This is a genomic window from uncultured Microbulbifer sp., from assembly GCF_947489355.1.
In the GTDB taxonomy this organism is placed as follows: Bacteria; Pseudomonadota; Gammaproteobacteria; order Pseudomonadales; family Cellvibrionaceae; genus Microbulbifer.
Window position 1 is genome coordinate 1 of sequence record NZ_CANLDD010000002.1, and the last position, 113911, is coordinate 113911.

Genomic DNA, 113911 nt, shown 5'->3' on the forward strand with positions numbered 1-113911 from the left:
CGAAGCCGTGAAGTTTTATTGTGGGAAAAATCAATAGAATAGCTTCCGCTATTACTAGAATCAGGGCCATCAACTTCCGAAGTTGCGGTTTGGGAAATAACCAAAAATACAGCAAGAGAAAATATTCTGATCAACATCAATAAAGACACTCAGTGAGAGTAGAGCAATATGCCTGGGGATTTTTAGAATTAATAGATGCGCACAAAAAATAAACAGAAAATCACATTTTTCTAAGGAATTACTATTGAATTAATTTTTAATAGTATCACACAGGCACATATCGAATCAATTGCGCACCCTTGCAAAAATGAACAATTTTTAACCGAGCATTACTCACTCATCAACTTGCTCGGTTTTAACTTTGTCGCTGGTATTGTCAAGCCAACACCGTCGGTCCACTAAAAAACCGTCTCAGACCTATGCAAAGCTTTGGCAGCCACCGCATTGATTTTCTTCTGAATCACATCCAGTTTTAGCTGCTTTGCCTTGCGCGGAATATCCTCAGCCAAAATACGCTCGCGCCGCTTGCGTAATTCGCTCAGGTGTCGGCTAGCTTGGTTCAGTGAGCGACGCTGGGCCAGCTTGTCACTGTGCTCAGCAACGAACTCTGCTCTTTCCCGGCCTCGCAGTTCCTTCAGGCTGGCCGCCAGTTGATTCACTTCTTTCAAGCGTTCATAGAGATCGTTGGCATATTGGGTGCTGTAAGGTGGCTTAGCGCCGCGATAGAAGCTCTTCAAGACCGGAATGTCCGTGGCCAGGAACTCCCCCTGATTGGGCTTGCCCTGTGCCAGGGACACCAGCATATCAGAGACAGACAACGCATAGGCTCCCATGGTGCCCGTATAGCCCACCCAGAAGTGCTCCATCTGCTTTGGAGACCAGCCTACCACCTGGGCCAGGGACACCATGGTATCGCTGGTAAAGCTGTTGTAGCGGTCTTTGGGGAGCTTGCGCTGATCTCCCAGGGATTCGATAGGCTTGTCGAAGTGGAACGAGCGGTTAGCGTACAGCTCCACCGCGGGCAATAGTATCTGCGGAGTGATATTGAAGCCCAGGGTTTCCAGCAGCCCATGCTTCATACTCCACAGCAGTTTCTTGTCTGGCTGATTGTCCAGTATCCAGGTGTGCATCATGCGCTCAGGGATGGTGCCGGCAAGAATGCCGATTTCAAAGGGTTTCGGCACACGGAGATGGTGAGATCCGATAAAGATATGCCAGTAGGCATCTTTCTCCCAGTCCGGCAACGACTGGTAGCGCTCATCGTCATCATTCCACAGCGCCAGGGCGGACGATACCAAGGCGATCTTGGCCACTGCCATGCCCACCAGCGGGTCCATACGCCAGGTCCAGGGTTTGTGCAGCTCCCCTTTGAGTTCGCCAGCACGTATCAGTTTTGACAGGCCCTGCAGGCGGGCATTGAGGAAAGGTACCACATCGGTCAAAAGATTCATTGCCAGCCAATTGCCACGCAGCGAGTAGTCCATTAGATCCTTGGCCTCGAAGGCAGCCTGCGCCTTGGACTTGCCCGACTTCAACGCAGCCTTGTAAGTGGCCAGACGGTTGGTATTCTCAAGCTTATCTCCCTTTTCCCGATACCATTGCCACGCCTGCTGTACCTTGGACCAACCCGCTTCTCCCACATCAATCACGCTATCCATGTGATTGTCGATCTCAGTGCGGGAGAGCCCCTTTTTCTTCAGGGCACGGCGGATCATCTGCGCCCCTTCCTCCGGATCACCACCGTGTACATAACCGCCCTGGAAGGAGGCGTTGGTGGCTGACATCGCCCAAAACTCTTCATCTTCCTTAACAGCAGCCGTAATACCGGCCACTGTGTCTTTGCCGAATACAAACCCATCCTTGTTGATGGCCCAGGCATGGGCGGCATCGCGCACCAGGTTCCGCAGCATAAAATCCGGGCTGGCAGTCACACCGGTGGTCAATAGACGCTTGAACCAGCGGGCGGCACGAATCGGCATCCAGTTGATCCCGTTATCGGAGAGATGCACCAAACCCCGCAACAGTGCTGGATCATTAACCCGGTAATAGGTGTTTCTGCCATTGCTTTGCACCCGAATCACCTCCGGGTCTGTGGGTGCGGTAATGGCCCATAGTTTCTCGAAGCCACTGCTGTCCAGTTGGTTCAGTTCATGCAGCACTTCCAGTTCACCGGCCTCCGGCAGTCCCAGTTGGTCCGCCATCATTTCCAGATAGGCGCGATCGGCCTTGATACGTTTTACCACTTCGGACCTGGGCACAATCGCGGCGGTGTATTTCAAACTTTCGTCGCTGAGGTAATCGGTGTCCTTGAGGTTATCCACCGTTTTTAACAGCGCCTGATTTTTCATGGCGGCATCGGCCAGCTTCATCCAGTTGGTGAGGATGTTCTGCAGCAGGTTGTTGGTGGAGGTTTCACCGCCTTTCAGTGCTTTGATGCCGGCGCTCTGGTGACTGAGCCCACGCTTGGTACGCGGTGCCAGCAAACCATTACCGTCCAGTTCCTGGCGGTAGAAAGGGATATACCATTCGGAAGCCCACTTTCTGCGGGACTTGGGATCAATCAGCCCCGCCTCCTGGGCCAGGTCCAGCATGGCCCGGTTCAAAGCACTGTAAGCCCGTTTTGCCTCCAAAAACCTGGCTTCCCGTCCCCGGTTCAATACCAGCAGCTCGGCAATATCGCGCTTGGACAGGTTCTTCTCGCGGCCCTGCAGCATCAATTCCCTGGCGCGGTTGCCACCCATCCAGCCCAGCCAATCGTTCAGGTCCGGACCCAGCGCCTTGAAAATATCCAGCAGGCCCTGTGTGCCCTGCCGGTACTGCGTGACGCCCTCTTTCCATTCCAGGCCGCCCTTGTGCAGGATATGGAACATCGCATCAGCGATACCGGAAGCCAGGCGGGCACCCACATAACCGGAACCGGCAAAATCCCCGGCGGCTGTGCCCTTGCCCGCCGCCTCCTCTGCACGCTGAATACCCACCAGACCATCGAAAGTGCCCTCGTAGGTACGCGCCTTTGCATTGCTCCATGTCTGGCGGAAATTGGCGGTTTGAAAACGGTTGATCAGGTGGCGGATACCGCGGGCTTCGGATTTGCCCAGACCCAGGCGGGCCAGGGCTTCGTCGGTGGCAGGATCGGAAAGGGAGTATTGGAGTTCTACCAGTGGCCTTGGTAACTTTCCGCCAAGCTGAGCCAGAGCCAGTCCCCACGTCTCTTTATTTTGTTCTGCCATAAAGGCAGATGTGAGCACCGCCCTTTTAAGCGACGTGCTTCCAAATATTTGCCGACCCAGATTCTCGGGTTCCCGCCTCCTGAGTGAAGAAGGCGCCATAACCCTTCGTCGGTACCGTCCGACAGACTCCTCAGCCAGGTCGTTAAAGAAATCTCTAGGAACGGTGTCCCCTGCCCTTCCTCGGTACTCTGTTTTTCCAACTTTGCCAATAAAGCTTCGAGCGAACGTGAATTCACCTTTCTTAAAATCGAAGCGGACATGCTTAATCTCCGGCAGCAGGCTGGAAACATTATGATAGGACGCTTCCAGAAGTCGGCGCAAATTCTCCGTATCGGAATCTCCAAAGCGCAGCGGCTGCACCCATTCCATCCCGTCGTCAGGATGTTCCTGCCTTGGATGCGGGTGAACGTGCTTGGTGGAACCGAATTTCAAGGCGCTGGACAGCATATGCTCGGTACGCCGCAGCATGGCTGCATCACTCAGGCCCTCGGGATCGCCGATAAACACCTTGCCATTGTTATGGGCGTAGTTGGCTACAACAGCATAAATTCTCCAGCCACCGCTCAGGCCCGCATCGAGACGAGAGACATTGATCCACACTTCCCCGTCGCCGTTCTCCAATACCTCCACCGGCTTGTACAGGGTCTTTCCGTCCTTACCTTGCTTTTGCTGGGGCACCTTCAACAACCAGTGCCGCGTTACATCCTTGCCCCGTGCATTGTCATCTTCATGGACCTGATCCAACTGAATACCGGTATCCGTTTCACGCAGTATGTCAGCAAGGTCTTTGGCATCCGAAGGCGGTACCCGGAACAGGTCATCGTGGCCGGCCAGTAATTTCCATAGCGCTACCACATAGTCGTTGGCGCGGCGCTTTGTGGCATAACGAACGCCATGCTCCTTTCCTTTACCATCGGCACCGCGGCGCAAAGCCCGCTTGCTTCTGGCCAGGAGTTCCACAATATCCGCTTCGGTCCACCTGGAGTTAAAACCCATCTGGCGCAACCAGCGGCGCACTATGGCAATGATGTTCTTGAGCAAGGTGTTGTGCGGATCGTTCTCTGCCAGGTGCGCCACATATTCATCCGCCACCCTGCGCCTGGCCTCGGGGCCGCTCAGCCCCTTGAGTTGGCTGTGGTATTTGCTTTCCAACGTATCGCGCACTTCCACCGGCATGTCCCGATAGATTTCCGTCAACACCGGATCCAGACGCTTCTTCAGGGTCGCACGAATGCCCTTGTGCCCTACCACCTCATGCAAGTAAACACGGGCGGCATCGGCGGGATGGTTAAGATTCCCGGCCACGATATAGGCGCTGCCACTCTCCGCATGGTAGAGGCCGCGTACCTGCCCGCTCACGCCATCCGCCTCAATCTGCTGGCGCAGTGCCGCAGGCAGCCCGGATTCATCCGCCACCACTTTTGCATCAACGCCTACCGATTGCTTGATCCGGCTGAGTGCGGCCTTGGCCAGTTCCGGTTTAATGCCCTTGCCGGTACCCAGAGAATTAAGAACTGCCTTTTTCCCTGTGTTCTGAATTTTAACGGCCATAGGTGCTTTTGCTGTGGTGAGTGCTTTAGGAGCTGCCTCATCAAATGGCTTGGTGGTGTTTCCCTCTTTTAACCAAGTCTTGAACGTCGCCAGGTCCATGGCCGTCACCGGCCCCACTTTCCACCCCTTGTCATAGGCCCCCTTGTAGCCGGCAATGGCCTTGGCTTTATCGCTGAACCCCAGCAGCACTTTGTGCTCGTCAAAGCTGCCGTCCTTGTTCACCTGATCCACCACAAACACCCGCTGTGAATCCACATCCGGCCCCACGAAAACATCCACATGGTCGCCATCGGCACCCTCGGTTTTGCGGATATAGCCGTAATGATGGGGCAGCGTGTTTTCCCAGCGCTTGCCATCCGAGCTGGTACCAGAGCGCACGGAACCGCGGGGGTTTTCAATAGAAAGGTCCAGACCGTGTAGCTTAACCTTGCCCACCTTGTAGTTGCCCGCTGCTTTCTGGGCATCTGTTGGTTCCGGCAAATTGTTATGCGGGCTGGTAGCGGCTTCCCTGGCAGCGGTATCAATCTGCGCCTTTAAGTCTTGATTGGTCTGAGGTTTATCTGCATCTATTGGTGCAGACTCAGGGAGGACCATCTCTTCCAACTGGAAATTTGGTACTTCAACCTTTGCTGGGCTCTCTTCAACGGAAGGCTCTTTTGGGATTTCTTTTGAGGGGTTGCTCTGAATACGCTCCTGCAAAGCCTGGGACTTTTCATTGATCAGCGATGGTGACTCGTAAGGGATACCTTCGCTTTGCTGCTCTTTGGGTACCAACTCAAGGTCCGACTTATCTATCGTTTCTGGTGGTACAAAATCAATGCCCTGTTCTGCCGGTTTTTCTCGCGAGACTTCCAGCGACTGCAGTTCCTGCGCATAGGGTGTGTAATCAACCGTGCCCTCCGGTGGAGCACCCGCCTCTGGCATGCTGGTACTATCAAGGGGCAGTGCCACATCAAAATTGGGATTGATCCGTTGTCGCGCAGCTTCCAGGCTTTGCTCATACGACGCTTCCTGGTTCATCTTGAGGATTTCCGCTTCAATCTCGGATTTCAGATCTTCCGTATTCTGTGCCTTGCGGTGCTTTCTGGCTTTTACCTCCTCCTCGATTTTCTCTGGTGTGCGAGGCAATAAGCCCGTCGCCATGGCTGTCTGAGCGCCAACATTCACTACCGCACCAGTACCTCCACCTGCTACAGCGCCAGCCAGGCCACGATCAACACTCTCGACAGCCGACCAATCTTTATCAGTACCCAGCGTTTCACCAGCGTAATCGGATTGCTCCTGCACAAATTCAGTGCCGGCTTCTCTTTTTGCAGCCCCGACTACACGCTTGGCAGACTCTTTCAAACTACCAGCCCCACCGACATTAACAGCACCTTTGGCACCGATCCGCTCCAGAACTGCAGAGGCGACCGCAGGGACCAGAGCTTTCCCTAACTCCGTACCATCAACCTGGTTCTTGTCCCTGGTATTTTCTACGCGGGTTTCAGCGATCTCCTCTGTTCGCGATGCAACATAGGCAGGCAGCGTCGTGAGGGCCGCAGCCATGTCGGCAATGGAACTACCGGACTGCTCGACGATATAGCCCGCCAGGTTTTCAGCACTGACATCGCCTTTCAGCCTTTCCCATGTAAAAGTGGGTCGATAGTCCAGATCTATGTTATTGAGTAATTGGCCACCCTTGTTCAGCACAGAGTTAAGGTCTTTCTCGTAGGGCTTTTTGCCCCGCCACAGTTGCACTCCTTCATCACCCCAGGAGACACCAGCATTCGGGAGATTCAGATCCTCAGTAAGATATTTCTCACCGATAACGGCTACATTACCAATAAACTGCAACAGATTGCCGCTAACCTCTCCGGCCCGTTCACCGAAATTGCGCGATGCATTGTTTAACCAGCCGCGATCCACTTTCGGGCCTGTCACAGCCGCCCCAGGCTGGACCCGCCCCGGAGCAACACCTGAAGGATCTCGAATTGCAATAGAATTGTCCTGCTGTTGATCAAACTGGTCAAAGAAATTACCTTCGGTGGACTGCTGTTGCGAAGGTTGATCGGCAGGTGCAGGATCGAACTGGTCGAAGAAATTGGCCATTGCATTACATTCCAGTAGGCATACGAAAGACGCCCCCTGTCTTGGGACAGAGGCGATTACATTAAGCAGAAGGGATGGCGGTGTTTAGCCGCCGGAACGGGGAACTTCGGGGAGACTGGCAGTTTGGTTTATGTATTGCTCGTAGCCCTCTGGCACAAAGCCGTATTTTTTGTAAAACTGGGCCGCCAGATTTGGATTAGCTGACAAAGCTTCCAAAGCTGCCGATGGAACTTTACCCCTGGCCCCACCGGCATTCGAGCTTGTGCCGCCCTGATCCGCTACTTGCTTTACAACATCCCCCTCCGGCGAAGTAAAATTATTCAGATACTCCTGAACAAAATATTGCCGCGCACGCTCCCTGCTTCCGCCCCACGGCTTGAAGTCAGAGGTATCACTGGAGAACCACCCTGCAACATCATCGACCAGTTTGTCGGCATAGGCTTCGGCCTTGGACATCAATTCCGCTCTGCTGGGCGGCGCTTGAAGGGGAATCAATTGATTGTTTTTAGGGTCAACACGCACCAGCGTTTCGCTAGACCCGTCCTCACCCTTCACGGTCTTGATAATCGGCTTTTCAGGTCCGCTCGGCTTTCTGGGATCTTCCAGGTATTTAATGCGCGCAGAGAGTGATTGATATTCGTCGCTATCCGGCTTGACCCTTGCACGTGCTACCAGCAGCCTCTCCAGCTCGGTAGTGTTTTTAGTTGGTTTCGGGTCTTTTAGTTTTCCGCGGGAGTATAGCCAGGCGTCCACTGCTTTCGGATCTTTGAAATACTCACCGATCTTTGCGTAGGCCATGTTCCTCTGTAGAAAGCCATCCACCGGAAATTGGCGAATGGGATCATCCTCTGCAGTGGAACGGCTCTCCGTTACCGGACGCAATGTGCCATCCTTGTGACCCACCGCTGCTAACAGTGTCCCAGGCTTCTTGCCACGGGTAAGTCGGACCTCGCCGGTAAGTTCGCCGGCTATCTGGCTCTGTTCGGTAAGTTCAGGCACAATTTCAGCAGCTTGCTTTCCCACCTCTGACGATTCCAGTGGTATTTGACCACCCATCAGCCCTTCCAAAATAGGGCCAGCTTTGGTGAAAACAGTAAAGCGCGGATCGTTTTGCCAGTCGTAATTCGGATTTTTCTTCAGAGTCAACGCCAACTCGTCCGCCCTTTGATTAAAACGCTCCTCCAGCTTGGCTCGGTATTCGCTCTGCTGCTGCTTCCACTGCGTATCTCTCCTGACATCCGCCAGACCGCGCTGACTTCTGGTATAGGCAAGTTCTTCTTCTGCCACTGCATCGGCTTTCGCCTGACGCTCCCGCTGTATCCGGCGATCTTTCACGCCTTCCATAAAACTAAAGCCCTGCATAAAACCATTGGCCGCGTTGGCCGTACTTAATCCTGCCATAGTGATTTCCTCTTTAAAAAAGCTCACTTGCAGCTAGACCAGCCAGGGCACCAATCACCGCACCCCAAGGCCCGCCGACCGCAGTGCCCTTGGCTGCCATCATCCCGATACTTGCCCCAGCTCCCACGTTCGTACTCTTCTGCTGTTTCTCCGCCTGCTTCAACTGATCGTTGCGCAGTTCTCGCTCTTGCTCCTGTTGCGCCACTTTTTCCATGCCCTGCATGGCGTCCCGCTTGACACCACGGCCAACGCTGATTAATCCGTAGCTTCCACTCATCATTAACGCCCCTCGCTAATCGCTTCTCTCAGTCCGACGGCACCGGCTCCAGACATCACCTGTTGCTGGCGATCCTGTACATGCAGTCGGGTATTATTTCTTGCAGCCAGCTTCGCGGCGGTTCCACTGGCGGCATTGGAACGGCTTTCACTGGCCTGCTCGCGCGGACTCATCGACAACCCATAGCGGCTGCGATCCCGCTGCAAACTGTCCTTTGAAGTGGCGAAGCTCTGGTCCATCGCCGCACCTGCCCGGTCCACGGCCTCAGTGACTGCCTCGGGATTGGTGGCAAAGTCGATGGCCTTGTCCTCGTAAGGGGCAAAGCGGTTCAAATAGTCCTGCCACTCGGCGCGGTAAATTCTCGCCAGGGTGTTCTCGGCGCTACCGTCGAAATACACCCCGCCGCGACCATAGTTGGCACCTTGCCGCTGACCACGGGCCCCATTGATTGCACTGTCTAATGCACCCATGCTGAATTACCCCACTGCCTGGTCGTAATTAAGACCGATACTCGCGGTCTGGTTTTCTGGAAGCTCTGTGGTCAATCCATAGCCTGCGGGCTTTTTCTGGGCGTTATCAAGTCCGTAGCTGGTGGCTACACCGGCAACATTGCCCACCATTTGTTGTGTCATGGCAGACTCGTTAAATGCCTCAGCAGCGTCACTGCCCGCTTTATCTGCTGCAGCATCTGCCAAACCGCCAAGGCCCGCTGTCGCCGCGGCAGATTTTCCCTGCCCCATATTGACAATATTCTGCACCCCGGTGACATATTCATCTTTTTGGCTGTTGCCAGCCCTGGTCACCGTCTCCCCGGTGGATTGCCCTTCGGCAACCGCCATAGAGTTCGTGGCAGCTTTGAATTTCCCGCTATTGGGGTTGATGCCTGCAGAAGCCAGATTGCCCTGAAGATCCTCTTTCGCTTCACTGAATTTGGCCCTGCTGTGCTGGTTCGCCGAGCCCTCGGCAAAATCCATGGCGGCTTCACTGTCCTGTGCATCCACCCGGTCCATATAACCCTGCTCAAGACCAGAGTATTTCTGCTGATAGTGATTCCACTTCTGCGCCACCACATCGGCAAAGGCTTTTTCATCGGCAGTTTCCTTTACCTTGCCATCCCCCCCTTTGTGAAATACCCGGCGGAATCGGAAAGGCTGGAAAGTTTCAAACTCGCCGGTACCGGGCAATGCCGGTATCAGCGCGCTATCGCTAATATCAATCACAGTGGAATCCTCCAAATAGTAAAAGCACGTTCAGTTCGATGACGCTCAAAACCCAGACGCCGGGCAAACTGGTTGAGGACCGGCAGTACCGTCCAGAACTGGATACAAGATGCACCAATCTCCCGCGCCATTTGCTTCGCCTGTGGCAAATGAGTACGGATTGCACTGCCGTGCTGACTGTAGGCTACCCAGGCTTCCACAATGCGCTCATCGTTTTCGACTTTCGGACGCAGCACACAGAAGCTGTCGCCATCGGCAAACAGGAAGGCCCTCTCATTCGCGAGCGCGAGCGCAATTTGTGAAAACAACTGCGGCACACCACAGCGCTCGCCAATGGCCTCAATGGGTTTTTTAAAATGGATTAAGCGCCGGAAAGGTTGCAGGTGCAACATGGGTTTTATTATGTTGGCTTCGAGGAAATTAAGAAGTCCATTCCCTGATCATAAAACGGCCGCAATAGCCTACCACAAACAATATGCCTTTCAGCCTGCGTCTTTTTATCGACAATATCTGTCAGCACTCTGTCCCGATTGTTTTCACTTATAAAGCGGCGTGATCTTTTACTGCAACCGCTAGGGCATCTTTCAATTTGGCAAAATGCGCACCCAGCTGGGCTGGATCTGTCCGATTAAGGGCAATCATTTCCCGGCGCTGTTCGCCAGCCCGAATAACTGTGAAGGCATCATCCTTCATTCCGGTTATAATAGCCTCAGCGACCGTATCGGTTTTCTCCAAGGTAAACCCAAGGGCAGGACCCGCGTTGCTGGTCTTCATCAGGGGGGTATCCGTACCCCCTGGGTAAACCGTCATCACATGGACCCCTTCCCCTTTGAGTTCACGACGCAAACATTCTCCAAATTGAGCCAAACCTGCCTTCGCTGCAGCATAGACTGTGTAGAAAGGTATGCCCACTAAAGCTAGTGCAGAAGATATATTGACAACCATCGAGTCACCACCTGCTCTCAATGCGGGCAGAGCGACTTTTGTCAACAAAATGGGAGCCAATAAATTAACATCCAGCATCTTGATTATTTCAGATTCCTCTAAATCCTGAATTGACCCTGCCCGAATGCCACCTGCGTTGTTCACAAGCACATCCAGACCACCAAGAATCGAGATAGTTTGTTTAAGCGTCTCAGCCCTTCCTTCACTCGTAGCGATATCGGCACAAACGCCCGCCACTTCACCGAACTCGCTCAGCCCCGTAACTGCTTCATTCAGTACTCCTTGACGACGGCCACTAATGACCAATCGTGCCTGTCTTTCTAGCAGCCTTCGCCCAGTCGCGAAGCCAATACCGCTTGAACCTCCGGTGACTAAAATGCGCTTATCTTTAAATTTCATTCAATACCCTATTGAATCTATTGTGCAGGGAGTAGCCTGTACCGTCTCATTTTACCCATCATACTCATCAGTAAGTCCTTACGAACCAGAACCCAAGCATGCACGGCTTCGAAAACAACACTGACCAAATTGTGTCGATACGCAATATTTGAGCTCATGTACAAAGCAACACCGTTATACACGCCAAAACACAAGAGTTCCGATGGATGTGATTTCCAACTGTTTATGCCTGCATAAGTATAGATGCCGATAACAAGTTGTCTTAGCAATTGAAGCTGTACACCGAAAGTACATAAACCAGCCAGACATTGGTGCGAAAGTAAGATCGATGAAGTTTATCCCAAACAAGAGCCCTGCTTTTTATCTCGAAATACCAGGGAAGCACTTTTGCATCTTATCTATCAAACTACAGTCAAGAAAAAGGTTAAAGCGACGCATACGAAAGTGGCAAATTGGCTAAGCTGTCGCAATGTGACACCATCATGCTTGAACTGCTGCACGGTATCGTGGAGTACCGCACTGCGTCGGGCTTTTTCCGTCATAGCATTTTCGTAAAGTTTGCCCAGGTCGTCCTTCGTGAGCCATACCTGATGATTGTCGGCCGTCATCCAGGCAACATTCGCCGCACCAATCTGCTCCCAGTTATGTATGCGCAACTGTAAGCGGTGCAAACTGTCCTGATCCACATCCAACTGAAAGCCACCAACCAATAGAGGTGCCTCCTCTTGTGTGCGACGCCATGTATTGATCTGCTCCCGCGAGGCCGGCACATCCAGCGGGTCGTATTCAGGTAATCTCGGCATGAACCCACTCCGGTTGATAGGGAAATAGTTCAATGTAAATTCTGTAGAAGCCCGGCTCGGCAACCCGCCAAACTATGAATCCGTCGTTGACTACCCCCTGCCAGTTGCGCACCGTTACCATGGCACCAACCGGGATCTTTTCCACAACAATATCCCTGGCTACAGCATCGTAGCGCCAGGTAACCTCCATCAACGGTCGTTTGACGATGCTTCCGTCCTTTACATAGTCAGCATTGACATCCACATACACATCATCGGGGATAATCATCCAGTCCAGATACTCCGGAACCGACATCTCCAGTTCTTCCCGGGTTGTACCTGTCACGGTCCAGTGAATCTGCCCATTGGCTGGATCGAAGATAACCGCATAAAGCGTCATTTTTTGGCTCCCATAATCAATAAATTGCCATTGCGCATATACCCCCCTTTATGTTTCAGGTGCTTGGCGGTCACCCTTACCGTCACAATCGACGCACTGCTGCCGCCATAACTCATGGACACCGGCACCGACCAGTTCATATCCGAGCTCCCCCCCACATCCTGCCAGATCACATTGCTCTGCCGGTGCACACCATTGATAAACAGCTCCACTTCCACCGCCCCATCATCCCACTGGTAAAACTCTCCGGTGACAATGACATGGTAACCGCCGCCTTCGGGGTTGAAGCTGGCGCTTGCCAATACAGCCCTTGCGCCTGGATAGATTAGAGTTTGATTCGGTATCTTGACTGATTCCGCTATCGTGACCGCATTATTTTTTATATGCAGTGTGTCGATAATATTGACGGCATTGGCCTTTAACCGGTCCGCCTCAATATTTCCCCGGGCATAGATATTGTTAAAAATAGCTGATCCGTTTTTATGAATACGCCAGCCCTGTGTACCGCCGGAATTATCAAAACTGTCCGACTGGATCACGTCGCCAATATAGGCATTGGTGATACTACCGGTACCGATTCTTGCCAGCAGAAAGGCGGCGTTGATACCGGTGATCTTATCCACCGCAACATTGCCGATCTGCGCATCAGTAATGGTGGCGTTTTTAATCAAGGCCCCATCCATCACCACCTGGTTGTCATCGATGATAAAGGCCAGCTCGGTCGCCCCCGGGGCGCCGACGGAAAAACGGTCTACAGAGAAAATCATTTCACTGTGCTGGCTACCGTCGTATTCGTTTGGTGTCACCGACAGGCCATAACCAGCCACATAGCCGTTGCTGTCGATCTTGACCGTGTACTGTCCCTCAATACCATCCACGCTCTGCTGCAACACCTGCACCGCAGTGGCGTTATCACCGGATTCGGTTTGCACCTGGGTCAGTGCCGTGGCCTGGCTCTGCAGTTCACCATCGATAAAGCGCACGTCGATCTGCAACTGATCAATAGCTGCCGCACTGGCTGCCACGCCGTCATTGGGGTTTTCCACCGTGGCCTGCAAGGCGGCGATATCCTGACCCTGGGCCGCAATATCCTCGCCAATGCGGGTAATATCCAGTGCCTGGCTTGCCAGTGCGGAGGCATTGGCACCCACCCCGGTATTGGCATCGAATACGGTCAGTTCCAAACTGTCGAGACGCCCGGCCTGGGCCACCAGCCCCTCTTCATTGCTGGTGATACGCAGGTTATGGGCACTCACCGCATCGGCATTGGCCGCCACGCCATGGATAGGATCATTGACCGTCAGCTCCAGGGCATCGAGCCGCACCAGCTGCGCGTTGTCCGCACCGATCCGAGCCAACTGCTCGGCGGTTAAATTGGCCTCCACGTTCAGTACCAGTTGATCGCGGGCATCGTGCCAAAGGCCGTCGTCCTCCGTAAACACATAGGGGTGATTGTTGTCGTCGGTGTCGAACCAGCGGGAGCCCTCCACCAGTACCCCGCCGCTGGCATCTTCATGGGTGGGTTCGATCGGCTGATAAAAAATCTCCACATCGGTGGCCACCACCAGCCCGTCGATCTGCTGCTGCAGACTGTTCACCGCCTGCTGGCGGCGGCTGATTTCATTGCCGAGACTGTCCACCAGCCCGGTGGCGGGATTGTCGATTAAATCAATGCGATCCTGCAGCACTTGGTACAGCTGCGTCTCCCGGATCTGCCCCGACAGGCTCTCCAACACCAGCGCCGGGTCCGGTGCCGTGCGCCCGGCGGTACCCGCAGCGCCATTGTGTGGTCCCTCACTATGGGTGACAGAGGTATAGGCAATCCAGTAGTAATAGGTGACCTCGCGCTGTACACCCACATCCGCATAGAGAAAACTGGTGGACTGGCCGATGGCCACCGCGTTGGCGAGATTATCTTCCGTCGCCCGGTAAATGGTGGTGTAGGCATGGCCCTGATACTGACTGTTGGGATTGTCCCACTGCAAAAACACATGACTGAAGCCATTATCCATCGTAAAGCCGGTGGGCTTTGGTGGCACAATCGGATTGGGCGCCGGGTTGGTGGCAACCAGGTCTCTGCCCGGTACCGGAAAACGCGTGTTGTTGATCAGCTTCGCCAGCCCGGTATCAACCAGGCTGCGTATTGTTAGATAAGCGTCGAGCGGATCGCCCCGCACCCCCTCCCCTACCTCAATCACCTCAACCATTTTTTCCAGAAGCGGGCGGAGGGCACGGTCTACCTTGGGAGAAACATTCGGTAACCCGGAAGTGCGCCTGGCCATCAGCGGATCTCGCTCATGCTGCTGGCCAACTGGATATTCGATACCGGCGCATTGCTGCGCAGCTCGAACTGTACATGGCGGTAACGACGCGCACAGGGCAGTCTAAAAGCGCGGCCGTCCGCCACCGAGCAACTGTGCAGTAGCTGACCGTCGGCGTAAAAGTCGAATGTCAGGGGATAACTGTCCGCATCAATTTTGGCCGCGGTGAAGATAACCCCAAGGGGGCTCGGCCAGACCTTGCTGCGCCAGGTATAGGAGGACTCGGCCCCGGCACCCCAGCGGCTCACCACACCCGCCCGGCACAAATACAACTCGCCACTCACCTCATCCAAATAGGCCGCATCGGCGTACACCTCATAAAAGCGAAAACCCTCCTCTACAGAAAAGCTGAAGCTGCCCCGCTCGCTGCCGTTGTTGTAAAACGCCAGGTAGCGGTCCTCAAAGCGGTAGGCGTGAATACTGGCGGGATCGAATCGCGCTCTGAACTGCGCCGGCAATATCAGGGGTTCAGTGACCAGGCGCGCATCGGTGCCGCCAACGGCAACCAGCCCGTCCGGCGACGCATAGAGCACATACTCCCCCATATCCACCATGGAGCGTTTACTGGCGCAGGCGTGTATCTCGTCCAGGGGCACCAGGCTCATGGCTGCCGGCTCCGAGCCCGCCACCAGATAGGGTTTGCCCGTGGTACCGATCACCGCACCGGCAGAAGTCACTGCGGCTGCAACGAAGTCGTAGGCCATGGCCAGTTGGTAGCGGATCGGCCAGGCGTGGGGCTGGTAGGGTTCGCAAAACGCCAGGGTATTGCCGAAGGCCCCCAGCATAACTCCGTTGGGCAGCGCCGTAAGTCCGCGCATCGTCGGGTCCGGTGCAATCCAATCCCCACTGGGGCAGGTTTCCCCCCAGTTGTTCCGATTCCACACTGTCACTGAAATCGGTCTGGCCTGCGGGAATCTCGGCCACAAACTGGTAGCCCCCGGTCGATTGAGCACGGTAAATACGCTTGCTGTGCACGATAAAATTGCCGCTGGCGACCGGGATTGCCGTGACTTCCACCGCAGCGCCATCCCAGCGTTGCACAATGCGCGAGGGCGCAGTGGGCGGTCCTTCCTCACCGCGACTGGACACAAAGGTGACAATATAGGCGGTGTCGATCACTTGCCCGCCCTCCGGCGGTTCGCCATCGGGGCCACTGACATCGGGAGGGCCGGAGGGTGCCGGCAGGCCCAGGTCGTGGGCTGCAGACGGATAAGGGCCATCGCCACCGGTCGCCAGGGTGGCATCGGTAATTTTTGGCACCCCATCGCCGGTGTAATAGGTGCGCAGCGAAGTATCCCCGGCAATCTGCCCGCGCACCACATCCATATCGCCGACAAATTCCAACCAGAATCCCTGGCCCTCGTTGCCCTCGCGATTGAACAGGGACAGGGTCTGCGTGGCCGCACCCAGAGTCTGCCCCGTTTCCGCCGGTGCAGTGGCTGGCGCTATCTGCCCCCGACGCAGCTCCACATTCAATGCGCGGGTAGCAAAGCGATCCCCCAACAACTTGGGATCAATCCGGGGCATCTCCCCAGCAAAGTTATAACTGCTGATCTTGGCCATTATTTCCCTGCCCTTTTCAATCGAAGCCCCATAACGCTTCCTGCTCGCGTAAAGCCTGCTGCAATCCCTCGCCCAGCTCTTCCGGGGTCATAGCACTGGCAGTATTGTCAGCCAGCATCCACTGTATCGACTGAGTGCTGCGAGTCTGCTGGAATGTCCCCAGCAGGCCATTAACCAGTTGCGGCACGGTCAGGTCTGCATTGCCCTGCTGCGCTTCCAGGTAGTCGACCAGGCCATTCATCAACTGCTGCTGAGCCACGGCCACCACCCGCGCCATGCGGGTCTGGGAAGTCTCATCACCATCCAGCCGTTTGCCGTTGACCTCCGCCTGCACAGTGCGGAGTTTCTGCGCCCGTTCGGCTTTGAAAATCCGGCGATGAAAATTCGCAATCACCTGCTCCGCCTGTGTTTGACGCACTGCTGGATCATCTTCCGGCAACGCCACAACCTCACCGCGGTAAAATGCCAGCCAAGGGTGCTCCGCCTCCAAAACCGTTTTATCCGCCGCCTGTGCCCACTGATGCACAATGTCCATATGGGGCGGATACTGCACATAGTTGGCAATCACCTCCTGCACCAATGGACTGTGCTCATCCAGTGCTCTACTCCGCGCCACGTCGAGCACGCGGTTCAAATCGCGCAGATCAGAAACAACAACGGCCTGCACTTGCAGGCCGTTCTGGGCATCGTAACGGTATAAAAAAGCATCGCGCATCTACGTCACCGGCTCCAGCTTCTGCAATACATCCGCCGCCTGTGTCGCCAGGTTCTGATTGGCCTGGATCATACCCGCATACATTTTCACCGGGTCGGGATTAAACCCGGAACCCGTCTGCACAATGGCTCCCAGCAGCTGGCGCAGCTGCTGCAGCTGCTCACCGGTAATCACATAGCCAGCAGAGGGATCGGCTTGCGATAACGGTTGCGATGATGGTTGAGGACTTTCCACTACCTGTGACTGCTCCACTTTGGTCACGGATTGATGGGCGGATCTTTTGTTTTTTGCCATAATGCAAACTCCAAGGGGTTGAAAAAACGATATTAAAAAAGGGGGTTATCGAGACTCGATTGCAGAAATACCTTGGCCCCAGCACTAAATTTCTTCGCCTGCTTCCACCAGCAGGGTATACACCGCACTGTCCAATATCGCTCCACCGCCGTAGGGGCGTAACTCGGCTCGAACAGTGGCCCTGCGGTAGCCCAATCCAACCGACAGGGTGATAGATCGGCTCTGGCTCAGGCGCAACCAGGTGTTTGTGCCACTGCCGGAAACCCCGCTGCCGGTCAAAAGGGTAAAACGGATCTGGTAGTTGTTGCCCACGCTGCTTGATGACGGTATTACCCAAGCGCCAATATCCGTATATTTGGGGATCACATGTGCCCCGTATCTGGCAATACGACCATTTTGGTAGAAGTAGACACCCGCCGTGGCCCCTTTCCGGTGTGTAGCATCAGTGGCAAAACTATCCGTCAGGCCGTAAAGAATATTGGACTTGCCGATAAAATCGCTGCCTTTGAGTGGCAGTGAACTGGGTAAGCCGTTTTTCCCCAGAAAATCCGAACCCTTGGCCCCGGCCTTGGGGATGTTATATTCGGCACAGACTTCACTGCCGGTCGGTGTAGTGGAAATTGCCATCAGGTGGTCTCCAGTTTTTGTTGCAGTTCGGCAACCGCGCGCTCCAGCTGCTGTATACGCGCCACATCATTTAGGCGCGCACTCAGCTGATACATTTGCAGGGCGCGGTAGCGCAGGCTGTACAGGCCGTCGTGCTTGCTGGCGATACTGCGCAGGCCTGCACGCCTGGCTGACTGTGCCCCCACGCCCAGTTGGTTGCGTTGTTGAATATCGGTGCGGTCGTAGAAGTGTGCAGCGCCCAGTTTTTGCAGCGCCCTGGCAGCGTCTTTTGGCTTCAATTTCCGCCAGTTGATTTTCACGGTTTCGTCGGAGGTAATTTCCCAGTCCGTGGTAAATTTGTGGGTGCCATTGGTTTTGGCACCATAACTCTGGGTAGTCAGCTTTTCACTGCCGCCATAAAAGAGGCGCACATAGTGAGCGGAGCCGGTACCATCTACATAGATACACGCCTCGTTATTGCCGCTGCTATCCTCAGCCTGAAAATAAATACGGCCACCGTGCTTCAGGTTTCTAACATACAGATCGCCGGTATAGTTATTAAAGTGGGTATTGGAGCCACTGTGATACAAGCGTGCATCACTCTGGCTGCCCAGATTAAGTGATTTATTATCTGGCAACAGGGCATAAGAACCGGTGACCTGCATGGCCATTGTATTGTTCGCCCACAGCTCGACTATTCCACTGCCGTTTTGGCGAATGCCGGTGTCGTTATCCCCAAGCGCAATGCCCTTGCCATTGGCCAGGTTGCCCCCCGGAGCGACACCAATGCCCAGTGAACCTGCAACAGAGGCGTTTTGACTGCCGGAGTGCAGCACTTTTCTCCACGGTGACCAGTTGCCACTGTAATAACCCCGAAAATAGAAGTCCGGCGCACCGGAGTTCAAAAAATTGTAGGTGTAATACTGCTGGGTGACACCGGCAGAAGCCTGAACCACCAGGGAACCTGCTCGCGCGGCTGGGTAGTTGGTACCGTTGGTCGCATCAGCATTGGCTGCCTGAAAATAGAAGCCGGGCGTCTGGTAACTGTTCAGGTCCACCACGCCCAGCTCTGGCGCGGAGGCCGGGGTAACACCCGATGTATTGCCATCATGCCAAACCTGATGACCGCCCTGCGTCAAGGGGCCACCGCTATTCAATGCTGGCACATCGACTTTGGCGGTGCCGGACCCCGAGTTGCGCCTGAATCTTAGCGAACCGTCTGTGGCGGGGCTGAGGCTCCAGTTCTGACTGCCTCGCACTATCCTGATATGCCGGTCGTAAGTATCGGAATTAAAAGTGGTCAGTCCTCCAATCGACTGACCGCCACCGCTGTGTAGAAGATCGTGGTAGGCGCCACCATACTTGGCTCTCAGGTTCGTAAGGTTTGCTCCATTGTAACCAGTGAAGTAGATGCTGCCTTCTGACTGCAAATACATATCGCCACCGGAAACAACCAATCTGTGATTGTTACCGGGATCGGTTTGATCTGTTTCGACCAGCTCCAGGGCAGGTGATACACCGGAAGCAGTAAGATTCCCGGCTTCCAGGCTACCGTTAATCTTCTGCCCACCCTTGCTGGTAATAATCTGATGCCAGTTGCCCCAGGTGCCGCTCTGGACACCGCGCAGATACCAAGTCGGTTCCCGGCTGTTGTTGGACACCAGGGTCCAGCCGTAGTGGTTGCTATTTTCATGGCTGGCGTGAATGCCCCAGTACCAGCCGGTAGCATTGCCACCGGGGTCATTGGGCTGTGCATCGCCGTTATAGAAACCACTTTTTATCACATCGTTCCAGCCGTTTTCACCGAGTTCGGCAACCCCCAAAGTGCCCTGACCATTCTTGCCGTACAGATAGTGCGACGCAGGACGATGATTCAATTTGGCAGCATTCGCCGCGGTAGCAGAGATACCCAGATACTTATCTGACAGTACGGTATTACCCTCACTGATCGTACTGGCACTCAGGCCGCGATTAAATTGAGAGACACCATGACGGCTGAGCTGGACAACCGTTTCGTCATAGTCGTCCAGGCGGATACCGGACGGATTATCATTGCCACTGCCGCGAAAGCGCAGATAGTCATCCTTGAAACCGACACTGAATGACCCACTGACAGGGTGGTGGAATTCGATATGCTCAACGTTGGTACGCGGAAAACTGATTTTATCCAAGGTGGTTGTGCCGGAGACTGCCTGCCCACCACCGGTATGCAGAATTTCATTGGTGCCCAGAAAACCCCTGCGATCAGGAAGAACCCGAAACAGGTTTGACCAACCACCACTGCCGGAATTGTGCTGGCGTACCTGAAAGCCATTCATGGCCTGATCCACATCGACATAAATTGTCGCGGCCAGTTTGCCGGAACCGTCATCCTGCACACGGAAATCAGCGGTGTGGTAACCGCTACCCTGACCGCCAATACCGACACTGCCATGGTGGGAAGAAAATCCAAGGTGGCTGGCCACTTCCTGCCCGCCGCCGGTCGTCAGCAAAGCGCGGGTTTCACTACCGTTGTACCATTGCGGTACGCTGTTCCCAAAAAGGCGGACGGGAAACGCACTTTCTCCAACTTGGACATACCCCTCCGATCGTGCGCGAATCAGATAGCGATGACTGCCGCCGGCATCTTTCCCTAGGATTCCCAAACCATTATCCAGGGCAATACTTTGTGCCCCGGCAAAATCGCCATAATCCAACACCACCGCACCGATATGGCCGTTGACGCTGGCCACATTGCCCGAGCCCGGCGTGACAAACCACTGCGCATCCGGTACCGAGTAGGTGATAAAGTCGTTGACGTAGACGTTTTTGCCGTCCACAACGCCGTCACTGACAATCACATAGCGCGCGGAGTTGGCCGGCGTCGGTGGTGTACCCTTGGCAGCGGCATCCCAGGAGCCCAGGAACTCCACCTGCCCCGAAGCCGTGGCAGCGGACTCGGCGGCCTTGGCTGCCCAGTGGGCGCTGGAGTATTGGGTTTCTCCGGGCAGCAACTGGTCTTCAGGATGGTTGGCCCACTGAAACGCTTTTTGCTGCGCCGCAGTCGCACCCGCCTTTGCTGTCTGTGCGGTTGTTGCACTGCTGGCCGCAGCGGTAGCACTATCGGCGGCATTGCCCTGGGCTGTCTCGGCACCGGTGCGCGCGTTTATGGCCGCATCCCGCGCTATTGCCGCATCGGTTTTTGCACTGGTGGCCAAACCGGCTTGGGTCGTGGCAGTCTCGGCACTGTTACCGGCATTGGCAGCACTGCTTGCCGCCTGACTAGCACTAATGTCGGCGTTATTTTCACTATCTACAGCTGCTGTTGAAGAGTTACCCGCCAGCGTGGCGCTATCTTCAGCATTCAGCGCCTGCTCCGCCGCCATATCAGCGGAAATCTGTGCAGAGCCGGCCCAACTTTGCGCGGACGCGGCACTATCGGCAGCGGCCTGTTTGCTGGACTCGGCAAAGCTCGCGCTATCGCCGGCACTCACCGCACTGCTTTCGGCGGCGATACGGTGGTCATTGGCCTGTACCGCACTCCTGGTCGCACCGGTAGCGCTGGAGGCCGCGTTCTCCTCGCTAACGCCGGCATATTCTTCACTGTTGGCTGCACCGGCTTCACTCAGTGCCGCCGCCAAAGCACTGGCAGAGGCGCTGCGCTCCGCTTCCACCACCTGCGCCGCCAGTCTCGCCACCACACCCACATCGCCGGTGACTTCAACCGTGATCGGCTGCCCTATAGCATCGAGCGTCACCTCCAGGGCCTGGCTCGCCACCTGTTGAGCTTCGACAGTTTCAGTAACCGACTGCACCTGAACCGACTCGGACGCGAGCACGGAAATGGTGTTGGTGGCACTCTCTTCAATAAAGGTAATGGTATTGGCCATGGTTCAGCGGCTTCGGGTAATCTGCTGCAGGAAACGGATGCGGCCGTACACGATGGTCCGCACTTCCGGCTCATCGCCGAGAATCGGTGTGGCCATCTGCACGTCGTAGTTGTAACTGGTGGCCTTGAGGTTTTCCGTCTGCGCCGCAGACAAACCAACGGCCACTTCCCCGTTTTGGCTGTTGGCATCGGCGGGCGCTGTCAAAATGACTTGGGCATCTGCCCGGTCATCCGGTACCTGCGGATTCAATTTGACAGTGAACCAGAAGGTGCGACCGGAAATATCAATACGGCTGCCATTCTCATCCTTAAACACCAGCGGCAGGCTCAGGCTGTCCCCGATCATTGCATCGGTGAGGTTCTTTTTACTGGCCATAGGCGCCTCAGAAAAATCAGAAGAAATTGCGGGGCTTGGGCTGGTAACGTCTTGGGGTGGTAGAAAATCCACGCCCGGCCTTGCGGGCCGCCTGATCCCGATCCTGCCTGTAGAGCCCCTGGGCCATGGGTACCGCGTGTGGCGCGGACCAGGGTTTGTTGGGCATGGCGTAGAGTTTGGCCAACGTGCCCTGCTCAATGGCTTCGCGGTAATCTGATAACAGCGTGCGGGAAACCTGTGTAGCATTGGCTCCCGGCTTGACTGCGGCCGTCACCTGCAAAAACTGTTCGCCAACCTCCGCGTATACCTCAAGCACACCCGGCTGGGATTGCCACCACCACTGTTCACCGGAGCGTGGCGCAGAGCGTAAAGTCAGCGGTGACCCTTGCGCATCCTTTACCGTCAGCACTTTGACAATATTGGTATCACCGGGGCCTTCGAGGGAATAACTGCTGATCCCGTCAATGGTAAATACATCGGCCAGCCGCTCGCGCCAATAGCAGGAATGCTCGCAAAAATCCTGCAGGGTCAGCAGCAACTGGTGTTGTATCAACGGCTCCGGTGCGTCCGGTACATTGATCACGATACCCGGCAGGAAGGTATCGATACTGACCAGCTCGTGTTCCAGCATCAGCTTTTATGCTCCGGTTGCCGGGGCGAAACCCGCGCCTCGTTCTGCACTTTTACCCCGAGGAAATTAAAGAAGTTGGCGTAATGCTTGCGGCTGCGGGACTCGTTCACGCTGCCCTCGGTGTCCTCACTGAACAACCGGTACAGCGCGTACTCAGTCAATGCCGGACAGTATTCATCGCCGACCGTCAGGCTGGCATCGGCCAGGTCGTCGTAGGCAAGGGGGCGCTTTGCCAAAGTCGCCACCACCGTGCCGGCGATAACCGGCGGGGATAACTCAAAAACCCTGGGGTTGCGCTCGTCATAGGTGTACTGGCGGGCCTCCGCCACCGTATCGGCACTGCGCCAATCCGGCGTCATCAGGTCCAGATGCTCCCGCGCCACCAGGCGGATACTGCGCCCCGGTATCGTCATGGAACCGTTGTGCTTAATATCCAGTACCCGCAAATAGTCCAGCGGAATTTCCTGGCGGGCACCGTCCACCGTGGGTACTTCCACATCCTGCGCGGTGGCCTCCGGCTTGTAGGCGACAATTCCCAGCTCCGCATCATAGAGCGCATGACCAATGGTGGCATCGCTGTACGCGATGGCGCCGGCATCGCGGAGCATACCGCGCACCTTGCCAATCAGATCGCTAACGCTCGCCATCGATCTGTTTCCACGCTTCCGCCACATCCTTAGCCGTAATGGACATATCGCCAGACAATTCCCGCACCTTGGCAACCAATGGCTTATTCGTGTGCTGGGAGAAATGCACCTCGTCCTTCGGCATGGTGCGAATCACGGCAACCAGATCCACTGCCCCGTTGGGTGCAGCAGCCTTTACTGGCTCGGGACCATTATCGTCTTGGTCACCACTCTCCGTCTTAACTGGTACACTCGTCAGGGTTGGCTGCCCCACTTCACGGCGCTCATGGGGCGGGGGATCACTCTCTTCATCATGTACAGAGGCTTCGGCCTGCAGCGGCGGCTTTGCGGCTGAGGCAATACCGGTTGCCGGGCCATAACCACAGGCAGCCGCTTCTTGTTCACCAGCGATACGCCATACCTGTTTATGCCGCAGCAACAACACAGCCTTGTTGCGCGGGAAAGGTTGCACATCGCCATTACCGGTCCAAAGTGTTCCGGTACAGCAAACGGTATCTTTTTTTACCGGCTTGTTGCCGATGTACTGGATCAACACAGTGGGTTCAGTCATTAAAAATCTCCTAAATAGAAAAAGCCCGCATTAAGCGGGCTTATGGTCTTACTCTGAAAAAACTATCGGTTGACTACTGCCAACCAGCTCAGTACAGGAAGGAAAAAGGGTTAATCAGGTAACGAAAGTTAGTAAGAATCCGATAGGCTACTTTTATTGAATCTTTGCACTTTATTCAATTTTAACCAAAGGTATAATTCAGCTATTAACAAGTTTGGAACCCAACACAACCAAGCCAATATAGGGTAAGCATCAATAAACTTAATGCCTAAAACTACGCTAAGGCCAAGATAAATTCTTAGGGTAACGCCTGCCAATGTTACTGCATAACTCCGCACCATCCAGCGCTCATGAGACTTAACATCCCGCTGAAGAATAACGCGATATGCATTTAGTGTTGTTCCCAACCAAAATATTGCCATTAGCGCAAATCCAGTCTGTACCCAAGCCCCCCCTACAGAATTCACAGCTAAAATAAACCCAGAAAGACCGCCAAAAGCAACAGAGATAACATAAATACGGCCAAGTATACGATGCAAATATAGATATTTTCTCCTTATTGAGGAGCTTAGCTGAAAAGCACCTATTAATATAGCAATAGCACCACCCAAAAAATGAATCTTAGTAAAATTTGGAAAGTGTAAAAATAGGTTCTGGACAAATAGCGGCCTAATATTCGGCTCAATCAAAAGGGCCAATGCATAAATCGCAACTCCTATTGCTGATAAAGTCATTATGCTCCATGAGGCTTTATTAATCATATGCATTCCTTATTGACCTGACGTCGCACTCCGCAAAAAAAACTGGAGCGTAGCGGAAAACTTGTCTCTGCGACTAGGTTTGTTATGCCCTGACTACTGTGCAATTGAAGCAGCCGGGCCTGGCATTATGGATCTGTATATACTCAACACACTGATCCATCAGAAGTTTATTGATTACTACGTCTAAATCTCTGCCTTCTGTGACAATTGCATTTACCATATTCCCTTCACTATTGTATGCGCGTAAAGAGAGTAACCGATGACGAAGCATTTTGGGAATTTCGTTTTTTGATAGACATGCTGTTACCGCATTTTCTCTGATAAATATCGGGCCGGATGCTTTATAAGCTGTATCTACTGAGTGATGACAATAATTAATAGCAAGCACTCTTTCTCCAATTTCTGCATCCTCTAGAGATACTCTGCATGGATATCCCGGCTTTGAGTCAACATTAATCCACTGAGCGTTAAATTCGCTGAGTGCAGCATCATCGAGTGAAGAAAATAAGCTGCTCTCCAGCGGTACGACTAAGAAGTCGTTTTCCATTTCGTTGGCCTCTATCAGGGGGAAGTACGAATTTACTTAGCAATTATTCAAACTCACAACTGAAAATGAACAAGTAATTCGCGCATAACAGTTTATTAAAGAACCAGTGGCTCATTATTCATTTGGTTACTATTTCTGGAGTCGACCGCTCAAACTCCATAATAAAGCCATTATTTACAGCAACATATAGATTTTCGATCAAATAGCAACTGAAGATAGTGAACCACTGGCTCAAGTCGCCTTATTCAACACATAACCGTCAATGCGCCACTTTAGGCATGAGTGGTTGTATAAAATGTAACCAGCACTCAGGCCCCAACGTACACATACTCGACAATGCACTCCACTTCCCCGGTAGCACTACCACCAGCCAGGGTTAATTGCAGTTCAGTAGGCTCGGGAAGCAACAGTGATTTGCCGGTATACAAAGCGTTGCCTGCAGAATCGGTCGCAGTTGCAGCCAGAATTGGGGTGGAACCGGTATCACCAACCGCATTGACGGTAACCGTGGTGGATGCACCAAGGGCATCATTGACCATGCGGAAGCCGGTGATTCTGGTCATCGCCGGTAACTTCAGCACAGCACCCGCTGTACCTCCGCCATCGCCTTCAAAAATGGCCTTGCCGGTGGCAATGCACAGATTGCCGTATTCACCATTCTGCTGAATGGTGTTCAGGTTTGGGGTTTTCATATTGGAGTGCTCCAGTAATTAAAAAAGAGGGTGAACACGCGAGGGCCGAAGCCCCCGCCAATCAGCTACCACTCACCGCCGTGTCATGTACCATCACACCGTGGTCGTTAATACGACCGTTGGTGCCCTTAAAGCGGATTTTGGCTTTGCCGTTCATCCAGGAAATCGAGTGCTCCACCACGTTTTCATGGTCGGTCTTCTCTTCGTGCATGGAAAAGTGCATACCGCCCTTGGCCTTTTTGCCGCTGCGACCATAGGCATTGGCCAGGGCCTGGCCACCCAGGAGGATTGCGCGATCGATAGTGGTATCCGCAGTCTGAATAGTGGTCGTCGCGGCAGCGCTGTTGGTGCATACACGCACATTGGTGCCGGCAATAAAACGCACCGGGCGCTTCATCTTGCGAATAAGAATCCCATTCCACATGGCGCACTCGCCTAAGAAAACGGGATGTTTGTAACCCGCCGCACGGTTGTGGGCATTGGCCAGCAGTGCGCGCCAGTCGTTGCCGCTGGTGGAAGTCCAGAAGTCATGCCACTGCCGCGGTGAAACAAACAGTACATGGAATGGTGCATCTTCTGCCTGAGGATCGTCTTCATACTTCACCGGCTGCAACGGGAACGGCATCTCATCCAGGATCAGCCGCATATTGTCCACGCTCGCCAGGGTGAAGGTATCGGCGCTGTCTATTTCCTCCAGCGCCGTTGCATCACCGCCATAGGTGTGGCGATCATAAGTGGGCGGCGTCAGGGAATTGACACAAATCTCGGCAAACTCCTCATCATCCTCCAGCGGTACAATCCAGTCGGAGTCGTTATGCACACCGCGAGCACCGGCCAAGTGAATTAAAACAAGCTGATCCTCCATGGTGTTGTAGTAAGGCCCCAGCAGGGTTTTCGCCAGCTGTTTGAGGTCATGGGCAGTGCGCTGCTGGCTCATCTTGCCGCCGGAGTCCACCATGGTGCGACCCTGGTCAATCAGCAGCTTGAACTGGCTGGAGGTCAGGCTTGCACCTTTACCGGCCAGCTTCTTATCGCCCATCACGGGCTTTTGACGCAGCTGGTGAAACAGATCCACGGTGACTTCATCACCAGCCTCCTTGGACAAATCCGTAATACGCACAATGGGCGCACCGGGATTGGTTTGCTTCTTACCGTCGATCTTTTTCTTGTCGGCTTTTTTCGGCGCTGGGCCGGTCAGCACATTGGTGAAGGAATTGCGGCGTGTGGCCTCCATAAAGAGTGCCGCGTTAAAAATGCGGTTGCGCGCTGCGCTGCCCGCAGAAATGGAAGTAGACATGGTGATTTACCTGATTACCTGTTATTCCCCGAGTTCGGCCATCAGATCCTCGATCTGGTCCTGCGTCATATCCGCCATGGCCGATTCCAGTTGGGCTTCGGACATTTCGGCAAACGTATCGGCGCGGGACTTTTGAGCGGTGGGAGCCTGGCCTAAATCGGAGAGCGATGGAGGGTGTTGTTGTTTGGCGGCCTTCTCGACAGTCTCCTTGGCCTTTTCCGCAAGCACTTTCGTGTCCTGGGGCGTGTCGGTCGGAGGTTTGTCAGGAATGCCAAAGGCGGCCTGGGTGCGCTTCACTACTTCTTGGAAGCGATCCTCAAAGGACGCATTTTTAAAAACGGGGTCTTGTCTGAGCTGGTTATCGACGATGGTGGCCATATCCCACTTGTCGGGATCATTCTCCCTCCAATTGGACAGGCTCGGGTTGCTGGCAATGGCGGTTTCCACTTGCTTTTGAACGGCACTGGGATCGTCATCCTGTGCCGGTGGATCCACCTTATCCTGACCACTGCTCATGGCCTCCTGCAACTGCTTATTCTGCATTGCCAATGCGCGCACCACTTCGCCGATACTGCCGTACTCGCTCAGTGTTTCGAGCATCGTATCGTCAATATCGGCTTTTTTGAGCACATCGGCCGGGGTGAGGTTATTATCCTGCAGTTGCTGTTTCAGCTGATCATTCAATCCTTTCAGCTGGTCCAGCTCCGCCCTGGTCCCGGTTAAATCCTGTTCCAGTTCCGTAGCGCGGTTGTGCAGTGAATTGGCCTGATCCCGTGCATTCTGCAGTACCGCATAGGGGATCTTGTGGTTACCGTCACGGCTCTCTACATACCGCTCACCATCACCACCCGAATCGTCTGGCTTGACCTCTTGCTGGCCGGCATCGGGCGGGGTGCCGTCGGTATCGCCCTGTGTTCCAGCTTTGTCCTCGCCAGACGCGGTATCGTCTTTGCCTTTTTCAGCCTCGCTGGTTTCCTTACCATCGCTGGCTTCCGGGGCCTTGCGTGCTTCCTCGCTGGGTTCGTCATCAAAACCAAGCAGCTTCCCAATGGCTTCTTCATCACCACTTTCCAGAAGCTCGTTGATCTCCTCTTCCGACTTGCCCAGATCATCGAGATCCACATCGTCCATCTCAAACTTACTCATCGTGTTTCCACCTTTTACCAGTTGTCGCATGGTTGCGAAGGGTTACATCCATACCATTTATCGCATGGTTGCGAAGTTGCCCTCTGTCGCTTAGGCGTGCGAAGTTCCGGGCATAAAAAAACCCACACAAGGTGGGTTCTTCACATCCGGGGTTGGCCGTTGCCAGCCAATGCTTTATCCAGTCTTTTGGGTGTCCCCAAGTTGCTGGAATTTGAATTGCGAGCGCTTCAGAGCGACATCGGCGATAACACTCTTCATCTCAGCAATCAGTTTTTCGGTGCTGGCATCCAGCTGTCGAAGCTCCGCCGGTCCCAATTTCAGCTTGCCTTCTTCGGCACTGGCCTGTGCGTGTAACTTGCGTGCTTCACCGGCCAGTTTGTTTACTTTCTGTTTAGCCTCTTCCATACCCAGATCTTGTTGAAGCTGTTGAAGCTGCTGCTGTGCTTCTAAAGCCTCGCGCTGCTCCGGCGTCATTTCCTCAGGGTCCAGGCCGCGACCGGTTACCTCGCGGATACGTTTAACGATCTCATCACGCTTGGGCAGATCCGTGCTCTCCACAATCAAATCGAGCATTACCATCTGCATATCCGGCGGCAGGCTGCTGGCCAGCTCCATCATGCGCTGGGAAACCTGGGCGCGGTAACTGGGTGTGCTGGTAATATCCCCCAACACCACCTGCAGCTTGGCTTTGGTGACCAAGTTGGTTCTGGGCTGGCCTGTGCCTTCGCTGCCGTTCAGCACAATAATTTTGGTCTTGTCCGGTGTGCCCACATTGCGCGCCACCGGATAATCCTGGCGCTGGCTGAGGTCATGAATCACATGGGCCATCAGCATCTCGCCCACCTGCTGACGGGCGAAGCGGTAGTTATCGGTGAGTTCCGCAAGCGTAGTGCTGCCTTGCTCTACCAATGAGTCAATCGCCACACCGGACTTGGCACCACTCTCCTGGCCGAGGAATGCGGAATACACCCCAGCCGTCTCCTGAATAATCTGCTGCGCTTCCTGCATAATGGAGAACTGCTGTGCCGCCACATGGGTTTCCTGCTCGATGCGAAAGGCGTTTTTGTCGTTATTACTGCGATTTGGATTCAGGTTCACCACACCATCAGCGCGGTAGAATTCATCCAGCATCTCTTCATCGGATAAATTCCCCGCCAGTGCATCCTCGTCCTTGATCACCATCACCTTGTTCAGCAGGAAGGTGAGCTTTTGCCGGCGCACATTCACCTCATCCTGCGCCGGCATCATGCGCCGCCCCAAGCCATAGGGAACACTGGTGCTGTCCTCGCGAAAGCCCCAGAAGGGCACATAGGGAAAGTTGCTGTGTGGGTGCGGGCTGGGCACATCCACCAAGCGGTGCGGCCCGATAAAATACGCCAGGCGCATCTTGGGAAACGCCATATTGCGCACCTGCACCTTGCCGCTGGCGAGTATGGCTTGGTGCATCCTATTCTGCGGATCCACTTCCAGCACATGGCCATCGCCGGAGAACATCACCGGGCGCTGTACATAGTGGCGGTAATACACCTCATAGATCAGGGCACGCTCCCGGTCACTGTCCCACCAATCCTGCAGGAACATATCGGTGGCGGTGTAATCTGAATAAGCGCCCAGCAAATCTTCCCGCTGCATCAGTTGGTATTCGGTGTCGAACCCGTCCCAACCCTGGCAGGCGAACCTGATCAAATCCTTGTGGCCGGGGAATGCCAGTTCTGCCTGGTCCCGATCCACCCAGCGCCGCCGTACCAACCAACGTGCGTTGGAAAGGTCCGACTCCGCATGCCAATCCCAAAAAATCTCATTGCGGTGCACACGCTTACAGCGGTAGGGATAAGCGAAAGGGTCACTGCTGCGGGAAACCTCCACCCAATCGAGCCCGCACTTGACCTGGCCGGCAAAGGCATCGGCACAGGCTTTATCAGACCGCGTCATACGCGCCGCTTCATTGAGCTTTTCGTTAATGCCCTCCGCCACTTCCACACTGTCGTCATCGTCCGGGCGCACCACCCAATCTGCCCGGGTGCGCGCCTCCAGGCCCAATACGCCGTCGATCGCTGGCGCCATCAGGTTGTGAATCAGGATCGGTTGGCCACGGGATTCCAGTACCCGGCGCATCTCGGGGGTAATCTGGTTGCTATCGTAATAGGCACAGGCCCGGTCCGCCTCACTGCGCCACTCCGGCTGCACACGGATATCGTCGAGAAAGCGCTCCAGCTGTTTAAGTGCCAGGCCATCGTGTTTCTCTGCGTAATCAATGCCGAAGGACATTACATTGCTCTCCAGTCCCGCGGTGGCCGGCGCTGTCCATGGCGTCCTTTGCGCTTTTCAGGCGCTACCACGGGAATTGCCAAGGTCAGCGCCAGCGCCTCAGCTTCGTCAGGAGAGCGAATTTCACGTTTTTTCATCTGCTCTTTGGTTTCCAGAACCAACTGTTGTTTCACGTTATAGGTGTACTGTGGTGCGATCAGGTCCGCATGCAGGCTGTTTACATCAGGAATGGATACAGACCCTTCGAGCCAATTAGCCATGTTGTTCCACATCTCCGCGCGCAGATTGAAATACTTTTCGGGTTCACTGGCCGCAGAACCCGCGTTGACACCAATCACCGGATAACCCATATCTTCCAGCGCATCGACAGTCCCCGCACCCAGGCCTACTTCGTCGACGAAGATGGCATCGACCGGATTACCTTCTTCTGCATAGGCATCGCACTCTTTGGCAACCTTGGCCGCAAGCTGGGTGGTACTGGTTTTAAGCAGGCTCTTCAAGCCCCAGGCCTTGTTACCCTTGCGATGTATCCAACTGGCCCTATCACCGCCATAACGCGCTGGATCTACTCCAACGATATGCGCTCCGTAATGACTGACAGCGTCTTCGCCTCTCTTTCGAGCTGCAGCGACATACGCTGTATTGCATAAGGTGTCCTGTCCCGATTGCTGGAAGGCGTCAGCGGCACAGAATGGATACTCCTGCAGGAAGAGCCAGCCCCATTCGCCGACATCACCGCGGAGCTGAATGTTTTTCTGGTGCGCCCAGTACAGTTGGTCCCTATCCAGGTTGTAGGTCTTGGCAGTATCCAGTTCCGTATCACTGGGCTTCCAATCACTTGGCGCTTTTTTGCGATACTCCGGCTGCCAGTACCAGGGCAGAAAAATTGCGATAAACTCCGACTCACCAGCTTCGGCTTTCTGCCAGAGGTCATGGAAGTAACCACCGATGCCATTGGCAGTGCTCTCGAAGATAATCTCGCTGTTCTCACCTTCCGGCACTGCCTGCAACACACCAGCTGCATGGGTTTCCGCATGAGGCCAGAAGGCCACTTCAGAACCGTGGAAGTAATGAATCGTACTGGAGCGGCCAGCGCCTTTGCTGCCTGCTGTCGCCACTTTGTAGCCGCTATCGTTCTGCGCAAAGTGCAGCTCTTTGGAGCTGGCATTGGCCGTTGCCGGTTTCAGCAATGGATGCAAATTGTTGTGGTAACGAAACACCATATCGAACAGGTTGTCAGTGGCCTGCTGTAGGTGCGTGAGAATGAAAGCCTTCACTGCTTTACGGAATCGTGTCTTCCAGTAGTAGCGGCCTTCAACATAAGTGCTGATACCCTGCTGACGCCCTTTCAGAATCAGGGCCCGCACCATACCCAGTTCAAACAGTTGGTCTTCCAGACGCTCATGTACATAGCGTTGCGCCTGATTGATCTTGAATGGCTTCAGAGCACCGCGCTTTGTAGCGATCTTCAATTGCTTCAGGGCAAAAAAAGGGAAATCGTGAACACAGCGCTTGATCAGATCCCGAACCGACTCCACTTCATCCGGGGAAATCTCCGCTTCTAAAGCCATTACGCGTTTCTCTCGTCAATCAATACTTATTCAACCGCTTTCTATAACACGGGGCCACCAGAAACGAAAAAGCCCGCACTGGGCGGGCTTTCGGTGACCTGAATCTTAAAGCTAAGCGCTCTGATCTGTCAGTAAATTATCAGTCTATTGATCTACTCGGTTGGCATAGAACTTTGAACAGCTTCAGCGTACTCCCACCCAGAATGGGACAACTCAAACAACTCTCCTTTAATACCACGCTCCTTCACATAACCGCATTCTACTAAGTCATCCAAAGCCTTTTCATACTTCGCAAATTCTCTCGGAGAATTCCTCCCGAAAGATATATTATTTGTTGCAATTGAGTGATTCCCAATTGATCTACTTTTTACAATGATGCCACGCTCTTCAGATGCAGCTCCAAGTAATAACTCTTCGCTAGCTGCAGACAATTTTGGGCTAGGCGCCTCTAATTTATTTGATAAATTATCTCGTTTATCCCTGAGATTATCAATTTCTTCTTTTACATTTTGCTTAGCTTCTTCATCTTTGACCTTCTCAAGTTTTTCATCCCGTAATGCTCTATCTATTAGCTCAGATTCTTTAACAGCAAGTAGTTTATTCCTGGATTTTTCTAGCTCCTCCTGTCTAATATTCTTCAGATGCTCAGCATCAAGGAGTAAAAAATCTATCTTCTGCAGAGGCATACGCTCTACTAACCCAAAGCAATATCGTACCCATGGTGATGCTATGGCTAATATCAAGGAGGAAATTAATGGATACCAAAGCATTGTCCAGATATTTGTTTGATTATCAAATGTTTCCAATCTAACCAACCCAGTTCCACCTGTCACGAGCAACAGAAATATTGCTCTCCAATTAAATACAAAAAAGGACAAAATAAAGTATCCGTAAAAAGGCGATTTTATCCTTGAATTGACAGCAGCTATGAATTCTTTCATTAAGACCCCAGGGCTTTAACATTTATATATTGGTAACCGCGAGCACCATTATGCATGATTTACATGTCTTTAGTAAATGTAGCTCTAGTGGCCACCCATCACCCAATCAGCTCATCAATCAACGACTGTAGAGTAACCTTGACTTCTTTCTGCTCACGGAATGCCTGAACATTCACATGCTTGCCCAGCAGTTCCAGGTTCTTAACCTTGTCCGGCCACTTGATTTTCTTCAGCACACCGACAATCTGGCGCTCATCACCACTACCTTCCCACAGCTCTGACAGGTCCATACCGGAAAGAAATTGGCGCCAAATCTTTGGCCATTCCCGAATGGGCTTGAGCGAACCGTCATCCTTGAGAATATCCAGCACATCCATCTGGTCGATCTCAAACAGGCGCTTCAATACATAGTCGGCGTCTATCTGAGTGCGTTCTGAGCGGGCTTTCTGGGCTTTTTGGATGTATTCAGCCACCTTAATATTTCTTAATAATTCTGAACCCCTAGCTTCACAGGACTGCTGCGAAGCCTTTGGGTATGCAGCCTTGTAAGCCCTCGTCGCATTCAGCTCAGGATCAGCCAGATAGGTGTCTGCAAAGACCTGCCACTTATCAGTCAGGCCGTTATGGTTGCGCCTGGCCATTACTCTCTCCGCTCTTGCTGTGCTTTCGCCATCTTGTGGCGTTGGTGGCTGTAGTACCAGTTCACCACAAAGGAGGCGATGGCCACCAAGGCACAGATAAAGCCAATGGGGTTTTGGATAAACAGGCTGTAAACACTGCCGATAGCACCTACCGTTACCGTAGTGGCATGGCCAACCTTTTCTGCTAACTCTCGTACAAGGTCGTGTGTGTTCATGGCTTCATTGCCTGTGTCTTTTCCTTACTCCCCTGGCTGGAGCCGTACCAGAATTGCAGGATCATTGGTATTGCGCCGGTGATCACACCGAGCATCAGGGTTCCGGTCTGTTCAAATGCCGGGGTTACCTCTACGCTGCCGGAGAACAGCAGGTAGGTCAGGAAGAAATAGCCGCTGATGAACACAAACGACAGCACCGCCTGAACCCACAGGCCCCCTTTGATGCCTAGTTCCCGTGCACTCTTGCGGTCCTCCACTTCGAGCCGATATACATCAATGTTCAACTCATGCATCTTGAGCTTGAACTGGTTGTCTAGGCTGCGCAGTTCCAGAAGCTGTTCGGGGCTCGCATTCAGTACCAGATCGGCAATATCCTGTTCAGTAGCCTTTTCATCACCCAGTAGGGCACCAACCAGGAACTTGACTGCCGTTCCCGCGACAGGGCCACCAAGAGCAGCGCCCAGGGTCGGGGCAACGCTTTTAACTATCGCTTTCCAGTCCATTAGTAGCTCCAGATTGTAAAACCTAGGGAAATCACTTTCTCCAGGCGTAAAAAAACCGGCTCTGTGGCCGGTTTAAGTGGTTGGGTACCTGGCACAAGGATTTACACCTCGCTTGTTAAGCGCTATGCCTGGCACACACGCTTTTGTAAAAGGCGTGCTTTAGCGCGGCCTTTTGGCAAAATTGTTAAGTCAATGATGTGCTAATTCTTTTAATCTAAAATCAATTTCAATGAGATATGGTGCCACATACCCTTTATATGTTGACTTAAAACTTTCAGGGAGATCTTTCCAGCCCGTAATTCTGCCTCGACAATTTCCCGCTCCACAGCAGCATTTGTATGGAAAGTGGTCAATGATGTAATTTCTCATAGCATAATCAAATGTTATTTCATCACCAATCTCGATGGTGTGCATTGCAATAAAATCATGTGCTTCTACCTCATTTAGATTTATCCCACAGTTGGGATTGCAGGAGTGGTTAACCTTAGCAATCTCTCCACCATGTAATGCATAGCGAAACTCGCCCATCTGGGAGGCATGAGAGTGGTTTTCATCAATATTGTCTTCTTCGATGACACCCACCATCACTATATCGCCAGAATGAAATCGCTTAGTAGCGAAAATACCTTGACCTTTATCCTTATCTTTACAATCTAATAATTCGTATCCGTTGTTCACTTTGTGCACCGTGACTGAAGAACATACGCTCGGGGGTAACCACGGTAACACATATATAAATTAAACATCCCATGCTTCTTCCAAAGCAGTCGGGTTAACGGCATTCACACGAATCCCTCTTGGCATTTCATAAGCAACGCATTTCACAAAAGTATCGATGGGGCCTTCATAACTGTAACCTCTATGCTCTGGATAAGATTCAAATAGGTGATAGTGATTACTACCTCGGAAGCAATTCTGTGTCAATTATCCAAAATTTCCTTTAAAATTAGATAATTACAAAAAATTCGATACAATCGCATAAAATAGAGAAAGGGTCATCACGACCACTATCCCAGAATATACCATTGTTCGTAATTCTCTGTACTGGCTCGCTTTTTCGACACACTCCCCTCAGTAGCTCCACACAGTAGGCCGGGTACGCTCACCCGGTATAGGCTCAAGATCATCCAGATGCAGGAATCTGCCCTTGTGGGCGCCCTTCTGCTTTACGCCAATGCCGGTAAAGCCTTCCTCTATCGCGATCCCCAGAAGCTCATAGGCACGCCCACCAGAAACTGATACATCCACAGCCTGCCCGGTAGTGTGTGTCATGGTGGAGCCGATACGGGCGCAGTGGGCCGGGCAGCGATAACCGGAGGTGATCACCATCGGCTTGTTGAAGCGCTTCCTCACTCGAATTAACCGGTGCAGCGTGTCATCCGAGAAGTGGTTCTTACCACAGCAACGGCAGGACAACTCCTCTTCCGTGAAGTAGTCGTTATCGAACATTGGATTACCAGAAACGAAGAAGCCCGCATTGGGCGGGCTTAGAATATTGACTGTGGTGGCTATTGGCGTTAAATCACTCTCGGCCCAGCGGCTTAACTGGAATCCCTAACCAGTCTTGAGGGAATCCCATGAGCTCAAAATCATTAGGGTGTACAACTACGTGCTTCAACTGGAAATCGTTATAGAGAATCCACCTGTTCCAACGCTTGGCTATTGCAAAGCATCTGAGGATTTCTTCCATAGGGGGTAGTGACTTCGGAGCAGACAGACGAATTACGAACACAAAAAAACCCGCCAGTAGCGGGTTCTTAGTCTGCAATGCGCAAAAAAGGCATGCTAGAAAAAAGGTATCATCCTGGCACAAACCTGTCAACCATCTGGACACAACCTTTTTTTGTAATCTTCCACCACCTCAGAAATTGGTCCCAAAGCCCTCATGGGAAGTGGGTCCAGACGCCTCTGTAACCTTTGCCATAATCTTTTCCAATGCTTATCCCAGATGATTTTGTCACACCTCAAAAGTGTACGAGCCTGCTTTAGATCTATATGCCTGCCATTCACATCGCGCAATGCGCATGCTGTGATACAGAACAATGCCAACTTACTAACGCCGGTTCTGTCGTGCGACTCATCCCATTGGTCAAACTCACTCATCAAGTAGTGGAGCAGTGCGGCACGTTCTCTAAAACGAGATGCCGGTGGTGCATAAGCGGCCATTCCCCAGCAATAGGCCAGAGGGTCAGCTCGACGCACTTGGGCAATCACGCTCTGAACCATGCCCTTTTCACAGGCGTCCATTATTCGTCCAGCACTACCTTTGCCTACCAGTGTCTCTGATGCTTCTGTTCTGGGGACTGGCAATCGACAAATTACCTTTCCCTCATCGTCCCGAAGAACAGGTTTAAGCCTTCGCTTGGAGCGGGCCATTACTGTACTTTTCCCGGCGATGGCCTCATAGTCGAATGCCGTGGTTGGGCTATCAAAGGCATCGTGCCAAGCCTGCCTTGCACTTTTGAATCTCAAGTTCCACCTCCTATCCAGTGTTATACTGGATTGATCAAAAGTATCCAACGAAGACCAAACGCCCACTATTGCCGTCAGCGCGTTGTGCCTGCATGTCCCTATATTGCTCGCGGTAATGCCTAGATATTTCGCTCTTATGCTTCTGCTTGACATCCCGCCTTGCAAATCGAGCATTATCCATGTGGCCTTTCTTCTCCAATAGGATGTCGTAAGCACCATCCCCGAGCTGTATTCTCACCCATCTGGTAAACTCGTGCGGGTTGCCCTCCAAGAAGTAGTGGCAGCTTGTGCAGTGTGCAAAGGCGTTGTCCGGGTCAAATCTCACAGCGTAGTTACCACGCCCATGAAAATGAGAACATTGCAGCCCGGCACTATTTTCCGGGTATTGGGTTTCACAGTGCTCGCACTGCCATCCGGCCCTCTCCCGAATACACTTGGAGAACCACTTATCCGCGCTTGTTATCTTTACGGCCACGGCTCAACTCTCCCCAAATTGCCTTGTATTGCCCCACATAGGGATCTACTACAGTGATGCCCCAGAAGTCGAAGGCAAAGCGACGTACGTTCTCTAAATACTCCGAGAACTTCTTTTTCGTCAGCTTGGCCGTGGAGCCATACAGAATGATGCTCTTGCCCTTTGCCTCAATGCTGCCGATGGCAAGGAACTTCTGTTTAAAAACTTCGTGTAACACATCCTTGGTATATGGGTGTTCAGTGCCATCGTCACACGGAATGACAATGCCAGCCTCATCCAACTGACGGGAGATTTCTGAATAAACCCAACCCCATAAAAAGCGATTCTGTAAGGTACTGCGTGTTGCCTTAAATGGACCTACCTTCACCGCCATCGGCTTGTCAGCGCTTGGTTTCAGACGGTTTAGGCTGTCGAGAACGCAGGCTTTCTGTGTTGGAGTTCGCACCACCCAGAATTCACCCTCCATCACTCACACACCTCCCGCTTGCTCGTCGGTAAACTCATACGGCCTGGAATACACACCAACCAAGTTGGAACCCTGTGCAAGCAGCCAAAGCACAATTGCAATCCAAAGCCAAACAATTAGCGCAAACCAAAGCAAGGGATTCATGCTTTCGCCCTCTCTTTTTCGACACGCGATTTGTTACACTCCGGGCAGGGTCTGCCCCGCTTATTCTCGGTAACGGATTTATCGCTCCTGAGCCACCCGGTCTCGTAGCCACATTTGCGGCATTTGAATTCAATGGCCCGTCGGCCAGCACCATCATGACCAGCATCCGATATGTGCATCATCACCCGTGGTGGCCGTTTGGGCTTGGTACCCGCAGCTGAGAACATGTCCAGGGTTGGCATATTTCACTCTCTCCAAATGGCTTTGATTTACTCTGCCGTCTCCGTAAACAGAGATTTCAGGCTATCCAGAGTTTGGCGCCCGACGACCTTCGAGCGTTCCTGGGCGACCTTGTTGGACAGTTTCGGGGGCTCAAACTTTCGATACATTTGTGATCCAGTAATCGGCTGACACATGCCAACAAACTCCGCGTAGTTGGGTGGCCAGCTATCAATCTCACCCTGTCGCGCTGCCTCCTGATTTCTTTGCTCGACGTACTTCATCCCTCGATACCATGCGATTTCACTCAGCCCCTGTGTCTTCTTCGCCCACAGCATGAAATCCTCGCTGTAGCGACCGGCAGTCTTATCCGCCTCAAAGTCATACAGGGCATGTTGGGACGACCACTTGTGGCCGTACAGTTGGGTCATGCGTTTCCACAGAGCCAGCAGCAGCTTCTCGTGCCGAGGCTCTAGCGAACGCGGCGTTGATTTGTGCGTGCTCCTGCTGGAGGCGGTTGCCAGGGCCTGAGTTATGGTTTTCATTTGCACTTCCCTTGCTTTGACTCGACTTGATTTGTAACCGGTCAAACTGCTTACGCAACTTGGCTGGGCTGAGGATATTGGATTGCCAAAAATCATCGTTGTTGGCCCAAGTGAACACGCGGGCTATCTCTCGCAGTGAACGGTTATCCAGTTCACGCAGTTTTCGGCAGTCGTCAGCCCACCTGTCCAGGTTGGGAGGTTTAAATTTGGGCTGGAGCCTGCGGACACCTTTGAGAATAAAATTTGCCAAAGCGTAATCTTCATCGGTAGCGTTCACCCGATTTTCTTTGGCAGCGTTTGGCAAGGAGGTATTAGGTTCATTGACTGGTTCAGAAGAATGACTGGTTCTGGGTGCAGGAGATTCACCACCCCCCGGTGCAGGAGATTCACCCCCCGGTGCAGGAGATTCACCCCCCGGTGCAGGAGATTCACCCCCCCCTGGTGCAGGGGATTCACTACCCTTTTCCAGGGTCAGCACATATAAATTACTAGCATTTGGCTTGATGGAATTCGTTGATTTACGATTAATTTTTGATAAAAATCCACTACTCTCCAAAGCCTTGATGTGGGCAATAACTGAGCGCCGACTGATTTCACACTGGTTGGCAATATGCTGATAGCTTGGCCAGCATTCGCCTTGGTCACTAGCGTTGTCAGCCAATTTAAGGAGCACCAGCTTGCGTAGCGGGTTCCCCACTTTGACCTTCATTGCCTTGACCATTAGCTCCATGCTCACAATGCACCTCCGTCCGCTCCTGCGGCTCTTAAATACTTTTGGTACTGTTGCTTGGAAAGGTGCCGGACAGCCCCGGCTGCCTCTGCGGGTGTTGTTTTTGACTTATGTGCTTTCTTGGACATAAGTGGACAAAAAACCAGATCGACACAGTAGAGAGGGGGCTGGATAATGGCCCTACCTGTGGGGGATGGCTTGGGTTAAGCCCAATACCCTGAAACCACGGGAGGGGTGCACACCAAGTTTGCAGCCGCCATTTTGGTGGCTACGTTGGCAGCGATAAAGCCGCAGGCTAGTGTGGCTCAACACTCCGGGAGTCCATTGTGAGCTTGGGCTCTCGCTACTGGACTGTCCTAGGCGGGCCAGTAGCAACCGCCAGGCATGGCGGGATATAAATGAGCCAAATTCACGGCTCAACCGGTTGAGCTAGCTTGATTGGAAACAAACCATGAAAGGCAAACTCACCATCAGTATGTCCATCAACGTGCATGAAGTGCTGTATGCAATTGCAGCTCTGCTGTTTACAGCGCATGAGCTTGGACTCATTTAGAGGTAAAAGCCCCAGAGCCGGTGGCAGCCGGCCCTGGGCACTACCCAGCCCCCCTCTCTACTATGCCGATCTGTTAAAAAACTCTGGCAGCGCTTGGGCTGTCAGGGAAAATCTATATTCAGCCACCTTTCAGGGACTATTCAGGGCCTCCTGAACGCCCGAATATTACCTTTCGGAATTCCGGGCTTATTTCGTTTCTTTAACTCTCGCACCACAATTTCGGCGAAGAATTCTTCCGTAGTTTTGCCATGTTTTTTGGCCAGTTGATCTAACTTTTCGGCCTGCCCATGCGTGAACGGTGTGAACATTTCCTTCATAGGCCCTCTCCGGGGCCTTCAGGCCGCTTGACCTTCGTTGCTATCCTCATCAGAGAACAGCGCTAGCTGTGCTTCAACAAACTCACGCACCAAGACTGCTTTTTGCGTTCTGTTGAACTTTGCTAGCGCCTCAATAAGTTCATAGGTCGCGTCATCGACGCGTAGCTTGATCTCACGATCCTTAATGTGCTTGGGGTCTGCATACATACTTGATGCCCTTATCCTTATGTTGATTAATTTCTGTACTGTGCCTTTAACCCACATGTGTCGCCTTGCTCAACAAATCTATGTGATGGCCTTGTGTGTCGCTCTATCCAGCTATGCTGATTGTTGTCAGGCGCTGGCTTGCGTTGCCGTAAAGCTGATCGCGGGAGTTTTGGCTACATCAGGGGTAAGTTTTCCACCAGAGAGCCGCTCTATTTCGTATTGCCTTCTGATTGGTACACTCCCCGTGTATTCCCATTGGCGCACTGCTTCATAAGTGATGCCCAAGGCACGAGCGACTGCTCCACGAGATCCGAAATAGTCAAAAACTTGATCAACAGTCATTGAGAAGTCCTCCAATTGAACAATATAAAAGCACGCTTGCATTTAAAGTGCAAGCCCATTTGTCAAGAAAACTTGTATGTTGAGCAAATGAATGTGATAGACAGAATGAAAAAAGTTTTGGTGGATGAGGGCATCCCGACGCGCCGGATTAGGCGGCAGTTGGCGGAAGACTGTGGCGTAAGCTATGAGGCTGTGCGCCAATGGGATACGCGCGATACTCAGAAAATAGAGATGGATAGAATCATTCGCTTTGCCGACAAATGGGGGGTTGACATTCGGTGGTTAACAACTGGAAAAGGGAAAAGGGAACAATTTTCTAATATTCGCGATGAAATAGGCGTTAATTCTGATAATCTCAGCATTGGGCCAGACATCTATGGCGCGGTACCACTCATTTCTTCCGTGCAAGCTGGCCACTGGGAGGAAGCTATAGATAACTATCAGCCAGGGGACGGTGAAACCACAGTTCTGTGTACTGTCCCACACTCAAAGTACACATTTGCTGTTCGGGTAGAGGGTTCTAGCATGGAGCCCAAGTTTACCCATGGAGAGATAATAATTGTTGACCCAGAGGAAGATCCAAAGAATGGCGATTACATTATTGCTAGAAGGCTAGACAACCAAAAAGTAACCTTTAAACAGTTTATTTCGGATAGTGGCGAGTTTTTCTTGAAAGCTCTGAACCCACAGTGGCCTGAACCTATCATTCCTATTGATGCGAAGTGGGAGGTCTGCGGAGTAGTAATCAGTCGTCTCGAGAACTTCCGGTAAGCCCTCAATACAAACATATCTGGCTGAACACCAATTATCCCCATCAGGATTACCCCCCCTTCTCGCTGCTTCACAATAAAGCCCTATCAGGGCTGCTTTATTGATCACCTGCTTATGTGACCAACTCAAGCGATCTGGTCGCAAATAAAATACAAGTCTGCTTGCATAAACAGAAAAGAAATGTTTTATTTGTGGATGCAAGTTCACTTGTATTTTTATATAAGGAGACGTCATGAAGCTGGATACACAAGCATTCACCACCAACTCACCCAGACCAGCAGAGGACTCTCTGAGAGAATTTGAGCGCCATCAGCAACCTCAGCCCAGCAATACACAGAAACGGCTGACTCTGGTAAGGCGCTATCAAGTCCTGGCCGATGTACCTGCCCAGTACATTCATACAGAGGTGCATTCTGAAATTGAGTCTGAGCCGACTGAGTTCTGGGGGCGCCGGGAATTTAGCAATACCGTCGTAGACTACCTCGATAGCTTTTTGGTGTATCCGCCTGCCTTTCTGCACTCCCCTGAATACAGCGAAGTAGAAGCCATTGAGCTGGCCAACCGTCAGCGCAAAAGCATGAATATGCGCTTCACCTTCGAGTGTCCCTGTGATGACAGCGATGCGGCTGGTGACTGGCTAGAGGAAAAGTTGGAAAGTGGGCTTTACCCGGACTGGCACATCGACGAAATCATCCCGCTGAATTAATGGGGGTATTTCCAAAATGAAAACCAGCATAAACAAAGCCACGGTCCGGGCAACTCGCATCGCCAGTTATCTATTTCCGACCCTGAAAATAACCATAGTTCGTGACCGCGAAAAAGACTGGTGGAACGAGGTATGTATAGCTGTTCGGGAGCGCTGCCGCAATGCCTACGAGCGCCGGGGATGCCTGGAAAATCCCTACCCAGCAGGCGATTTACGGCGCTGGGAGTGGATACAGGAATCCCACGCAATCATTCATGAGCGTTTGCAGTCAACCCTGAACGACGTTGGTTGGGCAGAAGAGATCATCTACGAATTAGGTGCAGCAAAACGCGGTGAAATTATCCCTTTCCCGCAGCCGGACAAGGAGCCACAGAAGGAAGCGGCGAAACAAAAAGTGAACTGGGAGTGTGAGGATATTTATGTCTAGGGAAATTACAAAAGCCGGTGGCTTCGCATTGCAGCCTCAAAACATGAGCGAAGCCATGGAAATAGCCAACATGCTGGCCACCAGCCAAATGGTGCCAAAGCAATACCAGAACAAGCCCCAGGACGCACTGGTGGCCATGATGATGGGTGGCGAGCTTGGCCTTAACCCAATTCAGTCCCTGCAGAACATTGCAACCATCAATGGAAAGCCGTCCATATACGGCGATGCGCTCCTGGCCTTGGTACAAAACCATCCCTGCTTCGGTGGCCATGAAGAAAGCTTTGACGAGCAGACCATGACCGCAACCTGCACAGTCTGGCGCCGTGGAGAAGATAAGGTTCACACACAGACGTTTAGCCAGGCTGACGCCCAAAAAGCAGGTCTTTGGGGCAAGTCTGGTCCCTGGACTCAATACCCCAAGCGCATGTTGATGTGGCGGGCGCGAGGTTATGCCCTGCGCGATAAGTTTTCTGACGCCCTCGGTGGATTAATCACAGTGGAAGAGGCCCAGGACATCCCCGGAGAGCGTGACATTACTCCACGCAGAGAGCCTGCTAAGCAATGCCTGCCCGAACAGTATCCAGACGAGAAATTCAACACGAATTTTGAAACCTGGAAGGGCTTGATTGTGACAGGCAAGAAATCTTCCGAACAAATCCTGGCCACACTTGAGAGCCGTGCAGTCCTCAGCGAAGTACAGCGCCAGAAAATTCTAGCTATCGGCAATGAGGAAGCAGCAGCATGAGAATTCTAAACCTTACCCAAGGCACTCCTGAATGGCGCGCCGCCCGCGCTAAATACTTCACTGCTAGTGAGGCACCCATAATGATGGGGGACTCCAAGAGAATTAAGCGCACCGAGCTTTTGCACATGAAAGCTACCGGTACTGAAAAGGAGTATAGCGACTGGGTCCAGAAAAACCTTTTCGATAAAGGCCACGCGTTAGAGGCAAGTGCTCGCCCAATTGCTGAGTCAATCATTGGAGAAGAGCTGTACCCGGCAACCGCTGTTTGTGATGAAGACTATCTGCTGGCCAGTTTCGACGGTATCACCATGGATGATCGCATTATCTGGGAGCACAAACAGTGGAATGAGGAAAAGGCTTCCACTGTCCAGTCTGGACAGTGCCCTGTAGAAGATGCTTTCCAGGTCCAGCAACAGCTGTTAGTAAGCGGTGCTGAAAAGTGTCTATACATGATGTCTGACGGCACCGAAAACCGGTGCGTCCATCTCTGGTTACTACCAAATGAAAAGGATCAACAGTTTATCCTGGCAGGCTGGCAACAATTCGAGGAAGACCTAAATAACTACGAGCCAGCGCCAAAGGTAGTGGAAGTGGTAGGAAGATCCCCAGGCGCCTTGCCAGCACTACACATTGAAGTTACCGGCAAGGTCACTGCCAGCAACCTGCAGCAATTCTGCGACCACTCTCTGAACGTATTCAAGGGCATCAGTACAGAGCTGGATACCGACCAAGATTTCGCTGATGCAGAAAAAACTGTGAAGTGGTGCAAAGAGGTTGAAAAGCGCCTTAGCGCTGCCAAGGACCACGCCCTCAGCCAAACCCAGTCCATTGATGAACTCTTTAAAGCCATTGATGACATCAGCGGAGAAGCGCGCACCAAGCGCCTGCAACTGGAAAAACTGGTAAAGGCACGCAAGAGCGAGATAAGAGAAGAAATCGCCATGTCCGCCGCTAAGGGCATGACAGATCATATTGAGCAGATTAATCAGACATTCGACGGCAGGGTCCGCATGCCAGCAATCCCTGCCAATTTTTCCGGAGTGATGAAAGGCAAAAGAACCTTTGCCAGTCTACGCGATGCTGTCAGCACTGAGTTGGCCCGCGCCAAAATAGAAGCCAATCAGATTGCCGACAAGATCCGTATCAATCTGGAAACGCTTCGCACAGCTACTGCTGGCTATGAAACGCTATTTTCCGATATCCATGCTCTGGTACTGAAAGATGGTGATGACCTTCGAGCAGCTATCACTGCACGCATCGCCGAACACAGAGAAGCTGAAGAAAAGCGCAAACAAGAAGAGGAACAGCTTCAAGAGGAAGCCCAGCGCTTTGGTGAGCAAGTAGATCGGGACCGTGAACGCGCTCAAAAGTCTCACATTCAGCCAGCAAACCCGTCCATCAGTCAAGTCTCCTCTCCCTCCACCCGAAGGAGGCGCCCCTGCGATGCAGTAATCATTGGCACCATCGCCACTCAATTTCGGGTGAACGAATCCACGGTTATGGAATGGCTTATGGACATGGATCTTCAGAGCGCAAGCAAAGCTCTGGCGAGTAATTTTTAACCCGCGCCTCTGGCGCATTCAATCAGCTGTACCCCCAAGCTTAGGGCCTTTGGTACTGGGCCCATTTTTTAAAAGGATCTAATTATGGATGTCAAAATCGAAAGCGCCCAGCCCTACGAAACTGTCGAGGCACCAAAGGTTGAAACCTCTGAATGGATAAATTTCTCGGGAAATGAGACTGCTGATCTTCCAGCAGGAATTGAGCCAGATGCCCCAATCGCCATCCGTCTGCGTCAGGGCACAGAGATGGTTGTATTTGCCGGTGACTCGTTTGATCTGCCCCTTGGGGATTGGGATCACGACGACCACGAAAAAGATATTGTGGCCTACCGGCTACTGTCTGCCGAAGAGGCACGAGAGTTTATCAGAGCCCAAGCTGTTATCGAATATTTCTCTGGGCATTTGGAGGAGGAGATTGATCGCTGGCACGTTCTTGTTGAAGACCTAAAGGTAAAATTCAGCAATCCCCTATTTAAATGCTTGATGCCAAAGCTAGTTGTCGCCCTCCACTGTCCAGCGGATTGTGAGCATAAAGCAGTCACTGCTAACGCTTCCAAATCCCAAGCCTGGGTTTTACAGCAAGTCATGCCGGCGTTTAGCGAACCATCCAAGTAAGGAAGGAGTGCGGCGTGAAACTCTGGCAATCCCTCACCGGCATCGCCGCACTCATTTTCTGATGGATTAAATAGGCATGAACATGCAAAAGGCGCCAATACGGAAGAACACACTTCCCCTGTTGACAAAAATCGGGGAACAGTGCCATGCTTATCCCGCTCTCGCAAAATCGAGAGCCGGGATTAGCACCCCGTTTACCAAAGGCGCCAGGAAGACGCCTCTAGTTGTATGCGTCTTTTTTTGTGGCTGCAGTAAGCCCCTGGCAGTTATGGCGGGCTGTACGGGCCTCCTTCGGGAGGGCCGTTTCCTTTGGGCGGTAGTGCTAACCCGTTCAGTCCGCCACCCTTCCGAGATTAGCACCTTCTGCGTGGCGGCTAACCCGCAACCAAAGGAAGCTGCCATGCCTACCCCCACCATCATTCCGTTTGAATTTCATTCCCATACTGTGCGCGTCATAGACGTTGATGGCGAAGTCCAGTTCATCCTATCGGATGTCACTAATGCTCTTGGATTTACCCGCAGCCGGGATGCTGCTCGCGTTCTCGATGCAGATGAAAAGGGGGCGCATACTGTGCGCACCCCGGGCGGAAATCAAAAAGTAATCACCGTTAATGAGTCTGGCCTTTATCATTTAATCCTCAAAAGTCGAAAGTTTGCCGCCAAAGAGTTTCGTCGTTGGGTTACTTCGGAAGTTCTACCCTCCATCCGCAAAACCGGCGGCTACCACACCACCCAAACCACAGACGCCGACAAATACGCCCTGCTAAACGCAATGGTGGCTCAGATGCGCCTGCCAGGTAACCCAGTCGTAGTGCCTTATCTGGACCTGATCCGCCTTGCCACCCGCTGCGACGCAATGATCAAGTTAAGCCATAAAACCGCGGGTTTGGCAGAGTGCCTGACACAAGACCTGCAACAGCTAAAGGCCGCAACTGGGAGAGGGCTTCTACTGGAGGACAGCGCATGAACTATTCACCGAATACAAACAGAACCTCTCAAGGAACGGCAAGGGGAGAAGAAATGAATATCAGATAATCCTACCTCCTTACTAACAGCCGGTGTTGTTTTTTTATGCTCCGCCCTGGAAAAAAGCTAATTAATTTAATCGACAAATCTAATGCTTTCCGCAGTGATAACAAAATGAAATTGAGTAAAGACGAAAGGAAAAGCAGATCTGATGAAGGTGGCGCGGCTTTGGCCGCGTCGCAATTTACAGAATAAGGAAATGAAGCACTGTGACTCAAAAGGTAAGAATATGAAAACACCTCGCCGCATTTTGCGATTACCTGAAGTTGAGCGACTCACCGGCTATAAACGTAGCAGTATTTACCGGATGGCCAAGGAAGGACAGTTTCCTCAGCAAAAGCGGATAGGGCCAGGCGCCGTTGGCTGGGACAGTCGAGAGGTGGAGACTTGGGTAGAGAAAAAACTTGATGGTGTCGCATAAAAACATTCACCTGATTTGGCGATGCTTTACGACGAGCCTACTAGATGTTTTTCCAAAATGGCCTGGAAGCACACCCCAGATCCACATAGTTTAAATGCCTATAGGCTTGTTGGGATGCTTGAAGAGTAGCGCAGTATTAAGTGGGGGGCTAAGTGGGGGATTGTAGAGCTAAGAAATAAAAAATCCCTGAAAAATCAGGGACTTATTTTCAAAAATGGCGGTGAGGGAGGGATTCGAACCCTCGATGCCTTTCGACATACACACTTTCCAGGCGTGCTCCTTCGGCCACTCGGACACCTCACCAAATTGTTACCCCCTGAGGACAACTCGCCTTTAGAAGGGGTGTTCTCGATTTCTAAATATCCAATGAAATCAATAAGATATCTACCATCCTGGTCGAGAGACCGCGCACTTTACCCAAATGCCTCTCCATATGCAAGCACTAATGTGTATTCCAATATGAAAAAAACGCATCCACCTGTAGATCAGGTGCCTGGCGAGGAGCACTTTCGGGGGTCCCGCAATAGATAAAGCCGTCTATTCGGTCGTTCTCAGCCAGCCCAAGCTCCTTGGCCACCAGCGGATTGCCTGCCAATGGGCCGGTACGCCAATAAGCACCCACACCCTCAGCGTAGGCGGCAGTGAGCATGGCCTGTACTGCTGCGGCCGTGGACATATGCTGTTCGAGATAGGGCACCTTTGGGTGCTCCTGCAGGCGGGTAATGGCAATGATGATTAAAGGCGCACGCAAGGGCATGCCCAGGGTCCGCTGGCGCTGTGCCTCCGTCAGGGCCACCCCCTCTGCCTGCTCGCTCGCATGCAGGAAAATCCGCCCCAGGCGCTTACGCGCCTCTCCTTCCACCAGCAGGAATCTCCAGGGGCGCAAACAGGCATGGTCCGCCGCACGTAAGGCAGCACGAAAGAGGTTTTGTCGCTGCTGTTCGGTTGGCGCGGGGCCTATAAGCTTGCCTGTTGAAACTCTATTATGCAGGGCTATCAAGGCATCCATGGTGCTCTCCAGTTACATTCTGAGTCCGAAGTCTACCGCAATGAACCTTAGCAATGCCTGCACTGGCCCAAAGTGCGCAAAAGGCCCGGCAACGGATTTTTTCGCAATCTGGGTTTTGGAAGAGTACACTTCACCTAATAAAACGCTGCGCAGCCATTGCCCGACACAGGGGATACTGGAGCCCATCTTCCACCTGCTCGCAACATGTTCAATTTCTGCTCCAATGGAAAAAGATAACCACAAATGCAGAACCAGCACGAAGGAGACACAGGGCGGAGCATCAACCCCCATTACACCACCTATTTTCGCATCCTGGTCTGTTTCGCGGCAGCAGGCACCCTGGCCAATGTCAGTGCAGACGGCTGGTCCCCCCCCTGGCAGTTAGACAAGCTGCTCAGTATCAGTATGGCGGTGTTACTAGTAACTTACTGCGCCGTCGCCCAGTATATTCTTTGCCGGGTCCAGGCTATAAAAGCGCAAAAGACCCGCCGCCTCCTGACCTTCATCGATACAGTATTGATTGGCATTACCATCGCGCTGGCCAACTTTAGCATGCTCCCATCCCTGCTATTTGTTACTGTTGTACAGCTGAATGCCCTCACCTCAGGCGGCGGACGCAACTGGTTTGAGCATAATGCCGGCCTACTGGTGGGCGTTGCCGCTGGTTACCTAATGCACAGGCCAACACTGTTAATCAGTGCCGACCTCACCATCAGTACCGTGAGCCTCATTGGGATTTTGGCTTATCTGTGCGCCTACGCTTTTTTCACCCAGCGACAGATCAGGCTGCTTGAAAGCGCTAACTGCGCTCTGATAACCGAGCAGCGGGTAAGCAAAGTGCGCTCCTACAAATTGTCCAAATACCTGCCCAAACGACTGTGGCGTTCTGTAACCACCGGTGACGAGCAAGCCCTGACCACCCAGAGGAAGCTGCTGAGTGTTTTCTTCTCTGATATCAAGGATTTCAGCCAGCTTACTGAGGAACTGGAAGCGGAAACCTTCACGCTTCTGCTCAACAACTATCTCTCCGAGATGGCCCGCATCGCCGGGCAGTACGGCGGTACCATCGATAAATTTATTGGCGATGCGGTGATGGTGGTATTTGGAGACGACGAAAGTAATGGGCCAAAATCCGATGCCCTGCGCTGCGTGGCCATGGCCCTGGCAATGCGCAAGCGCGTGCGAGAAATGAAACAGGAATGGTACAGTAAAGGGATCTCACGCCCCTTGCAGGTGAGAATGGGCATCAATACTGGCTACTGCACCGTGGGCATTTTTGGTACGGCCAACTACCAGTCCTACACAGTGATGGGCACTCATGTAAACCTGGCTTCGCGCCTTGAAGGTGCAGCCCAGCCCGGGGAAATCCTGATCAGCCACGAGACCTGGGCCATGATTAAGCACACGGTCATGTGCCGCGACAAAGGGCATATCAGCGTAAAAGGGATCAGCACCCCGGTAAAGGTCTACCAGGTAACCGATCTGCGCAAAAACCTTGGTGGCCAGCAGAGCTATCTGGAAGAACACGCACCCGGCTTTTCCATGCACCTGGACCTGGACAAAATTCGCAATTATGACAAAGAAAAAGTGTTGCAGTCCTTACAAAAAGCAACTTCCAGCCTGAAGACCAAGGTGATTATTTGAGTCTTGTGATTATTAGTCTGCAGAGCCATCACAATTTGGTTTGTTAAAGGGCTGTGTGCATACGCACAGCCAGGTTACCCATAATCCACACGGTACCCAGAACGATAATCAACAGAATCAGGGTTGAGAACAGTACCAGTGCCAGATTTTCACGCTGCTCTTTTTGCGTAGTCGCATTTAGGAAGTACTTGAGCTGCACAACCAGCTGGGCCACTCCCAGCAGTCCTACCAGCAACAGAACACGCTTATTATCCGGACCTGCAGAGAGCACCGCTGCGAAGGCGGCGAGCGTCAACACTACAGACAGTACATAGCCGGTGAGATAAGCACGCAAATGGGTTGTAAATCCGGATTTGTCAGCCATATATCCACCCGCCAAAGTAGACTACCGAAAAGATCCCGATCCAGATCAAGTCCAGAAAGTGCCAAAACAGAGCCAGGCGCAAAAAACGCAGCTTTATGATATCCACCATCCCCACGCACCATATCTGTGCAATCAGCACCAGCATCCACAGACAACCAAATGTGACATGTAGCCCGTGCAGGGGCACAAGGCCAAAAAAGGCGGACAAATAACCACTACGCTGTGGTACCCCCCCTTTTGCGGCCATTGCTGAGAAATCGTAAAGCTCCAAAACCAGAAAGCCGAGCCCCAGAACCAGGGTCAGCACCACCCAGAATAAAAAACTGGCTTGGCTACGCTGGTGTTTCATGGTAACCGTGGCAATACCCACGGTGAGGCTACTGGTAAGCAGCAACATAGTCTGAGCAAACAGGCTGCCAAAATCGAACAACTCCCTCGGACCGGGCCCCCCGGCCGTGGCGCCGATCATAGTGATATAAATGGCGAAGACGACCCCAAAGAAAATCAGATCGCTCATCATAAAAACCCAAAACCCGAAGATGGCCACATCCGGGTCTTTGTGCAAGGCCCCTGGAGTATCTCCTGGGTTCGTGCTCGGATTATTGATTGCAGTGTTTCCTTCCATCTGTTGGTCTAATGCTCCAATTTGGCATAGCCTGTGTTTTGCGGGGTATTTTCAAAGTCCCTGTCCACCGCTTGACTCTTTTTCACCAATCCCAACCATCGCTCCGTATCCGACTGGACCTCACTTGCCGAAATAACCTGCTCGGATTCCCAGCGAAAAGAGGAAGCTATCACTGCGCCGAGTATCAGCAGCGCAGAGGCCAGGGCCAGCCACCACATATACCAGACCAGAGCAAACATCAGGACTCCACTGGTCACACACAGAATAAAGCCCAGGGAGTTGTTTTTCGGAAGCTCAATATCCCGGTATACCTTTGGCGGCTGATAGGCGTACCCCTGTTCCTTGGCCTCGGTAAATGCATCCCGTTCCGTTACCCGGGGCAATTGGGCAAAATTATAGGATGGCACCGGTGCCGGTATCGACCACTCCAGAGAGCGGCCATCCCAGGGGTCACCCACGGGCACCCGGTTTTGATTTCTGTTGCGCACGCTCACGATCAATTGCACCACAATGGTAATCAGCGCGGCGAGTATCACCATCGCACCAATAAAAGCCACCACCATAAAAGGCTTGAAGGTCAGATCCATATAACTGAAGGAGCGCCGTGGCATACCGAGCAGCCCCGCTCCATACAGAGGGAGAAATGTCATCATAAAACCGGCAATCCACAGAAACGCTGACAGCCGGCCCAACTTGTCATTAAGACGGAAACCGAACGCTTTCGGAAACCAGTAATTGTATCCAGCGAGAAGACCAAACAGCACACCGGGAATCAGTACATTATGGAAATGCGCTACCAGAAACAAGGTATTATGCACCTGGAAATCCACGGTCGGATTGGCCAGGATCACGCCGGTCAAACCGCCGACCACAAACAAAATCAGAAACCCAATGGCGTAAATCATCGGTGCGGTAAAGCGAATCCGTCCCCGGTACATGGTCGCCATCCAGTCATAGACTTTAACACCGGTGGGTACCGCAATCAGCATGGTCGCAATACCGAAAACGATATTGATCGTGGGGCTTTGCCCCATGGTAAAAAAGTGGTGCAACCACACGGTAAAACTCAATACCGCAATACTTGCAGTAGCAAAAACCAGAGATTTATACCCGTAGAGTCTCTTTGCGGAAAAAGTGGAAAAAACTTCGGAAAAAACACCGTAAGCGGGTAAGACCAGCAGGTAAACCTCTGGATGTCCGAATAGCCAAAACAGGTTGGCATAATTCATCATGTTCCCACCGAGATCATTGGTGAAAAAATGAAAATCCAAGTACCGATCCAAGCCCAACATCAGCGCTGCTACACTGAGCGGTGGCAGGGCAAAAATCATCAAAATAGAAGAGCACAGCGCCGTCCAGCAGAACATCGGCATACGAAAGGGCCGCATCCCGGGGCAACGACATTTCAAGATGGTCACGGTGAAATTAATCCCCGTAAGGGTGGTGCCCACGCCGGAAAATACGATGGCCCAGATCCAATAGTCAGGGCCGACACCGGGGCTGAAATCCGCCCCCGTGTAGGGTGGATAAGCGGACCAGCCACCGGTGGAAAACTCACCCACCACCAGGGATATCATCATTAACAGGCCGGATGACACTGTGACCGCCAGGCTGATCTGGTTTAATACCGGAAAAGCCACATCGCGGGCACCAATCTGAAGTGGCATCACGTAGTTGATAATACCCACCAGGAATGGAACGGCCACGAAAAACACCATAATAGTGCCGTGGGTACTAAACAACTGGGCAAAGTGGTCTGCATAGAGAAATCCCTCTGGTGCGGCGGCCTGTTGCGCCCGCATCACCATCCCTTCCAGCAGACCGCGAGTCAGCATCACCAATGCAAACACAATATACATGATGCCGATTTTTTTATGATCCGTACTGGTCAACCACTCGGACCAGAGCATGCCCCAGACCCGATACCAGGTCATCAATCCGAGTGTGGCAAGTGTGGCAAAAATGACAATGCTACCGGCGGCACTGGCAACAGCCTCACTCACCGAGGGATTATGCAGGAAGCTGCTGAAAACGATTGAATCCCAGTTCAATTTTCCCAGCCAGAAGTGATCGGCACTACTCATGGTTGCGCATCCTTCACAGCATCCCTACTCCGGCCAAATTTTTCCGTACCGGGTTGCTCCTCAATACTGAGCGGTTTGCCGGAGTGATAGCGCATCACAATGTCCCGGAAAAGCTGTAAATTGGGCAGCGTGAAATAAATGGCTTTGGCAGGCATTTGCGCCGTGGCCAATTCACTATGCGCCTTGCGCCGAGTTGAACGCTCAGCCAAACGATGATAGGTGGCCGTATCCAGTTCAATTCCCACAGCACGCACCTGTTCCGACCAGGTATGAAATTCCTCTTCGCTCCTCACCGATACTGTAAATTTTTGATCGGCAAATCCCCTTCCCGTGAACTGAGTGTTTTCCCCCTCGGTTTCCCCAGTTTTCGAAGCAATAAAATTAAGCTTGGTGGTCATACCCGGCATCACGTAGATTTGCCCAGCGAGAGCGGAGATCAGGAATGATTGCATTACCGTATCGCTGGTCAAAGTCATGGATACTGGTGTGTGTACAGGAATCACCAGTTCTCCAACCGTGGCGATACCCAGGTCGGGGTAAATGAAAAGCCATTTCCAGTCCAGTCCCACCACCTGCATCTGTATAGGCGGTAGAACCCCTTCAACCGCCTGGTAGGGGTCCAACCGGCTGGTGGCACGCCAGAGCATGGAAGACAGGACCAGTATCACCATAAAAGGGACACCCCACATCATCAGCTCCAGCGGACCGTAAGATTCCCACTTGGGTGCATAAATACCGTGTCCTTTCTTGCGGCGGTACTTGATCAGTATCACCGGCACCAGGATAAACACCGGAAAGATCGCCACCATGGTCAGGGCTATCACCCACAGGAAATGCGTTTTCTGCTCCTGGGCGATGGGCCCCAGAGGCACCAGGAAAGACTCGGCAGCAGAGACTTGGCCGGGACTCAATAAGAAAGGTAGAAAAAACAAGAATACAAGCGTGAGCCTGGGCAAATGGAAAAATCTCCACTCCAGCGCCGGGTGGCTCAGTTGCAGAAACCCCACAGGCGATCCAACTTTCCAGTCCATGGTAAAGTCCGCCGAAGATATTATTTCCCCGTCAATCAGGCAGATTGCCAGGTCCGTATGGCATAAAAAAAGTCACCACCGCTCTGTGTGCCCCTTGAATGCAAGCAACTCTGCGCGGTTGTACCGCTACTTCAAGGGCGATTGTTCGGCAAACCGTCTCACCAGACCAGAATAGCTGATCGGGGCACGCTTGTCCGCCAGCCGAACGCCAGCTCGGGGGGCAATGGATGTTGCTTTGCGTGTTTACAATTGGAAAACCCATTCCCCACCAGAGTGCTTCCGGGCCAATCCTGAAAAAACCGGAAGACTACTGGCGGGGAAAGCGCGGTGGCAAATGTTTCTCAATACACGTAGTACGCAGGGGGTTAATATCCAGGCCCCCGCGGCGAGTATAGCGGGCGCAAATCGTCAGCTCGGAAAAATCCGCCAGCTGCCGGAGATCACAAAACATGCGCTCTACACAGTGCTCGTGAAAATCCTGATGTTCGCGAAAGGAAATAATATAGGCCAATAGCGCCTCACGCTCGAGCGCTGGTCCCTTGTACTCCACCACGACTGTGGCCCAGTCCGGTTGACCGGTAACCGGACAGTTGGTGCGCAGCAGATGGCTATAGAGTGTTTCGTTCACGTCCTCCTCGCGTTTGTCCAGGGCGAGCAGTGCCGAATCCGGCTGGTATTGCGCCACTTCGATATCCAGAGGATCCAGGCAATAGCCCTGGGGCTTTTCCACCGTCAGGGCCGCATCCTCCACATCCATCAGGGTGACGCCCACATTGATTAGAGCGGCGGCGCTCAGGTCCCGTGTCAGAGTATCCTGTACCAAGCGCCAGGACTCAAACCTGCTCTGATTAAACGCATTCAGATACAATTTGAGGGATTTGGACTCCACCATGTGGGGACTCTCTGCCGGAAAGCTGAAGCGCGCCACTGCCACCTGGGGCTTGCCCCTGGGGTTCAGCCAGGAGAGTTCAAACGCCCACCACTCGTCCACCCCAAAAAACGGCAGCGCACCGGGGGGCAGCCCCAACTGAGCGCGGGAAACAGAGCGCTGGATTGGATGCAGCAACTGCGGGTTGTAGGTGGATTCGTAAGTGGTCTCCCGGCCCAGAGGGAGATTGTGCCAGTCTTTTCTGCTCATACTCAGCCTCAGTGCCGCAAACGCTTGCCGTGGCTCATCAGGTAGAGACCCCAGCCCACAAGCAATGCAATAAATATCAGAACCCCGACAAAAGCCCAAACCACATTGATATCGGAGACGCCCAGAATCCCGTACCGAAAGGAATTCACCATATACAAAATCGGATTCAGTTTCGACAGCCCCTGCCAAAATGGGGAGAGCAAATCAATGGAGTAGAAGACACCCCCCAAATAAGTGAGTGGTGTCAGTACAAAAGTGGGGATAATGGAAATAGCATCAAAACTGTTGGCATAGATCGCATTGATAAATCCAGCCAGGGAAAACAATACTGCGGCCAATAACACGATGGCCGTGGTGACAACCAGATACTTCACACTCAATGAAGTAAAAAACACTGCCACCAGGGTTACAATCAAACCGACCATTAAACCCCGCGCGACGCCCCCAAACACATAGCCAGCCATCACCGTCCAGTTGGGCGTGGGGGACACCAGAAGCTCCTCAACACTGCGTTGGAACTTGGCACTGTAAAAAGAGGAAGCCACATTCGCGTAGGAATTGGTGATCACCGACATCATAATCAACCCCGGCACCACGAACTCCATATAGGGATAGCCACCCATGTCACCGATCCGTCTGCCAATGAGCGAGCCAAAAATAACAAAATACAGGGACATGGTGATCACTGGCGGTACCAGCGTCTGCGGCCATATGCGGGTAAAACGCCGCAGTTCGCGACGGAAAATAGTGCTGAATGATATCCAGATCAACTTGCCGCTCACTGCTCTAGCCCTTCCATTTTTTCCTCAGACAGCATGGAGAGAAATAATTCCTCCAGACGGTTGGCGCGGTTGCGCATACTGGTCACAGTGACGCCCTGTGCCTTGAGCGCAATGAAAAGCTCGGTCAACGACTGGCCCTTCTCAACAGTGACTTCCAGGGAATGGCTGTCCAAGAGGCGGCATTCAAATTCCATCAAAACCGGCGCCTTGGTCAGATACGCGTTGCAATCGAGGATAAACGTCTCGCGATTGAGTGTTTTCAGCAGGGACTTGATCGAGGTGTTCTCAACAATAATTCCCTTGTCGATAATGGCAATATTGCGGCACAGGCTTTCTGCCTCCTCCAGGTAGTGGGTTGTGAGGATTATCGTGGTGCCCTGCGCGTTGATCTTCTCCAGGAAACGCCACATGGAGCGGCGCAACTCAATATCCACCCCGGCGGTCGGTTCATCGAGGATCAGCAGCTTCGGTTCGTGAATCAGTGCCCGCGCTATCATCAACCGGCGCTTCATTCCTCCTGACAGCATACGCGCCTGGGTCGCGCGCTTGTCCCAAAGACCCAACTGCTTTAAGTACTTTTCTGTGCGCTCCCCAGCCAGTTTGCGCGGCATCCCGTAAAAGCCCCCCTGGGTCATTAAGATGTCGGAGACCTTTTCAAACTGGCTGAAATTGAATTCCTGGGGTACCACACCCAGCAAACGCTTGGCGGCGGAGAAATTCCTGTCGGTATCAACCCCGAAAATTGAAACACTCCCCGCCGTCTTACGCACCAGCGAGCAAATAATGCCAATAGTGGTGGACTTACCCGCACCATTGGGACCTAACAGGGCAAAAAAGTCCCCCGGCTGTACCGCAAAGCTGATGCCTTTCAGAGCCTGAAAGCCATTTTCATAGGTTTTTTGCAAGTTTTGGATGGATAGCGCCGCAGTCATCTTTCACTCCTATCGCTGAAAGCGCCATTCAACGGGCTTGCCTGGAAGATTTCAAGCACAGGGCAGGGATTTGACTCTAAACGCCGCCGAGCAGTTACAAGCCGGGGCGCACTAGTGAAATAGATAGACTAACAGGCAATAGACTGGAAAATTAAAAAGTCGCTCGTTCGAGCGGCTTTTTAGTTGGAGCGGGAAACCGGGTTCGAACCGGCGACCTCAACCTTGGCAAGGTTGCGCTCTACCAACTGAGCTATTCCCGCATTTTGGATTGGCCCGGCAGCTCGGCTGCCGGGCCCTATTGGCATCCCCAAGGGGAGTCGAACCCCTGTTACCGCCGTGAAAGGGCGGTGTCCTAGGCCTCTAGACGATGGGGACAAAAACCTGCACTACAACCTGCGGGTCTCGTGCTGCCACACTGTCTTTGGCACTGCCAGCAAACAATCGGTGGCCATACTCTGCCTGGCAGAGTAACTTATAGAATTGGAGCGGGAAACCGGATTCGAACCGGCGACCTCAACCTTGGCAAGGTTGCGCTCTACCAACTGAGCTATTCCCGCATGGCATCCCCAAGGGGAGTCGAACCCCTGTTACCGCCGTGAAAGGGCGGTGTCCTAGGCCTCTAGACGATGGGGACCCAGATTTACTTGCGTTGTCGCAGCGCTCTACAGTGTAGCTCCGCGTCAGAAGTGGGGCGCATTCTATGCACCACCCGGGGTGCTGTCAACATTCCCGTTAAATTTTTTTTCTTTTATTGTCAGACACTTACCCAACCCAACGGATTCCGGTAGACAGGCCCCAAAGCCGGACCGAGGCACTGTTATGCACACTTTTAGCCCGAAGGTGTAGTGCTTCGAGAAATACGCGGATACGCTTCGCATTGGCACCCAGATCACTGACGCCCACACGGGAGCTGGAACGCACATCCACCCGGGAGCCCCCATTGTCCTCCGCCTGCACCCGCACCACAATGTCATCGCTTAACCCCAGCAACCGTGTCCTGTCCACTGCTTCCAGATAACCGCGCTCGGGCTGGTAGGATACAAGTTTCCAGCCTAGCTCCTCTGCCACCTCTGCCGCCAACTCTGTCGTGCGAACCACGGGTAACTGGACCTGCAGGGGCATTATATCCGCATAGACATCAACGCCGCGCTGCAGGCGGGCCACGGGTTCTCCCCCATATTCGGCACTGTTATCCCCTGCCTTGCGCAGAGCCAGAATTGCGCGGTATTGGGGCGGATTGCGGGTATCTGTGCTGATATCGTGAATTCGCGGTACGCTGAAGTTGTCCTTGCCCACCGTCATCAAGGGCACTGCCACCGGCAACAACCCCAATAAAACTGCCCACAGGGCATTGCTGCGGGCATCGACATTGTGACTGCGCACACCCCAGACAAAGACAAACAGACCGGCCAGCGCAATCGCCAGCGCCGCCAACCCAGCGTAAGTGAATACCTTGAAGGCCATCCCAAAGTGCAGCAGCCCGAACCTCAGCGCCAACCCAGCGAAAACAATGGCAGTGAGTAAAACCCATTGCGCCCACAACAGAGCGCGACTCCAGTGCCTGTGTGTCACCCCTCACCCCCTTTCTCGCCATCGTCTTTTTCGAGCTTTACCGACAGGGAATTCACGCAATAGCGCAAGCCTGTGTCGGTGGGGCCATCGTTAAATACATGCCCCAAATGGCTGTCGCAGTTGCGGCAACGAACCTCCACCCTGTGCATGCCTAAACTGCTATCGGGCAAGTCTCTAGTGATGCCCCGGCTCGCCTCTGCATCGAAACTGGGCCAGCCGCATTGGCTCTCAAACTTCGCTGCAGAGTCAAACAGCACTTCGCCACAACAGCGGCAGCGATAGACACCCCTGTCAAAAACATCCCAATACTCCCCGCTAAAGGGCGCCTCTGTCCCACCTTTGCGGCAGACTTCAAACTCTTCGTCTGTCAGCTTATCGCGCCAGTAGTTATCGTCTTTTTGTTTTGACATACTCTGTTACCCGTAATTACCAGTTCCCGCAGGAGCGGTGCCGACCGCTAGTGGACTTCCCGGCTTTTGCGCAGCTCGCTCGCGGCCCAGGGCGGCTCCTGCCAGGCCACAGGGTTGCCGAACCACCATGAAGGACATCCATAAATCTGACAAACTGCATGGCGTCTGCTATGAAATCCGCGGCCCGGTGATGGAACAGGCCCATCGCATGGAGGAGGAAGGCCACCGCATACTCAAACTGAATATCGGCAACCCCGCCCCTTTCGGCTTCGACGCCCCGGATGAGATCATCCAGGATGTTATCCTCAATCTCACCCGCGCCCAGGGCTATGTGGAATCCAAGGGGCTGTTCGCTGCACGCAAAGCCATTATGCAGGAGTGTCAGACCCTGGGTATCCAGGGAGTTGATATAAACGACATTTATCTGGGTAATGGCGTCTCCGAGCTGATCTCCATCGCCATCCAGGCGCTGCTCAATACCGGCGATGAACTGCTACTGCCCATGCCCAACTATCCTCTGTGGATGGCGGCAACCAATTTAACCGGTGCCAATCCAGTATTGTACCGCTGCGATGAAGCTGCCGGTTGGCTGCCGGATATCGAAGACATCAAGTCCAAGATCACACCGCGCACCCGCGGCATCGTGGTCATCAATCCCAACAACCCCACCGGCGCCATCTACCCGCGGGCACTGCTGGAAGATATGGTCGAAATCGCACGCAGCCACAACTTGGTGATCTTCGCCGATGAGATCTACAGCAAAATTCTCTACGACGGTGCGGAGTTTACTCCCATGGCCAGACTGGCCCAGGACGTGCTCTGCCTGAGTTTCAACGGCCTGTCCAAATCCTATCGCCTGGCCGGATTTCGCTCCGGCTGGATGGTGATCAGTGGCGCTAAACATCGGGCCGAGGGATTTATCGGTGGTGTGGATATGCTGACTTCCATGCGCCTGTGCGGCAACGTTCCGGCCATGTTCGCGGTGCAAACGGCACTCGGTGGCTATCAGAGTATTAACGATCTGGTGCTGCCCGGCGGACGCTTGGGCCAGCAACGCGACCTAGCCTACCGCATGCTCAATGAAATCCCCGGCGTCAGCTGCGTCAAACCCAGTGGTGCGATTTACCTGTTCCCCAAACTCCACCTGGATCACCACAAGATTGACTGTGACGAGCACCTGGTATTGGAATTTTTGCGCCAGGAAAAAATTCTGCTGGTTCAGGGTACCGCCTTCCACTGGGATGCACCGGATCACTTGCGTATCGTCTTCCTGCCCCAGGCTAACGATCTCTGCCACGCCATCGAGCGCCTGGGTTATTTTCTGGAGCGATATTCCCGCTGATGTTGGACGATTTACATATCCACGATTTTTACCGCCACGCCGGCAGAATCCTGCTGACGTTGTTCGGCCAGTTCCCTGTACCAGCCACCCTTTATGTAGAGGATATCGCCGGACCCGATACCCCGGACGCATTTGGGCTGCACTCGCCGCGCCATCTTGCCTGCCTGGGGGCAATGACGTGGCTGCAGCAGAGTGGCTATATCGGTTTTTCCCAGCTGCTGCGCCAGGAAGCGATAGAAAAAGCCGTGTTGAGCCACAGGGGCTTTGTGCTGTTAACCAACACCCAGGCCGAGTCGGAGCAGAGCAACGCACAGTTGCTCAGCAGCGCCGTGTCCAATGGTTCATCCGCGAAACTGCAGGCGCTGATGGAGCGCCTGATGCGGGAGTTCGCCGCATCCGGATGCAGTCTGTGTAACCACTAATGCTGTCGGCGGTATTTTACGTGCAGCATTTTCAGTGCCGCATCCGGGTCCTGATCCGGAAAATCCGGATTCTGCGGCAGGCGCGCAGCCACTGCATACCCCGTATCGGCTTCGAGAATCAATTCGCGAAAGCGGGCCTCACTGTAGCGCGGGGAGTTGATTACCATCAGCAGATCCGCCTCCTGCGCGAGGCAGACGGGCAATTGCTGCAGCAGTTTTGTGTAGTTATGGCCCACATCAAAGCGGCCTTTCTGGCGTGTGGGCGGGTCCACCACCCCCAGTTGGAAGGGACCGCGCCGGTCAAAGCGCTTGAACTGGCGCAGCGCATCCAACGGCAGAAACTGGATACCCTTCAGGGACAGGCCATTGATCGCGTGGTTCTCGCGCCCGCGGTTCAACACACCGCGGTTCACATCCACATTCACAATGTCAATATCCCCTGCAGCGCGGGCCACCGCGGAAAAGGCGCAGGTAAAGGCGAACAAATTGAGCATTTTCACCGATTCTTGTCCCGTGCGAATGCGGATCTGTTCCTCCAGCCAGACCCGACCCGGTTCGATATCGAGAAAGAAACCCACATTCTGCCGCTCGAAAGTGAGGGGAAATTGCAACCCGCCACGCCGCGCCACCGGTGCCGCTACTGCGGTGCCACACGGCCAGCTCACCGGCACCCCGGCCAGATAGCGCCGCTGCACAGCGACACCCCGATAACCGCAGGGCTGCGCCAGCTGCCACAATCGTTCACATAGCGCCACCTCCCCTGCGTGCGCCTCAAAAAAAGTCACCAGCATTGCCGGAAAAAAACTGTCTACACAAACCTGCTCCAACCCCCCATAGTTGCGCCCACGGCCATGGAATAACCGCCGGCTATCCCCGCGGCCCTCGGCTAACTTGCACGCAACCTGTCTTAGTAATGGCTCCCAAGGGGCGGACAGCATTCTCTAGAGTGTCCCGTTGCTCAGAGGATAGAGGATCGCATCCCGGTAGCCAGTTACAACCCGGATAAAACCCGACCACTGCCGATCCAGTTCGGGATCGCCACTATCCACCAGCAGAGGGCGGCCGCCCAGTTCGGTAATTTTGGTTTTGGTGGCCACCACCATTAAGTGATCGCGCCCCACGGCCCGCAGGACACTCGGGGAAAACTGCTGGTTGCCACGGCCAAGCAAATGGCCCTGTCCTCCAATGGCGGTGAGAATAATGTTTACCGGGCCTTGGTGCTGCGCAATGGCCGCCTCAATTTGAGGGGTGCTTACATCTATCTGTTTTAAAGTGCCGCGCTGCAGCAGATCCACTCCCAGCAAAGTGCCCTGGCAGCCCAGTGCATTCAATATCGCCAAAGTGGTGGAACCCGGACCGACGATATAGAGTGTTTGCGGGTCCAGTGCCTCAAGTATGTCAGCAGCGATATCCTCCACCGCCAATGCCTCGACTTCACGCCCGGCATTTTTTACTGCCTGCAAAAAGTGGCCTTCCCGAGGTACCAGCAGTTCTCCATAGTAGCGGGTACGCACGCGCCCCTGACGAAAAGACTGTTCGTCGATATCCCGCACCTCGCACGCACACAGGTCCACCAGCTGCCCCGCCATCAACCGCCGCAATACCTCACCCCCAGCCTTGGGCGAGATGGCAAAACAAGCCGAATGCATCTTGACGCCGGCGGGAATCCCCAATACCGGGAAATGTTCACCAAGGGCGTTGACGATATTGCGTGCGGTGCCGTCACCGCCGATAAACACAATCAGGTCGGCACCGGCATCACGGATAGCAACGGCGGCCTGTTCAGTATCCGCAGAAGTGGAGGGGGAGGACTTCGCAGCCCCCAGGGTGCGCACAGAAAAACCCAGCGTACGGGCGGTTTCCTCTCCCATTTCGCCGGCAAAACACAGTAGTTCCAACTGCCCGCGATGGAGCCTCAAAGCCTCCAGGGCAATGGCCGCGCGCTTGTAGGTTTGGGGTTTGATACCCAAAGCCAGGGCCCGTGCAACCGTCTCGGCACCATCACTGCCCTTCAGCCCCGCCGGGCCACCGATGCCTGCCCAGGGATTAATGATCAACCCGAGTTTGTTAACCTGCTTGTCTATTTGCACATCAGACCCAACACTGCCAGTTGTTGCAATTCCTCTTCACTCAGCGCCTCCGCCGGGCCTGTGTAGTGGCAAAACTCCAGGCGCTTGGGGTATTCCCGGCGCAGTCGGTCAAATGCCTGCGCCATGGGCTCAGTGCCGAACGCGGCTTCGCGCAGGCGGCGATCATCCACGCGCGGATCATATATCTGCAGCAGCAGATCCGCCATTGCTCCCCCCTGTCCTGTCCCTGGGTCAGCCTCGCAACTATTCCTCAGACTTCCCGGCACAATCCGGAGGGTGGCGGTATCGCCTGAGGCCTCTGGAGACACCGCCGGAAGCGCAAGATCCATCACAGCGGACAACCTTTCGCGAATCTGACTGGTTCCCGCCAACTTGCCGTCGTCACTGTAACCGGCAATATGCGGGGTGGCTAATTCCACCCGTTGCAACAGTTCGGTATTGATCTCCGGCTCGTTCTCCCAGACATCCAACACCGTACTGAAACGCCGTTCCCGTTTGAGCTGTTGAAGCAGTGCGCGGTTGTCCACCACCGCACCGCGCCCGGCACTAATCAGCACAGCACCATCGCGGATATGCGCCAGCTGCTCTGAACCGATCATATGTAGGCTGGGGAAGCGCCCGCCTTTGACCAGTGGTGCGTGCAAACACACAATATCCCGCCCCAGCGCCTGCGCCAGTGTGGCAGAATCCGGGTTATCCGGCAGCCAGGGGTCATATACTGCACAGGAGGCACCCAGGGCGTGCAGGCGTTTTTGCAATAAACCGCCCACATTGCCACAACCCACAATACCAAAACTGCGCCCACGCCAATCGACCTCCAAAGCGGCCAAGGCACAGAACACATATTCCACCACGGAATTGGCGTTGCAGCCGGGTGCAGCACACCAGTGAATGCTATTGCGCTCCAGCCACGGGATATCCAAATGATCTGTACCGATGGTGCAGCTGCCAACAAAGCGCACCGGCGTGCCCTGCAAGAGGCTCTGATTCACTTTGGTCACGGAGCGCACCAGCAGGATATCCGCTTCGGCCAACTGCTCGCGGCTCAGGGTGCGGCCTGGGCAACGCTGCAGAGTGCCGAGATCACCAAAGTACGACTGCAGTGCTGGAATATTTTCATCGGCAACGATCCTGAGCCCGACATTTTCTGTGGCTGTGTCATTCATTCAAGCTCTCCATGCGCACGACCCAGGATACGCGCCATTTTGCCGGCGAGGCCGGAAATACCGAATTCCTCTGCCAGGGCATGTGCCAAATACAGGTCGACAGGTTGGGGACGCAATTCTCCAGGATTGATATCCAGCGCCATATTTTCCTCCAGGCAGGTCAAGCGTTTGGCCAGGCGCAACTGGTCCGCATACCGCTCAAGACGTGCAGCGGTCCGCTTGGCACCACGAAACGGCAGGGCGGCCACCCTGCCAAGCTGTGCCAGCAGGGATTCAATATCTTCGCACTCGCCCAACAAATAGGCCGCGGTTTTGGGGCCAAGCCCGGGAATACCGGGAATATCGTCACTCCGATCCCCCACAAGGGCCAGGTAATCGGCAATCTGCCCCGGGCGTACACCAAACCTCTGCTCCAGGGCATCGCTGTCCATATGTCGGTCCGCAGCAAGATCCCACAGGGACGAGGCACCACGGGCCAGCAACTGCCCCAGGTCCTTGTCACGACTCACGATGATCGGCGCATACCTGCGCAGCTTGCGGGTCAGGGTGGCGAGGATATCATCCGCCTCGTAGCGTTCACTGGAGAAGCTGGTGATACCCAGCGTCTCCGCCATCTCCCGGCAGGCCGTCAACTGGAAGGCCAGCGCAACATCGGGCATGGCGCGACTGCACTTGTAGTCGGGGTAGAGTGCATTGCGAAAGCAGTTTCCCAGGGATTCATCGAATGCACAGGCGATATGGTGCGGGCGACGCGCCAGCAGATCCAACAGCAGATTGGTAAAACCGTAGACCGCCTCGGTGGCATAGCCGCTACGGCTGTGCCAGTGGGGCGGCAGGGCAAAGTAATAGCGGAAAATATAAATTGGCGCGTCGATCAGATAACTGCTCACGATAAATCCGCCAATTGGTAAATCCCGGCGCTGAACGGGTCGGGCCGCCCAAATTCACAGGCCAGGGCCCGGGCAAAGGCCCGCGCACGGGCGTTGGCCCCCTTGTCGCAGTATTCCCGCACCCGCGCCCAGATCGCCATCTTGAAACTGTCGCTGGGACCCAGGCCACTGTATAGATTGTCGCTACTCGCCCGGAATCTGAGGCCGCAGGCCCGTGCAAAAATCCACTCCAATGCCTGGGGTCTCACCTCCACCTCCTCGAACGCCCCCTGCTGCTCGGCACTGCGCCCATCTGGCAAATACCAGTACCCATAATCCGGCAGCCGGCGGCGAGCCTCTCCGGCCAGGCACCAATGCGCTGCCTCATGCAGAGCGCTTGCGGCATAACCCCGGGTAAACTCCACTTGGTGGTGTCTCTGACTTCCCCCGGCGGGTCGGTAGTAGGGCTCAAAGTAGCCGCCGCAAAGTCGGGTATTGAACCCTTTTGGGTCGGCAAAACAGCGATCAAATACTAAGGCGATGCGATCAGCCATTGGTTGAGTAGTAGAAACTGAAGCTATTTCCGGGTTCCGAACGGGCAAGGTGTTCTCCAGGGCACCACAAAGGTGTGGACTATATCAACGCCGGCGCTGCAATCAAAGCGGTGCTGGCACAGAGCAGGTTCGCCGCCCTGGTTGTATTTCCGCAGATCAACATATACCTTTATTGGCAGGGATGTCGCCAAAGGTAAAGCTTGTTGCGAATCCCTTCAGAGGGGGAATTAATGTATTCCAACACCCCCTTCTCCGGTCTCCCCTCAGTGACAGTGCTTTCGCAGTCGCAGCTGCATCTGGGTGGAGACGGTATCCAACCGGCCCTGCCAGGAGGTGTTCCATGACAGATCACTGCTGCAACAATGTGGTTGACCTCTTCACCGGCGAGCCGATCGGCACTTCGGCGGAAAAGCGCTTTATTCGTCTTTCTCCGGAACTCGACGGCTTGGAAATGCTCTACTCCAACAACGCCAGCGGAACAGATTTCTACAGCTTGAAGATTCTGTGCTGGGGACTCAAAGCCAATGGCGAGGTCGTGGGCCTCGTTCCCTGGTTAAACTCCATTGTGGCCTGCCCCGATATCCAGGACCCGCTGGACGGGTGCTTTAAGGGCTATTATGACCCCGGTATTGAAGAGATCTTCCACCAGCCCCCGATCCACAAAATCGTTGAGTTGGAGACTGCGGCGGAATATTTCGAATACGAGAGTAACAAGGCTGAAGAGGTACTTCAGGAAATCCCCGATAGTATTGGCACCCATGCGGTGTTTATGGACGAGGACAGAGAGAACCTGACACTGATAGAAGTCATCAGTTGGCGCCTGCACGCCGATGGCGGCATTCTCGGCATGTTGATAGATCACGATATCGTTGAAACCACCCCGGTACTACCGGGTGACCACTGCCTTTACCCGGCACAACAGAGTGAGGGCTTCCGCTACTTCTTCCAACACCATATCGCCAACAAGATCAAATCCGAGGACCCGGAGGCACTGGCGGCTATAGCTGCGCTGGTTACAGCGCCATAAGACCCATCCAATCGACCAAACGGTCGGTACCATATGCGTCCATCCATGTGTGGTCGGTTTAAAGCCGGCCTCACTCTCTGGGCGCTGTGCCATTGACCCGGCGATGCTCTTTGCTGGTTTCATAACAGATATTTCTGACCAACTATCCCACTCTTTTGATCCAAAACACGAATTCCGTATTTTCCTCGGCCTGTTGAAGCAGCTCGTAACCGAGAAACTGACAGAATTTAGGAACATCCCGCAGGGTGGAGGGGTCGGTGGCAAGCATTTTCAATACCTCCCCATCAGCGACTTTACGCACTGCCGAGTGCAGCAGCATCAGAGGCTCTGGACACAGCAAGCCGCGGGTATCAAGGATGTGATCTGACTTCATAGTGCGCATTGTGTGCAATTTAACCGACGCCGTCACCTGCCGGTTCAAACCCGCCAAGTGCAGGAGGGGTATCTCACGTTCCTCTGAGCCGAAGCATAAACTGCGCCACCACCTCCAGCGCCGACTGCCAATGCCGAGCCTGAGTCAATCCACTGGCGCGACGGGGCTTAAAGTCGTGATCTCCGTCTTTCAACCACGCTATCTCAATAGCCTGTGCCAATCCATAGCATGCCACTTCGGCACGGCTGCCCAGGGGGTCTCGGCCTCCTTGTACAATAAGCATTGGACAGGCAATGCCAACCAGGTGCTCTGTGCGCAACTTGCCCGGTTTGCCTCGGGGATGGAACGGATAGCCCAGGCATACCAACCCTGCGATTAAGCCCTGCTCAAAGCTCTCATCGGCGAGCAGGCTCGCGACCCTGCCCCCCATGGACTTCCCACCAATATACAGGGGCAAATCGCCCGGTTGCCGTGCTATCTGCGCGCGAAAACAGTCCCGGAGTTGGGGCATGGTATTGGGCGGACGCCTGCTCCCACCGGTACGGCGCTGGGCCATATAAGGGAACTCGAAACGAATCACTTCAATCCCCAGAGCACACAACCCCTGGGCCAGCACCTGCATAAACCGACTGTCCATGGGGGTGCCGGCACCGTGGGCAAACAGAAAGCGCGCGCCGGGCGCCTCGGGGCGATTAATCAAGTACTCAGGCATCTTCGGGCAGGTCCCGCGCCAGCACCAGGTTAACGGAGTCCTCACCCGGTTCAAACCAGATTACCACCTCGCCGGACTGTAACTGGCGACGCAGATTCAACACCTTTGCCGACAGGGCCACCTCGCGCTCACCGTATTCCGTGCCCTCACGGGTAGCATACTCCTCCAGGAGACTCTGCAGGGTGGCGGGATTTAGCTGTTCAAAAGGGATAACCATACAACAACGAATCGGACGGGACGGGGGAGGCGGGCACAACCGGTGTCGCGCCCGCAGCTAGAATCCAGCTTCAAAAAGAAATGGGCACTCAGGGTTTCGGCTTGCGGAAACGCAGGGTCATGCGGTCACTTTCACCGATGGCCAGATACTTTTCCTTATCCTCATCCCCCAGACGCAGGGACGGTGGCAGGGTCCAGACCCCCTTTGGATGCTGGGCGGTATCCTTCGGGTTGGCATTGACCTCGCTGGTCTCTTCCAACTCAAAACCCGCCTTTTTGGCCACTGCGATCACATAGTCCTGGGTGACATAACCGCTCTTGATCATATCTTCCATGCTGGTACCGGGTTTAGCGCGATGCTCCACCACACCCAGCACACCACCGGGTTTCAGGGCGGCAAAGAAGCTGGCAAATGCCTTGTCTTCGTAATTGCGGTACATCCAGTTGTGCACATTGCGGAAAGTCACCACCGCATCGACACTGCCGGCGGGCGCAATCTGGCGGCCAGTCTGTGGAGAGAATTCCGTCACTACGATGCTTTTATAGGCCTTTTCATTGGAAGCCAACTTCTCCTTGAAACGCTTCAGAGTGCGCTGGTAGTAGGCAGACTCACTGTCTTCTGGAAAATGCGCCGCGTAGAGCGTGCCCTTCTCGCTGAGATAGGGGCCAAGGATTTCCGTGTACCAGCCGCCTCCAGGGGTGATTTCAACCACCGTCATTTCCGGTTTAATCCCTATAAATTTCAGGGTTTCTGCCGGGTGGCGGTACTGATCCCGCGCGGTGGTTTCCTCGTTGCGGTGATCTCCCTTAATCACAGAATCCAGATCTGCAGCCTGGGCGCCTGAAGACAGGACCAGTGCGCCGGCCAGGGCCAGCAGGGATTTCTTGATATTGATCGTCATAATCGTTCCTGTTTTGTTTTCGTTAATTCAGCTTCGATCGCACGCTATCGATTTTATCCTGTAAAGACTGGTCGCGGTCCAAACGGGTTCCCAACTTCAGGCTGGTACTGATGCGTTCGGCGCCCATTGTATGTACCCGTTCGTGACACGCCTTTACCGCAGCCATTACCACATCCCACTCCCCCTCAATATTGGTACCATACGCGTGCAGTTTATGCGTGAGCCCAGCTTCGACCAGCACTCTTTCACACTCTGCCACATATGCGCTGACAGACAGCCCCACACCCAGGGGAATAACACACAAATCGGCAATAACTTTCATCGGCAGCCCTCGCTAAACTACCCGTTTTCGCGGGTGTGGATAATGACTTTGAGATTGAACGATAGGGTTATCCGACGAAATCCTATTACAATCCAGTCTACACGTATCGAGTAAAGCAAGGAAACCCGGCATGCAACACCATCTGGTTATCTCCATGATCTGCGACGACAGACCCGGCGTTGTGGAAACACTCTCCGCGGTCATCGCGGATAACGGTGGCAACTGGGAAGACAGCCATATGGCACACTTTTCTGGAAAATTTGCCGGCATCCTGCGCGTTGCCGTCCCCGCAGTGAAAAGCGGGCTCCTGAAAAGTGCCCTCGACATTTTGGTCCAGGAAGGATACAACCTGGTGGTCGAGGATGCTGTCGCTGTCGCCGCTCCCCTCCGGCAGACATTAACCCTCAAACTGGTAGGCAATGACCGTCCGGGCATAGTGCGCGAGATCTCCCGCGCCCTCACCACCCGCCACATCAATATGGAACAATTGGAAACCACCTACGGCAGCACCCCCTGGAGTGGCGAGCCGCTGTTTCGCGCCGAGTGCAGGATCAGTGTGGCCGAAGAGCCGGATTTCGACGGACTCCGCGATGAACTCGATCAGATTGCCAATGAACTGGGGGTGGAGATCGACTGCGAGGAGATCGCCACTGCCCCCTAATTATGGAATAATCCGCACCCGTACAAGGCCGGGTACTCCCGCCCCGAGCCAGTGAGGGCGGCCGCCAGCCAATGTTCAAGATCGTTTTGTACCAACCGGAAATAGCCCCCAACACCGGCAATATTATCCGGCTCTGCGCCAATACCGGTGCCGAACTGCACCTGATCGAGCCCCTCGGCTTCCATATGGACGACAAGCGCCTGCGCCGTGCCGGGCTGGATTACAGCGAGTACAGCCATGTGGTGCGTCACCGGGACTGGCAGGCCTTCATCGATAGCGAAAAGCCAACACGAGTACTGGCGCTCTCCACCAAGGGCAGCCGCTGTCACTCCGCCGTGGAATACCAAGGTGGCGACGCCATCGTCTTCGGCCCTGAGACCCGCGGTCTGCCCGCGGCATTCCTGCAAGCTGTCGGTGCGCAAAACACCCTGCGTATCCCCATGCGCGCGGAAAGCCGCAGCATCAATCTGTCCAACGCCGCCGCCATTATTATTTACGAGGCCTGGCGACAGCAGGACTTCAACGGCGCCCTCGCCAAGCAGTAAGAATCCAGTTGTTATGCAAAGCGCCCAAGCTCCAATAGGACTGTTTTACGGCTCCAGTACCTGCTACACCGAGATGGCTGCAGAAAAAATCCGCCAGTGTATCGGGCCCAGCTGGGTAGACCTGCACAATGTGGCCGAGGCAGATATCTCTCTTGCAGAAAATTACGATTTTCTGCTGTTTGGTATTCCCACCTGGGACTATGGCGAGCTGCAGGAAGACTGGGAGAATATCTGGGACAAACTGGCGGCCCTGGATCTGCATGGCAAGGCCGTAGCCCTGTTCGGCCTCGGCGACCAGGAAGGCTACCCCCAGTGGTTCCAGGATGCGCTTGGTTACCTGCATGCCCAGTTGGTGGCCTGCGGCGCCCGCGCCTTGGGCTGCTGGCCCGCAGAAGGCTATACGTTCGAGCAATCCAAGGGGCTGACACCGGATGGCAGCCGGTTCGTGGGCCTCGCCCTTGACGAGGAGAACGAGTTTGACCTCAGCGAAGCGCGTATACAGTGTTGGTGTGCCCAGATAATGCGCGAGTTTGGCTTGCGGCAAGAGGCTTGACAGGAGTCCTGTTGTGCGCGAACCCGGCCTTACATACGCGGAACTCGAGTGGCGTGACAACGGCCAGCCCCTGTCCCGTGCCTATGGCGATGTCTATTTCTCCACCGCCTCAGGACTGGAGGAGAGTCGCTACGTATTCCTGCAGCACAATGCCCTGGCAGAGCGCTGGGCGGGTCTCGGCGATGGCGAGCGTTTCACCATCGGCGAGACCGGCTTTGGCACCGGCTTAAATTTTCTCGCCGCCTGGGCACTCTGGCAAAAAACCGCACCAAAAAGCGCACGCCTGCATTTTTTCTCCGTTGAGAAATGCCCCCTGCGCCCACAGGATCTGCACCGCGCCCTGGCCCTGTGGCCCCAGTTGCAGCCTTTTTCCCGGCTTCTGCTCGACAACTATCCCTCACTCCCTGCCCAGGGCGTGCACCGGCTGCAATTCGGCCAGGTAACCCTGACCCTGATGATCGGCGAAGCCAGCGAAGCCCTGCAGAGCCTGCGCCTACAACAGGAGCAGCGCGACCGGCAGGCAGATGCCTGGTTTCTGGACGGATTTGCCCCAGCGAAAAACCCGGATATGTGGACTCCGCCGCTGTTTGCAAGCATCGCTGGCCTGAGCAGGCCCGGCGCCACCTTCGCCACCTTCACCTGCGCCGGGCCGGTCAGGCACGGCCTGCGCGATGCGGGTTTTACCTGGCGCAAAGTGCCCGGCTTCGCGCGCAAGCGGGAGATGCTGTGCGGCGCACTGCACAGCGTTTTGACAAGCCAGACTGCCGCTACCCGCTGGTATTTGCCCCCAGAGCCGCCGAAACGGCCGCAGAGCGCGGCTGTCATCGGCGCTGGAATCTCAGGTGCCACCGTCGCCAGGGCACTGGCGGAACGCGGAGTGCGGGTTCGGATTTTTGAGCGGGGGGCAACCCCTGGAAGCGGTGGCTCCGGCAACGACCAGGGCATCCTCTATGCAAAGCTGTCCCCCAAACCCGGCCCCAACGGCGACTTCAACCTGCACGCCCTGCTGTTTGCCCAACGCTACTATCGCCAGCACTGCGCGCAAGTAGCGCACTTCAATGGCCTGTTGCAACTGGCTCAAACGGACCGGGAGCGATGCCTGCAGCAGCAAGTGGCCGAGGCCCTGGCGGAACACAACAGCCAGACCCTGGCCCGCACCGTAACATCCACTGAAGCGAGTGCGCTGGCAGGGGTGGACCTGGCTTTCTGCGGGCTTTATTTCCCTCAGGCGGGCTGGCTGGAACCACAAAAAGTATGCGCAGCCCTACTTGAACACAACAATATCGAGCTGTGTTGTGACACCGCTATAGAACAACTCGAACAGTGCAATGCCGGCTGGTGGCTGCACACTGGGGAAAAGACATTCGAAGCCAACGCGGTGATCCTCTGCGGCGCCAGGGATATTTGCAGTTTCCCACAGACCGCCCCTCTGCCCCTGAACCCCATACGCGGCCAGGTATCGGTGGCCAAAACCACGGCGGCCTCGCGCCAGTTGAAGGTAGCGCTCTGCGGCGAGGGCTATATCACCCCGGAACATCGGGGCAGCCAAAGCTTCGGCGCCACCTTCAGACTCAAGGAAACCGCCCTAAAAATACGCGATAGCGAGCACCGGGCAAACCTGGAGACTCTGGCTGCCCTGCTGCCGCAGCTGTCGAGGGATTTCTCCTCTCAGGCACTCAGTGGCCGCGCAGCCCTGCGTGCCGCAACACCGGATTACCTGCCTGTGGCCGGCCCGGTGCCCAATTGGACATCCCTCGACACCACCTATGCGGGCCTGCGCAAAAATCGCAAACAGCTGATCCAGCAAACCGCGCAATACCAGCGGGGCCTGTATGTGATGGGCGGGCTGGGCTCCCGCGGCTTTACCTACGCGCCACTCGCCGCGGAAGTGCTCACTGCCTGGATACTGGGTGAGACTCTGCCAGTCACCGCCGGGCTGGCCAGGGCACTGCACCCGGCGCGCTTTGCAATTCGCGACCTGGGTAAAAACCGCACTGCCGGCAAAGTGTGATCAGGAATTAGCCGAAGGGGGTGGAGCCAGCAGGCTGGCACTGCCGGCTCCGCAGGCCACAATCGTTTTCATCGCCCCTTCCACAGTCACACCCGGCAGTATTTCCACACATTCAGCAGGCACGTGGAAGACAAAGCCCGAGGTGGGAACAGGCGCTGTGGGTACATAGACGGTCATCTCTCCACCGGCGTGCTGGGATGTCACTATGGCGGTGACCGACAGGGGGTTGTGGACCCCGTGAATACGCACCCGTGCAACCGGCCCGGACAACACACCTTCGCCGCCACCACCGATAAACTGCGTCACCAACTCCCTGATGGTGCTATAGCCCGGTGCCAGACGCCCCAGCCAGTGGTCCACATGCCGGTGCAGCCAGTGGCCAATACTGGTTTTCACCAGCAGGCCGATCAGGAAACAACCACCCAAAATTAGCGCTATTACCACAAGCCGCGCGAGGGTATCCTTAAATTCGGTGTGGGCCTCCAGCCAGACAACGGCCGGTGCCACAATTTCACTGATTTGACCAAACAGCCACTGAAACAGCAGCACAAAGATGGCAATGGGCAGCACGACCGCCAGACCGCCCAGCAGGGTCAAGGAGACAAAGGTTTTTACTCTGGTCATAGGTTATTGATGTACCGATTTCTCAATCTCAGTTGGAAACTGCCCCTAGCGCCGGCCCTGTTGCTGTTTGTAGCCACAGCGCAGGCACAACTTCCGGTCATCCCCTATACCATCTTGGAACAACGCCAGCGCAGCGGAGACCATTTCACCCAGGGGCTCTACTTCGACGGCCAGCGCTGGTGGGAGAGCAGCGGACTCTATCGCCGTTCCTGGCTGGCAGAGTATACCGATCCCGGCGCCAACCCGGTAAGGCGCAAATGGCTGGCGGGGGAGCTTTTCGCCGAGGGCCTCACGGTGCTCGGGAGCAAGCTCTATCTGTTGACCTACAGGGCCGGCGAGGTGCATATCTATCGGGCCCGGGATCTTCAGCCCTTGGAGGTCAAACGCTACAGCGGTGAAGGCTGGGGCCTTACCCACGACGGTGCGCACCTGATTATGAGCAATGGCAGCGGTGCGCTGACCTTCCGCGATCCGAACACCTTCACGGTATTGCGCCACCTGAAGGTAAAGGGCGCGGGTGAGGAGTGGTCCAACCTCAACGAACTGGAATTTGCCGAGGGCCTGATCTGGGCCAATATCTGGCAGGACAGCCGGATAATTGCCATCGACCCCAACAGCGGCGAGGTACGCGGCGCTGTGGATTTGCACAGCCTGGCACCGGAGGCACGCGATCACCCGGATGCGGTGGCCAACGGTATCGCCTGGGACAAAGCTCGCAACGGGCTCTGGGTAACCGGAAAATACTGGCGGCAACTGTTTCTGATTCGCCCCCAGGGGCTTGGTTTCGACAAGACGACAAACCCCGAACCGGCTATCAGCGCCTCTGGCCAATAACCGTCAGCACGCCGCCATCACAGAGATAGTGCATTGTGGAGAGCTGTAGCTGCAGGCGAAAACCGTGACCGCGGTCTTGCAGGCTGACCCCCTCCCGCCCGTCCTCACCATCGTATAGCGTGGTGGACTGGCCCAAGTCATTTTGCCACTGAACCGCCTCCACTCTGCGCATCCCCGGAAGCTCAAGCGTGACAAGGGTAAATTGCTCGGGCAGCGGCTGCAGTTCAATCTGGGCCACACCCGAGGCGGTGACCAGGGACAGTGCCAGTTGGTTTTCCGGCGCGGTGCGCCAGCCCAGATGGGTATCCGCCACAAGGGATTGCGCAAAATGGCGCGGGGCACCGGACGCACAGCCCAGTGGCCCGGCCAGAGCAGCTAACCACAACATCAATACCAAAAGCAAAGTGCGCATAGCCCTATCCTTAGCCAATTGCCGTGATGGTCTGCGATTATAACCCGTGACCCCTGTCACAAAACAAAACCTGTCCATTGCATCCTCTTTCAAGGGAAAATCGGCCGATAAACCCACCGCACAAAAACGCGGTGCAGGGTATACTCCGCCGCCATGCAATCCCCACAGCAGATTCTTGAGCACATCTTCGGCTACCCCCACTTCCGCGACCCCCAGGCCGCGGTGATCGACACCCTGATGGCTGGCAACGACGCTCTGGTACTTATGCCCACCGGTGGGGGCAAGTCCCTGTGCTACCAGATACCCGCGCTGGCCAGATCCGGTTGCGGCGTGGTGGTCTCTCCCCTGATCGCCTTGATGCAGGACCAGGTAGAAGCGCTGCAGGAAGCCAGTATCCGCGCCGCCTTCCTGAACTCTTCCGTACCGTATGACGAAACCCTGGCAATTGAGGACCAACTGCTTCACGGCACACTGGATCTGCTGTACCTGGCACCGGAACGGCTGCTACAGCCCCACACACTTTCACTCCTGCAACGAGTCGAACTGTCGTTGTTCGCCATCGATGAGGCCCACTGCGTGTCCCAGTGGGGGCATGACTTTCGCGCCAACTACCTGCAGCTGAACTGCCTCCACGAACAGTTTCCCTGCGTACCGCGTATTGCATTGACCGCTACCGCGGACCAGCGCACCCGCGCGGAAATCGCCCGGAGACTCAACCTGGAGACCGCCCGGCACTTTGTCAGCAGCTTTGACCGTCCCAATATCCGCTACCGCATCGAACCCAAGGACAACCCGCGCCGCCAACTACTGCAGTTTCTGTGCGGCACTCAGAAAGGAAGTGCAGGCATTATTTATTGCCTGTCCCGCGCCAAAGTGGAAAATACCGCCGAATGGCTGAGCCAACAGGGGTATACCGCCCTGCCCTACCACGCCGGTCTGCCCGCCGCTACCCGCGCCGAACACCAGCGCCGCTTCCTGCGCGAGGAGGGTGTCATTATTGTGGCCACCATCGCCTTCGGCATGGGTATCGACAAACCCGATGTGCGCTTTGTAGTGCACCTGGATCTACCCAAAAGTATCGAAGCCTACTATCAGGAGACCGGTCGCGCCGGTCGCGATAGCGAGCCCTCGGTGACACTGCTGCTCTACGGCCTGGAAGATGTGGTGAAGCTGGCACAGATGGTTGAAGCCTCCGAGGGCAGTGAGGAGCACAAGCGCCACGAACGCGGGCGCTTAAATGCCATGCTGGGCCTGTGTGAAATCACCAGCTGTCGCCGCCAGGCCCTGTTGCACTACTTCGCCGAAACCCTGGACCACCCCTGTGGCAACTGCGATACCTGCCTGGAGCCCCCTGCAACCTGGGATGCCAGCGAGGCCGCCATCAAACTGCTGTCGTGCGTCTACCGTACCGGCCAGCGCTTCGGTGCCAGCCATGTCATCGATGTGCTGCGGGGCTCCAGGAACGAGAAAGTACGCAAATTCGGGCACGACCAACTCTCCACCCACGGCATTGGCAAAGACCTCGCCACCAGCGAGTGGCGGGCTGTGATGCGACAATTAATCGTGCGCGGCTACCTGGAGGTGACAGGCGAGTTTCAGGGGCTCAGGCTCACAGAGCTGTGCCGCCCGCTGTTGCGCAGGGAGACATCCCTGCAGTTGCGCAAGCTGCCGGCCAAAGGCCCCCGATTCGTCTCCCGCGACGCTTCAGCCTCCGAAGACCTGGCCTGTGAGGACCAACCGCTCTGGCAGGCCCTGCGCAGCTGCCGCAAGGCGTTGGCGGAAGAGCGCGGTGTACCGCCCTATGTGGTCTTTCACGATGCCACCCTGCGCGGCATGGTAAAAGCGCACCCGCAAACCCGCAGTGAGTTACTGGCGGTTTCCGGGGTCGGCGCCAGCAGGCTGGCGCGTTTTGGCGACACCTTCCTCGCCGTACTTAGAGACTTCCCCAAGCGTTAGGCGCAGGATAGCCCGGAACGCTTTTCCCCTTCGGGCACACCTGTGTTAAAAAGGTGAAAATAGCTAAAAATAACCCGTCCATTCCAACGAGAAAAAACCATGAAAGTCATTGGCCATCTGATAAACGGCGCCCTGGATACCGGCGGCGAGAGCACCGCAGGTTCACGCCTGCAGGATGTCACCAACCCCTCAACCAACACGGTCACCGGAAAAGTCGCGCTGGCCAGCAAAGCCACCGTCGAAGAGGCCATCGCCGCGGCCCAGGCCGCCTACCCCGCCTGGCGCAACCTGCCCACCGCCAAACGCGTGCGCATCATGTACCGCTTGAAAACCCTGCTGGAACAGCACGCCGATACCATCTGTGAGCACATCACCCGGGAACACGGCAAGGTCTTCAACGACGCCATGGGTGAACTGCAGCGCGGTATCGAAAATATCGAGTATGTTTGCTCTGCTCCAGAAAAGCTCAAAGGGGAACACAGCAAGAATGTGGGTCCCGCCGTTGATACCTGGAGCGAATTCCAGCCCCTGGGTGTCTGCGCCGGGATTACTCCGTTTAACTTTCCCGCCATGGTGCCCTTGTGGATGTGGCCAATGGCCATCGCCTGCGGCAATACTTTCGTGCTCAAGCCTTCAGAAAGCACCCCTTCCTCCGCATTATTTATCGCCGAACTCGGTATCGAAGCCGGCATCCCGGCGGGCGTACTCAACGTGGTGAATGGCGACAAGGAAGCGGTGGATACCCTGCTGACCGATAAACGCGTTCAAGCCATTAGCTTTGTCGGATCCACCCCGATTGCGGAATATGTCTACACCACCGCCACGGCCCACGGCAAGCGAGTACAGGCTTTTGGCGGGGCCAAGAACCATGCCATTGTCATGCCGGATTCGGACCTGGATAACACCGCGACCGCACTGATGGGGGCCGCCTTTGGCTCCTGTGGCGAACGCTGCATGGCTATTTCCGTGGCGGTTGCCGTCGGTGATGAGTGCGCGGATGCCCTAGTCGCAAAACTCACAAAACAGATCGCCACACTCAAAGTGGGCGACGGTATGGATGACCAGAGTGATATGGGCCCCCTGGTAACTCCGGCCCATCTGAAAAGAGTCGAGGGCTTTATCGCCACTGGTATTGAAGAAGGTGCGGAACTGGCCGTGGATGGTCGCGGCCTGAAAATACCCGGGTTCGAGCGTGGCAATTACCTCGGGGCCTGTCTGTTTGATCGCGTCACGCCGGAAATGACCATACACAGCCGGGAAATATTCGGCCCTGTACTCTGTGTCATGCGCACAGGCACCCTGCAAGAAGCAATGGATATTATCGATACCCACGAATACGGTAACGGCACCTGCCTGTTCACTCGCGATGGCGAAGCGGCCCGTTACTTTAGTGATAATATCAAAGTGGGTATGGTTGGCATCAACGTTCCCCTTCCCGTCCCTGTTGCCCACCACAGCTTCGGTGGCTGGAAGCGCTCCCTCTTTGGCGACCTGCACGCTTACGGACCGGATTCGGTACGCTTTTACACCAAGCGCAAAACCATTACCCAGCGCTGGCCATCCAGTAGCCTTAGAGAAGGGGCACAGTTTAACTTTCCAAATAGTGGGTGAAAAAATAAAATAGACCGCCCCCGAAAAAAATCTGGTGGTAAAAAGTCCGTGTAAAAAGTGGACCTTTTACCACTTCTCATATAATTTATTTAGTCTAGCAGGCTACTAAAAATCCGCATTTCCCTAAAGTTTCTCATTCCTGGGAATTTATCCGTTTTGAGGCGTTTTTTATTCAAAAATTTTCACCTCACTAATTAGCATCGCTGATTGATTACCGGGTTTAATCAGGCCTGAGTAAACACGCCCGAGGACAGATAACGATCTCCCCGATCACAAGCGATAGCGACAATGGTGGCCTTTTCCACCTGGGCGGAGATTTGCAAAGCACCGGCCACGGCTCCGCCGGAGGATACTCCACAAAAAATTCCCTCGGTTCTGGCCAGCCTTCGGGTCATCTCCTCCGCCTCAAGCTGGTCCATATCAATCACCAGATCCACTGCCTCAGGGACGAAAATGCTTGGCAGATATGCCTGGGGCCAGCGACGAATGCCGGGGATACTGGAACCATCGGTAGGTTGGAGGCCGATAATCTGGATATTGGGGTTTTTCCGCTTCAAATAACGGCCGCAACCCATTATGGTCCCTGTGGTGCCCATTGAGGAGACAAAGTGCGTGATCTGCCCCTGAGTCTGTTGCCAGATCTCGGGGCCCGTGCCCTCAAAATGGGCAAGTGGATTGTCATCGTTGGCAAATTGATTGAGTACCAGCCCCCTGCCCTCAGCCTGCATCTCAAGGGCCAGGTCGCGGGCACCTTCCATACCCGCTTGCGCACTGACCAGGATCAGCTCGGCGCCATAGGCTGCCATGGCCGCCTTGCGCTCGGCCGTAGCGCTGTCGGGCATAATCAGGATCATGCGGTAACCTTTGACCGCGGCCGCCATCGCCAGGGCAATGCCGGTATTGCCACTGGTCGCCTCGATCAGTGTATCGCCCGGAGTAATACGCCCCCTGGCCTCGGCGTGGTTAATCATGGATAACGCCGGGCGGTCTTTTACAGAGCCGGCGGGATTATTCCCTTCCAACTTGAGCAGAATCGTATTGCTGGTTTCACCAGGCAATCGCTGCAACTGAATCAGGGGGGTATTGCCTACACAGTCGGCAATTGTGGGGTAATCCATGGTGCAGTCAGTTCCAGAATACTATTGCGGCCAGACAGTGTACCCGAAGATCTTTCCAGCGTTAAATATCGACTCTGTAGGGGGACTATATAGTCGGGTTATTAAGCCTGCTTCTGCAGTTAGAAAATACCCGCAATACAGTGACCGATAAATTTAAACCAATCCGTACCCGACTACGCCCTGGGTCGTTTGGGAACTGGTTACAAAATTTAAAAAACAAACCTTCTACTAAACCCCCTAATACCATCGGTAAACAGGAAAGACCCTCGGTAATATGCTGGGCGCATAGCTAAACTATAAAGGACATAATAATTTCTCTCCCTATCGATCCGGGAGTGCATAGCGTCATGCATGCCGGTAAAATCTGAAAAAACAATCGCACAAGGCCCCCCTTCTACCATGGCCCAAAACAATGCCAAGTCATCCACGCCAGACTCCTCAACACTGCGTTCCCTGCGCGCAACCCTATTTAGGTTTACCGTCGCCCCGGCACTGGCACTGGCCATCACACTGGCCCTGGTCTTTACATTGCAGCAGATGCACGACCGCCGCCAGTTATTACTCAGCCACGGACACGCCAGTGCGGAGCAGCTTGCCGAACTGATCGCGATGAGCGGCGGCCAACCCATCGAACTGCGTATGGAATGGCTGCGCAAGAGCCTTTTAGCCCTGATGCTGGAAAAAGATATGGTGCGCTCGGTACATATCTATTCTACCGAGGCGAGCGAGAAGCAGCCTCTGAATCCGAATACCGGCCTGGGACTACTCGCCAGTGTCGGACCGCGGCCAGCCACACCCATTACCCGCGAACACCTGCAAAAGCGCGAGCCATTTATCTTCGAAGATGAAGAGAGCCTGCAGATTTTGCAGCCCTTGAAAGGCGACATCCTCACCTGTTGGATCAGCATTGAGCTGCACCGCCCTTACTTCCTGGTGGGCACTTATCAGGTATTGCTGATCGGCCTCGTGGGGCTGATCATCTGCACCCTGGCAGCCGTGGCCTGGTCTGTCATCCTATCCGAGCGATTCGCGCTCAGCCTGTCGCGTATGGGACAGGTATTGCAGGCGGTTGGGCGCGGGGAGTTTGATCGTCGCGCCCGCGAAACTGGCAACCGCGAGGTGGCACAGATGGCCAATCAGATCAATGAAATGGCCAAGAACCTCGCCAATTACCAGCGCGATTACAAGGCAAACTTGCTGCAATCTATGGACGACCTGCGGCAGTCCCTCGACAGTATGGAAGAACAAAATATCGAACTCGACCTCGCCCGTAAAAGGGCCCAGGAGGCCAGCCGCATCAAGTCTACTTTTCTGGCCAATACCAGCCATGAAATCCGCACACCGCTCAACGGCATCATCGGCTTTACCAACCTGTTGCTCAAAACCGAGGTCGACGAGCTGCAGCAGGATTACCTGCAGACCATTTTGCGTTCATCGGAAAACCTGCTTACCACCATCAACGATATTCTGGATTTTTCCCGCATTGAGTCTGGCAATTTGGTGCTCGACCATATCCCCATGGATCTGGGACAATTGCTCGAGGAAACCCTGCAAATCCTGGCGCCCTACGCCTATGAACACCATCTGGAACTGGTACCCCTGATTGACTCCCAATTGCCCGCCACCCAGGTAGGCGATCCGCTGCGCACCAAGCAAATCCTCACCAACCTGCTGGGCAATGCGATTCGCAGTTCGGAAAACGGCAATATACCAGTACAGCTGAGCGTAGTGAGCAGCAAGGATTCGGAGCTGATCTTGCGTATCAGCGTCACCGACCTGGGCAACCGCATCGATGAAGCGGGCCGCAGTGAACTGCAGCAGATACTCAATACCAAAACGCCACAGCACAGCCAGCAAATCAGTGCCAATGGCCTCGGTATGTCCATCGCCCGCAGTCTGGTTGAGCGTATGCGCGGCAGCACCGGTATAGAAGAATCCGACAGCGGTGGCAGTCACTGCTGGGTAGAGCTATCTCTGCAACCGGAGCGCAATCGCGGCGTACCGCCGCGGTTTCAGTGCCCCGGCTGCCGCATATTGATTGCCGACCCCAACCACTTGACCCGCACCCAAGTGGCGCAGTTGCTTAGCCACTGGCAGGCGGAGCCCGTAGAACTCAGCGATACAGAGACTCTGCAACCGGTGATCGAACAAATGTGGCGGCACGACGCGCTGCCCGATGCCGTGATTATCGATACCGCCATCGCCAAAGGCGACTTCGACAGTTTCAGCGTGCAGGTGCAGTCCCTCGTGGATGCCTACCAATGCCAGGTTATCGTATTGGGTGCCCCGGCGGAGCTGCGCCGTTGCTATGAGCAGTTGCGTACCCGTACCCTAACTTTTCTCGGCAAACCGGTCACCCGCGAGAACCTGCTGCGCGCCTTAAAGAGGGCCGCGCCACGAAGGAATCAGCCGCGCCCCAGTAGCGGGGCCATACCCGCTCTGCCCTGGCCGGCAACACCCCGAATTCTGGCGGTAGATGATCACGCAGCCAACCGGCGCCTGGTCGGTGAGTTACTGCGCACCCAGGATATCGAGGTGGTCATTGCCGCCAGCGGCGAAGATGCCTTGCAACACTGGCAGCAGAGCACCTTTGATCTCATCTTTATGGATATACAGATGCCTGGCATGGACGGTATTGAGGCCACCCGCCGCATTCGTGAGCAAGAAGCCGGTCGGCGCACACCGATTATTGCACTCACCGCACATGCGGGCGCCGAGGAGAAAGCGCGACTACTCTCCGCCGGCCTGGATGATTACTTGAGCAAGCCTGTCAGTGAGGCCCAACTCACCCACATGATCAAGCGCTGGATCAAGATCATCACGCCACAGGTGGTAGAGAAACTCAGCCTGGAGCAGATGCGCCTGGTGGATATTGGCGAGAGCCTGACCCTTGCCAACGGCGATATGAAACTGGCTAGGGACATGCTGCAAATGCTTCTGGACGGGCTTGTGTGCGACGAACGGGAGTTACAGCGGCTGTTGAGTACCGGCGACCTCAAAGGCATGTTCGAGCTAACCCACCGTATGCACGGCGGCTGCTGTTATTGCGGCGTGGCCCGATTGCGCGAAGCCACCTGCGTACTTCAGGAGGAACTGCGTACCCTGCAAGAGAGGGAACCGACGGAATTTGACCGGCGCAAACTGGACGCAGTATTTCGCGAGATGCGCGCACTGCGCGAATGGGCCTCCGAGCAGAATCTGGATGCGCTGTTCGGGCTGGAAGTTGCCTGAGCCAGACTGCAACGGTGAGCTAGCGAGCTTCAAAAATAACGAATGCCAGGGCGAAGTCTTTTTCATCCGACAGGGAGAGGTGAATGACCTCAGCGCCCAGAGCACAGGCCCGCTCCTGTGCCGCACCACTTAACAGAACCTGTGCTGCAGCACTCTTGCGACGCCGCACCTCGATATTCTGCCAGGAAATGCCGTCGCCGATGCCGGTGCCCAGGGCCTTGGCTACCGCCTCTTTGGCGGCAAAACGTTTGCACAGGTAAGCTGTGCGGCTGGCCTCGCCCAGATCGGCGAAGTCACAGCGCTCTCGGTCACTCAATATTCGACGCACAAACCGATTGCCGTGGCGCCGCAAAGCCATCGCTATGCGATGATAGCTGCAAATATCTGTACCGATACTGACGATCATTTTCCGTATACTTGCCTGAACAATGTACGACTTCGCAATGGCTTGTCCCCGAGCATGGCCCGGAGCAAAATCTGAGTCAAACGCTTTGCCGGAGGCAGTAGTCCGACGGGCCATTGCCCACTCTCCAGCGCCTGCACGATACCCAGCAGTTCCGCGCCGCTGAACTCACCATCGCGCAGAGCATTACCTCCCCGGCGGTGCACAGGCACAAATCCCTGCTCAAGCTCCAGTCGATAGCAAGCGCCCTCGCTGACAGTGCCCCGGCTGCCGGCACAATAATCCAACGGTGGGCAGCTGCCCAGTTCTGCCAGCAGTTGCAATTCAAAGCGGCGCAGGGGCCCTTCCAACGGGTTGCTATCATCGCCTTTTAACTGTGCGAGGGCTTCCAGCAACATCTGATACATGGCGAACAGCGTATAGTGCGCTTCCCCCTCCGGTAACAAGCGCACCAGCAACTCATTCGCATAGAGCCCCGCATAGACGGCCCGGCCTTTCAGCCAGAGTCGCGCGGCGGCATTCTCCACAGAACCCAAGGTTTTTAACGTCCTATTTCCCAGCAAAGAGACCAGAAGCGGGGAGAAAGGTTGCAATGCCTGCTGGCGCCGCTGCTTGTCGCGGCGGGCACCGCGGGCAACACAGCCAATACGCCCAAAATCCGAAGTCAGCAGCTCCAGAATCAAGCTGGAGTCGCGATAGGGCCGTGCATGCAGGATATAGGCTGGCTGTACTGGTGGTGACTTTTTCATGATGTCAACGGGCATGCACCGAAGCAGAGTTCTACTCGTCCCGGTAACCGAGACTGCGCAAAGCGCGCTCATTATCGGACCAGCCGGACTTGACCTTGACCCATAGATTCAGCATTACCTTACTGTCGAAAAGCCGCTCCATATCCTCACGGGCCTGGCTGCCAATCTGTTTGATGCGCTCGCCTTTGTTGCCGATAAGAATGCGCTTCTGCCCGGCCCTTTCCACCAGAATCGCCGCGCGGATATGCAGGATCTTGCCTTCCTGGGCAAATTCCTCCACCTCGACCGTGACCTGATAAGGCACCTCTGCACCCAACTGGCGCATGATTTTTTCCCGTACGATTTCCGCAGCGAGGAAACGCGAGCTGCGGTCGGTAACCTGATCGTCCGGGAAACAGTGCTGCCCCTCGGGCAAATGTTTGAGAATCACCTGTTCCAGTACATCCAGATTCTGGTTGCGCAGGGCGGAAACAGGCACAATCTCTGCCTTGGGATACTGTTGGGCCAGGGCCTGCAACTGCGGCAACAGCTTGGCCCTGTCCTCCAGCTGGTCCACCTTATTGACCACGATAACCAGCGGGCACTTGATACCACGCAGTTGGTCAGCGACCAACTGATCCCCCTCGCTCCAGCGGGTGCGCTCCACCACAAATACCACCAGGTCCACACCCCGTGTCGCACTGGTAGCAGCCCGGTTCATATAGCGGTTGATGGCTTTTTCTTGATCCGGGTGCAAACCGGGCGTGTCGACAAAAATAATCTGATCGGGCCCCTCTGTTTTGATCCCGAGCATATTGTGGCGGGTGGTCTGGGGCTTGCGCGAGGTAATCGCCAGCTTCTGCCCCAGCAAGTGGTTCAGTAGTGTGGATTTTCCCACATTGGGACGGCCGACAATCGCAACATAGCCACAGCGAGAGGGTTGTTCGCTCAAAAAAACGCTCCGAAAGAGTTGAAGGGAACCGCGATGCCCGAAACCGAACTCCCGTGCATTGGAGTCCGCCACCTGGAGACAGGCAGTGGCCGGATTGCCCACAATTTAAAATCAATTCAGCCCGGTGAGTCGCTTATAGGCCTCAATTGCAGCCGCTTTTTCCGCTGCACGGCGGCTGCTGGCCTCACCGCGCACAGGCTGAGCCAGCCCACTCACACAGCACTCGACAACAAACTGCCGGGCGTGCTCCACACCGGAGACGTCCACTACCGTATACTGTGGCAGTGGCTTCCTGCGTGCCTGCAGCCATTCCTGCAGGCGGGTTTTGGGATCTTTTACCGTCTCCAGGGACAGGCAGTGAAGCCGCGATGCAAACCAGTCCAGCACCCTGGCACGCGCCGCTTCCAAACCGGCATCCAGATAGATGGCGCCGATCAGGGCCTCCACCGCATCGGCGAGAATCGAGGCTCTGCGGAAACCGCCGCTTTTCATCTCTCCTTCGCCAAGACGCAGGCAGTCGCCAATTTCCAGCTCCAGTGCCAGCTTTGCCAGGGTCTCACCACTGACCAACTGCGCGCGCAAATGGCTTAACTGCCCCTCCCTCCCTTTGGGAAACCGTTCGTAAAGCACCGCGCCGATGGTAAAACCGAGAATAGAGTCCCCGAGAAATTCCAGACGCTCGTTATTGCGGCTACCGTGGGAGCGGTGTGTCAACGCCAGCTCCAGCAAGGCGCCCTGTCTGAACTTATGACCGAGACGCTTGCCCAGACGCTCCAGTAAAAGATCAGTCACGTTTGCGGAATTGCTCCAGATCCACCAGCGCATCGCAGCACAGCTCCGGTCTGGCCGTATTGAGCTGTTTGTTAAATTTCATCACCACATCCACATTGTAAATCAACGGTTGGCGCAACTCGTAATCAATACTGACTAGCGTACTTTTTGCACCGCGAATCACCTGCAGCGCCTTGGTGGGCTCGCCGCGCACATTGTTGATCTGAAAGAAGCGGCCCAGCTCTTTTTTGATCTGGCCCGCCGACATAGTTTCCAGGTCCGGGTTTTCAGCCAACACCTTCAGCGCTTCGGTCACGTAGCGTGCATCCAGATAGGCGGGCGCCATCCTGGATGCACATGTCAGGGCAAAACCCAGCACTGCCACAAGCAACAGCCAGCCCCAGTAGCTCATACCGCGCTGGCGCCGAAATGAAAATTGCAACACACTACCCATGATGTCCTCAAGCCTCCTCACCGGTATCCGGTATAAACCCGGCCGGTTTTTATTATTGGATGGAACCCACACGCTCGAAGCTGGGCAAGCTGAACAGTTTGTCCCAGTGCATCCAGATGGCAAAGGCCTTGCCCACGATATCCCGCTCGGGCACAAAGCCCCAGTCACGGCTGTCAAGGCTGTTGTCCCGGTTATCGCCCATCATAAAATAGTGGCCTTCCGGTACAGTGCCACTGAAAGTACTGTACCTGCCGGGGCGCACATTTTTCGCCATTAGGTGGCGCCGACCGTAGAGGTTTTCCCACAGAAACTCCACCTGTGGATTAGCCGGGGGTAACGCCTGGATCAGCTCCTGTGGCGCCAGTTCTCCGTTCACATAGAGCACATTATTCTTCAACTCGATCCTGTCGCCGGGCAAGCCGATCACCCGCTTGATAAAATAGGTATCGTTCATATGTGGCGGGAAAAACACCATCACATCCCCGCGCTGCGGCTCGCCAATATCCACAACCTTGGTGCGGGAAACCGGCAAGCGCAGGCCGTAGGCATATTTGTTGACCAGAATAAAGTCGCCAATCTGCAGGGTGGGCACCATAGAGGCAGACGGTATCTGGAAGGGCTCCAGGATAAAAGAACGCAGCACGAAGACAATGGCCAAAATCGGGAAAAACGACTTGGCATACTCGACCACAACCGGGTCCTCACGCTTCCTCCCTGCCTTCTTCCTGCGGCGGCGGGCGAAAAACAGGCTGTCAAGCAGCCAGATTCCACCGCTGACGACAACCAGCCAGAGCAGAATCAAAGGCAAATTAATATCCATCACTATTCTCTATTGTCCCCAAATCTCGGAATCAAGCACCGGCTGTGCCCTATTGATCCACTTTCAGTACTGCCAGGAAGGCCTCCTGGGGCACTTCGACACGGCCGAGCTGCTTCATACGGCGTTTACCCGCTTTCTGTTTCTCCAGCAATTTCTTCTTGCGCGTAACATCACCGCCATAACATTTCGCGGTCACATTCTTGCGCAGGGCTTTTACGGTGGTTCTCGCCACTACCTGACCACCGATCGCCGCCTGAATAGCCACATCAAACATCTGCCGCGGTATCAGTTCCTTCATTTTTTCCGCCATGGCGCGCCCTTTCTGCTGGGCGTTTTCACGGTGTACGATCAGCGCCAGGGCATCTACACGGTCCCCGTTAATGAGGATATCCAAGCGCACCAGTTTTGCTGCTTCAAAGCGCACAAAACTGTAATCCAGCGAAGCAAACCCGCGGCTCACCGACTTAAGGCGATCAAAGAAGTCCATCACCACTTCACCCAACGGCAGTTCATAGCGCAGGGATACCTGTGTACCCACGTATTGCATATCCCTCTGCATACCACGTTTCTCCACACAGAGGGTGATCACGTTACCCAGGTACTCCTGGGGCACCAGGATATTCACTTCCGCAATCGGCTCGCGCATTTCCAGAATGCTGCCCACATCCGGCAGCCGAGACGGGTTATCCACCATCACCACTTCGCCGTCATTCTGCTCTACGGCGTACACCACCGTGGGTGCAGTGGTAATGAGGTCCAGATCATATTCCCGCTCCAAGCGCTCCTGAACAATCTCCATATGCAGCATACCGAGGAAACCGCAGCGAAAACCAAAGCCCAGGGCATCGGAGGTTTCCGGTTCGTAAAACAGGGAGGCATCGTTGAGGGACAGCTTCTCCAGGGCATCACGGAAAGTCTCATAGTCATCGGAACTGACCGGGAACAGGCCCGCATAGACTTGCGGTTTGACCTTCTGGAACCCCGGCAACATCGCTATGTCCTGCGCACCCTTGGCATGGGTCAGCGTGTCCCCCACAGGCGCACCGTGAATATCTTTAATGCCGGCCACCACAAAGCCCACCTCTCCGGCACACAACACACCGGTCTCGCGGCGTTTCGGGGTAAAAATGCCGGCACTGTCCACCACATGGGTACGACCGATAGACTTGGTGACAATTTTGTCTTTGGCTTTCAGGGTACCTTGCATCACGCGCACCAGAGACACCACCCCGAGGTAGCTGTCAAACCAGGAGTCGATGATCAGTGCCTGCAGCGGTGCCTCGACATCCCCCTCCGGTGGCGGTACCAGGCGCACCAGGTCTTCCAGCACCTCTTGCACGCCCATACCGGATTTGGCGCTGCAGCGCGTTGCCTCACTGGCATCAATACCGATAATGTCTTCTATTTCTTCGGCGACCTTGTCTGGGTCCGCCTGGGGCAGGTCCATCTTATTGAGAACCGGAATCACGTCCAGGCCCTGCTCAATCGCGGTGTAGCAATTGGCAACCGACTGCGCTTCTACACCCTGAGCCGCATCCACCACCAGAAGCGCACCTTCACAGGCCGCCAGGGACCGGGAAACCTCATAGGAGAAGTCCACATGCCCCGGGGTATCAATAAAATTCAACTGGTACGTCTTGCCATCCCGCGCCCTGTAGTCGAGCGTGACACTCTGGGCCTTGATGGTAATCCCGCGCTCCCGTTCCAGCTCCATGCTGTCCAATACCTGCTCGGCCATTTCGCGATTGGAGAGACCGCCACAGTCCTGGATGAAACGGTCAGCCAGGGTAGATTTTCCGTGGTCGATATGGGCAATGATGGAGAAATTGCGGATATGGGAGAGATCTGTGGCCACTGCGGAATAAAAACCCTTAAAAAACAGACAATTAGCTGGCAGATAAGCCAACTGTGTGGCGCAAGTCTAACAGAACTTATGGACAGAGGTGAGAGACAGGTGGCCTATTCGGCCACCATTCGACCCGAAACTCAGCTTTCGATCTTAATCGTGCGGAAAGTTGACTGGCCCGAGCGGAAGAAGCGGATCGGCAACAGCTCATTTTTGGGGAGTTCCTCAACCACGGCTTTGTAATCCTCCATATCCCCCACTTCTTCAAATCCCAACTGGGCGATAATGTCGCCACTGCGCAGACCTGCTTTGGCGCCGGGCTTGCCCGGGACAACCTGCTTGATCAGTACTCCGGTATCCACATTCCAGCGCTGCTTCAGACCCTCGGGAATCTGCTCAACCACCAGGCCCAGGCGTCCGCCGACAATGGAGCTTGGTTTTACTGTGGCTTGTACTCCCTCATCATCGGAGCCCGGCAGGGTACCGACGATAACTTTGAGCTTCTCAGACTTGCGGTTACGCATCAGTTCCATCGAAACCTCAGTTCCGGGACGGAGCTGGCCTACCAAATGGGGCAGATCACCGTGTACACCGATTCTCTGGCCATTAAAGCGGGTGATGACATCTCCGGGCATAACCCCGGCTTCGGCAGCGGGCGCACCGGGGCTGACCTGCTCTACCAGCGCCCCTACCGGCTTGTCCAGCCCCATAGCTTCAGCCATATCCCGGTCCACGTTGCGAATGCCCACCCCCAGCCAGCCACGGTCCACACGGCCCTTCTCTTTCAGCTGTGCCACCACATCCTGGGCAAGACTCGCCGGGATGGCAAAGGAGAGACCGATTGAGCCGCCACTGCGGGTATAGATCTGGGAGTTGATGCCAACAACCCGCCCTTCCAGGTTAAACAGCGGGCCACCGGAGTTGCCGGGGTTGATCGCCACATCTGTCTGGATAAACGGTACATAGTTCTCACGGCTCTCATTGGGAATACTGCGTCCCATGGCGCTGACAATGCCAGCACTGGCGGAGTAGTCCAGGCCAAATGGCGAGCCGATGGCGACAACCCATTCCCCCACCTGCAGCTCTTCTGAATCTCCCCAGCGCACGGCAGTGAGGTCATCGGCATCGATTTTGAGCAGCGCCAGATCCGAACGCACATCGGTGCCAATTACTTCAGCCTTATACTCGCGGCGATCGGTCAGGGTGACGGTGACCTGGCTGGCACCATTCACCACGTGGTTGTTGGTCACGATGTACCCATCATCGGAGATGATAAAGCCGGAACCCATACTGGCCACCGGGCGCTGCTGGCGCCGACGCGGCTCGAACAGGTGACGAAAGATATCGGGAATATCCTGTTGGAATTGCGGCGCATTATTGCCACGTGCCACACGACTGCGATCCAGTGTGTTGATCTTCACCACTGCGGGCGAATTTTCCTCGATCAGTTCAGTCAGTTCAGGCAGCCCTCGGGCAATGGCCGTGCCCGATACCACCAGACAGAACAACAGTAGATATTGCGTACAGCATTTAATCATAGGTTTGTTACCCTTATTGATCCCTTCTAATATGAAACCTGTGGAATTTGAGTTCCCTCCGGGGCTCGCCATCGCTTATCCAGGCCCCCTTACAGGACATTCAGTAACGATTTAGTGGCGAAGTGGCCACGAAAGTTCTGCTGTGGGGTGTAAATCTGTGTAAAGGGTCAACGATGTCCAAACTGCGCCCGCGCCCCGAACGCGGCCAACTGCACCTTGCCAGGGTGCAGTACGGTCACAGCACGCTGGGTGCCCCACTACTGTATTTTCCCGCACAATTAGGCAATAAACACGGCCTGGTTTTGGCCGGCACCCACGGTGATGAAGTCGCCGCAGTCATCTCCCTGTCCTGCGCCCTACGCTCTTTGCCCCCAGACCAGCTCCGCCACCATGTGATACTGGCGGTCAATCCCGACGGCTGTCAACTCGGTACCCGTTGCAATGCGTGCGGTGTCGACCTCAACCGCAACTTCGCCACAAAAAACTGGGATGGCGGTGATAGTGTCTACCGCTGGAACAGCGCCGCCGACGCCCGGGATGTCAAACTCAGTACCGGTCTGAGCCCGGCCTCTGAGCGCGAGACCTGGGCACTTTGCCGGCTGATCGCCAAACTGCAGCCGGCCTGGGCAGTATCCATACACGAGCCGCTGGCCTGTGTGGAAGATCCCGGCACCAGCGACTTGGGTAATTGGCTGGCGAGCCGGTTACAGTTGCCATTGGTAAAAGACCTCGGCTACCAAACTCCTGGTTCATTTGGAACCTGGTGCGCCGAACAGGCGCTAGCCTGTATCACCGTGGAGTTCCCGCCCATTTCGCCGGATGCCGCCAGCGAAGCATATCTGCACTCCTTGGTCGGCCTACTCACTTACGACCAGTAGACCCGACCAGCACCAAAACGTAAAGGGGACTCTACATCCTTTGCCAGCCAGGTTGGGCCATCCAGATCCAAAAAGCATGCCCGCTTTCCCAGAGGCCAGGCCGCACGGATGGCTCGCGAGGTACACAGCATACACCCCAGCATCAACTGGAACCCCTGTGCCTCAGCCGCCTCTGCCAGGGCCTCGGCTTCGGTGATACCACCGGTCTTGTCCAGCTTGATGTTAACCATCTCATAACGCCCCAGCAGACGCGGCAGATCCTCGCGGCTATGGCAACTTTCATCGGCGCAGATCGGCAGTGGGTGGGGGAAAGTCCCCAGAAATTCATCGTCACCGGCAGGCAGCGGTTGCTCCAGCATGGCCACTCCCAATTCCTCCAGCTGACTACAGCGCTCCACCAGGGTATCCACCCGCCAGGCCTCATTGGCATCAATCACCAGCTGCGCTGCAGGCGCAGCGGCCCGTACCGCCGCCACCCGTTGGTAAACCTGCTGACCATCCAGTTTCAGCTTCAGGGTATCGGCGCCTTGTGCGATGGCATTACGCGCAGCCACAGCCATCGCTGCGGGATCATCGATCACCAGAGTCTGCACAGTGGGTAGGGAATCCGGCCCGGTAAAAACTGCTCCGCGACACTTGGCCTCCCAGTCTGCCAGCGCACAATCCAGGGCATTGCGGGCGGCGCCGGCGGGCAGGCGCGATTGCAAAAGCGTGCGATCCAGCCCCGCGGCCATCTCCGCGAAAACTGGCCGAAGCTGTTGCATGACTGAGGCAACGCTCTCGCCATAACGCGCATAGGGTGTGCACTCGCCAATACCCACCACTCCATCCTCACGGACCTCCACCACCACCAACTGGACCTCGGTACGGGCACCGCGGGAAATCACAAAAGCCGTGCGCAGAGGCCAGTGCTCGGCAAAGCAGCGGGCCTGCATGAAATGCCTCCAATCAGTGTTTGGAGCTATCAGTTTAGGTTAGGAATGATCGCCGCCGGGCTCGATACGCAGGAGCACCGGGGTAAAGACAGGATTAGAGCGTTGGCGACGGCTGTACCAACGAACACTGAGCGCACCGCCAATCAAGCCAGCCAGCGCGCCAAACACCGCGCCGGCCTCTGCAAACAAGGCATCCCCCACTAGCGCCAACAGTATCAGGCAGACCAGGGGCACCAGGTAAACCAGCAGGGCACTGCTGGTGAGTGCATTTCCGGCGATGCCAATTACCGCCGTATCGTTCAGGGTAACCTTATCGGCGCGAAAGCCGCTCAAGGCCACCCGCACCCGTGCAGAGGAAGAAAAGAAATCGCCGAGTAGGCCCGTGCCGCAACCGGGTTTAGCCGCACAGCCATTGCAGGCACTGCGCTTAAAGGTATCCACCCAGATAGCATCGGTCTCTATGGCTACGATACGACCGCGCTCCTCAAGCACTCCTTCAGCCTTTCTCAACAATCGAGCTGGCTACTCTGCGCGCAGTGGCATCGGGTATCTCACCCACGACCGTCACCGTATAAGCGACACCATTGACTTCCATACGATCCATGTAAGCCACAGTGGCACCGCGAATAGCACGTCCCTCGAAATCTTCCAACTCTGGGCCGAGGCGCTGGACAAACACGGTAAAGACACCGAGCCCGTCACTGAATACCAACATATCCCCATCGGACAGTGGCTTCACTGAAACCACCTTGAAGCCCTCCGGAAGCCAGCGCACCTGCCAACGGCTTTGAGAGGCATCACAACCGTTGCGATTATCAATGCGCCGCGCATTACTGGATACCGCCTGAAGAGCGAAGTCTTTCACCGGGGACAAGTCCAGTTGAACAAACTGGTAACGCTCCAGCACACGCCCCTGTGTGCTCACCAGCATACTCTTCAGGGGCAGGCCGGTTTCGCGGTCCAAACTGACCACAAGACCGAGGCGATAACGGTCTCTAGGCCTGGCTTCGATCACCACCGTCTCGCGATCCGCGATGCGCTCGCCGCCGCGCAGAATAAACTGATAGGCACGCTGTACCTGCTGCTGGCCAGCCGCACTCAAGAGGCTGGTTCTAATGCTGGGAGAGGCATTGTATGTGCAGTGGCCACCACTGCCGTAGCTGATCAGTTCCCTCGGTGTACCGCTCAGGTATCGCACCCGCTCCACCTGCTCACCGCTACGCACCGCGCGCACCACCTGCAAGGTTTCCAGGAGGCCGGCGTGCTCGAAAGTCACCAGCCCACTGTATTCCAGTTCATTGACTGCCTGGGCGAGTTTCCCGAGCCATTGCTCAACCTCATTGTTCAGCACGCGTGTATTGGTCGGATCGGGGCTGGCTTGGGGATTGGATGCCGCTGTGGTGGTTTCGACTGCGATAGCGCCGGGCGCATTGGTATCGACCGGTACAGGACTGGCGACTGGTATGCTGGCTCTGTCGAGTTTGATTGTAGTGGCGGCGTTGGCATCAATACCGTCGAGCGTCTGCGCCAATAACAGCGGTGACAGCAAAGAGAAAGCCAGCAACAGACTACCACCGATGCGAACTCCGCTGCGGATCAGGCTTTCCCGCATTACGAGGTTCGCCACACTACATTCCAACCTGTTCGCCGTAGGTCGCGCGAGCAAAGGGCACCATACCCTGGCTGCCGATATGCGCGGCCTGTTCGGAGTGCTGAATCATCACACGATTCAGGTGGCGCATCAGCTCTGGCGTTGGTGCTTTTTGAATGACCGCCTGCCCCACCGCACCCGGGCGCTGCTCGGGTACGAAGCGCGGAACCGCTGTGCTGACCGAACGCGTGGAAGGTGCGGGCACGTAAAAACCAGATGGCTGCGGCGCCGATTGAACGATTGGCTGGGCGGGGCGCTCGGCCTCCGCCAACTGCTGAACACCCTGCACAGTATTCTGCTGGGTATCGGTAATCTGCTGTACCCCTAGGATTACGGCGAACGCCACAGTAGCCGCCACCGCACCACGCGAAAGCCACCAACGGCTGTTGGCAAGCCCACTGGCCGCGACAACACGACCACCCGCGGTTTGCGAGAGCGGCGCTTCCCGATCAAGCGCCGCCGAAATACTGGCCGCCAGGTCACTGTCGACAGGGGCAACCTCCTCGCGCCGCATAACGCTCGCCGCCAGCTGATAACGCGACCAGCGTTCACCCAGGTCTCCGGAGACCGCTGTGGCCTTCAAAATTCGCTGCAGCTCCAACTCATCGACTTCGCCATCCATCAACGCCGATAGCGACTCGTTGAGACGTTCCTGATGATTCCCGTGGGACATAGGGGCTTACCCTCTTGTGCAATCATTTATCCGGTGCCCGCACGCACCATCATTTGTATCATTTATGACCGGGCTTCCGGCGGTTGGTTTCCCCTGTTGGGAAAATTTCCCGCAAAATTAGCCTCTGTCACCCAGTGTTTCCGGCTCCCCGGCCATAACGGCCTGGACTGTCCGGTCTATTGCCTCCCGAGCACGGAATATGCGCGAACGCACCGTGCCCACCGGACATCCCATCACCTCGGCAATTTCCTCGTAACTCAGCCCCTCCAATTCCCTCAGGGTAACCGCTGAGCGCAGATCCTCCGGCAGTGCGCGAATGGCGCCATGTACTGCAGTTTCCAACTGGTCGCGAAACATCTGGTTTTCCGGCGTCTCGTTGTCGCGGAGCAAATCGGCACCCGAGTAAAATTCTGCGTCCTCCAAATCCACATCAAAGGACGGTGGCCGGCGGCTGCGGGACACCAAGTGGTTCTTGGCAGTGTTAATCGCAATCCGATACATCCATGTGTAGAAGGCACTCTCCCCGCGGAAATTGGCCAGCGCCCGATAGGCTTTGATAAAGGCCTCTTGCGTGACATCCTGTACCTCACTGTGATCCTTGATAAACCGGCTGACTACCGCAACAATTTTATGTTGGTATTTGAGAACTAAAAGATCAAAAGCGCGCTTATCCCCCTTTTGAACCCGTTCCACCAGCTCACGGTCACTCGCGGCCGCCTGATGCGCTGTCATCCCCAACTCCCATACACAGTCCCATTGCGGAGGCCTCTTCCATTTATTGAGGGGCTACCGGCGCAGGCATTTTTTCTACTGTGCTGATGACACTGACAATTGGGCATAAGTTCCAGATCGAATCGACGAATAGTAAGGAAGCGCTATACTACGCGACCCCAGATCATAAATAAAATCTATGAATGCCCAGGAAAACTACGACATTCTCGTTATCGGCAGTGGCGCTGCCGGCCTCACCCTGGCGCTGCATCTCGCAGCCCGGTACCGCGTTGCCCTGATTTCCAAGCAGCGCTTGCAAGATGGTTCCACCTGGTTTGCCCAGGGGGGCATAGCCGCAGTGCTGGATGAAACCGATTCGGTGGAATCGCATATTGCAGACACATTAGACGCGGGTGCCGGACTCTGCCACCCATCATCCGTACGCTTCACTGTCGAGGCAGGTGCTGCCGCTATCCGCTGGCTGATCCATCAGGGGGTGGATTTTACCCGAGAGGGCAGTGACTATCACCTGACCAAGGAGGGAGGGCACAGCTATCGCCGCATTATTCACAGCACCGATGCCACGGGTCGAGCGGTGCACAGCACCCTGATTGACCGGGTGCGCAGCAGCGACAATATCGATTGCTTCGAGCAGCACCTGGCGGTCGACCTGATCCGCCAGCCCGACCCGCGAGAGGGCCGCTTTCGCTGTGGCGGAGCCTATTTACTCGACCGCAGTTCAGGGGAGGTGGCACTGTTCCAGGCCAAAACTGTGGTGCTCGCCACGGGCGGCGCCAGTAAGGCCTACCTGTATACCAGTAATCCCGATGGCGCCAGCGGCGATGGTATCGCCATGGCCTGGCGCGCCGGTTGCCGGGTGGCCAATATGGAATTCAATCAGTTCCACCCAACCTGCCTCTACCACCCCAGGGCCAAGGCACTATTGGTGACAGAGGCACTGCGCGGTGAGGGTGCCTATCTGAAACTGCCAGACGGCAGCCGTTTTATGGATCGCTTTGACAGACGCGGCGAGCTGGCGCCGCGGGATATTGTCGCCCGAGCCATCGATCACGAAATGAAGCGCCTCGGTGCGGACTGTCTCTTTCTGGATATCTCCCACAGAGAACCCGATTTTGTCCGCGAGCACTTCCCCACGGTCTACAACAACTGTCTGCAATACGGTATCGACATCACCCGCAAACCCATACCGGTGGTGCCTGCAGCGCACTACACTTGCGGCGGCATCATGGTGGACCGGTACGGACGCACTGATCTCGACCAACTGTACGCCATTGGGGAAACCACCTTTACCGGCCTGCACGGCGCCAATCGCCTGGCCAGCAACTCCCTGCTGGAGTGCCTGGTGTATGCCCGCTCCACCGCCATGCATATCGACAAGCACCTGGGGGCAGTGCAATCACCCCGCCCCGCCCCGCCCTGGGATGCTTCGCGAGTCACAGACTCGGATGAGGACGTAGTGATTTCCCACAACTGGGACGAATTGCGCCGCTTTATGTGGGACTACGTGGGGATCGTGCGCACGCGCAAACGCCTGCTGCGTGCCCAGCACAGGGTAAAGCTGTTGCAGCGGGAAATTCGTGAGTTCTATGCCAACTACCGGATCACCAATGACCTGGTGGAATTGCGCAACCTCGCTTTGGTTTCCGAACTGATTATCCGCTCGGCACTGGAGCGCAGGGAGAGCCGGGGCCTGCACTACTCGCTGGATTACCCGCAGCTGCGGGAACTCGCCATGGATACCATTCTGGTTCCGGAGAATTTTGCCAACCAACGGCAGTTCATCTAATCCAAAAGGCAAGGAGGCGCCAGCCCTAGCGGGAATAGCGCAGTGCTACCTGCAATCTGCGCCAGTCGTCGGCGTGCAGCGCATCCCGCGCCAACACCAGGCGCAAACGCCTGCCCTGCCGATCCCGGCCATTGATCACCAGCAACCAGCGCCACAGCACCAGTTCGCCACAAAAACGAAACTCCCGCTCCTCCCCCCCTCTTTCCCGCCAGTACCAGCGACGTTCGCGGGTCGACAGCCTCCCTGCCATACGCCCCAGGCGGCACTTTTCCCAAGCGACGTAAACAAACACCAGCGGCAGCGCACCCCAGAACAGCCTGAGGGGCAGCTCGCAAAGCCACAGCAGCAGTACCGCCAGCAGGGCAACCAGAAGCAAAAGAATCAACAGCAGAGGGGATGACGCAGCAACGCAGCTCAAACGGGCGCTGCGCTCAAAGTGACCGGGAGAGGACCTATTCCTGCAGACCGGTGTGGTCACGGATAATCTGCACAATGCGGAGCAGCTCCGGGTCAGCGGGGTCCTCGCGACGCAGAAACCAGGCGAACAGATCCTGATCTTGCTCATCGAGTAATCGGATGTAGCGCTGCTGGTCTGCTGGTGCCAAGGTATCATAGACATTGTCTAAAAATGGCAGCAGTACCAAATCCAGTTCCAACATGCCGCGGCGACTGGCCCAAAACAGGCGGTTGCGATCCATACGACGCTTTCCAATCCAGAGAAAGAACCCAGTATACCCGCAGCCCGGTAAACTTGAAAAATGCGCAAAGCCCCCCAAATACTGCCACCAGACAACCGCAGGTGGGAACACTATGGACCGACAACAGTGGCAGGATTTCCTCAGCGGCGAAGGCGCCATTTGGGAGGGCGACAAGGCCCATTTCCCCCTTACCAGTAGCGACGACCCACGGGGTCTGCACCTGATTGACCTGAGCCCCATCGGCGCTATCTCCATCCACGGCCCTGACAGCCAGAAATTCCTGCAGGGCCAGATCACCTGCGACCTGGTGAACCTGCCGGATGGACACAGCACCCTGGGCGCCCATTGCAGTCCCAAGGGCCGCATAATCAGCACCTTTAGCGCCCTGAAAGTGTCCCCGAGTCAGTTTGTTTTCCGGCTCCCGCGGGACCTGGCCCTCACTGCGCAACAGGCACTGGCCAAATACGCCGTATTCTTTAACACGCAATTGCAGGATATCAGCGCAAAATCCCTCTGGCTTGGCCTACAGGGCCAGAACGTAGCGGAGCGCGCCGCGCAACAGCTTGGCTGCAGCGCACCCGCCATTGGTGCGGTTGCGTCTTTTGATGTTGCAGGCGAGCCCTGTATCGCCCAGTCGGTCAATGAGTACCAGCTGGCCCTGCTGGTGCCAGTCACCAAGGTACAGCAGCTCTGGCAAACGCTCGCCCCACAGTGCGAAGCAACCGGCTACGACCTCTGGCAAAAAGGGCAGATTGATGCCGGCATCCCCCAGGTTGATGCCGCCACTTCGGAAATGTTTATCCCGCAAATGACCAACCTGCATCTGCTCGGTGGTGTGAGCTTCAAAAAAGGCTGTTATACAGGCCAGGAGGTGGTGGCCCGTATGCAATACCGCGGCGCAACAAAGCGCCGCCTCTACCGGGCAAAATGCGCTGGCGGCAACCTTCCGTCCAGCGGGTTGGAAATCTACGGCGAAGGCAAGCAGAGCATCGGTAACCTGGTGCAAGCCTGCCACAGTCAGGATGGAATACAGCTGCTCGCTGTGCTCACCATCGCCAAAGTCGCCGCCGGTGAAACCCTGCGATTCAAAGACGGCCGCACTCTGGAAATCCAGGCGCTGCCCTACGACGCGGATGCCGATCCGCTGGCTTGAATGGCAATAGGGCGATGACAAAAAGGGCGGCCAAACTAGCCGCCCTTTTAAATGGCAAGCGATCAATTGGTGTTCAGAATACTGTGTCATTTCTTTACCGTTAGCAAGAGTAATCCTCGCCAGTAATACCGGACACAGGCTTAAGGGAGTTTCTTCACCTCAAAGTTTTCCGGACTGAGATAGCCAAGAGCGGTGAGCCAACGGTAATACCCACTTCACGAGCCCTTGAGCACTGCGGCCATCCGTGCCAAAAGGAAATGCCAGCGGTGTTCATGCATAAATCGGTAGCGATTCACTTTTGGTTCTACGCGAAATAGGTGGTTGCTTTTTTAGGATCGCCAGAACAGATTCTCACTTGCTTTGACTCACTTATCTCTGGTCAGTCGATCGCCAACTGTAGACCTGAGACACGTGAAGCCCAGCCTCCTGGGCTGCCTGTGGAATACGGGTTTTTCCCGGCCAGCTTCAAGGCTTCAGCTTTGAATTCACGCCTGTGTTGCTTGCGCTTCTGCTTGCAGGACAAGAATCACCTCTGTGGTTTCGCTTACCCACCTAATGAGGTGCCCAGTATTGCTGGTAGGGGTCGTTCTCAAAAAACTGGGACAAATTTGGAAAATATGAGAAAGCGAATAGTAGTGAAAACCGATTATTCAAGCTCTATCGCAGTCCTTTCCAGTGCCCGCGCCTCCGGTAACTGCCAGTCAATGGGCGTCTGACTCCGTTGCTGCAGCCAGTGGTTGGCCTGGGAGAAAGGCCGGGTACCAAAAAAGCCGCGGTGGGCCGAGAGTGGTGAGGGGTGCGGTGCACGCAGCACTAGATGTTTGTTGCGATCGATAAAGCCGCCCTTTTTCTGTGCGTAGCTGCCCCATAGGATAAATACCAGCCCCTCGCGCTGTTCCGCCAGTTTGTGGATCGCCACATCGGTAAACTGCTCCCAGCCACGCCCCTGGTGGGCGCCCGCCCTGCTGTCTTCCACCGTCAAAGTGGCATTTAGCAGCAATACCCCCTGCTCGGCCCACGGCTGCAGGCAGCCATGGTGTGCGGGCGCTATGCCCATATCCTTGTGCAATTCCTGGTAGATATTTTGCAGGGACGGCGGAATGCGCACGCCGGGTAACACCGAGAAGCACAGGCCGTGGGCCTGACCGCTGCCATGGTAGGGGTCCTGCCCCAGTATGACCACCTTCACCTGGTCAAACGGGGTGGAATTAAACGCGTTGAAGATCTGCCCGCCCGGCGGATAGATCCGCTTGCCGGCTGCCTTTTCCCCTCTCAAAAACTGGCGCAACTGGGCCATATAGGGCTGCTCAAACTCTTCACTCAGCACCGCGTACCAGGAAGGATGAATCTTGATATTATTAGTAAGCGGCATATTTACATCCTGAGTATCTTGTGTATGTGTTGTCGCAATTCCGGCACCACCGCCTGTTCAAACCAGGGCCGCCGGCGTAACCACAAGGTATTGCGCGGACTGGGGTGCGGCAAGGGAAAATAACCGGCCGGCAGCGCGTCGCGAAAGTGGTACACATTTTCACTAATACTGCCATACCAGTGCGGCAGGTAGTGGCGCTGGGCGTATTGTCCCACCAACAGGGTCAGTTGCACATTGGGCAACTGCGCCAGCAGGCGCTGGTGCCAGGTAGCGGCGCATTCGGGGCGCGGCGGCAAATCCCCACCCTTGCCGCGGCCCGGGTAGCAAAAGCCCATGGGGATAATGGCAATGCGGGACACATCGTAGAAAGTTTCCCTGTCGATCGACAGCCAGTTGCGCAGCCGGTTGCCGGAAGGGTCATTCCACGGTATACCGCTGGCATGCACTCGGGTACCCGGTGCCTGCCCGACAATCAACAGGCGAGCCGACGCCGCTGCCTGTAACACGGGATTGGGCCCCAGGGGCAGCTGTGCCTCGCACAGATGGCAGGCGCGGATCTCGGCCAACAGCGCCGACAGTCGCTCCATCGTTACCGCCTAGGCACTGTCGGGAAAAGCCAGGTGCAACAACAGCGCGCGCCGGTCCCCCGGGTCCTGGGCGCGGGCGCTATTATCGTTGTCGAACACCACAAAAATACCCTGCTCGCTCACGGCCAGCCCGCCGCCCTTACCGCGGAGGGCTACTTCGTAAACCCGTTCCGGCGATTTCTCCAGTGCACGGTAATCCAGGCACCACTCAGCTTTCAGGCTCGGCAAGGCCCTTCGACATACCGCATGGGCATTGCCTTCCAGGGTAAAAAGCGCGCCATCGTAATACGCGAGACCGGTAAGATCTTCGGGATTACCGTGAAAATCCAGACCGGCTACGGGGGGCAGTGAAAATACCTGCGCATCGCCACCCGGGCTGAGTCTGAGCAAACCGCGAGGCTCGCGCTCAATGGCCAGCCAAAACTGGTCACCGGCTTTTACCAGCCCCTCACTGGAAACATTGGATGTTTGCAAATATCCCCGCGCCTTTACTTCAGGAGACCATAGATTTTCCAGCCAGCGAGCTTCGCCCTGCTCCTCTACCACCGCAATGCGATTGTAGCGCTCGCTCAGAAGATAGATACGATTCTCATCACAGCTGACCCCTTCAAAATCCAGATCTCTGGCCGGCCGAAATAGCTCCGGGATGAAGGACCAAAGGCTTGTCGCTTTGTTTCTCTTCGGCACTCGAAGTCCAGTGAGCTTCAAGTGGGACACCAGTTCGGCGCGCCCGTCCATAAGCTTAATCGCATAAACCTCCCTAGACGCCCTATCGGAAACCGTGAGCAGTTTGCCGGCACAAAAGCTCAAACCGGAAAGGTCCAAGCCCGCGCTGCCATCTACCCAATAACTCGCCAATAACCTGGCGGTACTGATGTCAGCGGCTATCGCCAAGGGCGACAGCAGGGCAAACGCTATACCAAAGAAAAAACGCTTAATCACGCTATATCCTATCAATCACGGAAATTATTGAATTGTAATGGTTGTTCAAGCTCCCTGCCCTTGAGCAGTGCGATGACCTGTTGAAGGTCATCGCGCTTCTTGCCGGTAACCCGCACTTGTTCACCCTGGATGGCCGCCTGTACCTTGAGCTTTTCATCTTTGATCAACTTGACAATTTTCTTTGACAGCGCTTTATCCAGGCCGTTTTTCAAGGTTATGCCCACCTTGACCTGTTTGCCGGATTGCTCTCTCTCGCCAATATCCATGGCCAGGGGATCTATATCGCACTTCACCAGTGCACCGCGCAGCATATCCACCATTTGGTCAAGTTGAATATCCGCCTCGGCACACACCACCAGGGAGAAATCATGCATTTCCACTTCTGCATCCACCCCTTTGAAGTCAAAGCGGTTGCTTACCGTGCGGTTTACCTGATCCACGGCATTGGTCAATTGATGTTTGTCCACTTCAGATACTATGTCGAATGAAGGCATTAACTTCTCTACTCCTGTTGCCAGATTTCCGGGGATAACTCCACATTGTGATTGCGGGTAGCGAACCAAAAATACCCGTCCTGAATGGTGACGCTGAAATCCATATTGCGCTCGACCATCGCCGCAAGCTGCGCTGTGCTATGGGCAGGGAGGTAATAAACCTCAAGGTTGCCCAAGCGTGTGAGCTGGCTTTGCAGTTTCTGCCACCACACCAACGCAGTGCGCCCACCGAAGCTGTAAACCAAAACCCGCCCGCACCGGTTGCTGGCCTTGCGCAAACGCTCAGCAGTAGGCAGGCCCACCTCTATCCAAAGGTCAATCTCGCCACTGGGGCTTTTCTGCCAAAGATCCGCATCCTCGGCTGAGGACAAACCCCGGGTGAATGCCAGTGACGACGTCGCATTGTGCACGAAGGCCAGTAAACGCACCATCATACGCTCATCGGTTTCTGATGGATGTCGTGCCAAAGTCAATTGGTGCTCCCCATAGTAATCCCGATCCATATCGGCAATTTGCACTTTGGCTTTAAAAATTGTTGCTTTTAACGCCATTTCAACTTCAACTCTCTAGAGCCACCAGCATGGGGGGGAAGGCGGACTATTCTTGGTTCATGGAAGCATAAGGCTATTTCACATGACCTCTGCTACCGTCAGCAGCTCGACAATCAGACACTGCGCCCCGCTCTGCCTGCTAAAAGAGGTACCCAGCGACTGTGGCATCAACAATAGCCCCAAGCGTGACGCGTGGGTAAAAGCGTTCTGGGCCCAGGTGGAAAACCTATACCAGCGTTGTGCAAACCAGATACCCAACCCAGTAGAAACCGTACAGGCTTATGCAGGAGGCAGACGTAAGATCCTGCAAGCCGTTACCGAAACTCGCACAAAAGCCATCAGCGCCCTGCAGATGGATAACAACCCGCTCAATGACCTCGGCAAACAGCAGCAATGTGGCGCTGCTCAGGCCCGCTTATCATATACCCTGACCCGCTTGATTTTAGTGATAGGACACTACTCCGCCCCCAGGGCAAACTGGCATTTCCTCAGCCTGCAATCCCAACTGGAGAGAACGGGGCACTGGATCAGCATGACGAGGCGGGATTATATCCGGGCTGTCGAGCGCTACAACCGGAAGATGTGCCTCTTTCCCAAACATACCTGGCACGCCTTACTCTATAGCGATAAGCCAACAAGGAAGAGCATCCAGGCAACCAGCGAGAAAGCCGAGGCGCCTCCGATCATACAATGAATTGCTCCGGCCCCATCACCTTCGCCCTGATTGCACTGCTCTTCTCACTGGTTGCGCAGGCGGATGTACAATTTCCCCCGCTATCCGGTCATGTAGTGGACAGGGCCAAATTGCTGGCTGCGGATGAGCGATACCACCTGACCGAACTGGTCCAACAGTACGAATCCGATAGCAGCAACCAACTGGTGATTGCCATCCTGCCAGAGTTGCAGGGAATCACCATAGAGGAATACGCCTACCAGCTGGCACGCCACTGGAAACTGGGGCACAAAGATAAAAACAACGGGGTGCTGTTTTTAGTGGCTCCTAGGGAACGGAAAATCCGTATTGAAGTTGGTGATGGGCTGGAGGGCACCCTTACCGATGCCTTGGCTGCCAACATTATCCACACCAAAGTGGTGCCGGAGTTTCAAAGTGGCGACTTTGGCGAAGGCATTAACGCCGGAGTGCAGTCCATTATCTCAGCCACCAGAAATGAATATGTGGCCGAGCCACTGGAGAGCAAGAAAGACCGGCGCATGACAGTTTTACTCGGACTATTCCTGATTTTGGTCATACTGCACCTGTTCGTCACTTCGGTGCTCAGCGCGCCGGTACACGGACGCAGCTACAAGCGGGGGCGCTTTGGCGGCAACTACGGCAGCGGCGGTTTTGGGGATGGTTATCCTGGCGCGCGCGCCGGGGACAACTTTAGCGGCGGCGGCGGCGGTTTCGGTGGTGGGGGCGCATCGGGAGGATGGTAATACTTAGCAGCAGCTATCAGCGCCAGGTTACCGAAGCGATCAAGGAAGTTGAGTCACACACCGATGCCGTGGTAGTGGCAGTTGTGGCCAAGAAGGCGGATAACTACCTGTACATCTCCACGCTTTGGGCCGCTTTCCTGGCACTATTACTCTCCCCTATCCTTCAATTTCTTCCCTGGTGGATCAACTTCCAACAGGCCTTTATGCTCCAGTGGATGTTTTTTATTACCCTGGCCATTCTCTTGCGCTGGAGACGCATTACCATGAAACTGGTTCCCAAGAAAATAAAGTACTGGCGCGCTTCAAATCTTGCCCGGCGACAGTTTCTCGAGCAGGGATTACATTGCACCCAGGACCAACTCGGACTTTTAATATTCGTGTGCGAGACAGAGCGCTACGTAGAAATACTGGCGGATCGTGGTCTCGCACAACATATTACCAATGAAAAATGGCAGATCATCGTCGAAAGCTTTATCCGTGAAATCAAGCGGGGAAAAACTGGAGAAGCTCTACTACAGTGTATCGTACTGTGTGGAGAATTGCTTCAAGACGCCGCCCCTACCAGTAAAGTAAAAGACGAACTACCCAATCACCTTATCCTGCTGAGCTGAGAAAAACCGAAAGCCAATTCCCACTAAAATGACAAACCATATGCATTTCTGTAATACAACCCTACATCAGAACCATTGAAAACTCATTCATATATATCCACAAACCGGGATATATCATTCGCTGACCAATAATCGTCGATGTAATTTTTCATGGTTTATCTATACTTCACAGAAGAACCGCTCCTGCGTTTTTAATCCGCTCTCATTAATCATAACTTAGGCGATAGGTAAGAGCGCCCTATGATACGATTTTTATTGTCGGTTTTATCGACCTGTCTTTTGTTTTATTCATTATACAATCACGCCAATGACGAACAGAGTGCAAACCTGTGGTCCTATAACTGGGAAAACGATTTTTGGGTCAACGACGATGGTGGCTATACTAACGGCTTTTCCTATACTTGGGGTTACAGTATAGGCAAGGAAGGCTTTAGCGACGAGAACATTCCCAGTTGGATTCATCGTATAACCCGCGATACACCAATCGCCACTGTGAAAAATAAACAGCGGGCAATGTCTTTTAAGATAATGCAGGAAATGTATACACCTGATCACACCTCTAGAAAGGAAGTTAATACCGAGGACAGGCCCTATGCGGGCCTGCTCTACTGGCAGGGCAATATGTTTGCTGGAAGTCACTATATCAATGACCGCCTGAGCCTGTTGCTGGGTTTTGTCGGCCCACCCTCCCTTGCCAAGCAGTCGCAAAAGGCCGCTCACAGTTTGATCGGAGCCAATCCCCCCAAAGGCTGGAAAAACCAAATCAATACCGAACCGATTTTCCGGCTGGAGGCCGAACGGGTCTGGCGCCTCGGCAGTATCACCCTCGGCGGTGATCACGAAATGGATTTTATCACCCTCGTCCAAGGGGGAGTTGGCAACCGAAAAACTGATTTTGGTCTGGGCTTTGGATGGCGCATAGGTTCGGGACTGGCCAACAGTTTCCTTAACACTTCGGTGAATCCAGCCACAAATATGAATCCGGCCATGCTACCAAAACACGGTGATTGGCATTTATTTGTCACCTGTATGGGTAATTATGTCATTAACGATATCACCCTCAATGGCAATACCTTCAGCAATAGCCACTCAGTTAAGTTACAGCGAAAGCTGCATATTGCAACAGCGGGCGGAGCTATTCAGCTTTACCGTTTTACCGTTAATTTTACCCTAAGTGCGGTTTCGGAAGCTTTTGATGTGCAACAAGGCACTAATCAATACGGATCGCTGGCACTGACTTATCGCTGGTAGCGCCGTGTTACATGTCTCAGTTGTACGACACTTGTTGCCGGCAAGAATTCTGACGCTCTCGAGACGGAATTGTAACCTATATATTCGGGATCGCAGCTACCGGTTTAATCAGGCCAACCCGGATTTTGAATAGTTTCAGACACAAGAACAGCGGAAAGCCCTCTCATTGCTGGCGATATCACAGACAGGTTAAAAAATTCCGCCATGACAGTATACTACCATTCCCAACGCCGCTTTCTACCCCTTTTTCGACTCTAAATCGCCACAAACTTTATTGATGGAAATTCGACCTTCAGCGCCGACTTGTTGCTCCTGTTCGGGAGCAACAAGTGCCTGCTGGGATTTTCCCATTTGGTGGCAAAATTCCTCAATGACCTGTGCTGGAAGACTTGCACTGGACACAGTACTGAACAACAGGTACCGATATCAGATAAAAGGTGCTGGCTTGGCACAGAGTAAATAGTAGGGTAAGGTAGATCTATACTTGGCAAACATAAATGCGTTCAAAAATAAGCCAAGTAGTTTCTGAAATAGTCGGGTTAACAACCTGTAAGGTCACTCACTTATATTGCCCGCTGCGATTTGTGACTCCACCCTTCCTTTTTTCGGAAGGTTTTGCAGTTTATCGATGACAAGTAGCAACTTATCGCAAATATATAGCACGCAATGCAAAAATACATAACAAGCAATACATAATATTTCTTTTTAAATCTTGGGGGGAGATCATGAATACAAAACAAGTATTAGCAGCAAGTGCTGTTTTTTTATCCTCTGCCGTTTCGGCCGCAGAGGTTTGCTTGTTGGCGAATAATGGCTTTCTGATTAAAGGTAAGAATAAGTCGGTAGTTCTGGATGCCATGATAGAAAAACCGATGTATGGATACCCGGCATTAAGCAGTGAAACTTACGCTTTATTCATACATGGAAAGGCCCCTTTTGACAGCCTCGATGTTGCTTTAACCACACATAAACATCGGGATCACTTTCAGGCAGAGGTGTTGCTGGAGCATGCTAAAAACAGCCAAACAGTTTATGTTTTGCCACCGCAGGCCAAAGCAGAAATTGATACGATCGCACCAGATCATGATTTAGCAGACCGCTTGCTAACAGATGTCCCTATTCATAATAGCAAAGCCATTGAACGACAGGTAAATGGGGTTGATATAACGATTTACAGCATCAATCATGGTGCTCGGGAACCCGCCGAAGGCGCAAAGCAAACAGAAACGAATCATTCTGCTTATAAGGTGGAGATAGATGGGATTAGTTTTACCCATCTTGGTGATGCAAAGACAACAACTGAATTATTGTCAATGGCAGGAGTGACAAAGGCTAAAACGGATTATTTGCTGGTTCCTTATTGGTCCGTGAGAAACCCTGAATATGTTCATGCTCTGAAGGAAGCATGGGACTTTGATCATTTAATCCTGATGCATATGGATCAAATCGACAGGGAAAACCCAAAGCAGCTAACCTGGTTCAATAAAACAATTTTGTCTTTGAAGGAAACCTTTCCTGAAGCTTGGATACCACTCAAAGAGATGGAGTGTAGAAAGACTTAATGGCCTGTAGGAAACGCCATATTCAAAAACCCAAGGATTTTCCTTAAATTGAGATCCGCATTTACAGTGGCCTCCACCACAGCGGACTCCCCCTGGGTGCGCAGGGGTAAAAATAAATAGGGGGTGACGGCAAAGCGCCAGTCGATTGCAAAACCTCGGTAGCCATTGACGGTGGCGCTGTACGCGATGGCGTGGCTCCCTGACGAGGAGGGTAGACCTTGCCGCCCGGTTTGGGCCGTTGCTCCTTGGCAAAACAGCACCAGCATAGGGTCGAGAGTATTTTCACCATACCTGCCTCTACCACCCAGAACGCCCGCTGTGATCCCGCTGTGATCCCTCTGGTATCAACCAGCACACCGGCAGGTACACCAGCCGGTGAAAGAAAAATAATAACGGCAAACACAGGAAGCTTGCTGATTTCGACGGGGTAGTAGAAACAGCCGCCGCACCGTATCTCTGGTGCGATGGCTATGTGCACTGGGCAGTGCGTAGAGGTCAATCAACCATTCGCTTCCGGGCGCATATGCGGGAACAGCAGCACATCGCGAATAGACGGGGCGTTGGTCAACAGCATCACCAGGCGATCGATGCCGATACCCTCACCGGCGGTGGGCGGCAGGCCGTACTCCAGGGCGCGGATGTAGTCGGCGTCATAGTGCATGGCCTCGTCATCACCCGCTTCCTTCTCTGCCACCTGAGCCTTGAAGCGCTCCGCCTGGTCTTCCGCATCGTTCAACTCGGAGAAGCCGTTGGCGATTTCGCGGCCACCCACAAAGAATTCGAAGCGGTCAGTCACAAAGGGGTTGTCATCGTTGCGACGCGCCAGCGGAGATACCTCGGTGGGGTATTCGGTGATAAAGGTGGGCTGGTCAAGGCGGTGCTCCACGGTTTTCTCGAAAATTTCGATCTGCACCTTGCCCAAGCCCCAGCTGTCTTTGAGCGGAATATCGAGTTTCTCCGCCAGAGTCCGGGCGGATTCGATATTGTCAATATCCGCCGCGGTCAGCTCCGGATTGAAATGCAGGATGGAATCGAATACAGACAGGCGTGAAAACGGCTTGGAAAAGTCGTAACGGCGGCCCTGGTATTCCACCGTAGTGGCATTCAGCACATCCTCGCAAATACCGCGCAACATCTTTTCTGTGAGATCCATCAGGTCGCTGTAGTCCGCGTAGGCCTGGTAGAACTCAAGCATGGTGAACTCGGGGTTGTGGCGGGTGGACAAACCTTCGTTGCGGAAATTGCGGTTGATCTCGTAAACCCGCTCGAATCCCCCCACCACCAAGCGTTTCAGGTACAGCTCCGGTGCGATGCGCAGGTACATATCGATATCCAGCGCATTGTGATGCGTCACAAACGGACGCGCACTGGCACCGCCGGGAATCACCTGCAGCATGGGGGTTTCCACCTCCATAAACTGTTGGCCATTGAGAAACTGGCGAATGTACTCGATAATTTTAGAGCGTACACGGAACACTTCACGGGCTTCAGGCGTGGCAATCAGGTCCACATAGCGCTGGCGGTAGCGCAGTTCCTGGTCGGCAATGCCGTGGAATTTTTCCGGCAGCGGGCGCAGCGCTTTGGTGAGCAGAGTGTACTCTTCGCAGTTAACGTAGAGATCGCCCTTACCAGATTTGTGCAATGTGCCTTTTACACCGACGATATCGCCGATATCCCAGGCACCGAAACGCGCCTTAATGTCTCTCTGTGCCGCCTTGTCTGCATACAGCTGGATGCGGCCGGACACATCCTGGATCACCATAAAGGGCCCGCGTTTCGCCAGGATACGCCCAGCTACGCACGCGCTTTTACCCAGCTCTTCCAGTTCCTCTTTCTGTTTATCGCCGAACTCAGCTTGCAGGTCGGCAGCGAGGTTCTCACGGCGAAAACTGTTGGGGAAAGCATTGCCCTTCTCGCGCAGAGCGGAAAGCTTGGTGCGGCGCTCGGCGATCAGTTTGTTTTCGTCTTGCTGGATATCAGTCATGGTGATCTATCAGTTATGTGAGTGATATTGCCCCCTATCGACGAGGGGCGCGGTGAGGGTGGAGACCTTGAATCAGAGGCCGGCTTTCAGACTGGCTTGGATGAACTGGTCCAGATTTCCATCCAGTACTGCTTGACAGTTGCTGGTCTGGACACTGGTGCGCAGGTCTTTGATACGTTGGTCATCCAGAACGTAGGAGCGGATCTGGCTGCCCCAGCCGATATCGGCCTTGCTGTCTTCCATGGCCTGTTTTTCCGCATTGCGCTTGAGCATTGCCTGCTCGTACATTTTTGCGCGCAACATCTTCCAGGCCTTGTCGCGATTCTGGTGCTGGGAGCGCTCGCTCTGGCACTGCACCACGATACCGGATTCCGTATGCGTCAAGCGCACAGCGGAGTCGGTTTTATTGACGTGCTGGCCGCCGGCACCAGAGGCACGGTAGGTATCTTCACGCACCTGGGATTTATCAATTTCAATCTCGATATTGTCTTCAATTTCCGGGGATACAAACACGGAAGAAAAGGAAGTGTGGCGGCGGTTACCGGAGTCAAAAGGGGATTTACGCACTAAACGATGCACACCGGTTTCGGTGCGCAACCAGCCAAAGGCATGATCCCCGGAAAAATGTACGGTGGCACTCTTGATACCTGCCACTTCACCGGCGGACACCTCCTCCAGAGTGGCCTTGAAACCGTGGGATTCTCCCCAGCGTAAATACATCCGCAACAGCATTTCCGCCCAGTCCTGGGCCTCGGTACCGCCGGAACCCGCCTGGATATCCAGATAGGCATTGTTCTCGTCGTTCTCGCCGGAGAACATACGACGGAACTCCAGGAGTCCAAGCTGTTGCTGCAACCCTTCGATCTCCGCCGAGACCTCATTCACAGAGTTCTCATCATTCTCTTCTACCGCCAGCTCCAGCAGCTCGCGGCAATCGGAGATGCCGGCATCGAGATTCTCAATGGTGGCCACCACCGCTTCCAGGGAGGAGCGCTCGCGCCCCAGTGCCTGTGCGCGGTCCGGGTCATCCCAGACACTCGGCTCTGCCAGTTCCAGTTCGACCTCGGTCAGGCGTTCTTTCTTACTGGCATAGTCAAAGATACCCCCTAAGAACATCGGTGCGCTCTTCGAGGTCTTTTAATTGATTGAGAAAGGGATTGATTTCCATGAATTCTCGGTGTCCCGGCAACGTAAAGCGGCGCGCATTCTACCCCAGCACATGGGAGCTCTGCCAGTCAGCCGGCAGCCCGAAAGAGCCCTCTTGGCATATCCTTGAGCCCAGCACTGTCTCCGGAATTGCACACTGCCGGGCTCGCTACCGGTACAACTGCCTACAATCGGGCAAAATCGTGCTGTTTCCGCGAAAACGCTTTGGACCTGGGGCGCCTGGCTCTCACCAGATGCCGGTTTACAGGCTGTACGGTTGGGAGTTTATTGTCCAGTCTGGAAAGTCCTCACTTGTCTGTGGTAGCAAGTAGGGGGCAATGGATAAAGCCTAAGCGCTATTGTCCCGGCACTCGGACATCTGGTACTGGACCTGCTCGGCTGTGTTGTAGCCCAGTTCCAGGGCGGCATCCAGGGCATCCATGCTGACTTGGTGCAACAGTATATCTCCTGTAGGCGCACCACACATCGAGGGATACATTCTATCGGTGCGCACACCGCAACGGGATGCCTGCACCACAACATTATTTTCCCGCAACCTGGCCAGGCTCTGCTGCAATGTCATACCACCACCCTCACATTGCTTGCGGCCACTTGTGCGGTACACCCACACCAGCGCTCCGGGTTCCGGTACAGGAGGCTTTGAAGCCACCTCCACCGCAGGGCGTTCGGCAGTCTGGGGCTCCTTCTCCACGCTTTTTTCCTCTTTGGGCTGCCCGCAAGCACTCACTACCAACACCAATAACAGGGCAAGGAGCGCAGACACGGTGTCTTTGATCATCAAAATTCCTCCAAAATGCATCAATCGGTGGCAGCCTGGCTCAGGATAACGCCAACCAGGCGCCCACCAGCAGCATCAGGGTACCAGAAACGCGGTTAATCAGGCGCACATTTTCAGTGCGCTCCAACAGTCGACTGAGCGCCTGACCACCCCCAGCGTAAATCAGTAAACACAGGGTTTCCAGCAGCAGTATGGTGGCAACCAACACCGAGAGTTGCGGCGCCAGTGGTTGGTTCTGGTTAATAAAGGGCGGCAACAGGGCTATGAAGAAAGCCCAACCTTTGGGGTTGGCTACGGCGGTGACAAACCCCTGCGTCATCAGCGCTTTCGCCGAAGGCCGCGCACGCGCGGCACTGTGCCCTACTTCATCGAGAATGGCCAGTTGCCCCCGGGAGTGCCACATTTGCACGCCCATCCAGGCGAGATAGGCCCCACCGCAATATTTAAACACCTGAAATACAGCCGGGTACTGCACTATCAGCACTGCAGCTCCAAGCACCGCGGCCAGGGCCACCAGGGCCACCCCCGCCAACTCGCCCGCCATCATCCAAAGGGTTTGACGCACCCCCACAGTAATGCCCAGACTGAGTGCTAACATCATGCACAATCCCGGGGTTAGCGAGACAAAGAAACTGGCGGGGGCGAAGAGTGCGAGTACAGACAGATCCATGGCATTGCCTAGTGATGGGTACCGCTGTGATTCCCGTAATGACTGACCAGCATGCCCGCTAACATCAAGCCACAACCGATCAGCTCGGAAGTGTTGAGCACTTCATTCAAAAACAGCCAACCCGCCCCCAGAGCGAATACCGCCTCCAGGCTCATGATCACCGTGGCGTGGGAAGGTGTCGCATAGCGCTGGGCCAGAAGTTGGAAGGTGAATGCCAATGCAGTGGAAAAAATCATCATATAGGCAATCGGCCAGGCCGCATCCACAGCCGACTGTATTGTTGCCTCCTCGCTGAGAAGCGATGCCAGCGCCGACAGCAGACCACACACCAGAAACTGGATACAGGCCAGACGCAGTGCATCGTAGCGCTTCACCAGGTGATCGGCAGACAGCACCTGGATGGCGAACACAAAGGCGCTGGCGAATACCATCAGGTCGCCAACCAACTGCGACGCCTCACTGAAATCCGCCAACCTGTAGAGGCCAAACAGGGCCAGGCCGATCCCCATCCAGGTCCATCGATTGGTCTTGTGCCCGAGAGACAGGCCGATCACCGGCACCAGCAACAGGTAGAAACCGGTAATAAATCCGGCGCGACCGGCAGTGGTATACAGTAGACTCACCTGCTGTAATGCCGCACCGAGAAACAACCAGAAACCGAGTACAGCGCCGCCGGGCAGACAGGCTGCCCAGCGGTGATTGACGTGCTTGCCGCCCACTTCACCGGGCTGGACCTCTCTGCGGGAGGACAACCAGTAGACAATCGGAATCAAAATCAGGCCGCCGAGGATAAAGCGCCAGGCATTGAACGCCAGCGGTTCTATATCCGCCATGGCGATTTTTTGTGGCACAAAAGCAACACCCCAAAACAGGGCCGCCAACAGCAGCAGGATTTCAGCCTGGACTTGTTTGCGCTTCACGGTTTCTACTTCCATTCACGTTTATGAATAACAGCTACGAACAGACTCCATACATCTCGTAACTCTCGAAAAAGGTGACCCTATACCACCTCCAATAGGTTCACCATCAACTGCAGAGACTCCCGCCCGCGAAATTCGTTGACGTCCAATTTAAACGCCATGCGCACTCTCCGCGTGGCCTGGGGCCACTGGCTGGTATCCACATTAAAAGCGATGGCATCGAGCGCCAGTTGTGGCGCCTGTGGTGGAGCCACCACCATCTTCAGGTGACGCTCACCGACAATGCGCTGCTGCAATAACAGGAACTCGCCATCGAAAACCGGCTCGGGGAAAGCCTGTCCCCAGGGTGCGCAGGCACGCAACAGTGATGCAGTCTGCAAGTTATAATCCTGAATAGTCAGCTCGCCATCGGAATCAATCACAGCCTGCAGGTGGTTTTCATTGAGCCTGTTGCGCACCACCCGCTCAAATGCGGTGCGAAAGGCATCGAGATTTTCTGCCGGCAGACTCAACCCCGCAGCCATGGCATGACCACCGAATTTGCTGATCAGTGCGGGATTGACTGCAGCCACATCGCTCAGGGCATCGCGGATATGCAGACCGGGAATAGAGCGCGCGGAGCCCTTCACCAGGCCATTGTCGCCTTCGGCAAAGGCGATCACCGGGCGGTGAAACTTTTCCTTGACTCGGCTGGCAAGAATACCCACCACACCCTGGTGCCAGCTGGCATCGTACAGGCACAGACTCCAGGGGATATCCCCTTCCAGACGCAGCGCCTCCAGTGCCGCCAGGGCCTCCCGCTGCATGCCCTGCTCAATCGCCTTGCGATCCCGGTTGAGTCTATCCAGCTCTCCCGCCAACTCGCGGGCCTCGCCCGGGTCCCGGGTCAGGAGACAGCGAATACCGGTGCCGATATCATCCAGACGCCCGGCCGCATTGATACGCGGCCCCAGGATAAACCCGATGTCAGTAGTGGAAAGCCGGCGCTGATCGCGCCCAGCTACTTCCAGCAGCGCGACAATGCCGGGGCGACAGCGACCGGAGCGGATTCGCGCGATACCCTGGTGCACCAGGATACGGTTGTTGTGATCCAGCGGCACCAGGTCCGCCACAGTACCGAGCGCCACCAGGTCGAGGTATTCGGCCATATTCGGCGGGGCGATACCGCTCTGCTCGAACCAGCCACACGCCTGCAGGGCGCTGCGCAGGCGACTGAGCAGATAGAAAATCACT

Annotated in this window: 119 protein-coding genes and 5 tRNA genes (1 of these 124 cut by a window edge); 28 read left to right on the forward strand and 96 right to left on the reverse strand. The window is 54.9% G+C overall.

Going from position 1 to position 113911, the window contains the following annotated elements; genetic code table 11:
• Positions 1–398: 398 nt before the first annotated feature.
• The 41 genes from Q1A48_RS01895 to Q1A48_RS02095 form a co-directional block, all read right to left on the reverse strand.
• On the reverse strand, positions 399–6872 hold the full coding sequence (locus Q1A48_RS01895; RefSeq protein ID WP_299940408.1) for an LPD38 domain-containing protein: 6474 nt from the start codon (positions 6870–6872) through the stop codon (positions 399–401).
• Positions 6873–6956: 84 nt separating this feature from the next.
• Positions 6957–8300, reverse strand: coding sequence for a hypothetical protein (locus Q1A48_RS01900; protein WP_299940411.1), 1344 nt, complete (start codon positions 8298–8300; stop codon positions 6957–6959).
• Positions 8287–8553, reverse strand: coding sequence for a hypothetical protein (locus Q1A48_RS01905; RefSeq protein WP_299940414.1), 267 nt, complete (start codon positions 8551–8553; stop codon positions 8287–8289). The genes Q1A48_RS01900 and Q1A48_RS01905 overlap by 14 nt, the downstream gene beginning before the upstream one ends.
• Positions 8553–9020, reverse strand: a complete 468-nt coding sequence (locus tag Q1A48_RS01910) for a hypothetical protein (RefSeq protein WP_299940419.1) — start codon at positions 9018–9020, stop codon at positions 8553–8555. The genes Q1A48_RS01905 and Q1A48_RS01910 overlap by 1 nt, the downstream gene beginning before the upstream one ends.
• 6 nt (positions 9021–9026) lie before the next feature.
• Positions 9027–9770, reverse strand: coding sequence for a hypothetical protein (locus Q1A48_RS01915; protein ID WP_299940422.1), 744 nt, complete (start codon positions 9768–9770; stop codon positions 9027–9029).
• Entirely contained in the window at positions 9767–10162 is a 396-nt protein-coding gene (locus Q1A48_RS01920; protein ID WP_299940424.1) for a hypothetical protein, read from the reverse strand. The genes Q1A48_RS01915 and Q1A48_RS01920 overlap by 4 nt, the downstream gene beginning before the upstream one ends.
• A 148-nt stretch (positions 10163–10310) precedes the next feature.
• The gene (locus Q1A48_RS01925; protein WP_299940426.1) at positions 10311–11114 is read right to left on the reverse strand and encodes an SDR family oxidoreductase; all 804 of its coding nucleotides are present in this window, start codon (positions 11112–11114) and stop codon (positions 10311–10313) included.
• A gap of 401 nt (positions 11115–11515) precedes the next feature.
• Positions 11516–11917, reverse strand: coding sequence for a DUF4376 domain-containing protein (locus Q1A48_RS01930; RefSeq protein ID WP_299940429.1), 402 nt, complete (start codon positions 11915–11917; stop codon positions 11516–11518).
• Positions 11901–12296 (reverse strand): hypothetical protein, encoded by a 396-nt coding sequence (locus Q1A48_RS01935; RefSeq protein ID WP_299940431.1) that lies wholly within the window; start codon positions 12294–12296, stop codon positions 11901–11903. The genes Q1A48_RS01930 and Q1A48_RS01935 overlap by 17 nt, the downstream gene beginning before the upstream one ends.
• A complete protein-coding gene (locus tag Q1A48_RS01940; protein ID WP_299940434.1) occupies positions 12293–14578 on the reverse strand; it encodes a DUF1983 domain-containing protein in 2286 nt (761 codons plus the stop codon). The genes Q1A48_RS01935 and Q1A48_RS01940 overlap by 4 nt, the downstream gene beginning before the upstream one ends.
• Complete coding sequence (locus Q1A48_RS01945) at positions 14578–15222, reverse strand: hypothetical protein (protein WP_299940437.1); 645 nt, start codon at positions 15220–15222, stop codon at positions 14578–14580. The genes Q1A48_RS01940 and Q1A48_RS01945 overlap by 1 nt, the downstream gene beginning before the upstream one ends.
• Positions 15179–16180 carry a hypothetical protein gene (locus tag Q1A48_RS01950; RefSeq protein WP_299940439.1) on the reverse strand — a complete coding sequence of 334 codons (1002 nt, stop codon included), beginning with the start codon at positions 16178–16180 and terminating at the stop codon, positions 15179–15181. The genes Q1A48_RS01945 and Q1A48_RS01950 overlap by 44 nt, the downstream gene beginning before the upstream one ends.
• Before the next feature lie 16 nt (positions 16181–16196).
• Complete coding sequence (locus Q1A48_RS01955) at positions 16197–16895, reverse strand: hypothetical protein (protein ID WP_299940442.1); 699 nt, start codon at positions 16893–16895, stop codon at positions 16197–16199.
• Positions 16896–17189 carry a hypothetical protein gene (locus tag Q1A48_RS01960; RefSeq protein ID WP_299940445.1) on the reverse strand — a complete coding sequence of 98 codons (294 nt, stop codon included), beginning with the start codon at positions 17187–17189 and terminating at the stop codon, positions 16896–16898. It abuts the gene before it with no gap.
• A gap of 84 nt (positions 17190–17273) precedes the next feature.
• Positions 17274–17816 carry a hypothetical protein gene (locus tag Q1A48_RS01965; protein ID WP_299940447.1) on the reverse strand — a complete coding sequence of 181 codons (543 nt, stop codon included), beginning with the start codon at positions 17814–17816 and terminating at the stop codon, positions 17274–17276.
• Positions 17816–21664, reverse strand: a complete 3849-nt coding sequence (locus Q1A48_RS01970) for a pyocin knob domain-containing protein (RefSeq protein WP_299940449.1) — start codon at positions 21662–21664, stop codon at positions 17816–17818. Before Q1A48_RS01970 ends, Q1A48_RS01965 begins: the two co-directional genes overlap by 1 nt.
• A 3-nt stretch (positions 21665–21667) precedes the next feature.
• Positions 21668–22039 carry a hypothetical protein gene (locus tag Q1A48_RS01975; protein WP_299940451.1) on the reverse strand — a complete coding sequence of 124 codons (372 nt, stop codon included), beginning with the start codon at positions 22037–22039 and terminating at the stop codon, positions 21668–21670.
• A 16-nt stretch (positions 22040–22055) separates the two neighbouring features.
• Positions 22056–22670, reverse strand: coding sequence for a hypothetical protein (locus tag Q1A48_RS01980; protein ID WP_299940453.1), 615 nt, complete (start codon positions 22668–22670; stop codon positions 22056–22058).
• Complete coding sequence (locus tag Q1A48_RS01985) at positions 22670–23317, reverse strand: DUF6682 family protein (protein ID WP_299940455.1); 648 nt, start codon at positions 23315–23317, stop codon at positions 22670–22672. Before Q1A48_RS01985 ends, Q1A48_RS01980 begins: the two co-directional genes overlap by 1 nt.
• Positions 23304–23867, reverse strand: a complete 564-nt coding sequence (locus Q1A48_RS01990) for a hypothetical protein (protein ID WP_299940458.1) — start codon at positions 23865–23867, stop codon at positions 23304–23306. The genes Q1A48_RS01985 and Q1A48_RS01990 overlap by 14 nt, the downstream gene beginning before the upstream one ends.
• Before the next feature lie 128 nt (positions 23868–23995).
• A complete protein-coding gene (locus Q1A48_RS01995; protein WP_299940460.1) occupies positions 23996–24628 on the reverse strand; it encodes a DUF2306 domain-containing protein in 633 nt (210 codons plus the stop codon).
• An 82-nt stretch (positions 24629–24710) separates the two neighbouring features.
• Positions 24711–25175, reverse strand: a complete 465-nt coding sequence (locus tag Q1A48_RS02000; RefSeq protein ID WP_299940463.1) for a DUF1203 domain-containing protein — start codon at positions 25173–25175, stop codon at positions 24711–24713.
• A gap of 308 nt (positions 25176–25483) precedes the next feature.
• The gene (locus Q1A48_RS02005; protein ID WP_299940465.1) at positions 25484–25867 is read right to left on the reverse strand and encodes a hypothetical protein; all 384 of its coding nucleotides are present in this window, start codon (positions 25865–25867) and stop codon (positions 25484–25486) included.
• A 61-nt stretch (positions 25868–25928) separates the two neighbouring features.
• The gene (locus Q1A48_RS02010; protein WP_299940467.1) at positions 25929–27164 is read right to left on the reverse strand and encodes a N4-gp56 family major capsid protein; all 1236 of its coding nucleotides are present in this window, start codon (positions 27162–27164) and stop codon (positions 25929–25931) included.
• A gap of 21 nt (positions 27165–27185) precedes the next feature.
• Complete coding sequence (locus Q1A48_RS02015; RefSeq protein WP_299940469.1) at positions 27186–28310, reverse strand: hypothetical protein; 1125 nt, start codon at positions 28308–28310, stop codon at positions 27186–27188.
• A 174-nt stretch (positions 28311–28484) separates the two neighbouring features.
• The gene (locus Q1A48_RS02020; RefSeq protein WP_299940472.1) at positions 28485–30578 is read right to left on the reverse strand and encodes a hypothetical protein; all 2094 of its coding nucleotides are present in this window, start codon (positions 30576–30578) and stop codon (positions 28485–28487) included.
• Complete coding sequence (locus Q1A48_RS02025; protein WP_299940474.1) at positions 30578–32149, reverse strand: hypothetical protein; 1572 nt, start codon at positions 32147–32149, stop codon at positions 30578–30580. The genes Q1A48_RS02020 and Q1A48_RS02025 overlap by 1 nt, the downstream gene beginning before the upstream one ends.
• Positions 32150–32301: 152 nt before the next feature.
• Entirely contained in the window at positions 32302–33090 is a 789-nt protein-coding gene (locus Q1A48_RS02030) for a hypothetical protein (RefSeq protein ID WP_299940475.1), read from the reverse strand.
• Between the two features lie 98 nt (positions 33091–33188).
• A complete protein-coding gene (locus Q1A48_RS02035; protein ID WP_299940476.1) occupies positions 33189–33731 on the reverse strand; it encodes a terminase small subunit in 543 nt (180 codons plus the stop codon).
• Positions 33731–33946 (reverse strand): holin, encoded by a 216-nt coding sequence (locus Q1A48_RS02040; RefSeq protein ID WP_299940477.1) that lies wholly within the window; start codon positions 33944–33946, stop codon positions 33731–33733. The genes Q1A48_RS02035 and Q1A48_RS02040 overlap by 1 nt, the downstream gene beginning before the upstream one ends.
• Positions 33943–34449: a hypothetical protein gene (locus Q1A48_RS02045; RefSeq protein ID WP_299940479.1), complete on the reverse strand. Its 507-nt coding sequence runs from the start codon at positions 34447–34449 to the stop codon at positions 33943–33945. Before Q1A48_RS02045 ends, Q1A48_RS02040 begins: the two co-directional genes overlap by 4 nt.
• 189 nt (positions 34450–34638) lie before the next feature.
• Entirely contained in the window at positions 34639–35127 is a 489-nt protein-coding gene (locus tag Q1A48_RS02050; RefSeq protein WP_299940480.1) for an SET domain-containing protein-lysine N-methyltransferase, read from the reverse strand.
• A 393-nt stretch (positions 35128–35520) separates the two neighbouring features.
• Positions 35521–35898 (reverse strand): D-Ala-D-Ala carboxypeptidase family metallohydrolase, encoded by a 378-nt coding sequence (locus Q1A48_RS02055; protein ID WP_299940483.1) that lies wholly within the window; start codon positions 35896–35898, stop codon positions 35521–35523.
• A gap of 369 nt (positions 35899–36267) precedes the next feature.
• Positions 36268–36921, reverse strand: coding sequence for a hypothetical protein (locus Q1A48_RS02060; RefSeq protein WP_299940485.1), 654 nt, complete (start codon positions 36919–36921; stop codon positions 36268–36270).
• Positions 36922–36955: 34 nt separating this feature from the next.
• Positions 36956–37396 (reverse strand): hypothetical protein, encoded by a 441-nt coding sequence (locus Q1A48_RS02065; protein WP_299940909.1) that lies wholly within the window; start codon positions 37394–37396, stop codon positions 36956–36958.
• Entirely contained in the window at positions 37368–37862 is a 495-nt protein-coding gene (locus tag Q1A48_RS02070) for a recombination protein NinB (protein WP_299940898.1), read from the reverse strand. The genes Q1A48_RS02065 and Q1A48_RS02070 overlap by 29 nt, the downstream gene beginning before the upstream one ends.
• Before the next feature lie 413 nt (positions 37863–38275).
• On the reverse strand, positions 38276–38656 hold the full coding sequence (locus Q1A48_RS02075) for a hypothetical protein (protein ID WP_299940488.1): 381 nt from the start codon (positions 38654–38656) through the stop codon (positions 38276–38278).
• Entirely contained in the window at positions 38607–39500 is an 894-nt protein-coding gene (locus Q1A48_RS02080) for a helix-turn-helix domain-containing protein (RefSeq protein WP_299940900.1), read from the reverse strand. Before Q1A48_RS02080 ends, Q1A48_RS02075 begins: the two co-directional genes overlap by 50 nt.
• Positions 39501–40193: 693 nt before the next feature.
• Entirely contained in the window at positions 40194–40370 is a 177-nt protein-coding gene (locus Q1A48_RS02085; RefSeq protein ID WP_299940491.1) for a hypothetical protein, read from the reverse strand.
• Positions 40371–40388: 18 nt separating this feature from the next.
• Complete coding sequence (locus tag Q1A48_RS02090; protein ID WP_299940494.1) at positions 40389–40577, reverse strand: hypothetical protein; 189 nt, start codon at positions 40575–40577, stop codon at positions 40389–40391.
• A 126-nt stretch (positions 40578–40703) separates the two neighbouring features.
• The gene (locus Q1A48_RS02095) at positions 40704–40919 is read right to left on the reverse strand and encodes a Cro/CI family transcriptional regulator (protein ID WP_299940497.1); all 216 of its coding nucleotides are present in this window, start codon (positions 40917–40919) and stop codon (positions 40704–40706) included.
• 15 nt (positions 40920–40934) lie between these two features.
• On the opposite strand from Q1A48_RS02095, the gene Q1A48_RS02100 reads away from it, so the two are divergent.
• The 8 genes from Q1A48_RS02100 to Q1A48_RS02135 all read left to right on the forward strand — a co-directional run bounded on the left by Q1A48_RS02100 (position 40935) and on the right by Q1A48_RS02135 (position 47192).
• Entirely contained in the window at positions 40935–41690 is a 756-nt protein-coding gene (locus Q1A48_RS02100; RefSeq protein ID WP_299940499.1) for a S24 family peptidase, read from the forward strand.
• A 232-nt stretch (positions 41691–41922) separates the two neighbouring features.
• A complete protein-coding gene (locus Q1A48_RS02105; protein WP_299940502.1) occupies positions 41923–42396 on the forward strand; it encodes a hypothetical protein in 474 nt (157 codons plus the stop codon).
• A gap of 16 nt (positions 42397–42412) precedes the next feature.
• The gene (locus Q1A48_RS02110) at positions 42413–42823 is read left to right on the forward strand and encodes a hypothetical protein (RefSeq protein ID WP_299940505.1); all 411 of its coding nucleotides are present in this window, start codon (positions 42413–42415) and stop codon (positions 42821–42823) included.
• A complete protein-coding gene (locus tag Q1A48_RS02115) occupies positions 42816–43568 on the forward strand; it encodes a recombinase RecT (RefSeq protein ID WP_299940507.1) in 753 nt (250 codons plus the stop codon). Before Q1A48_RS02110 ends, Q1A48_RS02115 begins: the two co-directional genes overlap by 8 nt.
• Positions 43565–45130: a YqaJ viral recombinase family protein gene (locus Q1A48_RS02120; RefSeq protein ID WP_299940510.1), complete on the forward strand. Its 1566-nt coding sequence runs from the start codon at positions 43565–43567 to the stop codon at positions 45128–45130. Before Q1A48_RS02115 ends, Q1A48_RS02120 begins: the two co-directional genes overlap by 4 nt.
• A gap of 84 nt (positions 45131–45214) precedes the next feature.
• Positions 45215–45745: a hypothetical protein gene (locus tag Q1A48_RS02125; protein ID WP_299940513.1), complete on the forward strand. Its 531-nt coding sequence runs from the start codon at positions 45215–45217 to the stop codon at positions 45743–45745.
• A 400-nt stretch (positions 45746–46145) separates the two neighbouring features.
• The gene (locus Q1A48_RS02130) at positions 46146–46712 is read left to right on the forward strand and encodes a BRO family protein (protein WP_299940516.1); all 567 of its coding nucleotides are present in this window, start codon (positions 46146–46148) and stop codon (positions 46710–46712) included.
• A 288-nt stretch (positions 46713–47000) separates the two neighbouring features.
• Positions 47001–47192 (forward strand): AlpA family transcriptional regulator, encoded by a 192-nt coding sequence (locus tag Q1A48_RS02135; RefSeq protein ID WP_299940902.1) that lies wholly within the window; start codon positions 47001–47003, stop codon positions 47190–47192.
• Positions 47193–47407: 215 nt separating this feature from the next.
• Here the strand turns inward: Q1A48_RS02135 and Q1A48_RS02140 are convergent.
• Positions 47408–47495, reverse strand: a tRNA-Ser gene (locus Q1A48_RS02140).
• A gap of 139 nt (positions 47496–47634) precedes the next feature.
• Entirely contained in the window at positions 47635–48201 is a 567-nt protein-coding gene (locus Q1A48_RS02145; protein WP_299940518.1) for a nitroreductase family protein, read from the reverse strand.
• A gap of 243 nt (positions 48202–48444) precedes the next feature.
• Here Q1A48_RS02145 and Q1A48_RS02150 point away from each other — a divergent pair, with 243 nt between their 5' ends.
• Complete coding sequence (locus tag Q1A48_RS02150; protein WP_299940520.1) at positions 48445–49845, forward strand: adenylate/guanylate cyclase domain-containing protein; 1401 nt, start codon at positions 48445–48447, stop codon at positions 49843–49845.
• Between the two features lie 43 nt (positions 49846–49888).
• Here the strand turns inward: Q1A48_RS02150 and cyoD are convergent, their stop codons facing one another.
• The 13 genes from cyoD to msrB all read right to left on the reverse strand — a co-directional run bounded on the left by cyoD (position 49889) and on the right by msrB (position 58783).
• Positions 49889–50209 carry a cytochrome o ubiquinol oxidase subunit IV gene (gene cyoD / locus Q1A48_RS02155; protein ID WP_299940523.1) on the reverse strand — a complete coding sequence of 107 codons (321 nt, stop codon included), beginning with the start codon at positions 50207–50209 and terminating at the stop codon, positions 49889–49891.
• Positions 50202–50774: a cytochrome c oxidase subunit 3 gene (locus Q1A48_RS02160; RefSeq protein ID WP_299940525.1), complete on the reverse strand. Its 573-nt coding sequence runs from the start codon at positions 50772–50774 to the stop codon at positions 50202–50204. The genes cyoD and Q1A48_RS02160 overlap by 8 nt, the downstream gene beginning before the upstream one ends.
• A 68-nt stretch (positions 50775–50842) precedes the next feature.
• A complete protein-coding gene (locus Q1A48_RS02165; RefSeq protein ID WP_299940528.1) occupies positions 50843–52918 on the reverse strand; it encodes a cbb3-type cytochrome c oxidase subunit I in 2076 nt (691 codons plus the stop codon).
• Positions 52915–53949 carry a cytochrome ubiquinol oxidase subunit II gene (locus Q1A48_RS02170; RefSeq protein ID WP_299940531.1) on the reverse strand — a complete coding sequence of 345 codons (1035 nt, stop codon included), beginning with the start codon at positions 53947–53949 and terminating at the stop codon, positions 52915–52917. Before Q1A48_RS02170 ends, Q1A48_RS02165 begins: the two co-directional genes overlap by 4 nt.
• A 307-nt stretch (positions 53950–54256) precedes the next feature.
• Positions 54257–55087, reverse strand: a complete 831-nt coding sequence (queF, locus tag Q1A48_RS02175) for an NADPH-dependent 7-cyano-7-deazaguanine reductase QueF (RefSeq protein ID WP_299940535.1) — start codon at positions 55085–55087, stop codon at positions 54257–54259.
• Positions 55088–55095: 8 nt separating this feature from the next.
• Complete coding sequence (locus Q1A48_RS02180; protein WP_299940583.1) at positions 55096–55869, reverse strand: ABC transporter permease; 774 nt, start codon at positions 55867–55869, stop codon at positions 55096–55098.
• Positions 55866–56801, reverse strand: coding sequence for an ABC transporter ATP-binding protein (locus tag Q1A48_RS02185; RefSeq protein WP_299940586.1), 936 nt, complete (start codon positions 56799–56801; stop codon positions 55866–55868). The genes Q1A48_RS02180 and Q1A48_RS02185 overlap by 4 nt, the downstream gene beginning before the upstream one ends.
• Positions 56802–56985: 184 nt before the next feature.
• Positions 56986–57061 (reverse strand) — tRNA-Gly (locus Q1A48_RS02190).
• 39 nt (positions 57062–57100) lie between these two features.
• Positions 57101–57176: transfer RNA gene (locus Q1A48_RS02195), tRNA-Glu, on the reverse strand.
• A 106-nt stretch (positions 57177–57282) separates the two neighbouring features.
• Positions 57283–57358, reverse strand: a tRNA-Gly gene (locus Q1A48_RS02200).
• A gap of 1 nt (position 57359) precedes the next feature.
• Positions 57360–57435 (reverse strand) — tRNA-Glu (locus Q1A48_RS02205).
• Between the two features lie 128 nt (positions 57436–57563).
• Positions 57564–58373, reverse strand: a complete 810-nt coding sequence (locus Q1A48_RS02210; protein WP_299940589.1) for a DUF1499 domain-containing protein — start codon at positions 58371–58373, stop codon at positions 57564–57566.
• Positions 58370–58783, reverse strand: a complete 414-nt coding sequence (gene msrB, locus Q1A48_RS02215; RefSeq protein ID WP_299940591.1) for a peptide-methionine (R)-S-oxide reductase MsrB — start codon at positions 58781–58783, stop codon at positions 58370–58372. The genes Q1A48_RS02210 and msrB overlap by 4 nt, the downstream gene beginning before the upstream one ends.
• 127 nt (positions 58784–58910) lie before the next feature.
• Between msrB and Q1A48_RS02220 the strand changes: the two genes are divergently transcribed.
• Positions 58911–60125, forward strand: coding sequence for a pyridoxal phosphate-dependent aminotransferase (locus Q1A48_RS02220; RefSeq protein WP_299940594.1), 1215 nt, complete (start codon positions 58911–58913; stop codon positions 60123–60125).
• Entirely contained in the window at positions 60125–60547 is a 423-nt protein-coding gene (locus Q1A48_RS02225) for a hypothetical protein (protein WP_299940596.1), read from the forward strand. Before Q1A48_RS02220 ends, Q1A48_RS02225 begins: the two co-directional genes overlap by 1 nt.
• Here Q1A48_RS02225 and Q1A48_RS02230 read toward each other — a convergent pair.
• From Q1A48_RS02230 to Q1A48_RS02250, 5 genes are read right to left on the reverse strand one after another with little or no spacing between them, the layout of a single operon-like run.
• Positions 60544–61485 carry a class I SAM-dependent methyltransferase gene (locus tag Q1A48_RS02230; protein ID WP_299940598.1) on the reverse strand — a complete coding sequence of 314 codons (942 nt, stop codon included), beginning with the start codon at positions 61483–61485 and terminating at the stop codon, positions 60544–60546. The two genes, Q1A48_RS02225 and Q1A48_RS02230, sit on opposite strands and share 4 nt — an antisense overlap.
• A 3-nt stretch (positions 61486–61488) precedes the next feature.
• On the reverse strand, positions 61489–62637 hold the full coding sequence (locus Q1A48_RS02235) for an ATP-NAD kinase family protein (protein ID WP_299940601.1): 1149 nt from the start codon (positions 62635–62637) through the stop codon (positions 61489–61491).
• Positions 62628–63803: a 4-phosphoerythronate dehydrogenase gene (locus tag Q1A48_RS02240; protein WP_299940604.1), complete on the reverse strand. Its 1176-nt coding sequence runs from the start codon at positions 63801–63803 to the stop codon at positions 62628–62630. Before Q1A48_RS02240 ends, Q1A48_RS02235 begins: the two co-directional genes overlap by 10 nt.
• Positions 63800–64693, reverse strand: coding sequence for a 5'-3' exonuclease H3TH domain-containing protein (locus Q1A48_RS02245; protein WP_299940607.1), 894 nt, complete (start codon positions 64691–64693; stop codon positions 63800–63802). Before Q1A48_RS02245 ends, Q1A48_RS02240 begins: the two co-directional genes overlap by 4 nt.
• Entirely contained in the window at positions 64690–65274 is a 585-nt protein-coding gene (locus Q1A48_RS02250; protein ID WP_299940609.1) for an elongation factor P hydroxylase, read from the reverse strand. The genes Q1A48_RS02245 and Q1A48_RS02250 overlap by 4 nt, the downstream gene beginning before the upstream one ends.
• 292 nt (positions 65275–65566) lie before the next feature.
• Between Q1A48_RS02250 and Q1A48_RS02255 the strand changes: the two genes are divergently transcribed.
• The gene (locus tag Q1A48_RS02255) at positions 65567–66253 is read left to right on the forward strand and encodes a hypothetical protein (RefSeq protein ID WP_299940610.1); all 687 of its coding nucleotides are present in this window, start codon (positions 65567–65569) and stop codon (positions 66251–66253) included.
• A 142-nt stretch (positions 66254–66395) separates the two neighbouring features.
• Here Q1A48_RS02255 and tusA read toward each other — a convergent pair whose 3' ends face one another.
• From tusA to Q1A48_RS02280, 5 genes are all read right to left on the reverse strand, one after another.
• Positions 66396–66626: a sulfurtransferase TusA gene (tusA, locus tag Q1A48_RS02260; protein WP_299940612.1), complete on the reverse strand. Its 231-nt coding sequence runs from the start codon at positions 66624–66626 to the stop codon at positions 66396–66398.
• 73 nt (positions 66627–66699) lie between these two features.
• A complete protein-coding gene (locus Q1A48_RS02265; RefSeq protein ID WP_299940615.1) occupies positions 66700–67338 on the reverse strand; it encodes an alpha/beta fold hydrolase in 639 nt (212 codons plus the stop codon).
• Positions 67331–67555 (reverse strand): YheU family protein, encoded by a 225-nt coding sequence (locus Q1A48_RS02270; protein WP_299940618.1) that lies wholly within the window; start codon positions 67553–67555, stop codon positions 67331–67333. The genes Q1A48_RS02265 and Q1A48_RS02270 overlap by 8 nt, the downstream gene beginning before the upstream one ends.
• A gap of 88 nt (positions 67556–67643) precedes the next feature.
• Positions 67644–68456 (reverse strand): methyltransferase, encoded by an 813-nt coding sequence (locus Q1A48_RS02275; protein ID WP_299940621.1) that lies wholly within the window; start codon positions 68454–68456, stop codon positions 67644–67646.
• A gap of 22 nt (positions 68457–68478) precedes the next feature.
• Entirely contained in the window at positions 68479–68778 is a 300-nt protein-coding gene (locus Q1A48_RS02280; RefSeq protein WP_299940624.1) for an MTH1187 family thiamine-binding protein, read from the reverse strand.
• A gap of 130 nt (positions 68779–68908) precedes the next feature.
• Here Q1A48_RS02280 and Q1A48_RS02285 point away from each other — a divergent pair, with 130 nt between their 5' ends.
• The 4 genes from Q1A48_RS02285 (at position 68909) to mnmC (ending at position 72548) form a co-directional block, all read left to right on the forward strand.
• The gene (locus tag Q1A48_RS02285; protein ID WP_299940626.1) at positions 68909–69439 is read left to right on the forward strand and encodes an ACT domain-containing protein; all 531 of its coding nucleotides are present in this window, start codon (positions 68909–68911) and stop codon (positions 69437–69439) included.
• Between the two features lie 71 nt (positions 69440–69510).
• Positions 69511–69984, forward strand: a complete 474-nt coding sequence (gene trmL, locus Q1A48_RS02290) for a tRNA (uridine(34)/cytosine(34)/5-carboxymethylaminomethyluridine(34)-2'-O)-methyltransferase TrmL (protein WP_299940628.1) — start codon at positions 69511–69513, stop codon at positions 69982–69984.
• Between the two features lie 13 nt (positions 69985–69997).
• Entirely contained in the window at positions 69998–70537 is a 540-nt protein-coding gene (gene fldB / locus Q1A48_RS02295) for a flavodoxin FldB (protein WP_299940631.1), read from the forward strand.
• 13 nt (positions 70538–70550) lie between these two features.
• Positions 70551–72548, forward strand: coding sequence for a bifunctional tRNA (5-methylaminomethyl-2-thiouridine)(34)-methyltransferase MnmD/FAD-dependent 5-carboxymethylaminomethyl-2-thiouridine(34) oxidoreductase MnmC (gene mnmC / locus Q1A48_RS02300; RefSeq protein WP_299940633.1), 1998 nt, complete (start codon positions 70551–70553; stop codon positions 72546–72548).
• Here mnmC and Q1A48_RS02305 read toward each other — a convergent pair whose 3' ends face one another.
• Positions 72549–73172: a DUF502 domain-containing protein gene (locus Q1A48_RS02305; protein WP_299940636.1), complete on the reverse strand. Its 624-nt coding sequence runs from the start codon at positions 73170–73172 to the stop codon at positions 72549–72551.
• A gap of 9 nt (positions 73173–73181) precedes the next feature.
• Between Q1A48_RS02305 and Q1A48_RS02310 the strand changes: the two genes are divergently transcribed.
• The gene (locus Q1A48_RS02310) at positions 73182–74006 is read left to right on the forward strand and encodes a glutaminyl-peptide cyclotransferase (RefSeq protein WP_299940639.1); all 825 of its coding nucleotides are present in this window, start codon (positions 73182–73184) and stop codon (positions 74004–74006) included.
• On the opposite strand, the gene Q1A48_RS02315 is transcribed toward Q1A48_RS02310, so the two are convergent.
• Positions 73987–74418, reverse strand: a complete 432-nt coding sequence (locus tag Q1A48_RS02315) for a hypothetical protein (RefSeq protein WP_299940642.1) — start codon at positions 74416–74418, stop codon at positions 73987–73989. The two genes, Q1A48_RS02310 and Q1A48_RS02315, sit on opposite strands and share 20 nt — an antisense overlap.
• Before the next feature lie 153 nt (positions 74419–74571).
• Here Q1A48_RS02315 and recQ point away from each other — a divergent pair, with 153 nt between their 5' ends.
• Both recQ and Q1A48_RS02325 read left to right on the forward strand, forming a co-directional pair.
• Positions 74572–76374: a DNA helicase RecQ gene (recQ, locus tag Q1A48_RS02320; RefSeq protein ID WP_299940644.1), complete on the forward strand. Its 1803-nt coding sequence runs from the start codon at positions 74572–74574 to the stop codon at positions 76372–76374.
• 99 nt (positions 76375–76473) lie between these two features.
• A complete protein-coding gene (locus tag Q1A48_RS02325; RefSeq protein ID WP_299940645.1) occupies positions 76474–77985 on the forward strand; it encodes a CoA-acylating methylmalonate-semialdehyde dehydrogenase in 1512 nt (503 codons plus the stop codon).
• A 224-nt stretch (positions 77986–78209) separates the two neighbouring features.
• Here the strand turns inward: Q1A48_RS02325 and cysM are convergent, their stop codons facing one another.
• Entirely contained in the window at positions 78210–79103 is an 894-nt protein-coding gene (gene cysM / locus Q1A48_RS02330) for a cysteine synthase CysM (protein WP_299940647.1), read from the reverse strand.
• A 399-nt stretch (positions 79104–79502) separates the two neighbouring features.
• Between cysM and Q1A48_RS02335 the strand changes: the two genes are divergently transcribed.
• Entirely contained in the window at positions 79503–82334 is a 2832-nt protein-coding gene (locus tag Q1A48_RS02335; protein ID WP_299940649.1) for a response regulator, read from the forward strand.
• A 19-nt stretch (positions 82335–82353) separates the two neighbouring features.
• On the opposite strand, the gene acpS is transcribed toward Q1A48_RS02335, so the two are convergent.
• The 8 genes from acpS to Q1A48_RS02375 form a co-directional block, all read right to left on the reverse strand.
• A complete protein-coding gene (acpS, locus tag Q1A48_RS02340) occupies positions 82354–82740 on the reverse strand; it encodes a holo-ACP synthase (RefSeq protein WP_299940652.1) in 387 nt (128 codons plus the stop codon).
• Positions 82737–83486, reverse strand: coding sequence for a DNA repair protein RecO (recO, locus tag Q1A48_RS02345; protein ID WP_299940655.1), 750 nt, complete (start codon positions 83484–83486; stop codon positions 82737–82739). The genes acpS and recO overlap by 4 nt, the downstream gene beginning before the upstream one ends.
• Before the next feature lie 31 nt (positions 83487–83517).
• Positions 83518–84417 carry a GTPase Era gene (gene era / locus Q1A48_RS02350; RefSeq protein WP_299940657.1) on the reverse strand — a complete coding sequence of 300 codons (900 nt, stop codon included), beginning with the start codon at positions 84415–84417 and terminating at the stop codon, positions 83518–83520.
• Between the two features lie 111 nt (positions 84418–84528).
• Entirely contained in the window at positions 84529–85242 is a 714-nt protein-coding gene (gene rnc, locus Q1A48_RS02355; protein WP_299940659.1) for a ribonuclease III, read from the reverse strand.
• The gene (locus Q1A48_RS02360) at positions 85202–85633 is read right to left on the reverse strand and encodes a DUF4845 domain-containing protein (RefSeq protein ID WP_299940905.1); all 432 of its coding nucleotides are present in this window, start codon (positions 85631–85633) and stop codon (positions 85202–85204) included. Before Q1A48_RS02360 ends, rnc begins: the two co-directional genes overlap by 41 nt.
• 61 nt (positions 85634–85694) lie before the next feature.
• Positions 85695–86462, reverse strand: coding sequence for a signal peptidase I (lepB, locus tag Q1A48_RS02365; RefSeq protein ID WP_299940662.1), 768 nt, complete (start codon positions 86460–86462; stop codon positions 85695–85697).
• A 49-nt stretch (positions 86463–86511) separates the two neighbouring features.
• Complete coding sequence (gene lepA / locus Q1A48_RS02370; protein WP_299940665.1) at positions 86512–88317, reverse strand: translation elongation factor 4; 1806 nt, start codon at positions 88315–88317, stop codon at positions 86512–86514.
• A gap of 131 nt (positions 88318–88448) precedes the next feature.
• Positions 88449–89846: a Do family serine endopeptidase gene (locus tag Q1A48_RS02375; protein WP_299940667.1), complete on the reverse strand. Its 1398-nt coding sequence runs from the start codon at positions 89844–89846 to the stop codon at positions 88449–88451.
• 173 nt (positions 89847–90019) lie between these two features.
• Between Q1A48_RS02375 and mpaA the strand changes: the two genes are divergently transcribed.
• A complete protein-coding gene (gene mpaA, locus Q1A48_RS02380) occupies positions 90020–90724 on the forward strand; it encodes a murein tripeptide amidase MpaA (protein WP_299940670.1) in 705 nt (234 codons plus the stop codon).
• On the opposite strand, the gene ycjG is transcribed toward mpaA, so the two are convergent.
• The 5 genes from ycjG to rpoE all read right to left on the reverse strand — a co-directional run bounded on the left by ycjG (position 90712) and on the right by rpoE (position 94715).
• The gene (gene ycjG / locus Q1A48_RS02385; RefSeq protein WP_299940672.1) at positions 90712–91659 is read right to left on the reverse strand and encodes an L-Ala-D/L-Glu epimerase; all 948 of its coding nucleotides are present in this window, start codon (positions 91657–91659) and stop codon (positions 90712–90714) included. The two genes, mpaA and ycjG, sit on opposite strands and share 13 nt — an antisense overlap.
• Positions 91660–91698: 39 nt before the next feature.
• Positions 91699–92151, reverse strand: a complete 453-nt coding sequence (locus tag Q1A48_RS02390; protein WP_299940675.1) for a SoxR reducing system RseC family protein — start codon at positions 92149–92151, stop codon at positions 91699–91701.
• Positions 92152–92155: 4 nt separating this feature from the next.
• Positions 92156–93286 carry a MucB/RseB C-terminal domain-containing protein gene (locus tag Q1A48_RS02395; RefSeq protein ID WP_299940677.1) on the reverse strand — a complete coding sequence of 377 codons (1131 nt, stop codon included), beginning with the start codon at positions 93284–93286 and terminating at the stop codon, positions 92156–92158.
• Position 93287: 1 nt separating this feature from the next.
• The gene (locus tag Q1A48_RS02400; protein ID WP_299940680.1) at positions 93288–93983 is read right to left on the reverse strand and encodes a sigma-E factor negative regulatory protein; all 696 of its coding nucleotides are present in this window, start codon (positions 93981–93983) and stop codon (positions 93288–93290) included.
• 117 nt (positions 93984–94100) lie between these two features.
• The gene (rpoE, locus tag Q1A48_RS02405) at positions 94101–94715 is read right to left on the reverse strand and encodes an RNA polymerase sigma factor RpoE (protein ID WP_299940683.1); all 615 of its coding nucleotides are present in this window, start codon (positions 94713–94715) and stop codon (positions 94101–94103) included.
• A gap of 178 nt (positions 94716–94893) precedes the next feature.
• Between rpoE and nadB the strand changes: the two genes are divergently transcribed.
• Positions 94894–96501, forward strand: a complete 1608-nt coding sequence (nadB, locus tag Q1A48_RS02410; RefSeq protein WP_299940685.1) for an L-aspartate oxidase — start codon at positions 94894–94896, stop codon at positions 96499–96501.
• Between the two features lie 25 nt (positions 96502–96526).
• Here the strand turns inward: nadB and Q1A48_RS02415 are convergent, their stop codons facing one another.
• Together Q1A48_RS02415 and Q1A48_RS02420 are read right to left on the reverse strand one after the other, a co-directional pair.
• Positions 96527–96919, reverse strand: a complete 393-nt coding sequence (locus Q1A48_RS02415; RefSeq protein ID WP_299940687.1) for a protein YgfX — start codon at positions 96917–96919, stop codon at positions 96527–96529.
• A 34-nt stretch (positions 96920–96953) separates the two neighbouring features.
• The gene (locus tag Q1A48_RS02420; protein WP_299940689.1) at positions 96954–97199 is read right to left on the reverse strand and encodes a succinate dehydrogenase assembly factor 2; all 246 of its coding nucleotides are present in this window, start codon (positions 97197–97199) and stop codon (positions 96954–96956) included.
• A 112-nt stretch (positions 97200–97311) separates the two neighbouring features.
• Between Q1A48_RS02420 and Q1A48_RS02425 the strand changes: the two genes are divergently transcribed.
• The gene (locus Q1A48_RS02425) at positions 97312–98352 is read left to right on the forward strand and encodes a folate-binding protein (protein ID WP_299940691.1); all 1041 of its coding nucleotides are present in this window, start codon (positions 97312–97314) and stop codon (positions 98350–98352) included.
• A 646-nt stretch (positions 98353–98998) separates the two neighbouring features.
• Here Q1A48_RS02425 and ung read toward each other — a convergent pair.
• From ung to Q1A48_RS02450, 5 genes are read right to left on the reverse strand one after another with little or no spacing between them, the layout of a single operon-like run.
• Positions 98999–99724 carry a uracil-DNA glycosylase gene (gene ung, locus Q1A48_RS02430; RefSeq protein ID WP_299940693.1) on the reverse strand — a complete coding sequence of 242 codons (726 nt, stop codon included), beginning with the start codon at positions 99722–99724 and terminating at the stop codon, positions 98999–99001.
• A gap of 2 nt (positions 99725–99726) precedes the next feature.
• Positions 99727–100311: a uracil-DNA glycosylase family protein gene (locus Q1A48_RS02435; protein ID WP_299940695.1), complete on the reverse strand. Its 585-nt coding sequence runs from the start codon at positions 100309–100311 to the stop codon at positions 99727–99729.
• 9 nt (positions 100312–100320) lie between these two features.
• Positions 100321–101253: a hypothetical protein gene (locus tag Q1A48_RS02440; RefSeq protein WP_299940698.1), complete on the reverse strand. Its 933-nt coding sequence runs from the start codon at positions 101251–101253 to the stop codon at positions 100321–100323.
• Between the two features lie 11 nt (positions 101254–101264).
• Positions 101265–101747 (reverse strand): YajQ family cyclic di-GMP-binding protein, encoded by a 483-nt coding sequence (locus Q1A48_RS02445; protein WP_299940701.1) that lies wholly within the window; start codon positions 101745–101747, stop codon positions 101265–101267.
• 8 nt (positions 101748–101755) lie between these two features.
• The gene (locus Q1A48_RS02450) at positions 101756–102298 is read right to left on the reverse strand and encodes a YaeQ family protein (protein ID WP_299940704.1); all 543 of its coding nucleotides are present in this window, start codon (positions 102296–102298) and stop codon (positions 101756–101758) included.
• Positions 102299–102380: 82 nt separating this feature from the next.
• Between Q1A48_RS02450 and Q1A48_RS02455 the strand changes: the two genes are divergently transcribed.
• The 5 genes from Q1A48_RS02455 to Q1A48_RS02475 all read left to right on the forward strand — a co-directional run bounded on the left by Q1A48_RS02455 (position 102381) and on the right by Q1A48_RS02475 (position 107159).
• Positions 102381–102992 carry a LemA family protein gene (locus Q1A48_RS02455; protein ID WP_299940707.1) on the forward strand — a complete coding sequence of 204 codons (612 nt, stop codon included), beginning with the start codon at positions 102381–102383 and terminating at the stop codon, positions 102990–102992.
• A complete protein-coding gene (locus tag Q1A48_RS02460; RefSeq protein ID WP_299940709.1) occupies positions 102989–103735 on the forward strand; it encodes a TPM domain-containing protein in 747 nt (248 codons plus the stop codon). Before Q1A48_RS02455 ends, Q1A48_RS02460 begins: the two co-directional genes overlap by 4 nt.
• On the forward strand, positions 103729–104346 hold the full coding sequence (locus tag Q1A48_RS02465) for a hypothetical protein (protein ID WP_299940712.1): 618 nt from the start codon (positions 103729–103731) through the stop codon (positions 104344–104346). Before Q1A48_RS02460 ends, Q1A48_RS02465 begins: the two co-directional genes overlap by 7 nt.
• 240 nt (positions 104347–104586) lie before the next feature.
• Positions 104587–105597: a lipid A deacylase LpxR family protein gene (locus Q1A48_RS02470; protein ID WP_299940715.1), complete on the forward strand. Its 1011-nt coding sequence runs from the start codon at positions 104587–104589 to the stop codon at positions 105595–105597.
• Between the two features lie 725 nt (positions 105598–106322).
• Positions 106323–107159 (forward strand): MBL fold metallo-hydrolase, encoded by an 837-nt coding sequence (locus Q1A48_RS02475; RefSeq protein WP_299940717.1) that lies wholly within the window; start codon positions 106323–106325, stop codon positions 107157–107159.
• On the opposite strand, the gene Q1A48_RS02480 is transcribed toward Q1A48_RS02475, so the two are convergent.
• The 7 genes from Q1A48_RS02480 to recJ form a co-directional block, all read right to left on the reverse strand.
• The gene (locus Q1A48_RS02480; RefSeq protein WP_299940719.1) at positions 107156–107425 is read right to left on the reverse strand and encodes a hypothetical protein; all 270 of its coding nucleotides are present in this window, start codon (positions 107423–107425) and stop codon (positions 107156–107158) included. The genes Q1A48_RS02475 and Q1A48_RS02480 overlap by 4 nt on opposite strands.
• A gap of 233 nt (positions 107426–107658) precedes the next feature.
• Positions 107659–109143 (reverse strand): lysine--tRNA ligase, encoded by a 1485-nt coding sequence (lysS, locus tag Q1A48_RS02485; protein WP_299940721.1) that lies wholly within the window; start codon positions 109141–109143, stop codon positions 107659–107661.
• Positions 109144–109215: 72 nt separating this feature from the next.
• A protein-coding gene (gene prfB, locus Q1A48_RS02490) for a peptide chain release factor 2 (RefSeq protein WP_299940723.1) occupies positions 109216–110311 on the reverse strand; the annotation gives its coding sequence in 2 pieces (ribosomal slippage) (positions 109216–110238 and positions 110240–110311; 1095 coding nt in all).
• Positions 110312–110638: 327 nt separating this feature from the next.
• Complete coding sequence (locus Q1A48_RS02495) at positions 110639–111088, reverse strand: hypothetical protein (protein WP_299940726.1); 450 nt, start codon at positions 111086–111088, stop codon at positions 110639–110641.
• A 40-nt stretch (positions 111089–111128) separates the two neighbouring features.
• Entirely contained in the window at positions 111129–111758 is a 630-nt protein-coding gene (locus tag Q1A48_RS02500; protein ID WP_299940729.1) for a LysE family translocator, read from the reverse strand.
• Positions 111759–111766: 8 nt separating this feature from the next.
• Positions 111767–112678, reverse strand: a complete 912-nt coding sequence (locus tag Q1A48_RS02505) for a DMT family transporter (RefSeq protein WP_299940732.1) — start codon at positions 112676–112678, stop codon at positions 111767–111769.
• Between the two features lie 80 nt (positions 112679–112758).
• Positions 112759–113911, reverse strand: partial view of a single-stranded-DNA-specific exonuclease RecJ gene (recJ, locus tag Q1A48_RS02510; protein WP_299940734.1) — the 3' portion only. It continues 575 nt past the right edge of the window; 1153 of the gene's 1728 nt are visible here — the last part of the coding sequence; the start codon falls outside the window, past its right edge; it ends in the stop codon at positions 112759–112761.

Bases quoted from the DNA above. Each gene is read 5' to 3' on its own strand.
- Q1A48_RS01895 (WP_299940408.1), bottom strand. From the start codon at position 6,872: ATGGCCAATTTCTTCGACCAGTTCGATCCTGCACCTGCCGATCAACCT.
- Q1A48_RS01905 (WP_299940414.1), bottom strand. From the start codon at position 8,553: ATGATGAGTGGAAGCTACGGATTAATCAGCGTTGGCCGTGGTGTCAAG.
- Q1A48_RS01910 (WP_299940419.1), bottom strand. From the start codon at position 9,020: ATGGGTGCATTAGACAGTGCAATCAATGGGGCCCGTGGTCAGCGGCAA.
- Q1A48_RS01920 (WP_299940424.1), bottom strand. From the start codon at position 10,162: ATGTTGCACCTGCAACCTTTCCGGCGCTTAATCCATTTTAAAAAACCC.
- Q1A48_RS01925 (WP_299940426.1), bottom strand. From the start codon at position 11,114: ATGAAATTTAAAGATAAGCGCATTTTAGTCACCGGAGGTTCAAGCGGT.
- Q1A48_RS01930 (WP_299940429.1), bottom strand. From the start codon at position 11,917: ATGCCGAGATTACCTGAATACGACCCGCTGGATGTGCCGGCCTCGCGG.
- Q1A48_RS01935 (WP_299940431.1), bottom strand. From the start codon at position 12,296: ATGACGCTTTATGCGGTTATCTTCGATCCAGCCAATGGGCAGATTCAC.
- Q1A48_RS01940 (WP_299940434.1), bottom strand. From the start codon at position 14,578: ATGGCCAGGCGCACTTCCGGGTTACCGAATGTTTCTCCCAAGGTAGAC.
- Q1A48_RS01945 (WP_299940437.1), bottom strand. From the start codon at position 15,222: ATGAGCCTGGTGCCCCTGGACGAGATACACGCCTGCGCCAGTAAACGC.
- Q1A48_RS01950 (WP_299940439.1), bottom strand. From the start codon at position 16,180: ATGGCCAAGATCAGCAGTTATAACTTTGCTGGGGAGATGCCCCGGATT.
- Q1A48_RS01955 (WP_299940442.1), bottom strand. From the start codon at position 16,895: ATGCGCGATGCTTTTTTATACCGTTACGATGCCCAGAACGGCCTGCAA.
- Q1A48_RS01960 (WP_299940445.1), bottom strand. From the start codon at position 17,189: ATGGCAAAAAACAAAAGATCCGCCCATCAATCCGTGACCAAAGTGGAG.
- Q1A48_RS01965 (WP_299940447.1), bottom strand. From the start codon at position 17,816: ATGGCAATTTCCACTACACCGACCGGCAGTGAAGTCTGTGCCGAATAT.
- Q1A48_RS01970 (WP_299940449.1), bottom strand. From the start codon at position 21,664: ATGGCCAATACCATTACCTTTATTGAAGAGAGTGCCACCAACACCATT.
- Q1A48_RS01975 (WP_299940451.1), bottom strand. From the start codon at position 22,039: ATGGCCAGTAAAAAGAACCTCACCGATGCAATGATCGGGGACAGCCTG.
- Q1A48_RS01980 (WP_299940453.1), bottom strand. From the start codon at position 22,670: ATGCTGGAACACGAGCTGGTCAGTATCGATACCTTCCTGCCGGGTATC.
- Q1A48_RS01985 (WP_299940455.1), bottom strand. From the start codon at position 23,317: ATGGCGAGCGTTAGCGATCTGATTGGCAAGGTGCGCGGTATGCTCCGC.
- Q1A48_RS01990 (WP_299940458.1), bottom strand. From the start codon at position 23,867: ATGACTGAACCCACTGTGTTGATCCAGTACATCGGCAACAAGCCGGTA.
- Q1A48_RS01995 (WP_299940460.1), bottom strand. From the start codon at position 24,628: ATGATTAATAAAGCCTCATGGAGCATAATGACTTTATCAGCAATAGGA.
- Q1A48_RS02000 (WP_299940463.1), bottom strand. From the start codon at position 25,175: ATGGAAAACGACTTCTTAGTCGTACCGCTGGAGAGCAGCTTATTTTCT.
- Q1A48_RS02005 (WP_299940465.1), bottom strand. From the start codon at position 25,867: ATGAAAACCCCAAACCTGAACACCATTCAGCAGAATGGTGAATACGGC.
- Q1A48_RS02010 (WP_299940467.1), bottom strand. From the start codon at position 27,164: ATGTCTACTTCCATTTCTGCGGGCAGCGCAGCGCGCAACCGCATTTTT.
- Q1A48_RS02015 (WP_299940469.1), bottom strand. From the start codon at position 28,310: ATGAGTAAGTTTGAGATGGACGATGTGGATCTCGATGATCTGGGCAAG.
- Q1A48_RS02020 (WP_299940472.1), bottom strand. From the start codon at position 30,578: ATGTCCTTCGGCATTGATTACGCAGAGAAACACGATGGCCTGGCACTT.
- Q1A48_RS02025 (WP_299940474.1), bottom strand. From the start codon at position 32,149: ATGGCTTTAGAAGCGGAGATTTCCCCGGATGAAGTGGAGTCGGTTCGG.
- Q1A48_RS02030 (WP_299940475.1), bottom strand. From the start codon at position 33,090: ATGAAAGAATTCATAGCTGCTGTCAATTCAAGGATAAAATCGCCTTTT.
- Q1A48_RS02035 (WP_299940476.1), bottom strand. From the start codon at position 33,731: ATGGCCAGGCGCAACCATAACGGCCTGACTGATAAGTGGCAGGTCTTT.
- Q1A48_RS02040 (WP_299940477.1), bottom strand. From the start codon at position 33,946: ATGAACACACACGACCTTGTACGAGAGTTAGCAGAAAAGGTTGGCCAT.
- Q1A48_RS02045 (WP_299940479.1), bottom strand. From the start codon at position 34,449: ATGGACTGGAAAGCGATAGTTAAAAGCGTTGCCCCGACCCTGGGCGCT.
- Q1A48_RS02055 (WP_299940483.1), bottom strand. From the start codon at position 35,898: ATGTTCGATAACGACTACTTCACGGAAGAGGAGTTGTCCTGCCGTTGC.
- Q1A48_RS02070 (WP_299940898.1), bottom strand. From the start codon at position 37,862: ATGGAGGGTGAATTCTGGGTGGTGCGAACTCCAACACAGAAAGCCTGC.
- Q1A48_RS02075 (WP_299940488.1), bottom strand. From the start codon at position 38,656: ATGACCCAACTGTACGGCCACAAGTGGTCGTCCCAACATGCCCTGTAT.
- Q1A48_RS02080 (WP_299940900.1), bottom strand. From the start codon at position 39,500: ATGGAGCTAATGGTCAAGGCAATGAAGGTCAAAGTGGGGAACCCGCTA.
- Q1A48_RS02085 (WP_299940491.1), bottom strand. From the start codon at position 40,370: ATGAAGGAAATGTTCACACCGTTCACGCATGGGCAGGCCGAAAAGTTA.
- Q1A48_RS02090 (WP_299940494.1), bottom strand. From the start codon at position 40,577: ATGTATGCAGACCCCAAGCACATTAAGGATCGTGAGATCAAGCTACGC.
- Q1A48_RS02095 (WP_299940497.1), bottom strand. From the start codon at position 40,919: ATGACTGTTGATCAAGTTTTTGACTATTTCGGATCTCGTGGAGCAGTC.
- Q1A48_RS02105 (WP_299940502.1), top strand. From the start codon at position 41,923: ATGAAGCTGGATACACAAGCATTCACCACCAACTCACCCAGACCAGCA.
- Q1A48_RS02110 (WP_299940505.1), top strand. From the start codon at position 42,413: ATGAAAACCAGCATAAACAAAGCCACGGTCCGGGCAACTCGCATCGCC.
- Q1A48_RS02115 (WP_299940507.1), top strand. From the start codon at position 42,816: ATGTCTAGGGAAATTACAAAAGCCGGTGGCTTCGCATTGCAGCCTCAA.
- Q1A48_RS02120 (WP_299940510.1), top strand. From the start codon at position 43,565: ATGAGAATTCTAAACCTTACCCAAGGCACTCCTGAATGGCGCGCCGCC.
- Q1A48_RS02125 (WP_299940513.1), top strand. From the start codon at position 45,215: ATGGATGTCAAAATCGAAAGCGCCCAGCCCTACGAAACTGTCGAGGCA.
- Q1A48_RS02130 (WP_299940516.1), top strand. From the start codon at position 46,146: ATGCCTACCCCCACCATCATTCCGTTTGAATTTCATTCCCATACTGTG.
- Q1A48_RS02135 (WP_299940902.1), top strand. From the start codon at position 47,001: ATGAAAACACCTCGCCGCATTTTGCGATTACCTGAAGTTGAGCGACTC.
- Q1A48_RS02145 (WP_299940518.1), bottom strand. From the start codon at position 48,201: ATGGATGCCTTGATAGCCCTGCATAATAGAGTTTCAACAGGCAAGCTT.
- Q1A48_RS02150 (WP_299940520.1), top strand. From the start codon at position 48,445: ATGCAGAACCAGCACGAAGGAGACACAGGGCGGAGCATCAACCCCCAT.
- cyoD (WP_299940523.1), bottom strand. From the start codon at position 50,209: ATGGCTGACAAATCCGGATTTACAACCCATTTGCGTGCTTATCTCACC.
- Q1A48_RS02165 (WP_299940528.1), bottom strand. From the start codon at position 52,918: ATGAGTAGTGCCGATCACTTCTGGCTGGGAAAATTGAACTGGGATTCA.
- Q1A48_RS02170 (WP_299940531.1), bottom strand. From the start codon at position 53,949: ATGGACTGGAAAGTTGGATCGCCTGTGGGGTTTCTGCAACTGAGCCAC.
- queF (WP_299940535.1), bottom strand. From the start codon at position 55,087: ATGAGCAGAAAAGACTGGCACAATCTCCCTCTGGGCCGGGAGACCACT.
- Q1A48_RS02185 (WP_299940586.1), bottom strand. From the start codon at position 56,801: ATGACTGCGGCGCTATCCATCCAAAACTTGCAAAAAACCTATGAAAAT.
- msrB (WP_299940591.1), bottom strand. From the start codon at position 58,783: ATGTCAAAACAAAAAGACGATAACTACTGGCGCGATAAGCTGACAGAC.
- Q1A48_RS02220 (WP_299940594.1), top strand. From the start codon at position 58,911: ATGAAGGACATCCATAAATCTGACAAACTGCATGGCGTCTGCTATGAA.
- Q1A48_RS02225 (WP_299940596.1), top strand. From the start codon at position 60,125: ATGTTGGACGATTTACATATCCACGATTTTTACCGCCACGCCGGCAGA.
- Q1A48_RS02230 (WP_299940598.1), bottom strand. From the start codon at position 61,485: ATGCTGTCCGCCCCTTGGGAGCCATTACTAAGACAGGTTGCGTGCAAG.
- Q1A48_RS02240 (WP_299940604.1), bottom strand. From the start codon at position 63,803: ATGAATGACACAGCCACAGAAAATGTCGGGCTCAGGATCGTTGCCGAT.
- Q1A48_RS02255 (WP_299940610.1), top strand. From the start codon at position 65,567: ATGACAGATCACTGCTGCAACAATGTGGTTGACCTCTTCACCGGCGAG.
- tusA (WP_299940612.1), bottom strand. From the start codon at position 66,626: ATGAAGTCAGATCACATCCTTGATACCCGCGGCTTGCTGTGTCCAGAG.
- Q1A48_RS02265 (WP_299940615.1), bottom strand. From the start codon at position 67,338: ATGCCTGAGTACTTGATTAATCGCCCCGAGGCGCCCGGCGCGCGCTTT.
- Q1A48_RS02270 (WP_299940618.1), bottom strand. From the start codon at position 67,555: ATGGTTATCCCTTTTGAACAGCTAAATCCCGCCACCCTGCAGAGTCTC.
- Q1A48_RS02275 (WP_299940621.1), bottom strand. From the start codon at position 68,456: ATGACGATCAATATCAAGAAATCCCTGCTGGCCCTGGCCGGCGCACTG.
- Q1A48_RS02280 (WP_299940624.1), bottom strand. From the start codon at position 68,778: ATGAAAGTTATTGCCGATTTGTGTGTTATTCCCCTGGGTGTGGGGCTG.
- Q1A48_RS02285 (WP_299940626.1), top strand. From the start codon at position 68,909: ATGCAACACCATCTGGTTATCTCCATGATCTGCGACGACAGACCCGGC.
- trmL (WP_299940628.1), top strand. From the start codon at position 69,511: ATGTTCAAGATCGTTTTGTACCAACCGGAAATAGCCCCCAACACCGGC.
- fldB (WP_299940631.1), top strand. From the start codon at position 69,998: ATGCAAAGCGCCCAAGCTCCAATAGGACTGTTTTACGGCTCCAGTACC.
- Q1A48_RS02305 (WP_299940636.1), bottom strand. From the start codon at position 73,172: ATGACCAGAGTAAAAACCTTTGTCTCCTTGACCCTGCTGGGCGGTCTG.
- Q1A48_RS02310 (WP_299940639.1), top strand. From the start codon at position 73,182: ATGTACCGATTTCTCAATCTCAGTTGGAAACTGCCCCTAGCGCCGGCC.
- Q1A48_RS02315 (WP_299940642.1), bottom strand. From the start codon at position 74,418: ATGCGCACTTTGCTTTTGGTATTGATGTTGTGGTTAGCTGCTCTGGCC.
- recQ (WP_299940644.1), top strand. From the start codon at position 74,572: ATGCAATCCCCACAGCAGATTCTTGAGCACATCTTCGGCTACCCCCAC.
- Q1A48_RS02325 (WP_299940645.1), top strand. From the start codon at position 76,474: ATGAAAGTCATTGGCCATCTGATAAACGGCGCCCTGGATACCGGCGGC.
- cysM (WP_299940647.1), bottom strand. From the start codon at position 79,103: ATGGATTACCCCACAATTGCCGACTGTGTAGGCAATACCCCCCTGATT.
- Q1A48_RS02335 (WP_299940649.1), top strand. From the start codon at position 79,503: ATGGCCCAAAACAATGCCAAGTCATCCACGCCAGACTCCTCAACACTG.
- acpS (WP_299940652.1), bottom strand. From the start codon at position 82,740: ATGATCGTCAGTATCGGTACAGATATTTGCAGCTATCATCGCATAGCG.
- recO (WP_299940655.1), bottom strand. From the start codon at position 83,486: ATGAAAAAGTCACCACCAGTACAGCCAGCCTATATCCTGCATGCACGG.
- rnc (WP_299940659.1), bottom strand. From the start codon at position 85,242: ATGCGCTGGTGGATCTGGAGCAATTCCGCAAACGTGACTGATCTTTTA.
- lepB (WP_299940662.1), bottom strand. From the start codon at position 86,462: ATGGATATTAATTTGCCTTTGATTCTGCTCTGGCTGGTTGTCGTCAGC.
- Q1A48_RS02375 (WP_299940667.1), bottom strand. From the start codon at position 89,846: ATGATTAAATGCTGTACGCAATATCTACTGTTGTTCTGTCTGGTGGTA.
- mpaA (WP_299940670.1), top strand. From the start codon at position 90,020: ATGTCCAAACTGCGCCCGCGCCCCGAACGCGGCCAACTGCACCTTGCC.
- ycjG (WP_299940672.1), bottom strand. From the start codon at position 91,659: ATGCAGGCCCGCTGCTTTGCCGAGCACTGGCCTCTGCGCACGGCTTTT.
- Q1A48_RS02400 (WP_299940680.1), bottom strand. From the start codon at position 93,983: ATGTCCCACGGGAATCATCAGGAACGTCTCAACGAGTCGCTATCGGCG.
- rpoE (WP_299940683.1), bottom strand. From the start codon at position 94,715: ATGACAGCGCATCAGGCGGCCGCGAGTGACCGTGAGCTGGTGGAACGG.
- nadB (WP_299940685.1), top strand. From the start codon at position 94,894: ATGAATGCCCAGGAAAACTACGACATTCTCGTTATCGGCAGTGGCGCT.
- Q1A48_RS02420 (WP_299940689.1), bottom strand. From the start codon at position 97,199: ATGGATCGCAACCGCCTGTTTTGGGCCAGTCGCCGCGGCATGTTGGAA.
- Q1A48_RS02425 (WP_299940691.1), top strand. From the start codon at position 97,312: ATGGACCGACAACAGTGGCAGGATTTCCTCAGCGGCGAAGGCGCCATT.
- ung (WP_299940693.1), bottom strand. From the start codon at position 99,724: ATGCCGCTTACTAATAATATCAAGATTCATCCTTCCTGGTACGCGGTG.
- Q1A48_RS02435 (WP_299940695.1), bottom strand. From the start codon at position 100,311: ATGGAGCGACTGTCGGCGCTGTTGGCCGAGATCCGCGCCTGCCATCTG.
- Q1A48_RS02445 (WP_299940701.1), bottom strand. From the start codon at position 101,747: ATGCCTTCATTCGACATAGTATCTGAAGTGGACAAACATCAATTGACC.
- Q1A48_RS02450 (WP_299940704.1), bottom strand. From the start codon at position 102,298: ATGGCGTTAAAAGCAACAATTTTTAAAGCCAAAGTGCAAATTGCCGAT.
- Q1A48_RS02455 (WP_299940707.1), top strand. From the start codon at position 102,381: ATGACCTCTGCTACCGTCAGCAGCTCGACAATCAGACACTGCGCCCCG.
- Q1A48_RS02460 (WP_299940709.1), top strand. From the start codon at position 102,989: ATGAATTGCTCCGGCCCCATCACCTTCGCCCTGATTGCACTGCTCTTC.
- Q1A48_RS02465 (WP_299940712.1), top strand. From the start codon at position 103,729: ATGGTAATACTTAGCAGCAGCTATCAGCGCCAGGTTACCGAAGCGATC.
- Q1A48_RS02470 (WP_299940715.1), top strand. From the start codon at position 104,587: ATGATACGATTTTTATTGTCGGTTTTATCGACCTGTCTTTTGTTTTAT.
- Q1A48_RS02475 (WP_299940717.1), top strand. From the start codon at position 106,323: ATGAATACAAAACAAGTATTAGCAGCAAGTGCTGTTTTTTTATCCTCT.
- Q1A48_RS02480 (WP_299940719.1), bottom strand. From the start codon at position 107,425: ATGCTGGTGCTGTTTTGCCAAGGAGCAACGGCCCAAACCGGGCGGCAA.
- lysS (WP_299940721.1), bottom strand. From the start codon at position 109,143: ATGACTGATATCCAGCAAGACGAAAACAAACTGATCGCCGAGCGCCGC.
- Q1A48_RS02495 (WP_299940726.1), bottom strand. From the start codon at position 111,088: ATGATCAAAGACACCGTGTCTGCGCTCCTTGCCCTGTTATTGGTGTTG.
- Q1A48_RS02500 (WP_299940729.1), bottom strand. From the start codon at position 111,758: ATGGATCTGTCTGTACTCGCACTCTTCGCCCCCGCCAGTTTCTTTGTC.